Below are 115,343 nucleotides of genomic sequence, written 5' to 3' on the forward strand. Positions count from 1 at the left end.
GATGATTTCTGCTTCAAGATCGCGGGCCTTTTGGTTCCCTGCATCATCGCAACCAAAGGGGGCACGGTCAAATCCGCCCCAATCTTCATTGCCATAATGATCGGCATCTGTAGTTACAACAATCGCATAATCCTTTCCCCATTTCCAGTTATGTTTATCTGCCACGGTTTTGATGGCTTCGGCCAATGCTTTTCCACTTTCCTCCATCCTATTCAGGCTCATGGCCGGAACAAGAATAGATACGATCGAAACATCACGGTTAAAGTATTGCAGATAAGGAACCATTGATTCAACCGAGTGTTCAACTTTTTGAAGGCTGTCATTGATCATCGCAAATTTGCCTTTCAATAAATCGTAAAGTTCTTCACGAATTGGTGATACCTTTACATCTTTCCAGGGTCCTTGCCAATGCGTATAAGTATCAAAAACCAACGAATCTTCAATTCCCATAGCAGCAGCTCGATGCGCTACCCCAATTAAAATTACATTGGGCGCCTTCACGTTATGCAAAATTTCCGGAAATAATTTCCCCACATAGGTATAATCATCGTGAGGGCAAATAGCCATTTTCCAAGGATCACCTATAGTTTTATTCCATCCTTTACGGTCGATACGGGCCATTAAACTATCCATTTGCCAGGGGTATTGTGCAAAACCAATGGTATCTTTCTGCGGCCGGACAGATTTAAATTCTTTTTCCGTATTCTGAGTATTTGCACAACTAACGGTAAACAATAATCCTAACGACAGGATCATCAATGGAAACATTTTTTTTATCAAAGAGTTCATGACTGAGCATTTAAATTAGAGATTTGATCATGGAAATTTAATAAATAAATGGGATCAAACGTTTTGATTTTTTAATATAATCGATGTAAGCCGGGAAATGGTTTACCAATCCTTTTTCTTCGTATTCAATTTTAAATAAGAGAACAATCAGTAAAGCCAGGAGATAAGCAAGTCTTAAATTACTATAATATTCTCCAACCAGAGCAATCATCACCATTAAAGTTGCTGAATACATGGGATGCCGCACCAAATAATATGGACCAGAAGTGATCAAGGCTCCATTTTGCTTCACGATGGGCCTTATATCAATATTTCTCAATCTCATTTCATAAATGGACCATATTACTAAACTTATGCCTGATAACTCTAACAAAAGCCATAAGTTTAGATGATTAAAAATGGGGGCACTTATCAGAATAAGAGATATAAATGATAGCTGCAAAAAAACCAATAGTTCGGGATAGTATTTTCTCATAGAAAGCAATTAGCAAGCTAAGATAAAAAAAACCGGCCAGGAAATGAATCCTGACCGGAAAGCCGAATTAATAAAAATTGTTGTAACTTATATTTATATGTCGATTTACATACTATAGAGTTTATAAAAGTGATTTACCCTATCTGAATTTATTTATTTTTAATAAAATTGGAAATCCAGTCGCCTATTTTACTTGTACCAAAAGATTTACCATCCTTTGCAATTTCCGCAGAAACAATACCTTCACTAATAGATTTTTCGACCGCTTCCTTAATAAGTGCTGCTTCTGAACTTAATTTAAAAGCATATTCAAACATCATACCTGCAGAAAGAATGGTTGCCACAGGATTTGCAATATCTTTTCCGGCTGCTTGGGGATACGACCCATGTATAGGTTCGAACAAGAAATTTTCAATGCCTATAGAAGCTGAAGGAAGTATTCCCAAAGAACCACTAATCACACTTGATTCATCCGAGAGAATATCGCCAAATAGATTCTCCGTCACCAATACATCGAATCGCTTTGGCCATTGAATGATCTGCATGGCAGCATTATCAACAAACATATACTCCAATAAAACATCCGGATAATCTTTGGCCATATCTTGTGCGGTTTCCCTCCACAATCTGGAAGTTGCAAGCACATTTGCTTTATCAACAAGCGTAAGTTTTTTTTGGCGCCTGGCAGCCAGTTCAAATCCAAGTTTCATAATTCTTATGATCTCATATTCCGAGTAAACACAGGTATCATAAGCCGTTTTACCATCCTCCGAGCGTCCTTGTGGTTTCCCAAAATAAAGTCCACCGGTAAGCTCACGCAGGCAAATAAAATCAACACCTTCAATAATTTCACGTTTTAAAGGAGATTTTTCAATGAGCAAAGGAAATGAAATTACAGGACGAATATTAGCAAACAAACCAAGTCGTTTCCTCATCTCAAGCAATCCTTGTTCCGGTCTGACCTTTGCTTTGGGATTATTATCATATTTGGGATCACCGATGGCTCCGAAAAGGATGGCATCAGCTTTTAAGCATAATTGATGTGTTTCTTCAGGATAAGGATTTCCACATTGATCAATAGCTGCTGCTCCAACCAAACCATAAGTAAAATTTATTTTATGCTTAAATTTTTCAGCAATGGCCTCAACAACTTTTATGGCTTGTGCTATAATTTCAGGTCCGATTCCATCACCCGGCAGGACCGCTATTTTTAAATTCATATTTTCTGAGTTCTTTGATAAAGATTAATTTTATTTGTCTTTTGAAATTTATGATTGATATTTCGTGATCAATGTAATTAAATACAATCTACTAAATACTGTCTACTAAATACTGTCTACTAACTACTTTCTACTGTCTTCTATCTTCTGCATTCTGCCTTCTAACTATATTCATTCTCAATCACATTCAGCATTTTTTCAGTTGCCACTATAGCTGCAGTTGTTTGATCTGTCTCCAGTCCCCTGGTTTTAAATTCACGGTTTAAACGCCAGGTAATCACGGTTTCAACTAAAGCATCTGTTCTGCCTCCCGGAGGAATTGACACAGAATAGTCTAGTAATTGAGGAAACGGCTTATTCAATTTCAAATAGATTTTTTTGAGGGCATTCATGAATGCATCATATTGCCCATCCCCTTCCGAATTGGCCTGATAATTTTCATCATCAATATCAATTTTGATGGAAGCTGAAGGTTTTAATCCTTTTGAAAGCGAAATAACATAATACTGAATTTTAATCCGATTAGAAATTGATTTACTTTTCAACACATCAGCAACAATAAATGGAAGATCATCGATCGTAACAGTTTCTTTACTATCTCCCAAATCAATTACCTTTTGTGTAACCTTTTTCAATGATTCAGGATCAAGACTCAAGCCCAGTGTTTCCAAATTCATTGTAATATTTGATTTGCCCGAAGTTTTGCCTAACGCATAACTGGTTTGCCTCCCAAAACGTTCAGGAATTAAATCATTTTGATAAAGTTTATCTTTATTGTCTCCATCGGCATGCACCCCACTGCATTGGGTAAAAACATATTCGCCAATTAAGGGTTTGTTTGCAGGGATTCGAATTCCGGAGAAGGTTTCAACCAAGCGGCTGATTTTATTCAGTTTTTTTTCATCCACAGAAGTGTTCATTTTCATCTGATCGCGCACAACAGCAATTACGCTTGAGAGTGGCGCATTACCGGCCCGCTCACCTAAACCGTTTACCGTTGTATGAAAACAGCGGATACCGGCTCGTAATGCTCCAACAACATTGGCCACTGCTAAATCGTAATCATTATGGGCATGAAAATCAAAATTCAAGTTGGGGTAACGATCAATCATCTGTTTACAGAATGCATAAGTTTCTTCAGGGTTCAGGATTCCCAAGGTGTCTGGCAACATGTAACGGTCGATTTTCGCTTTGCATAATTGATCCATCATATCCAGTACATATTCTTGCGAACTTCTCATCCCATTCGACCAGTCTTCCAAATAAATATTCACCTTGATTCCCATTTTTGATGCATTTTCGGTAAATTCTTTAATTTCTGCGAAATGCTGTTCAGGTGTTTTCCTTAGCTGTCCGATAAGATGTTTTAATGACCCTTTGCAAAGTAAATTAACAACCCGGCCTCCTGCATCATTGATCCAGTTTAAAGATTCCATTCCATCAACAAACCCCAAAATTTCAATTTTATCAATAAACCCATCTTTTCGGGCCCATTCGGTTATCCGCTTTACAGCATTAAATTCTCCATTCGAAACTCTCGCAGAAGCAATCTCAACCCTGTCAACCTTAACATCCTGGAGTAATAATCTGGTCACGCTGAGCTTTTCAGAGTCGTTAAAGGATACCCCGGTTGTTTGTTCGCCATCGCGCAAGGTTGTATCCATGATCTGTATTAAATTGTTCATTTTTTTTGCTTTTGGTTATTTGCTTTTAGCTATTGGCTGTTGGCTTTTAGCTGTTGGCTTTTAGCAATTAATTAGAAGACAGTAGTTAGTAGACAGTAGTTAGTAGACAGTAGTTAGTAGACATCATTTATCATTTATCATTTATCATTTATCATTCATCACTTATAACTCATAACTCATCATTCATAACTCATCACTCATAACTCCTCATTAAAAAGCAGCTACCCTGTCCTGTTCATATTTTTCAATCTCGCTTAACATATTTTGCAGATATAAAAAATCATCGTAACCGTGAAGCAGACATTCTTTTTTATAACTATTTATCTCAAATGAAATCAGCATGTTTTTAGCCGGTACTTTTAAGGATTGTTCTTCCAAATCAACTTCAAAAATTGTTTTAGGGTCATTGCTTACCTCTTTCATCAGTACCTCAAATTCATCAGCACTGACTTGAATTGGAAGCAAGCCATTATTTAAGGCATTATTTTTGAAAATGTCGGCAAAATAACTCGACACAACAACCCTGAAACCATAATCATAAATTGCCCAGGCGGCGTGCTCACGACTTGATCCGCATCCAAAATTCTTTCCGGCCAACAGAATTGTGCCTGAATATTTTTCATCGTTCAAAACGAATGACTCGTTTTTTTCATTTGATTTTCCGTACCGCCAGTCGCGAAAAAGATTGTCGCCAAAACCTTTTCGTTCAACCGCTTTTAAAAATCGAGCAGGAATGATCTGATCAGTATCAATATTTTCAATTGGTAACGGAACTGCCATTGATTTTAAGTTTTTAAATTTCTCGAAACTCATTGCTTTAAATTTTATACTATTTTGATTCATAATTAAAAAAAGTCGGCCGGATTGGTGATTACTCCAGTTACAGCAGCCGCGGCTGCAACCAGAGGGCTTGCGAGCAAAGTCCTTGCACCCGGCCCTTGCCTGCCTTCGAAATTCCGATTAGAGGTTGATACTGAATACTTGCCGGAAGGGACTTTATCGTCGTTCATTGCCAAACAAGCCGAACATCCGGGCTGACGCAAACTGAACCCTGCTTCTTCAAGTATTTCAACAAGTCCTTCTTTCCGAGCCTGCTTTTCAACCGCTTTTGATCCGGGAACTATCCACGCAGTGATATTTTCTGCTTTTTTACGTCCTTTTACTAATTCAGCAAAGATCCTCAAATCCTCTATCCTTCCGTTTGTGCAACTACCCACAAAAACAAAATCAACCGCCTTTCCAAGGAGTGATTGTCCTTTTTCAAGACCCATGTATTTAAGGGCATTGTTAAAACTTTCATCTGTTATATTTTCCGGAATCCGTTCTGTGATATTCATTCCCATTCCCGGGTTCGTACCGTAAGTTATCATCGGAAAAATATCGGCAGCATTATAGTGATATTCTTTATCGAATACAGCATTTTCATCTGTTTTCAGCTTCGACCATTCCTTCACCGCTTTTTCCCAAGCTTCCTCTTTTGGTGAATTTTCTCTTCCTTTGAGGTAATCGAAAGTTACCTGATCAGGTGCAATTAAGCCACCTCTTGCTCCACATTCAATGCTCATATTGCACAGACTCATTCGCGCTTCCATGCTCAAATTACGGATGGTATCGCCAGCAAACTCAATAAAATATCCCGTACCTCCACTGCTACTGATTTGTGATATGATATACAGAATGAGATCTTTTGAGGTAACAGCTTTGTTCATCTTACCGTTAATCGAAATCAGCATTCGCTTTGGCTTCGTTTGCATGATACACTGACTGCCAAAAACCATTTCTACTTCACTGGTTCCAATCCCGAAAGCAACCGTACCAAGCGCTCCATGCGTTGAAGTGTGACTATCCCCACAAACAATCGTCATACCCGGTAAAGTCAATCCAAGCTCCGGGCCTATTACATGTACAATTCCAAGATGCTCATGCTTCAAATCAAATAGTGTGATATGGTGATTCTTACAATTTTTCTCAAGTGTTTGCACCTGTGCTCTCGATAATAAATCTTTTATGGGGAGATGCTGATCAATAGTAGGAATGTTATGATCCATAGTTGCTAGCGTTTTATTCGGTCTCCAAACTTTTAATCCTCTTTTTTCCAGATTTCCAAAAGCAACCGGGCTTGTAACTTCATGAATATAATGCCTGTCGATGTAAAGCACATCAGGTCCGTCTTCAATTCTCCGGATGACATGCGCATCCCAAATTTTATCAAATAATGTTGTATGCTTCACTTTGGTTAAATTTATCTTTCGTTCATACTTGCTACTTCCTTTTCTTCATTTACTTTTCTGCCGTTCGGGCTCATCTTATTGATGGCATCCAAATAGGCTTCAACGGATGCCGTAATGATATCTGTATTTGCAGCAAATCCATAATAAATTTGGCCCTCGTGCAATACTTGCATATGCACCTTCCCGATATCATCGCTCCCACGTGTAATGGCCTGGATCAGAAATTCCTGAAGTTTGGTTTTCCGGTGAATGATGCTCTTGATTGATTTGATGGCCGCGTCAACCGGACCATTTCCCGATTCGGTGGCTGCGAATTTTTCTCCTGCAATATCTAATCGGATCGTTGCTACGGGTACCAAATTTTTCCCGGTAATCACCTGAAGAAAATCCAGTTTTATTCTACGTTCCTCTTTTCGAACATCTCCAATTAACATGGCGAGATCGTCATCATTGATGTCTTTTTTCTTATCAGCCAAAGTCAAAAACTCATCATAAACCAAATCAAGTTTCTCTTTGGTGAGTTTAAACCCTAACATTTCCAACCTGTTTTTCAATGCTGCCCTCCCACTTCGTGCAGTTAAAACCATTGACGATTCATTAATTCCAACGTCAGCCGGATCAATGATTTCATAATTTTCACGGTTTTTAAGTACTCCATCCTGATGAATCCCACTTGAATGGGCAAAGGCATTGCGCCCGACTATCGCTTTATTCGGTTGAACCGGCATATTCATCAATCCGGAAACCATGCGACTGGTTTTATAAATTTTCTTGGTATTGATATTGCACTCAACATTCAGGGTTTTATGACTTTTCAGGATCATGGCGATTTCTTCGAGTGAAGTATTACCGGCCCTTTCACCAATTCCGTTGATAGTTACCTCTACCTGACGGGCACCATTTTCGATACCTGCAACGGTATTTGCGGTAGCCAATCCCAAATCGTTATGACAATGCGTAGAAATGATGGCCTGATGAATCCCATTTACTTTTTCAAATAAATATTTGATTTTTTCACCATACTGATTCGGTAAACAATAACCCGTTGTATCAGGGATATTTACAACGGTTGCACCTGCCTTGATAACGGCTTCAACTACTTTTGCAAGATATTCGTTTTCGGTCCTACCTGCATCTTCACAATAAAACTCGACATCTTCAACAAAGCTTTTGGCATATTTTACTGCAGCTATTGCACGCTCAATAATTTCATCCTGATTCGATTTCAATTTATAGTTGATGTGATAAAAAGAAGTTCCAATTCCTGTATGTATTCGTTTCCGCTTGGCATACTTTAATGCATCAGCAGCAACCTCAATATCTTTATCAACCGCTCTAGAGAGTGCACAGATAGTTGGCCAGGTAACAGCCTTTGATATTTCCATCACCGAATTAAAATCGCCCGGGCTCGAGATCGGAAAACCGGCTTCGATGATATCGACACCGAGTACCTCAAGTGCCTTAGCAACTTCAATCTTTTCAACTGTGTTTAACTGGCACCCCGGAACCTGTTCGCCATCTCTCAAGGTTGTATCAAAAATGTATAATTTATTGTCCATTATTAAATATTTTAAAAGTTCTGATTATATTAAACTGATTAATTATTCTCAGGACGCAATCCACGTACTACTGAGCCGACTCTCCACATTTCACTATTTTTGAGTTCGTTGAGTTCGGCGTCGAGTTTTGCACGGTAATCAGATTTACTATTGGCTTCAATTACAACCCTGGCTTCACTGGCTGAAGAAACTTCTTTGTACAATTGACTAAAAACAGGTTTTGTTGCATCCCTGAATTTTTTCCACCAATCCAAAGCACCACGTTGTGCTGTTGTTGAGCAATTGGCATACATCCAATCCATTCCGTTTTCTGCCACGAGTGGCATTAAACTTTGAGTTAATTCTTCTACGGTTTCGTTAAAAGCTTCTGAAGGAGAGTGACCGTTTTCTCGTAAAGTCTCGAATTGAGCGGCAAATATTCCCTGAATAGCTCCCATTAAGGTTCCTCTTTCTCCGGTTAAATCGGAATACACTTCTTTTTTAAAAGTTGTTTGAAACAGATATCCTGCTCCTACGCCAATTCCAAGTGCAGAAACGCGATCTAAAGCTTTACCGGTAGCATCCTGACTAATTGCATAACTCGCATTCAAACCTCTACCTTCTAAAAACATACGACGCAAACTTGTACCTGAACCTTTAGGGGCAATGAGGATAACATCAACATCGGCAGGAGGAACGATTCCTGTTTGCTCACTATATGTAACACCAAATCCATGCGAAAAATACAATGCTTTGCCTGTTGTAAGATGTGATTTAACAGTTGGCCAAAGCGCGATCTGACCTGCATCTGAAAGCAGGTATTGAATGATGGTACCCCGTTCACACGCTTCATCAATTTCAAATAAATCTTTGCCCGGAATCCAGCCATCCTTAACAGCTTTATCCCAAGTTTTTGAATCTTTGCGTTGACCAACGATTACATTAAATCCATTATCTTTTAAGTTTAAAGCTTGTCCCGGCCCCTGCACACCATACCCGATGACTGCAATTACTTCATTTTTCAATACTTCCTTTGCTTTACTCAAAGGAAATTCTTCTCTTGTTACGAGGCTTTCTTCAACTTCGCCAAATTTCATTTTTGCCATTTTATTATTTTTTTAATTATTTGTGATTATTCTGAGTTAATTCAAATTATATTTCTTCGCTCATTTCACGCTTTTCAAGTTTATCAAGATATTCGCTCAAGAGTTCCTTTTTCAATCGTGTAATTGCAACTCTGCCCGACCGCACAAATTGTAAAACACCAAAAGGCTTTAATTCCTCAAAAAGTTCCTGAGTTTCGTGCTTATGACCTGTTTTTTCTATTGCAGTATATTCCTTTGTTACCTCCAGAATACGTGCATTGTGTTTACGGATGATCCCTTCTACCTGATTTGACTCCAGAAAAGTGGAAGTTTCAATTTTGTACATAGCCATTTCCTGGTGCAAAATCTCATGTTCGCGAAGAAAGAATGTCCGCAAAATATCAATCTGTTTATCGAGCTGCTTAACAAGGTTTTCGACCGTTACTAAAGCGCATTTCACAACAATGGTAAACTTATAAACCCCTTTGATTGCAGATTCAGAAACGGTTAAGCTATCAATATTTAATTTTCGTTTGGTGAAATTGATTGTTATTCTGTTTAAGATACCAATGCTGTTTTCAGAAAACACGGTTATTGTAAATTCCTCTATCATAATTATTTTATTAAAATCATTTTTATATTATTATTCGTCTCCAAAAACAATCTCATTTACTGCTGATCCGGAAGGAATCATCGGAAATACATTTCCTTTTGCCTCAACGGCCACTTCTAAGATAAAAGGTTCGTTGCTATCCATCATTTTTTGAACGGCTGCATGTAAATCTTTTCTATCAGTTACTTTTTGTCCATCGATTCCGTATGATGCTGCAAGCATTACAAAGTCAGGGCTTGTAATTGAAGTAGCAGAATATCTTTTATCAAAAAACAATTCCTGCCATTGTCGAACCATTCCCAGATAATCGTTATTAAGCACAATCATTTTAACAGGGACTTTATTAAAAGCAATTGTACCAAGTTCTTGCATGGTCATTTGAAATCCTCCGTCCCCGGAAATTGAAACAACTTTTCGGTGAGGTGCCGCAATCTGAGCACCCATGGCTGCAGGCAATCCATATCCCATCGTACCTAAGCCACCAGAAGTTATAAAACTTCTCTTATTCTTGAATTTATAATACCTTGAAGCCACCATTTGGTGCTGACCAACATCAGTTACTATTACTGCTTCTCCTTTTGTCACTTCATTTAAATGACGTAATACTTCACCCATGGTAATCTGTCCGGTTTCAGGATTTAGTTCCTTTTGGATTACACGGCTAGTTTCCTGATCGTCGATAAACTTGAAACTGTTGCGCCAAACAACGTGGGCATTGGGGCTAACAAGCTTTGTTACTCTTGCCAGCGTATCCTTTACATCTCCTAAAACGGTTACATCCACTTTAATGATTTTATGAACTTCAGATTTATCTATTTCGAAATGAATTTTCTTGGCATTTGGTGCATAAGCACTTACTTTACCCGTAACCCGATCGTCGAATCGCATTCCTAATGCAATGATCAGATCTGCTTCGTTTGTTTTGATATTTGGTGCTGCATTCCCATGCATACCCAGCATTCCGGTATAAAGTTTATGATCATTTGGCAGTGCTGATAGTCCTAATAAAGTACTAGCTACTGGAATTCCGGTTTTTTCTATAAATTCTTTTAATTCCTTTTCCGCTCCACTTAATACAACACCTTGCCCAACTAAAGCAAGTGGTCTCTTGGCATTGTCAATCAGTTCAAATGCCTGTTGGATTCTGATATCTTTAGTTTCAGGTATCGGAATATAACTTCTTATTTTGGTGCATTTTTCGTAATAAAAATCAACTTCGGCAAACATGGCATCTTTTGTAATATCAATCAAGACAGGTCCCGGACGGCCTGAACGGGCTATGTAGAAAGCTTTTGCCACTGCAGGAGCAATTTCTTCCGCACATGTCACTTGAAAATTCCATTTGGTGACCGGCATGGAAACGCCAACCACATCTGTTTCCTGAAATGCATCAGTACCAAGCAAATGAGAATATACCTGACCTGTAAAACATACAAGTGGTGTAGAATCCATAAAAGCATCCGCAATGCCTGTTATTAAATTGGTTGCTCCCGGTCCGGAAGTAGCTATACAAACCCCTACTTCTCCACTTACCCTGGCAAAACCCTGCGCTGCGTGAATTGCACCTTGCTCATGTCGGGTCAATATATGGTGTAGCTGATCTTCATAATCCATTAATTTATCGTAAACAGGCATGATTGCTCCTCCCGGATAGCCAAAAATGGTCTTGACATTTTCGGCAATCAATGATAGAATTAATGCATCTGATCCACTAACGCGTTTACCGGTTTTATTTTTTGTTGTTTTAGTATCAAGTGTTATCGTTTCCATTTCAAGTTTTATTAAGTTTTAATTACTTGGTTTTGTTATTAAAAATTCTTGCTTTAAAGTATTCTGATTGCACCCATATCTGCTGATGAAACATGAGCTGCATAAATTTTTAAAGCCTGACTGATGTCCCTTTCCCTGTTTTCGGGGAGATAAGCTCCATTATTCTTTGATTCCAAAGTTTTTCTTCGTTGATCAAGTACCTCGGAAGGAATGATTAGATTTATGCTTCTCTTGGGAATATCAATTTCGATGAGATCACCATTCTCTACCAAAGCAATGGTTCCACCTGCCGCAGCTTCAGGTGAAGCATGGCCTATCGATAAGCCTGAAGTTCCTCCTGAAAACCTTCCATCGGTAAGCAAAGCACAGGATTTATCTAATTTTTTTGATTTTAAGTAAGAGGTAGGATAAAGCATCTCCTGCATCCCGGGGCCTCCTTTTGGACCTTCATATCTGATAATTACAACATCACCGGGCTTTACAGTTCCATCCAGTATTCCATCGCAGGCACTATTCTGAGATTCGAAAACCCTGGCTTTACCAGTGAACTTCAATACCGAAGCATCCACCCCTGCTGTTTTCACAATACAACCATCCTCTGCCAGATTACCAAATAATACAGCCAAACCACCATCTTTGCTATAGGCGTGTTCAATAGATCTCACACAACCATTCTCATCATCTAAATCAAATTCTTTATAAAAGTTTTTTTGTGATCCCATCACGAGATTAGGAATTCCTGCAGGTGCAGATTTGTAAATCTTATGCTTTTGATCATCCTGATTGTCACCTTTTATGTCCATTTCATTTAAAGCCTGACTTAAGGTCGAAAATGAAACATTATTTACAGATGTATCCAATAAATTACTTCGATTGAGTTCACCAAGAATGCGCATTACGCCCCCTGCCCTATTTACGTCTTCAATGTGGTAGCTCGAACTTGGTGCGACTTTGCACAATACCGGAATTTGTCGTGAAAGTTCATCTACATCTTTCATTGTAAAATTAACGTTGGCTTCGCTGGCGATGGCAAGCAGATGTAAAATGGTATTTGATGATCCGCCCATGGCAATATCAAGTTTCATGGCATTCAGAAATGCAGCACGGGTAGCAATTGATCTGGGCAAAATACTGTCATTTTCATCACGATAATACTTAAAAGTATTTTCAACAATTTTATTTGCCGCATCTTCGAACAAACGCTTTCGGTTAACATGGGTTGCTACTATGGTTCCGTTCCCGGGTAAGGATAAACCCAAAACTTCGGTAAGGCAATTCATGGAATTAGCCGTAAACATTCCTGAGCAGGAACCACAAGTTGGACAAGCATTCTTTTCAATCGACAAAACATCGGCATCAGATGTTTCAAAATCGGCAGCTACTACCATCGAATCAACCAAATCGATGGCTTTACCTTTAAATTTTCCGGCTTCCATAGGGCCGCCAGAGACAAATACTGCAGGAATATTTAGTCGCATTGACGCCATTAACATACCAGGTGTGATTTTATCGCAATTTGATATGCAAATCATGGCATCGACCTGATGTGCATTGCACATATATTCGACACTATCGGCAATCAAATCTCTGGAAGGAAGAGAATAAAGCATCCCCAGATGCCCCATTGCAATACCGTCATCAACCGCAATCGTGTTAAATTCAGGAGCAAAGCATCCTTGCATTTCAATTATTTTCTTTACCATTTGTCCTACCTGATGCAAATGCGCATGTCCCGGAACCATTTGGGTAAATGAATTCACGACGGCAATAATTGGTTTCCCGAATTGTTGCTCTTTCATTCCATTGGCTCGCCAGAGACTTCTTGCTCCGGCCATCTTACGGCCCTGTGTTGTTGTGTTGCTTCTTAAATTCATCACCTTTGAATCATAAAAAAAGCCTTTCCCAAATCTGAGAAAGGCTTACGATTAATAACATAACTCACCTTTCTCAATTCCTTTGGAGAATGAGAATAATCACAATAATGATAATGATGCTGGATGAGTAATTGATTTTCATATTCTGTCTTCTGTCTTCTGTTTTCTGTCTTCTGTTTTCTGTCTTCTGTTTTCTGTCTTTTATTCTTCTTAAGCAAAAAAGCCATCCTCTGGTTGAGAATGGCTTAAATATTTTTAGTAATTAACAACACATTCTCAACCCGTACAGTGCACGAGGGTAATAATGAGAATAATAATGCTGTTAAATTTTGTCATGATGCGGTGTTTATTTTTGGAGCAGCAAATCTAATCACATTTTATATTACCAAACAAGCAAATAATATTATTTTTCAAAACTCAAGATTTTTGGGGTGCAGATTCTATCAATTCGTAATTAAAACAATAAGCTAAATTACAATACGTAATAAATGATGCCTAAAAATAATTATTACGGTAAAACGACAGATTTAAACCCCAAAACTATAAACCTCTAGACCATTCAGGTCTTAATTTTCCGTCCTCTGGATTTTGTAAAAAATCGTTAATCCTATTCACAAGAATCTCCTTATCCCTATCAAGAATCCCCTTTAAAACCAAATAATTCGAAGCATGATCACTCCGAAAAACAGTACTTACAAGGTTTAACTCTTGCAGGAACAGCCCTAGCTCTTTGATTAATTCATAAGGATTTAATTGAACGAATTCGCCATTGAACCTCTTTTTAAAATGATTTATCCCGTATGGAAGGCTTAAAACCAAAGTAGATAAGTATTCGGGTTGAATTGAATTTATGAGTTTAGCTGAATTTATTGAATGTTGATTTGAAAAATGCTTTCCACCAAGCCCATTTAAAATCATGACACTCAACTTGATTCCGGCATTTCTGGCCTTTAATAATGCTTCTTCTGTTGAATTATATGTCTCCCCTTTATTAATCATTTTCAACAACTCATCATCACCTGATTCGATCCCAATATAGAGCAATTTTAAACCAGCGTTTTTTAACTGCATCAATTCCTCTTCTGTTTTACTCAGGATATCTCTTGATGAAGCATAAGCAGAAATGCGTGCCAATCGAGGAAAACTTTGATTTAACTTATCCAATATTCTAATCAGCTTATCAAATGACAAAACAAAAGCATTTCCATCTGCTAAAAATATTTTACGCGTATCATCTGCTAAACCTTTAGTTTGTTCAATTTCAGCAAATATCTCCTTTTCGTTTCTTAACTTGAAACTTTTAGAGGTATACATCTCACAAAAAGCGCATTTATTCCATGAACAGCCAATCGTTAGTTGAAAAATAAGAGAATAGGCTTCGCTTGGTGGGCGAAACAGCGGTTCATCGTAACTAAAAGGCAGATAAAACATAGCCGTAAAATTAACTAAAAAGCAGGTTTGATTCTACTAAATGATCAAGAATTGCAATTCAATGGAAATACGATGGTAATACATGGTAACATATAGTAATACATGGTAATACATAGTAATACAATTGTCAAACAATAGGCATTCAGTGGACATTTGGTGGCAATAAAAGTCTCCTATCTTCAACCTAATCCACCAATTTGCTAATCAACCAATTTACCAATTTACCAATTTACCTATCAACACCTCATTCAAAAGGATGCACCTCTTGATCAAAATCAGGCCGGTAATTATCCTGACTGTCCAAGGACTGAACCCAACCTTTATGCAAACCCAGTTCATAAAAATAATCTACAACATCATTATACTCTTTAGTCTTCAAGGTTCTTCCAAAATCAAATTCATTGCAAACTCTAGCCGTAGGATAATATTGAGACATCAATGAAATATTAATATTGGGAGATAAGTCTTCGGCAATCCATCTCAAAACATCCTTACTATTTTGCACTTGTCCGGGTAAAACCAAATGCCTGATGATTAAACCTTGTTCGGCATAATCTTCCTCATTCAGATGTAAAATTGTACCTTTTTGTCTGTACATTTCTTGTAAGGCAGCTTGAGATATCTGAGGATAATTCTTAACCCCTGAAAAGTTTTGACCTAATAACTCATGGGCATATTTCATATCCGGAAGAAATACATCTACAAATCCTTCCATTTTTTTTAGTTCTTCTGCTTTATCGTAGCCATTGGAATTATAAACAATGGTTGGATGATAACCCATTTCATGCAAAGCAGTAATAATTACCTTCATTTGTGGGATAAAATGCCCGGGCGAAACAAAGCCAAGAATATTAATCCCCTGATCCAGAATTTCAATTATTTCGGTTAAAACCCTGATAAGTGACCGACTTGCCATCGATCGGTCTGATCTATTCTCACTTATCTGATAATTCTGACAATAAACGCATTGCATATTACAATTGGTAAAAAACACATTGCAAATCCCTTTAGATCCGCTTATAGGAGGTTCTTCACCATGATGAATGCAAATAGAAGAAATATTGAAATCGGCCCGACTTTTACAAAACCCCAATTTATCCGAAAAACGGTCTGCTCCGCACTCATGCGGACAAAGGCAGCACTTTTCTAATTCTTTCAGAGGCCGCAAAAGTTGTTCGAAATCTAAATCTCCAATATTCATATCTGTACAAAATTAAAAAGATTAGAATCCATCATCAATCGTTTATCAATTAAAAGAATTATTTGCAAAATTGCTTACAAATTTCATACATTTGCAGATATAATCGAAACTAATGATAATTGATTCGTTGTATCGCATTCCTTCCGAAATGAGCATCGCAAATATGTTCATTAAGATGTATGGTAAATTTTGCCGACATCTCTATGAATGCTGGATTCAATAGTTTCACTTATTCTCCTCACTTCTTTTTAATGACTTTCTAAGTCAAGCTTACCATTTTACCAATATACCAATTCACAAATTTACCTTTTATCTAATGTTAGGAGTTATTTCAAATATCCAAAGGTTTACTGTACATGATGGCCCGGGCATCAGATTAACAGTATTTATGCAAGGTTGCCCTTTATCCTGCTGGTGGTGCCACAATCCTGAGTGTATCAAGCACTATAAGGTAGATGACAATTCTGAGCATTTGAGGTATGATGTTAAGGAACTGATGAAAGAAATCAGGAAAGAGCAAATATTCATTGATGAATCCGGAGGAGGCGTTACATTTTCAGGAGGAGAGCCGATGATGCAACCCATTTTTTTAGGAGAAATACTTGATGCTTGTAAGAAAGAAGACATACACACTGCTGTTGATACATCAGGGCTGGTATCATCTGATACATTCGATTCAATTATTGATAAAGCAGATTTATTTCTTTATGATTTGAAAATTATCGATAATGCATTGCATCAAAAATATACCGGTACTTCAAATACATTAATTCTAAAAAATCTTAAAACTTTAAATGATCAACAAAAAAAGGTTATTATCCGAATGCCACTCATTCCGGGCATGACTGATAGCAAACAAAATATTGATGACGTTATCAAACTCCTAAGTTTGCTGTCAAATATTAAAAATATCAATTTGTTGCCTTATCATTCAATAGCTGAGGGTAAGTACACTAAGTATAATATTCCTTACAAGATGAAGGATGTGAAAGTGTTAAGTGAAAACAAAATAACTGAAATTAAAAACCTGTTCACCAATGCAGGATTTAATGCAAGCATTGGTGGTTAAACGAACATAATATGAACGAACGAATTAAATTACTAAGAGAAAAAAGTCTGGATGCTGAGCCTCATATGACGTATCAAAGGGCTTCATTGATCACTGATTTTTACCAGAGTGAAGAAGCAAAAAGCTGTTCGATCCCTGTAAAAAGGGCACTTGCCTTCAAACATATAATGACCCATAAAAAGATATGTGTGATGAAAGGAGAGCTCATTGTTGGAGAACGTGGATTATTCCCAAAATCAACCCCCACTTTTCCTGAGATATCATTGCATTCGATTGAGGATCTTGAACAATTGAACAATCGGGAAAAACAATATTTTATTGTGGATGAAGAAACCACTAAAGTATATAAAGAAAAGATCATCCCTTATTGGAAAGGCAAAACCATTCGAGAAAGAATGTTTAACGACTTACCAGAAGTATGGAAGTCCGCATATGAAGCAGGTGTATTTACAGAATTTCTGGAACAGAGAGCACCCGGACATACAGTATTGGGAAAACATTCTTTTAAAAAAGGATTTCTGGATTTAAAAAAGGAGATTGTCTTGGCAAAATCAAAATTAGATTTCGCGAAAGACATCAAAGCATTGGATAAGAAAGAAGAACTTTTAGCAATGGATATAGCTGCAGATGCAATTATTGAATTTGCTCACCGACATGCTGAAAAGATTGAAAGCATCATCCAAAAAGAAACTGAACCCGAACGACTTTCTGAATTAAAACAAATGCACCAGATTTGCTTAAAGGTGCCAGCCAACGCTCCTGAAACATTTTGGGAAGCACTTCAACATTATTGGTTTATTCACCAAGGGGTTATTACAGAATTGAATCCTTGGGATTCATTCAATCCGGGTCGGCTTGATCAGCATCTTTATCCATTCTATAAAAAAGAGATTGAAGACGGAAGCTTAACAATTGAACATACCAAAGAACTTTTAATGGCATTTTGGATTAAATTTAACAATCATCCTGCACCGCCAAAAATGGGTGTTACGGCAAAAGAAAGCAGTACTTATACTGACTTTTCTTTAATTAACGTAGGTGGAGTTAAAGAAGATGGTTCAGATGCTGTTAACGAACTTTCATACCTCATTCTGGATGTAATTGAAGAAATGCGTTTGCTCCAACCCAGTTCGATGGTTCAGTTAAGCAAGAAAAATCCGGAACGTTTTATAAAAAGAGCCATAAAAATAGTGAAGACAGGATTTGGACAACCTTCAATTTTCAATACAGATGCTATTGTTCAGGAGTTACTTTTTCAGGGAAAATCGCTTGAAGATGCCAGAAATGGTGGTGCAAGTGGTTGTGTTGAAACAGGAGCATTTGGCAATGAAAGTTATATTTTGACTGGCTACTTCAACCTTCCTAAAATCCTTGAATTGACCTTGAACAACGGATATGATCCACGAACCAAGAAAACGATTGGCTTAGCAACGGGAGATCCATCGACTTTTGAAACTTTTGAAGCATTGATGGTAGCCTATGAAAAACAATTAAAATATTTTATTGATATTAAAATCAAAGGGAATAATCTGATTGAAAAACTATATGCTAAAAATCTTCCGGTACCATTTCTTTCATTGCTAGTTAATGATTGTATTGAAAAAGGAATTGATTATAATGCAGGAGGAGCAAGGTACAACACAAATTATATTCAAGGTGTTGGACTCGGCAGTATTACCGACGAACTAACTGCCATCAAATACCATGTTTATGATAAAAAGTCACTGACTTATGAAACTTTACTAAATGCCATGGCAAATAATTTTGAAGGACATGATGTGCTTTTGGATCAATTACAAAATAAAACACCTAAATATGGTAACGATGATGATTATGCCGATGACCAAACCAGAAGGATATTCAACATTTACTTTAACGCCATTGATTCGCGACCGAATACGAAAGGAGGCTGTTACCGAATAAATTTATTACCTACTACTTCTCATATGTATTTTGGCAGTGTGCTGGGTGCCATGCCTGACGGAAGGTTAGCAAAAGAACCTTTATCTGAAGGAATTTCACCGGTGCAAGGTGCTGACAGAAATGGCCCAACTTCAGTTTTAAAATCTGCTGCTAAAATTGACCACATTAAAACAGGTGGTACTTTATTAAATCAAAAATTTACACCTCAATTTTTAGCGGATGATAAAGGAATTGCCCAGGTGGCTCAGTTGGTAAGAAGCTATTTTAAGTTGGATGGGCATCACATCCAATTTAATGTAGTGACAGCAAAAACGCTTCGTGAAGCGCAAGCAGAACCAAGTAAACACAAAGATTTAATTGTACGTGTTGCAGGATACAGCGATTATTTTGTTGATTTAACAGTTGAATTACAGAATGAAATCATAACCCGAACCGAACATGAAAACCTGAATTAGATAGATAAACAGGTAACAAAAAAACCGATTGTTAATTCAATCGGTTTTTTTTTCATATTCCAAATAGGGTATAGGAGCATAAACTTATCTTAATACCAAAGCGCTTAAACTTTTAAAAAATAAGTTCAACTATTAAATATAAAAATCATGAAAACACACACAAAATCTTATCTAAAAACTGCATTTGTAGTTTTAATGCTTACACTTGGGCTTACTTCCCAATTATTTGCATTCGATAATACTGCAAAGAAAACAAAAAAAGACCAACAAGGCCAGGTTGCATATGATGTATATAAAGGGAAATTAACAGATGCAAATACAAATGGGCCTTTAGTTTTTGCAACTATTGCTGTTGAAGGAGAGAATACAGCTACTATTTCGAATTCAGATGGTGAATTTATCCTTAAAATCAACAAAAATAGCAAAGCAAAAAACATTATTATTTCTCATCTTGGATATGAAAATCTTATTTATCCGATAAATAAATTAAAAGAGGACAATAATGTACTGAAAATTAACCAGGCAGTATTAACCTTAAGTGAAGTTACTGTTTATCCCGATTCTCCGGAAATGCTAATTCTTATGGTTTTAAATAAAGTAAAGGAAAACTATGGTAATAAAGCATATAATATGACCGGTTTTTATAGGGAATCAATTAGTAAGAAGAACAGATATGTTGGCTTATCTGAAGCCGTGGTAAATATTTATAAATCTTCTTATTCCGGATTATTAAGCGATCAAATTCAGATTTTTAAAGGGCGACAGGCAAGCGACGTTAAAAAATCTGACACCTTATTATTCAAACTTCAGGGTGGACCTACAACAACTATGCTGCTTGATGTGATCAAAAACCCTACTGTTATTTTAGATGCTGAATTATTAAAATACTATGATTTCAGTATAGTGAATATGATTAAAATTGGTACAAAACTCAATTATGTAATTGAATTCAAACAAAAACCCGGACTTGATTTTCCTTTATATAACGGAAAATATTACGTTGACAATGAAAATCTGGCCTTAACAGCCGCCGAATTTAGCCTTAATATTACCGATCCGGTTTCTGCTTCCAGACTATTCCTGAGAAAGAAACCAATCGGAGCCAAAGTTACACCTACAACTGCAGTTTATACAGTGAAATATCGCGAGCAAAATGGTGAATGGTTCTTTAACTACGCTAAAGGAGAAGTACAATTTAAAGTTGATTGGGATAAAAAACTTTTTAATTCAACCTATACAATCATGTCTGAAATAGCCATCACCGACAGAGATGATGAGAACATTGAAAAATTCAAAAGCAAAGACCAATTCAAAAGGACTGAAGTATTATCTGAGCAAATTGATGCCTTTACCGATGAAGACTATTGGGGAGAATATAACCTTATTGAACCAGAACAAGCAATTGAAGTGGCAATCAGAAGGATAAAGAGATTATCGAAGTAAAAAGAATCTGCTAACAATCGGTTTTTCTTTTGGTTTTAGTTTATGGAGAGCTTGAAGGGGGTAAATTTTGGCAGAGTTTACTCCCTCTCCTATAAAAAAAAACTGTAATTTGGTTGTAAAATTACAATGAGTTGAAAACGCAGGACCTGACAAGGATAGAAGACATTAAAAACGGGAATATAAAAGAGTTTGAATTACTGTTCAGAGAATTTTATAAGCCACTATTAATCCATGCAAACAGGATATTGCGAGATGGGGAAGAAGCTGAAGAAGTGGTTCAAAATTTGTTCTATAATATTTGGAAAAACAGACAGGAACTAAATATTAACATATCTGTTAATTCATATTTATACAGTGCGGTCAGAAACAATTGTTTACAATTTATTAAACGACAAAAGATAAAAAACAAATATGAACAATACTTATTATCCTATTCAGCTGACACAATTGAGCCCATAGAACATTTAGAATACAATGAATTGCACAATAAACTATATCAGGTTATGAATGATTTACCTGAACGATGTCAAGAAATATTTAAACTAAACAGATTTCAAGGGCTTAAATACCAGGAAATAGCAGATCAGCTTAAAATCTCTATAAAAACGGTAGAAGCCAATATGAGTAAAGCACTAAAACATTTCAGAAAGAACTTAAATGAATTTATGGTTAGCTCATAATTAAAACAAATAAGATGAATAAGCAAGAAAATACAGAATACTGGGAGCGAATGACTAAATATTTTTCAAATGAGCTTAACAAAGATGAAAAATCTATGTTTGAAGAATGGGCACAAAAGGTCGATAATCAAGATCTCCTTAATCAAATGAAAAGGGATTTCGAAAAGATTGACGATACAAAATATGTATTTGAAAAATCAACTGATCAGGCTTGGGGGGAATTATATTCTAAAATACAGCTTGACGATATAAAAGTTTCAACTAAGAATAAATACACCATTAACTTCCGCATATTTTATCAAGCAGCTGCAGCCCTGATAATTGTCTTTGGTTTAAGCTGGGCACTAATCCATCTAACTAAAGGTAACTCACAAAAAATCATTACTACTGAATATTCGCAATCTGAAATTACACTTTCTGATGGATCAATCGTATTCCTGAATGCCAATAGTAAGCTAATTTATCCGGAGAAGTTTGAAGGTAACAATCGCACTGTTGAGCTTATTGGAGAAGGTTTTTTTGAAATCACTCCTAACCCCGAAAAACCATTCATTATTACTGCAAACGATGCTGAAATTAAGGTGTTAGGAACCAAGTTTAATGTTTTTGCATATAAAAATATCAGCAAAGTTGAAGTATTGGTTGAATCCGGTATTGTTAGCTTATCCTCTAAAAGTGAACCAAAAAATGCTCTTTTACTTGAAAAAGGCGAATTCGGCTTTTTAAGTGATAATATTTTGCAAGAATCTTTAGTCCCAACTCCAAATTATCTTTCATGGATAACCAAAGTAATGGATTTCAGAAATGAAGATCTCGTTTCTGTTTTAGAGGTGATTAACCATACTTATGGGGCTAATATAAAATTAGAAGGCGAACCATTAAAAGAACTTAAATTAACCTCGAAATACGACAATATTCATCTCGACACTTTATTACAATCAATTTGTATTGCTTTTAATCTTGAAAAATCCGAAATTAACAACCAAATAATATTAGCTAATAAATAAACTAAATAGTGTTGCATAAGAAAGCCTTTTCAATAACGGTATTATGCTTAATGTTCATCTATTCCTATAGCCAGGATGTGGTATTATTTCAACCGATAACTGTTAATTTCAATAACATCTCAATTGATTCCGCCCTAAATATTATTGAAAATAATATAGATTATAATTTTACTTATAATTCAATCTATGCATTATATCAGAAGCCATTAAACGCAAAATTTACAAATGTGCCATTAAGCATTGTACTCGATAGCATTTTTAGAAATCCTTATCTTACCTATAGAATCATTGATAAACAGTTGGTGATTTTCAAACAAGAACCTGACACGCTGATTGAAACCGAACAAATAAAAGAGAGCAGCAGTGCTACTTCCAATTACACTATCAATGGGCGAATTATTGATGCCAAATCTAAGGAAAATATTCCATTTGCTTCAATCGGGTTCCTTAATAAAAATAGAGGGACTATCAGTAACAACGATGGAAACTTCTCCCTAACTTATGATGAACAGTTTAATGAAGATACATTGCTTATAGGCCATTTGGGTTATCGTAAGCTGGCGATCCCTGTCAACCAATTAAAGCCTGAAAATACATATATATTAGAACAGCAGTCAATATCGCTGCAAGAAGTAGTTATAAGAAGTAGTGACCCTCGCAGTTTAATTCGTCAGGCCTTGGAGAATAAAACAAAAAACTACGACATTAATCCTTTTGTTCATCGGGCGTTTTATCGAGAAACTGTTATGCGTAACGAACGATACATGGTTTATACAGAAGCCCTATTTGATATTTTTAAAACTGCATATCGGCCTACTCTTTTTGATGATCAGTTAAAACTTATTAAACAAAGAAAATTTACTGATGTAAATTCAAAAGATACTGTCCTTTTTAAGCTACAAGGTGGGCTAGGTACAAGTCTTTTGCTTGATGTTATCAAGCACCCTATCAATTTTTTAGACGAAAAATATCTATTTAAATACGATTATTTTATTCGTGACATGGTAATTATAGACAATGATTTGGCCTACTTAATAGAATTCAGGCCAAACAGGATGTCGAATGATATGGAATTCATTGGTGAAATTTATTTGAACATTAATACCCTTGCCATTGTAAAAGTTAATTTTAATTTCACAAATGATGCGATTAAAAAATTAAAGAACACTTTCATTTTAAGACAAAGCAAAGCAATCAAAGCGCACCCATTCGAATCTGAATATAGCATTACATATAAGAAAAGCATCAATGGGCTTTATTACATAAACCATATTAAAGGGTCTCTGAAATTGAAAGTCAAAAGAAAACAAAAGCTTCTTTTCTCCACCTACCAAACCTCGTTTGAAATGATTTCGACAGATATTAATACGAGGGATGTTTCGAGATTTTCACGAAAGGAAACCGTGAATAGCAATAAAATTTTCAGCGACCTGACAGATACCTATAATCTTCAATTTTGGGTTAATGAAAATATAATCATTCCTGAGGAGGATCTATCCAAAGCGCTTCAGCGTTTTCGTCAGGAAGATTTATCTCTCGAAAAGAAATAAAATACAAAACGTTACATTAACAAGAACAAGCCCCGTATACTTGATAAAAAATCTTATTTTTGGCATCTCATATACGAGTGGTTTAAAATTATGATAAAAACGAGAAAATCAATCATCACAGGTACTATTGCAATTAGCTTTTCCGCAATGCTTTGGGGGCTTGACGGTGTAGTTTTAACTCCACGATTATTTAATCTGGATGTATTTTATGTTGTTTTTGTATTGCATGCCATTCCGTTCATCATTATGAATTTCTTTTTCTCAAAGGAGTATTCGAAAATCAAGCTATTCGATCGATCGGATTACATTACCTTGCTTATTATTTCAGTTTTTGGTGGTGCAATTGGAACAATCTCTATTGTTAAAGCACTCTTTCTGGTAAACTTTGAACAATTAACGGTTGTGATCCTATTACAAAAGCTCCAACCTATTTTTGCCATTTCCTTAGCTGCTATCTTACTGAAAGAAAAATTAAAAAAGAATTTCATTTTATGGGCCGGACTGGCAATTATTTCAGGATATTTCATGACATTTGGTTTTAATCTGCCTGATTTTAATTTGGGAGGAAATACAATCTATGCATCGTTACTTGCTCTTCTTGCTGCCTTCTCATTCGGAAGTTCTACTGTGTTTAGTAAAAAAATCCTACTGAAATATGATTTTAAAACAGCAACATTTTATCGATATGGAATTACAACTTTATTCATGTTTATCATTGTTATAATTGCTGGCAAACTTCCTCAATTTTACCAAACAACGACTGAAAACTGGACCTACTTTTCGCTAATTGCTTTAACAACAGGATCTGGGGCCATTTTTCTATTTTATTACGGTCTAACAAGGGTTAAAGCCATTATTGCCACTATTTGTGAACTTTTCTTTCCATTGACTGCCATTATCCTTGATTATTTTGTGAATAACACCATCCTGTCAACTGTACAATGGATAAGTGCTATTGTCATGATATTTTCTATCATAATTTTAAATGCCAGGAATACAAAGGATAGTGCAACGAGTTAGCAATTGCATTTTATAATCATTATCTTTACTTAGGTTAAAATAGGGTATCATGAAAGATCATAACTTAAAAGTTGTATATACCGGCTCCATGGTCGAAGCAAATTTCATCAAAAGTATTTTGGAGGAAAATCAAATAGGAAGCATTGCCAGGGATTCCATTTCTGAAAGTATTGGCGCCGGATGGGGATCAGGATCACCTGAATCTTCAAGCCAGATATTTGTTGACGAATCACATGAAATTGAAGCAAAACGAATAATTGCCGAATTCTTAAATTCAAAACAAGCTTAAGCAATACTTCTTATATGCTTCAACCTGCGAATGGATATTTTTTTCTGAACGGAAGCTGGATATCAGTTAGCGATTATGCATCTAACCAGTTTTCGGAAGGCATAACTATTTATGAAGTAATTCGTGTTATTGATGGAATCCCATTGTTTATTGAAGAACATCTTAATCGTCTGGAATTATCAGCTCAGTTAATTAAATTTGATCTATGGCTAAGCCACAAAGATATCGAACGAGCCATTTATTCACTCATTGATAAGAATTCGAATCCGGAATCCAATATTCAACTTTTCTTTCACCATAAAGCTGAATCAAATTCGCAAAACTTTGTTTGCCGTTTCATCCAAACACATTATCCTGAAAAAAATGCATATATAAACGGCGTCAAGAGCATGCTTTTTGCGGCTGAACGTAAAAATCCCAGAGTAAAAAAAACCGATCAATCATTGAGATCAAAAGCTGATCATGCCATTTCTATTAATGAAGTATATGAAGTAATCTTAATTAATCATAAGTATGAAATTACTGAAGGGAGCAGGTCAAATATTTTTTTCATCCAAGGTAAAACTATTTTGACTCCTCTCAAAAAAAATGTGCTGGCCGGAGTTACCCGACAAAAGGTTATCCAATTATGTAAAGAGAATAATATGGAATGTATTGAACAGGACGTTAAATCAAATTATTTATCAAATTTTGATGCAGCTTTCTTTACCGGAACCTCTCCCAAGGTCCTTCCTGTAAAATCTATTGGCCAAATCAATTTCGATCCAGGAAATGATTTATTAAAAAGGTTGATCAAACTTTATGATGATGAAATTGAACGATATATCAAATTAGCAAAATCCGGAACTAAAAAGTTATAACGTGCCGATTTTCCTTGATGTAGTTTGTTAATTCAATCCCTGTATATCGAACAGTAACACCCAAGTTTTCCAATTTATCTGCAATCCCGTATAAATCAGCACATCCTTTACAAGCAATCGTATTCACCCCTATTTCTTGCATTTTCTTCAAATAGTCCTGCAATTCCTTATCTTCAGTCAATAGCTTTGCTGAAGGCCCCCAAATAAGTAAGGTGATATCTTTCCACCACCCATTTTTCTGAGCATTGAAGGTGTACATAAACACCATTTTAATCGCGACATCACGATCGCTGCTGGTCCAAACAATCACAAGTTTTTCTTCGTTAGCAATCGTCTGTTCGGTATTAGTGTTATTTTGTTGCTCTTGTGCAAAATTGGATAGAGTCATTATTGATAAAATTAGTGTTAAAGAAATTGATAAAACCTGGTTTTTCATAATTTTTAAACTTTTTGAAAAATGACTTGCTCGTTAAAGTTAAATATAAGACAATTTAATTATTTTTATCGAATGAAATTATTAGGAAATATAATTTGGCTTTTATTTGGAGGGCTTATTGTAGCCATCGAATATTTTATCTCAAGTATATTATTGATGATAACCATCATCGGTATCCCTTTTGGATTGCAGACCTTAAAAATGGCCAGTCTTGCATTATGGCCATTTGGCCGACACGCTGTTCATACCCATAACAGCTCAGGCTGTTTATCAACTTTTATGAATATTTTATGGTTGCTTTTTGGGGGTATCTGGATTGCCCTAACGCATTTGATATTTGGGGTCTTGTTAGCAATTACCATTATCGGAATTCCATTTGCAATGCAACATTTCAAGCTAGCTTCTGTAGGGCTTACTCCTTTTGGCAGGGAGATCAGAAGAATAAATTAAAAATCCAATTCTGCCCATTCTGGAGCACACCCCATGCGGTTGATCAAAAATGGCATTTTACAAATTACACTTCTTATGGCAGAATAGAATGGTTTAATCTGGAGGTAATGGAATGATTAAAACCACTCTAAGAAACACATATTAACCTACATAGCAATAAGATTAATAAGGATAAAAGCTCAGAAACAATCTGAGCCTTTTTAATTTCTACCAAATCGTATCGATACTTAATTGTTAACTTAAATTGAATATTTTAAATCCATCTGTTGTAAAGTTGAACTCCAATCGTGATAGAGTTAAGTGGTATAAGATATTTTATTAGGTTTAATCAGCCTTTGACTGATAATACTTAGCCTTTTCTTTGTCGTTGAGACGAGAATAAATATTACCTAGAAAATGAGCGTATTTAGGCAGAGGCTTTAATTTATACAGTTTTTCGAATAAATCCCGTGACTTTTTAAAATCAGCAGTAACAACATTCAACGCTTTAAGAAGCTTGGCATATTGGCTGTTCGTCTTCTTTTTATCATATTCTGTTATTGATTCCTGGTAAAAATTCTCTGCTTTCCAAAATAACCTTTCGGCACTCCATTCGAGGGCTATGATGTTATTACTATTGATTTTAAGTAACTCTTTAGCTGTTTTTTCACATTCAGCCTCATTTTTCAATGCTTTATTAATTTTAAAATATCCTTCAGCAATAATTTCAAGAAAAGGTTGATTATCCTGAACTAAGGGCCATTGTGCAAGTCCCTGTTCCCAATTTTCACTTTTTACGTAGCTCTCAAACAATCTAAGATCAACTAATTTGATGTGGGAACCCTTGGGGTAATTTGTATTATAAAACTCAAGATATCTGATTTCTTTAGAAAGATTATCCTTTATATGATAAATATCTGCCAGGGAAAAATATACATTTTCGTCCTTTGAACCTAAATCTTTTGCTTGTTCAAGATAAACCAGCGCCCTTTCATTTTGTCCGAGAGCATATGCAGATTTACCGGCTCCTTCATAATCCTCTAATCTGGCGAGTTCTCCTTTTGATTCAGCCACATTAATCAATTCAGCAAATTTTGCGAAAGCACCGCTATAATCACCTTCTGTGAAGGATGAAATACCTTTGGTTCTCATCTGATTAATCTGACTAATTTCTTTATTGGTTGAACAAGCTGTGATTAATATTGCAAGTCCCATGAATAAGCTTAATTTCTTCATCATTATTTCCATCTTTTTAGTGAGTTCAAAGGTAAGCATATTCAATTAACAACCAATATGAACTATATTGACGTTCATCCATTAGTAATAATGGATAATTACACTATAAACTTTAAGAAAAATAAGAAAAGATACCTTTACGTATTAGCAGTTACAATCAATGCCTTTTTCATATTGGTGCATTGCTTTTTGGCTCATACCCATACTTGAAAACCCCCCATCATGAAATAAATTCTGCATAGTAACTTTTCGGGTAAAATCAGAGAACATCATAATTGAATAATCAGCACATTCATCTGCTGTTGCATTTCCTAATGGCGACATCCGTTCGGTAAAATCCATTAATCCCACAAGATCTTTAATGCCACTACCTGCAGTTGTGGGGGTAGGTGACTGAGAGATCGTATTTACTCTGATCTTTTTTTCACGACCGTAGATATAACCAAAACTTCGGGCGATTGATTCAAGTAATGCTTTTGCATCTGCCATATCATTATAACCAAACAAGGTACGTTGGGCAGCAATATATGATAAAGCTAGCACAGAGCCCCAATCATTAATTGCATCTTTTTTATGGGCAACTTGCAAAAGTTTATGAAATGATATTGCGGAAATATCCAGGGTTTTATTCAAATAATTATAATCAAGATCGTTATACACACGCTTCTTTCTTACGTTTAACGACATACCGATAGAGTGCAAAATAAAATCCACTTTTCCGCCTAAAAACTCCATTGACTTATCAATAAGATTTTCTAAATCGGGAATACTTGTAGCATCAGTCGGGATTACGATGGTATTGCAATTTTTAGCTAGATCTTCAATGCCTCCAAAACGAATTGAAGAGAGTGTATTGGTAAGAGTAAAAGTCGCGCCCTCTTCGTGTGCCCGTTGGGCGACTTTCCAGGCAATTGATTTCTCATCAAGTGCACCAAAAATAATTCCTTTTTTGCCTTTTAAAAGGTTATAAGCCATAATAGTTAATTTAGGTATTTAAGTTCATCTTCTTTTAAGATATCGACAAAATTAACAATTTATTTAAAATGATTACAAATAATTTATAATTTAGCCACAGTTTAGAAATTAATTTAAATAGGAATAATAAGAAGAAAAAACCTAAGGATCAGTTGATCATCGAGGAAACTTACCTGACAAAACCGAACTAAAGTGAAGAATTTATGAAAGTAATATTTTTGCATTTTGCATTGCTACCTCTGAAATCTTATCTCCACTTATCATTTTGGCTATCTCCACAACTCTTTCATCAGGGCTCAATAGCTTAATGTGCGAATGAGTTTGAGTTTCATCCGATTCCTTGGTAACCCTATAATGATAAACTCCCTTCCCGGCTATTTGTGGTAGGTGAGTTATAACGATTAACTGTATTCCCTTCGACATTTCTGCTAAGATATTACCAACTTTTGCAGCTACTTCACCCGATACTCCGTTATCAATTTCATCGAAAACGATTGTTGGCAAAAGCTTTTTACCCGAGATTAAAGACTTAATGCTGAGCATCAAACGGGAAAGTTCACCACCGGAGGCAATTTTCGCAACCTCATTTAAATCACTTCCTTTATTTGCATTGAAAAAATATCGTACTCTGTCGAACCCATCAATACCAGGCTCATCCGATTGAGTATTCATGATCGAGAAACGTGCATTAGGCATTCCCAATTGCTGAAGCATACCAATAATTTTAAGCTCAATAGCAGCAATTGACTCATTTCGTGAATCCGATATTATTTTTGCAGCTATACAAAGTTTATCGAAATCCTCATCAATCTGTTGTTGAAGCTTAGCAATTTCCAACTCGATGGAGTTAATTGAATCCAGCTTATCGTAGAGTTGCTGTTTGATCTCGATCAATTCAGAAACACTATTCACATGATGCTTTTGTTCTAGTCGATAGATTAAATCCAATCGCATTTGTGTTGATTCAATCTCACCGGCATCGATATGTACGTCATTGTTAATAATTGATATTTCAGCATTTACATCCTTCAAATCAATGATGTTGGCATTTATTCTTTCGGCCAACTGCTGTAATCCGGGGTGATACTTTGCGACCCTGGCCAAGTTATTTTTTACCTCATTTAGCGAATCAAGTACATTCGATTCAGCCTCGTCAATGGTATTGCCGGCATGTAACAGTACTGATTTTATTTCTTCGGCATGAATTTGAATTTCAAGCGATGCTTCTAACTCCTGCTGTTCATCAACTACTAAATTAGCATTATCAAGTTCATCAAATTGAAACTGGAAATAATCAAAATCGGATTTCGATTTTTGTTCAATTGATTTTAATTCTTCAAGATGTACTTGAAGTTTTTTATATTGTTTGAATTGATTTTTATAGGAAAGAACTAAATCTTCATGCCCAACATAACTATCCAAGACCGCTAATTGGAAATTTGCATCATTTAGAGTTACGATGGCATGCTGCGAATGGATATTAACCAAACGATCGCCCAACTCTGTTAATACCGGAAGATTGACAGGGGTGTCGTTTACAAAGGCTCTTGATTTTCCAGCCGGGCTGATCTCTCTTCTCAATATTGTTTGATCTTCGTAATCAAGATCATTAGCTTCAAAAAACGGTTCTAGATTATATGAACCAATTGAGAATTTTCCTTCGATAACGCATTTCATTGATTTATCCTGCAAGACCTGAGTATCAGCTCGTGATCCGAGAATCAACGATAAGGCTCCCAACATGATAGATTTACCGGCCCCGGTTTCACCGGTCACAACAGAAAAGCCTTGACTGAAGCCAATATCAAGCTTTTTGATCAATGCATAATTCTCAATTAATAAATTTTGAAGCATAAGTTTGATAACTATAGCTAACAAAGTTAGAAAAACAATTGAAAGAAATTATGAGAGGAAAATAAAGTTTTAATTTCGCAATATTCCCTGGTACTTTGCGGAATTTGCAGGGTCAATTTCACTCAATACGTTTATAGCATTGGTTTTTTCTGTAGCTGAGCCCTCAGAATAAAGGTTTATAAACTCATCTCTTTTTGCTTCAACCATGAGTTGCAATAAAAACAATCCGGGTCGCTCATTATAAACTGATTTGAGCAAATTCAAATTTCTGCTTATATGACTACGTCCTTCAGCTGCCTTTTCCGACATGATATCCAGACCATTCCTGTGATATTCATACGAAAACTTTCTTAAAGGCTGATAAGCCGGATTCAGCAAATTCTCGATCAGCCAATAACGATTCTTGCTATTTTCATAAGCCTTCCAACCACCATAAGGTGAAACCTGTGCCACATTAAGAATATTCTGCGCTGATTCGAAGAATGGTGTGCCACCGTATAAAGAGAAAGAATCAAAATCCAAACCGATAAATACATTAACATAGAAAGCCAAAACAGATGTTAAATTGGAACTAAATGAACTTTCAGAATAATCTAATGGTTGAAATTCAATGTATCGAAATTGAAAATCATTGTCTACATAATTAAATAATGGTGTACTATATGATGTCTTGTAGGTTGGGCGACGGAGAATCAGGTTTATTTTACCCCTGAATTCATCAACCGATATCCGTTCATCAATGGTTATAAGAATTGAACATTCAATTCTTTCTTCCATCTGAAAAGCATAATTTGTCCAATTTCTATTATTAATAAATTCGAAAACAGCCGTTTGCAATGATTCGAAGACCCTGCGGTCGGTACCTTCAACTCTGGGAGCAGAGACCTGAACCGTACAAAGCATTTCTTGTGAAAAAACACCCAAATAACTAAACATTAGCACAAACAACAGATAATATTTTGTCAAGGTTTTTTTCATCAAACTTATTTAATTAATTCTTTAATTTTATTTACGATATCTGCGGCTACCTCTTTTTTTGTCTTAACCTTGTAATTAATCTGATTGAACGCTTTATCAATAATTGTTACTTGATTTGTTTTCTTCCCAAAACCTGCTTCTTTGTTTTGCAATGAATTAAGAACGATGAAATCAAGGTTTTTATTTTTCAATTTCTTTTTAGCATTCTCAATTTCATTATTTGTTTCAAGGGCAAATCCGATTAAAACCTGTCCTTTCTTTTTCAATTTTCCTAATTTTGCAAGGATATCCTGAGTTGGGATAAGGTCCAATGAATTAAACTTGTCTGACTTTTTAATTTTTTTGGAAGAAATATTTTTTGGTTTGAAATCGGCAACAGCCGCAGCCATGATTGCTATATTTGCTTGGGAAAAAGCGGCTATACAGACATTTAACATATCGTCTGCACTGATAACATCAATTTTTTTTATGTTAGAATGTGAAATTTGCAAATTAGATGGGCCGCTTACCAAGGTAACAATGGCACCTCTATTAGCACATTCTTCTGCAAGTTCATATCCCATTAATCCGGTTGAATGGTTTCCTATAAACCTAACCGGGTCGATGGACTCATAGGTGGGGCCGGCAGAAATAAGAACAGATTTACCTTCTAAATCAGCTTTTTTTTTTAGTTGATCAACGATTACTTTCATGATCTGATCAGGCTCCTGCATTCTTCCTTCGCCACAAAGACCACTCGCGAGTTCACCATGATTGGGTTCGAGGAGAATATGGCCACGAGTTACTAATTCACTCACATTTTTTGTTGTGGAAGGATGTTTATACATATCCAAATCCATTGCAGGAGCAAATAAGACCGGGCATTTTGCCGACAAATAAGTAGTTATTAATAAATTATCGGCTATTCCATTTACCATTTTACCCATTGAACTTGCAGTAGCAGGAGCTATCAGAAATATATCAGCCCACATTCCAAGTTCCACATGACTGTTCCATTCACCTGTTTCCTTATGAAAAAATTCGCTAAGAACAGGTCTGCCAGAAACTGTAGAAAGGGTCAATGGTGTAACAAACTCTTTGGACATAGGGCTCATAACAATTTGAACCTCTGCACCCGCTTTTTTAAGTAAGCGAACCAAAGATGGAATTTTGTAGGCAGCAATTCCACCGGTAATACCGATCAGAATATTCTTACCTGTTAACATAATTTGGGTATATGTTACTAATTGATTACTTCTGTTTCAGGACGTCTGAAATAAACTTTTTCGTCTAAAAATTCCTGAATGGCAATTAATGTTGGTTTAGGAAGTTGCTCATAATATTTAGCAATTTCGATCTGCTCTCTATTCTCGAAAATTTCTTCTAAATTATCGGAAGGACTTGCAAATTCAGCAAGTTTTTTGTCTAATTCATCCTTCATCTCCAGAGAAATCTGATTGGCTCTTTTTGATAATACAACCACAGTTTCGTAGATGTTGCCAGTTAAGGCATAAAAGTCATTTTTTGTTCGGGTTATGGCTGTGGTATCAGTCTTTACCTTTTTATAATCCATTTTCATCGATTTTTTTAAATTGTATAGATTTTTTTTGAATATCTTCTGCCTCTTTTAAATATTTACTTTCAGGATATAATTTAAGAAGGTTTTCGTATGCTTTAAAAACGGCTGCAAATCTTTCAACCTGCTTTTCTTCAACACTTTTGCTGGCGAATATATAGTTTGCTTTTAAAACGTGAAACATAATTTCTTCCCTATATGAGGTTTCAGGAAATTTCTGTAGTACTTCATCAAGCGCAACAGCTGCAGCTTGATAATCGGATATTTTATAATAAAGCATAGCAATTTCATATGCTTTTTTCTCTAGTTTTTTACGCAAATCATCAACTAGTTTATTGCACTCTGCCATTCTTTCACTGTTTGGGAATTCATTAATGAAAGTTTGCAATTTGGCCATTGCTAAAACTGTATTAGCCTGATCTAAAGTATACTTTGGTGAATCTAAGTAGTAGCAATATGCACTCAGAAATTTAATTTCCTCAATTCGATTGCTAAAAGGGAAATTCTTTGCATATTCATCAAAATAATAACTTGCCAGCATATAATCACGTTGGACATAATAACTATTACCAATATAATAGTGTATATTCTCGTCTTTATCGGTTCCTTTATAAACAGCCTTTAAATCCTCAAATAAACTAATAGCACGATAATATTTACCTTCTTCGTAATAGGCTACAGCACTTTTATACTTTAATTCATTATCCTTACTCTTTTGAATCTTCTGAAATTGTCCACAAGATGTTAGAACAACTATGAATACAATAAGCGATATTTGGAAACCTCTCTTAATCATGGCGCAAAATTACAAATTTTATTAAAACAAAAAACGAAGCTAATCATCATTTGTTTTACTACAATTATTTTGACATTATATTTATAAATTTTTAACAAAAGGAATAATGCTTTTCATTGAAATCATGCCCTTTGTAATAACAATATAAATTTTTACTTTTGTGCTTTAATTCTATTATAAACTTAAACTTTTTATAAAGTGGATATTTTCAATAAATGTACTAGTGATATGGGCCCTCTTGGTATTTATGCCGACAAAGCCCATGGTTATTTTTCATTTCCAAAGTTGGAAGGTGAGATTGCTCCCCGAATGGTATTTCGCGGCAAAGAGCGGTTAACATGGAGTTTAAACAACTACCTTGGTCTTGGCAATCATCCGGAAGTTCGTAAAGCTGATGCAGAAGCAGCAGCAAAATACGGGATGGCTTATCCAATGGGTGCCCGAATGATGTCAGGTCAAACCAAATATCATGAACAATTAGAGAATGAACTTGCAGCTTTTGTAGGACAAGAAGCCGGTTATCTGTTAAATTTCGGCTATCAGGGAATGGTTTCGATCATTGATTCAATGGTTAATCGTAAGGATGTGATTGTTTATGATTCTGAAGCTCACGCTTGTATCTTGGATGGAATGAGATTACATATTGGTAAAAGATTCGTTTATCCACATAATAATATTGAGAAACTTGAATTGCAATTAACCCATGCACAAAAACTTGTTGAACAAACAGGCGGAGGTATACTTGTAATTACAGAGGGTGTTTATGGCATGTCGGGAGATTTGGGAAAACTAGATAAAATTGTCGAATTAAAGAAGAAGTTCAACTTCAGACTACTTGTGGACGATGCTCATGGTTTCGGAACTATGGGAAAAACCGGTGCAGGTACCGGTGAACACTTTGGTGTGCAAAAAGACATAGATATTTATTTCGCCACTTTTGCTAAAGCCATGGCCGGAATTGGTGCCTTTGTTGCCAGTAAAAAAGAAGTTATCAAATTTCTGGCTTACAATATGAGATCACAGATTTATGCAAAATCATTGCCAATGCCTATGGTAATGGGTGCGTTAAAAAGACTTGATATGATCCGCAATGATTCGTCGTATAGAGATAATCTTTGGAAAATAGTTAATGCTCTGCAAAGCGGACTTAAAGCAAAAGGACTTGATATTGGTGTAACCGAATCACCTGTTACTCCTGTAATGCTTTATGGTGAAATTCCCGAAGCAACCCAAATTACGGTTGACTTAAGGGAAAACTACGGCGTATTCTGTTCAATAGTTACTTATCCTGTTGTACCTAAAGGTGTGATTCTCTTGAGAATTATTCCTACTGCAGTGCATACACTCGAAGATGTTGAGTATACAATAAACGCATTTGCCGAAGTAAAAAAGAAATTAGAAAATAACGAATATTCGAAGACTGAATTTGCCAACTGGCAATGAAATTAAAAAAAGCCCTCTCAATAAAATCGAGAGGGCTTTTTTAATATTTTTTACCCTCAAACGGGTGTATAATTTTTAAATAACGTATTATTTCTTTAATCATATATTGCAGGCCATTTTGCACGTCCAGTTTGAGCAACATATCCAACTGTTCCTTACTTTCTTCATTAAATATCCCGACTTTATAATAGGCATTTGATTTCGCAACCAAATAATTGAGTGGCAATGATCGATTGTAGTTCAAATCGATAAGTATGTGAAAATGGCTACTAATAAAATCCCGAACATAAGAAGAATTAGGACGATAAAACCAATCGACCTCATTTGGTCTGACATAATCAACTGTTAATCGTTGAGGAATAAATTCAAGCATTTTTGCATTTTTAATGTAGACAATCACTTTTACTTTCTTCTTCTCATCATGCAACTGACTAATTAACTGCTCAATTATCCTGAATTCTTCTTCATCCTTATATTCGTAAACAATGCCTATTGATTCAGCCGTTCCAAGACTATAAAATTTCTTCGTCCTCGAAAGGTTTTTCAATTCTTTTTTAAAGAGAGAATTTCCTATTAATAATTGTATTGGTTTTAAGATATTCATTGACTAATTATTTATTTTTTTGCGAGCCAAAGGTGATCAATTTTCCCGATATAAAACCGATGATAGTCCTTATCCGGATATACCCGATGATCTATTTCAGGTAAAATAAATTTAGATTCTTTGATATCATCATTATAAATCTTTGAACACTCAATGTTCAATTTTGCCTCATTAAACATTATGTTTCCTGATGGGGATTGAAAAGCAGATAAACCTGTTTCCTTAATCTTATTAACATCCCTGCCTGAATGATTACCACAATAGTCTAAAATTTCACGATGCTCTTTGCCAAAAAATGACAGTGCAAAAGTAGGATACATTTCTGTAAATTCGAATGTATATCTTTGATGTCGGATAAAAATAAATACTACAGGCAAATTCCACAAATAGCCTATTCCTCCCCAGGCAGCAGTCATCGTATTAAAATCGTTCGGTTCACCAGCTGTAATCAACATCCATTCCTTGCCAATCAGCCTGATTACATTATCCTTAAAATCATTTGGATCGAGTTCTCTAAATTTTTCAATCATTATTCTTCAATTTTATCATTAAATTTGACCTTACTTTTGAGTTTTCTAATTAACGCAAAAATAATTATTATTTTGAAAATAACTTTTCTTGGAACTGGGACATCTCAAGGAGTGCCTGTAATTGGTTGCAATTGCGAAACTTGCCAGTCAAATAGCCCAAAGGATATTAGGTTAAGATCGTCTGTTCTCATACAAACCAAGGAATTCAAATTCACGATTGACGCAGGACCCGATTTCAGGCAGCAGATGCTATTGAATAAAGTAACTCGATTAGATGCAATATTAGTAACTCATGGGCATAAGGATCATGTCGGGGGATTGGATGATGTCAGGGCATTTAATTTTTTATCAAAAAAACCTATGGAGGTTTTTTTAGGAAAATTTGCTGAACCGGATTTAAAACGTGAATTTCATTATGCCTTCGAAAAAGACAGATATCCGGGATCTCCAAACATTAAATTAAACATTATTGAGAACTCACCTTTTCATTTTAAAGGAATTGAAATCATTCCAATAAAGGCAAATCATTATAAAAGTGAAGTTTTCGGATACCGAATTGGTGATTTTTGTTATCTCACTGATTTAAAAACGATCAGCGAAGAGGAAAAAAACAAAATGCGCGGTGCAAAAGTCATAGCTATCAGTGCACTACGAAAAAAAGAACATATTTCTCATCTTAACTTATCCCAAGCAGTTAGCTTAATTCAGGAATTAAATCCTGCAAAGGGCTATATTACTCACATCAGCCATTTAATGGGGCTTCATGAAAAAGTAAATCGGGAATTACCTGAAAATATTAGTTTGGCCTATGATGGATTAACATTTAATCTTAATTAATTTTTTCAACCTTTCTTAAATCAAGCAAATTAATTGGGTTACTTCCCAATCCCCTGATATTTGGTTGGACAAATCTCAAAACCTGGTCATAATATAAAACCACAACCGGTGCTTCATCCATCACAATACTATCCATTTTAGCATATAATTCAAAACGTTTTTCATCATTCGTTTCAATTAATGAAGACTCGTAAAGATCATCAAAAAGTGAATTATTAAAATGCGTGTAATTGGGTCCGGTAGGACAGAAATTTTTTGAATAAAACATGGACAGATAATTTTCGGCATCAGGATAATCTGCAATCCAGGAAGCCCTGAAAAAAGGCAATTTAGCCTGTGCTTTCATTTCTCGCATGGCAGCAGGCGGGCTTACATCTATATCAATCTTTATTCCAATTTCTCCCAGTGCATGCTGAATGTACTCGCATAAATCTAAATATTCAGCAGTTGTAACAAGGTTAATTGGGCTCATTCCTTGCCCATCAGGGTATCCGGCTTCAATTAGTAATTTTCTTGCTTTGTCAGGATTGAACGAATATCCATAGTCCGCATTCTGATTGTATGAAGGAAATCCTTTAGGAACAATTCCTTTCAAACCCGGTTCACCAATATTATTTCGTAAAAACTTCATCATTTTAACACGATCAAAACCATAATTAATGGCTTGACGAATTTTCTTCATTCGTAATGGATTCGAACTTGTTGAATCATCCACCAAAATTCCGAGATATTCTGTATTCAGATAAGGTTGTGAAACTAAATCGATTCTATCCTGATATTTTGGTTTTAAGCCTCCCCTTTTCGTCAATATTTCATCTTTGTAACCGGCATCGATCCCCGACATAAAATCAAGTTTCCCTTGCACAAAATGCAAAAATGCTGCTTGCTTATCAGCCAGAAAAGTAACTGAAACAGCATCAAGATATGGAAGCTTTTTTCCTTCAAAGGACTCAAAATAATTTTCATTTTTCGTTAAAACCATTTTTACACCCTCGCTCCATAATTTTAATTTAAAAGGGCCTGCTCCAACCGGATTTTCGCGAAATTCATCTTTGTAAAACTCGATGGCTTCGTGAGGAATAACAGCACAATATTGCATGGCCAGTATGCCTAAAAATGGGGTAAAGGGTTGGCTTAAATTTATTTTGAATACTGAATCATTTATTGCTTCAAAGGCATATTTATCATCAGCATTCTCAATTTGACTAAAAACCCATAAGCCCGGCGAGGCAACTTTTGGGTCAACGATTCTTTTGAAACTAAATACAAAATCACTTGCTACGACCCTCCTTCCCACACCATCAGGAAATGATTCGTCATCATGAAAATAAACATCCCTGCGTAAATTGAAAGTATAACTTAATCCATTCTCCGAAATCTGCCAATCTTTTGCAATAGCAGGCTCTACCTTAAGCTCATCATTAAGCCTTACTAAACCTGCAAAGAGTTGATTACATGCCCAGATATTTGCCAGATCTTTCGCAAAAGCAGGGTCGAGCGAACTTATATTTGCTGCTTCATTATAGCGAAAAACTGTCTTATCTGTTTCATTTAAGTCTTGTTTGCATGATGACAGCACAGCAACGACAACACAAATAATCAAACCATTTTTTTTCATACATTCAAAAATACACTATTCTTTAATGCAATCATATTCCAATTTATGCAGCTTTATGCATCGAAATTTGAAGAATAATCTATCTCAATAAAAAAAATCGACCAACTCATAAAATCTATTGATATTTGCCTTCTATTATTCAAAACATAACAGACTCATTAATTAAATAATTAAGTAAATTGGCAGATCCAATTAAAACCTGAAACTATGAAAACTAATAAAAATCTATTTTTTACAATTCTGGCACTTCTCTTTTTCTCAACTACTGGATTAATAGCTCAAGAAGCTGACTCTGTAGGTTATATCGTTAAAGATGGCGATACGGCCCCACAATTTACCATGACCCTCACTGACGGAAGTCAAGTTAGCATGGCCGATTTAAAAGGTAAGGTTGTTCTTCTTCAGTTCACAGCCAGTTGGTGCGTTGTATGTCGGAAAGAGATGCCATTTTTAGAATCCGAAATATGGCAGGAATATAAAGACAAGGGGTTAGTGATGATCGGAATTGATCGCGATGAACCTTTGGAAACAGTTCAGAAATTTGCCAAACAAATGAAAATAACCTATCCGTTGGCTCTGGATCCAAATGCAGATATTTTTGGATTGTTTGCCCTCAAACAAAGTGGGGTAACGCGTAATGTAATCATTGATCGTAACGGGCGAATCGTTTTTAAAACACGCCTTTTCGATCGTGAAGAATTTGATCATATGAAAGCAAAAATTAAAGAACTAATTGAGCGCAAATAATCTATACAAAAACACCAAATGAAAAGAACTATAAATATTTTAATAACAATATTTTTGGTAACAATCCCTTTTATAGGGTTCCCTCAAAAAACAGTCAAAGAAAAAGGGTTGGAAGCCATCACCATCGATGGGATAAAAGGATCTCTTGAGTTTTTAGCATCCGATTGGACAGAAGGTCGTGAGACCGGCGAAAGAGGCAGTTTTATGGCAGCCGATTATATTCAAAGCATGTTTAAAGTCTTTGGGATTCAGCCTGCCGGTGACATCGCTTATGTTAGGCCAACACGAGAACAAAGAGCTGCAGGAATTGAAATCCAACAGGCAAAAGGTTATTTTCAGGATTTTAGCCTGGTAAAATCCAAATTAGGAGTCAATCAGGTTTTTGAGATGAAAAGAGTAAATGGAACAACTAACAGTGTCCAAAGTTTTGAATATCTCACCGATTTCTCATATAGTACACCTGAAGTCAGCCAATCATTCGAAACCGAAATTGTTTTTGTAGGATATGGTTACGTTGATAAAGCCAATGCCTACGACGATTATAAAAATGTTGATGTTAAAGGGAAAATAGTTTTAATGATTACAGGATTTCCCGGACATCGGGATAAAAACTCTGATGCATTTAAGAAATTCAGTAACGATGAAAACCTCGTATCTTATTACCTTAGTCGTTCTAAGCAAAACTGGGCAATTGAACATGGAGCCATTGGGATTATGGAATGCAATATTGAATATAATGCTCAGGATAATTGGTTTACCAATTATCCCTTACGATTTGAATCCAGAGGTTATGAAGGGGATGAACCTATGACAACCCGTGAATATTCAATGCGGATTCCGGGTGATAAACTGAACCCACAACTCCTGCGAATCAGCTTAAGCAATCGAGCTATCAATGAGATCATAAAAGAGAGTAAGATTGATTTTTCTTCTTATGAAAAAATGGCAATCGAGAAAATGAAACCGTTTTCAATGATGATCCCAAATTTGAGAATAAATGTTTATGCCGATGTTGAATCAGAAATAATCAAAGCGCGAAATATTTTAGGCATGATCGAAGGTGAGAACCTCAATGATATTATAGTTATTGGAGAACACTACGATCATATGGGAATGCACAAAGGTTTTATTTTTAATGGTGCCGATGATGATGCATCCGGTGTAATAGGGATGTTGACCATTGCAAGAGCAATCAAAGCAACAGGTGTTAAACCTAAAAAAACCATCATTTTTGCAGCTTGGACCGCTGAGGAAAAAGGATTGTTGGGCTCTAAATATTTTGTACAATCCTTCAAACCATTGGATCGAATCACATATAATTTAAATATGGATATGATTTCCAGAAATAATCCTACCGACAGTAAAGGAAATCAATTAACGATGAAGGTGACAAAAGGAAATGATTTTTTTGAAGAGATAACTAAAAACAACATTAAGAATTTCAATTTAAACCTTGAAGTAATTTACGACCCAATTGATGCCGGAACTTCTAGTGGAGGATCGGACTATGTGCCATTTTGTGCAGAATATATTCCTTTTTTCTCATTTAACGCGGGTTTTGATAATAATTACCATCACTATGATGATGAAACATCAACTTTGAACTGGGAAAAAATGCTTACGATAGTGAAGTTAGGATTTTTGGATATTTGGGATTTAGCAAACAACTAACAATATTATAGGTAAAATGAAAACAATGATTGATCTGAGAAGCGATACCGTAACAAAGCCCTCAAAATTAATGCTTGAGGCCATGATGAATGCAAAAGTTGGTGATGATGTTTTTGGCGAAGATCCGACCATTAATGAATTAGAAAATAAAGCAGCAAAGATGTTTGGAATGGAAGCAAGCTTGTTTTGTTCTTCAGGAACCCAAACAAATCAAATTGCGATTAAAGTCCATACCATTCCGGGTGATGAAATCATCTGCGATCACACTTCACATGTATACAGATTTGAAGGAGGTGGAATAGGGTTCAATTCAGGCTCTTCAGTCCGCTTAATTCATGGAGATAGAGGTAGAATTACCGCTAACGATGTATTAGCGGAAATTAACCCCAATGATTCGCATTATCCTCATACAAGTTTGGTTTCGGTTGAGAATACTGCAAATAAAGGAGGTGGGAGTTGTTATGACTTTAATGAGCTTCTTAAAATTAAACAAGCCTGTGATGAGAAGAACCTTAAATTCCATATGGATGGTGCACGACTATTTAATGCCCTCGTTAAAACCGGAGAAACGCCAATTCAGCACGGTAAGTTATTCGATTCAATTTCAATTTGCCTTTCAAAAGGCCTCGGTGCACCTGTTGGCTCCTTACTTTTAGGTTCTGCTGAATTTATTAATAAAGCGCATCGTATTCGTAAAATAATGGGTGGTGGTATGAGACAAGCAGGATTTCTGGCAGCTGCCGGAATTTATGCCTTGGACCATAACATAAATCGATTGGCTCAAGATCATCAGAAAGCAAAATCTTTGGAAAATACTTTGTCAGGATTATCATACATCGAGGACGTGATGCCGGTAGAAACAAATATAATCATCTTCAAATTACCTAAAGAAATAAGTAATGCTGATTTTCTGAAAAAATTCAGTTCTAACAATATTTTGGCAACCGGTTTTGGACCTCAACTGATACGTTTTGTAACCCATCTTGATTTTACTGATGATATGTTGACCATTACTGAGGAAGTATTAAGGAAAAAGATGTTTTGATAGAATTGACGGTGTAAACCGAGCTTGCCTATAGCATGTTATCATCAATCTAATTCGGATCTTCACCTAAAGAATGATTAGAAATATACTTCAGAATGCAAATTATTAGCAGAAAAACCCTGCTCTAATAAAATATCATAGGCATCGTGAATCATATCGCAGTTTCCGCATAAATAAACCTGCATCGAATTATCAAAAGGTAAGTCTTTCAGATATTCGGTCACTCTTCCGAAATAATTTCCTTTATCGTCTCTGGTAGAACATAGGTGATAATTATCTGCATTGTATTCTGAACGCTCATAGGCCTCATACGAATACCGAACACCATGTAAAAGCTCATATTCTAATTCGGGGTACGACTTTATAAAGCTGTGGAATGGCGCAATACCGGTACCACTCGCTATAAATAAAAATTTATTGTCCTTAATTTTATTCTCATCAATTCTAAAATAGCCAACCGGACCATCAAATCTCACACGATCGCCAATTTCGCATCTTTTTAATTGTTTCGAAACCAAACCATCTTCAACTTCTTTAATGAGTACTTCAATAAATGGATCGTTTTCACCACTATAAATCGAATACTCTCGTGTTGCTCCATCATTACCAAATCCGAGTGAAATATGTTGACCGGCAAAAAGTTTAATATTTTTCCGTTCCAATCTTAAAATATAGGTAGTTAATGTCAATTCTCTTAAGCCAATAACTTTAAGCGTGTTTGGCTGTACAAATGTTAATGAAGTGTTTAACCCTTCCGTATTATATATATTAGGTTTTTTTTGAATTGTAAATTTTTGCATTCTTATCTTATTCTTATTTATTCTATTTATAAATTGTCTACAAAATTAGCCTTTTATGTTCAATACAACAATACTTAGTTTTTAATTTTTTAAAATAATATATTTTTTTATTTATATTGTTTCTATTTAAAATATTAATTTTATTCCTTACTTTATCTTTTATGAAAGATCATATTGCAATTAGTCGTTTGCCTCGCTGGATGAAATCAGAATTGCCCAAAGGGAAAAATTATATTCACCTTAAAAGTTTAATCGCCGAACATGAGCTAAACACTATCTGTACAAGCGGAAATTGCCCGAATAGAGGAGAATGTTGGAATGCCGGGACGGCAAGTTTTATGATTCTCGGGGATAAATGTACGCGTAATTGCCGATTTTGCGCCGTAAAAAACTTAATCCCCGAACCTGTGGATTGGAACGAAGCCCACAAACTTGCCTTAACAATAAAAACACTAGCGCTCAAGCATTGTGTGATTACTTCAGTTGCTCGAGATGACCTTGCTGATGGAGGTGCTGAATTTTGGGCGAATTGTATTTTGGAGATCAGGAAAGCTAATCCGGAAATAAGCATTGAAACACTTATTCCCGACTTTAACGGACGAGAAACGGATCTTCAAAAAGTAATTGATGCCAAACCTGACGTAATCTCACACAATTTAGAAACCGTTGAAAGGCTTACACCCAGTGTTCGGAGTCGGGCCAGATACCAAACCAGCCTCAATGTTTTGGAAATGATAGCTAAATCAGGGATAGTTGCCAAGAGTGGCATTATGCTCGGCTTAGGCGAATTAAAGGAAGAAGTACTACAAACGATGGATGACTTAAGAAAGATTAATTGTAAGGTATTAACCATCGGACAGTACCTTCAACCGGAAGGACATCATCTAAAAGTAACGGAATATATCAAGCCTGAGATTTTTGAAATGTATAAAACAGAAGGGTTAAAACGTGGGTTTTCATTCGTTGAGAGTTCACCATTGGTTCGTTCATCTTATCATGCAGAAAGGCACATTAATGCTTAACCACAATAGTATGGCCCAAAAAATTGAAAGCAGTGTTCTCAATATCCGGCATTTAACCGATCATACTTTTATAATAACGGTTGAGCGCCATAACATCAATTTTCAGCCCGGTCAGTACATGATCTTGAAATTTCCGCAAGACAGAGAATCGAGAGAGTATTCAATCTATAATAAGGTTGATGATGACTATCTCCAATTTTTGATCAGAGATATTGAAGATGGTTATCTGTCTCCACGACTTAAAAATATTGACCAAGGAACATTAATTGAGATGGAAGGTCCATATGGGTTTTTCACATTACCAGTTACAAATCAAAACTCAAATAACTACGTTTTCATAGCAACAGGTACGGGGATTTCACCAATTCATAGCATATTAACATCAGAGCCAAACATTGATTATCAAATCATTCATGGGATTAGAATTCCTGAAGAAAAATACCAATTTACAGATTACAAACAAGCAAACTATAAAGCATGTGTTACAGGTGTAAATTCAAATGATTTTCACGGAAAGGTAACTGACTACCTAAAGACCATAAAACCTAAACCGGAAGCATCATATTACTTATCAGGTAATTCGGCAATGATTAATGACGTTACCAACTACTTGCTTGCTTACCAGATTCCTATTGAGAGAATAAATACTGAAATTTATTTTTAATTTATTTTTTTATTTATTTCTTAATGATAGATTTAATATCATATTTGGCAGAGTATTTGGTATAAATCAAACCTAAACAAAATTACATATCATGAAAAATAGCTATAACTCTTGTAAAAGTATTTTCTATTCAATTCTGCTATTAGCAATAGTTTCATTAACATTTTCATCATGCCAAAAAGAAGGCCCTATGGGACCCGAAGGTCCTGCCGGTGAAGATGCAAGAAACAGTGTTTCAAGTTTTTATTATACAATTTATGAAGACGAATGGCAAACTTTTGGTGAACCGGGTATAGGGTTTGGTTATACCGGGAGTATGGACTTTCCGGAAATTACTGACGATGTTTTAAATTATGGAGCGGTACTGGTTTATTTATATCAGGATAATAAACTATTTCCATTACCTACAACCTTTATTAACGCCGGAGATGGTGGATATATGACTTCTATATGGGTAACATTACAGTATGAACAAGTATTAATTACTTTCCAGGACAGTGACGGATATACAATTAATCCGGGAGATCAGGAATTTAAAGTTGTAATCATTGAAGGAGGAATCCCAATCCCTCAAAGTCTTAATTTAAAGGATTACGATGAAGTAAAGAAATATTTCAATCTTAAATAATTAACTGAAATAGGTTTCGATTCATAGCGACAGAAAACTTCATGGTTCATTCATGGAGTTTTTTTTATTTCCGATCACACCCATGATATTTCAAATAATATTTATGCTTTTCATTTATCGCATCTAAATTCATCATAAACAAACACATCCGTTAAGAATTTAGTTTCCATACCCATTATTTTATTTAAATTTGATATTTATGCATCCACTTTGTAACCTTTACCAATTTGCTCGGTAATCAAACATAACAATACATCTGCAAGAGAATGGAACATGACGAAATATTGATGTTTGAAGTCAAAAATGGAAACCTCGATTCACTTGTTCCATTATTTGACAAATATCATGTAAAACTTTACAATTTCTTTTTACGCCTAACGCGTAACAGGGAAACTTCAGAAGATTTGACTCAGAATGTATTTAGTAGAATTATAGCTTATAAGCACACTTTTAACGAGCAATATAAATTCAAAACATGGATGTATCAGATGGCGCGAAACACACATATTGATCATTATCATAAAAATAAAATGTATTTCTCAGATTTTGAAGAAACAGAACAAACATCCGTAAAAATGAGAGAAGCCATCGATGAAACTGAAAAAACCGAAAAACACGAAATCCTTTATGAAGCCTTGAATTTACTATCAATCGATGAACGTGAAATAATAGAGTTAAGCAAATTTCAGGATTTAAAATACGAAGAGATTTCAAAAATTACGGGAAATTCGATAGGAGCAATAAAAGTAAAAGTGCATAGGGCAGTGAATAAATTAAGAAACAATTATTTTCAATTAGCATAAAACTCAGGATCATGGATTGCAAAAAGATAAATAGTTTACTCATAGATTTTGTGGATAAACAATTAGATGCAGAGCATATAAAATCAGTTCAAACTCATCTGGCTGATTGTAAAAATTGCCGTCAGGAAGTGGAAGAATTAGCCATCATTATGAATGAGATCAATACGATTGAAGAAAGACAACCTTCAGAAAAACTAAAGGCAAATTTTATTCAAATGATTGAAGAGCAGAAATCAAAATCTATCGCCATTGAGGCCAAACCCATTCAATCTCATCATTCAGGAAATTATACCCGATTGCGTTTTCTGAATCCGATGTATCAGGTTGCTGCTGGTTTTGCAATTTTAATCTCCGGATTGCTTTTAGGCTTACTGATCAACAAAAACAATGGAGTAAATAATAGCGAATTAATTGCTTTACAAAATGAAGTTTCGAACATGAAACAGGTAGTCATGTTATCTAAACTAGACCAAACTTCGCCAAGCTCGCGAATACAGGCAGTAGGTTATATGGAAGAACTTTCCAGCCCCGACCCGAAAGTTATTGATGCCTTGATCAATGCAATGAATGTGGATGAAAATTCAAATGTACGTTTAGCTGCCACAACTGCTCTTTCACGTTTTACCGACAATGATATTGTGCGCGAGGCTTTAATCAATTCATTGGCTATACAGGAAGATCCGATGGTTCAGATAACACTCATCAATATTATGATCGGATTGCATGAAACCAAAGCTAGCTCGTTCATTCAACGGATTGCCAATAATGACAATACTAATAAAAGCGTAAAATCAATCGCTCAAAAAGGGCTTGAAATTTTAATTTAAAATTTAAAAATATATTGCCGGCCGCAATAAATCTGACAACAAATTAATCGCAAACAAAATAAAAAATAAACATTATGAAAACTTTACAAAAACTGACACTGATAACTGTAGCTGTAGTATTTTTAGCTGCAAACTTAAGTGCACAATCATACAAACATGCCATTAAAAATTCAAAAAGGGTAGTCATTGAAAACTTACTTGGAGAAGTGACATTTGACGGCTATGATGGAAATGAAATTATCGTGGAAGTCAGCAATTTTAAAGCCCTGCCAAAACGTGCTGACGGATTAAAAGCAATTTACGGCGGAGGTGAAGAGAATACAGGTATTGGTTTGACATTTCTTGAGTTAGACGGAAGTATCCAAATTTCGGGTGCAAGCAAACAATCGGAAAATGCAAAATATACTTTTAAGATTCCAAATTCGATGACACTGAAGGTGAATTATGCAAGTCCTTTCGCAGAATCAGATCAAATTGTATTTAAGAATTTCAAAAATGAAATTTCGGTTAAAACCTTGAATGCAAATATTGAATTCATAGATGTGACAGGCCCTATAACTTCAAGCACAATTGATGGAGATACGAAAGTTGTTTTCAGCAAGGTTAGTCAAGAAAGCCCAATTTCGATTTCAAGTATTGATGGTGAAATAGATGTCACCATACCTGCAAATACTCCATCAAATTTACGTTTCAGCAATTTTGATGGAGAAGTTTATACCGACTTTGACATTGTTTTTATTGATAAAGACAAAAAAGGTGATCATTCATTAAGTTATATTGGTGGCCATAATTCCTCAAGTGGCACAATTAATGGAGGTGGCGTTGAAATCAGCTTAAAAACGATTGACGGGATTATCTATCTCAGAAAAAAATAACCTTAATAGCGCTGTCCAAAAAGGTTCTTTGACTAGTCAGATTGAGCTTCCGCCGGAGGTTGAAGCTCGATGTGACAAGTCATATTTTAATCTTATCCTTGCTGACAGCCTATTCTCGCTTATTCCTGTATTCATTTATTTTAAGTGTAGCACTTTTCTACATAAGTGATAACTATAACCTTTAAAAACCAAAAAATCATGAAAAAAATATACATAGCACTAAGCTTGATACTGATCACGCTTACTGCATTCAACCAAACCATTGTTGAAAAAACAATAAAATTGAACAGTCAAAAAGAGGTGGTTCTGGATTTTGATTTTGCTGATGAGATTAAAATCAAAGGTTGGGACAAAAATGAAATCTATGTAAAAGTTAGTGTAAATATTAACGACAACGAAGACAACGGTGCTTTTAAACTAGACACAAAAGAGTCATCTTCTTTTGTAAGTTTTATATCGGACATTGAGAACATGAAAAAAATATCCAAAAATCGCATCACCGTTAAAACGACAGAAGATGGAAAGCGAACAACAACTTACAGTGATGGTTGGCATATAGATATGGATATCTATTTCGAAGTTTTTTTGCCAAAAAATATGAACGTCAATTTGGGAACCATTAGTGGAGATGTAATTCTTTCAGATGCGATTGGTGAACTTAATATTGAAACAATATCCGGCTTTATTGACCTTACCATTGATAAAGTTGCCAAAGCGAGCTTAAAAACCTCAACCATAAGTGGAGGTGTTTATACCGATCATGATATCGAAATAAACAGAAAAGCCAGGAACGGAAAGTACCATATGGTAATTGGAAGCAGCCCTGATTTTGACATTAACGGTGGTGGCAGGTCAATAAACCTTAAAACCATTAGTGGCGACATTTATATCCGTAAGTAAATAGTGTAACAAATTATAAAAAGAATCGTCTTTTATAATATCAACTAAAATCCATTCCAATGCTTCGTAATTATTTTAAGATTGCCATCAGAAGTTTATTAAAACACAAAGGTTTTTCAGCGATAAACATCCTTGGTCTCGCAATAGGTTTAACAATTGCCATTCTAATTCTGCTTTGGGTAAAATTTGAGTTCAGCTATGATGAGATGCATGTCAACAAAGACAGGATATACAGATTGGGGCAAACTCAAATTTACACTTCAGGGCCATTAAGGGTTTTCGCCATGCCCGGGCCTTTGGCAGCTCAAATTAAGACCGATTTTCCGGAAATTGAAAATGCTTTTCGCTATATTTTCAATGAAAAAACAATTCGCTATGAGGATAAAAAATTCAATGAAAGAGTAATATATACCGATGAGGAATTATTCTCGGTACTCACCATCGAATTTGTAAATGGGACGGCACAAAATGCTTTAACAGATGTTAATTCGATTGTCATTACCGATAAAATGGCAATGAAGTATTTTGGATCTACCGATGTTATAGGTAAAATACTAATCCTTGATGACACTAAAAATTTCAAAGTAACAGCGGTTATCAAAGAATTGCCAAAAAACTCCAGTTTTCGATGCGATTTCTGTATCCCATTTTCTCATGTAAGAGAGATGGGCTTTGACTATACCACGTATAATAGCAACTGGAATTCAATTTATGTGCTGTTGGCAGAAGGAGCTGACATGATTACCACAGGTGAAAAGATTAAAGAATACTTTAAAATCGTTAGAAATGATCCTGAGATTACTACTACGCTTTGGTTGTGGCCACTCAGCAAAGTGCATCTGTACTCACCAAATGGCGGAGGTGGTATTAGAACTATCAGACTGTTTATTATTATCGCTTTTGTGATTTTAATTATTGCCTGTATCAATTTCATGAATCTTGTAACTGCCAAATCAACCTTGAGATCTAGAGAAATAGGACTAAGAAAAGTTTTTGGTGCAGGAAGGAAAAATATTATTGTTCAGTTTTTTGGTGAATCAATTTTAACTACCATACTGGCCATGATAGTGGCGTTGATATTTGTTCAATTATTGCTCCCTTCATTCAACCTTATTGCCGAAAGAGAATTGATTTTCAATTTTGCAGATACCGACATCATTGCAGGACTTATTATTCTGATTATAATTACAGGGCTTATCGCCGGAAGCTATCCTGCTTTGTACTTATCTTCTTTCAAACCCATTAGCATATTAAAAGGAACCGTCGTAAAAGGCAAGTCAGGTGTAATTTTCAGGAAATCATTGGTTGTATTTCAATTTTCCTTATCTATTATTTTAATCATTGGCAGTATCATCATCTATAATCAACAAAAACATTTGCTTAATAAGGATATTGGGATGGAACGGGAAAATGTAATTATGATAGGCATGCAGGGTGAGGTGAACAATAAGTATGATGCGATAAAATCCTTACTACTTCAAACTCCGAATATTTCATCCGTATCAAGAGCCTCGCATTTGCCGATAATGATTGGAAGCAATACAGGCAGTATGACCTGGGAAGGAAGAGAAGATGACAAAGATATTTTGATAGGTTTCACTTTTGTTGATCTCGATTATCAGGAAGCGCTAGGAATGAAAATGGCCGACGGCCGATTCTTTTCAAAAGAATTTGGGACAGATTCAGCTGCTGTCGTAATCAATGAAAGCGCAGCTAAAGTCATGGGATTAAATGATCCTGTTGGTAAATGGCTGGCGTGGGGACCGAATCAAAAATATAAAATTATAGGCGTAGTTAACGATTTCAATTTTTTACATTTAAGCCAGGAAGTGAGTCCGATGGCAATGTTCTATTATACAGGACAATGCCGTTACCTGTTTATTAAGGCAATTAATAATATTGCTGAAACTACAAAATATATTGAAACATCATGGAATGAAGTCTTCCCTACCTATCCGTTCGAATATTCCATGTTAAATGATAAATATAAAGACATGTATGCAAGCGAAGAAAAGACAGGAACCCTTTTCAAATACTTCACTGTCTTGGCAATTATCATCTCTTGTTTAGGCTTATTTGGACTTGCCTCCTATATGGCTGAACAAAAGACCAAAGAAATTGGAATCAGAAAAGTTCTTGGTTCATCTGAATCAACAATTGTATATAACATGACTCTGGAATTTATCAAATGGGTTGTTATTGCAAACCTGATCGCATGGCCGGTTAGCTGGTATCTTGGAAAACAATTCCTTGATCAGTATGCATATCGAACAAATTTGGGGATTATTATTTTCCTTTTCTCTGGAATTGCTTCTATCATGATCGCAATACTTACAATTAGTTATCAATCGTACCGAGCTGCCAGAGCAAATCCGATCAATGCATTAAGACATGAATAATTCCATTTCGGCTTATTATTATAAAACGCAGACCTGCATGGGTTTGCGTTTTATATTTAAATTTCTTCATAAGTTAATGTTTTGTTAATACTGTAACTTTTGGGCTTTCCGGTAGTAATATATTATAGAAAACCACGTTTCAAAAATGTCATGGAAAGAATCATAAATTCGATCGTAAAATTTAAACCAAAGCATCAAAAATTCGCTTTCTGTTGTATAGGTATTCTATTTTGCACCTTGGCTTTTTTACTCTTGGTTTCAAAGAATAATTTGCCATTTTCTTTATCCTCAGAAAACATCAGCCAAATTACCAAAGCCATTATTAATATTTTCTGATGAATTTGCCTTCATAAATTCTATTTTCTTTCACTGTAACCTTAATTAATACTTCAGGTATTCTTAATGAGCAATCAAGCTACTTTAGGATTAAATCATGTAAAGTATATCAGTAAAAGTATTCAAAACCCAAATTATGATAACAAATTACCTTAAATCCGCCTTAAAATCTTTTAAACATGGTCTGTTCTATAATTGCATCAATATCGTTGGACTTGCTTTAGGTATAGCCTGCTCAGTATTGATTTTGTTGTGGGTTTCCCATGAATTTAGTTATGAAAACTTCAATCCGAAGAAAAACCAAGTATATAGAATCATTCAGGATATGGATTTTGAAAAGCCAGTTTCGTGGGCAATAAATCAAGGACCATTGGGACCTTCATTAGTAAAGGATTTTCCAGAGATTGAAAAATTTACCCGCTTCAAGATTTCCGGATTTACATTGGAATATAATGAAACTAAATTCAGAGAGCGTGGAGGTTACGCTGATCACGATTTCTTTGATATTTTTGGATGTAATCTTACATTAAGATCAGGAGATTCCGTTTTTAAAGATAACCGATCAATTGTATTGAGTGAAAAGCTTGCTAAAAAATATTTTAAGGACGAAAATCCAATAGGGAAAACTTTAAAGGTTACAAATGAATATTTTATGGTCACCGGAGTATTTAAAAACGTCCCAAAAAAAACTCATTTATGGTACGATTATTTACTCCCTATGAGTTTTGGAAAAGAAAGGGGGATGTCTGTTGATAGATGGAATAACAGTACTTTCTATACCTATTTATTAATTGCTGATGGGGTCAATGAATCGCAAATCAACGAAAAAATACGTCATTACCTTGATGACAAGCCAACCCTTGAGAAAAACACTGAACTAAAATTACAGCCCCTATCAGATATTCACTTATATTCGAATGTCGATTTTGATTTTGCTAGCGGCGACATCAAATATGTACGGATTTTTATGATTGTGGCCATTTTTATACTTGTTCTGGCATGTATAAACTTCATGAATTTATCTTCTGCCAGATCGATACGTCGGGCAAAAGAAATTGGAATCAGGAAAGTAATTGGGGCAAGTAGATTTCAGCTAATAAATCAAAATCTAGCTGAAACTTCTTTTCAGGTTTTTACATCTATTTTCATCGCGCTTATTCTAGTGAAATTTGCACTCCCATCTTTCAATAATATTGCTGGTAGAGAGCTGATTTTAGACCTATATAACCCGAATCTAATCGTTGGACTTTTATTTGTGCTTTTTATTTGCATCATTGTATCAGGACTTTACCCTGCAATACAGATATCTTTATTTAATCCCATTCAAACATTAAAAGGGGGGCATGTTAAAGGTGCACATAATTCCAGTTTCATTAAAATGCTTGTAGTATTTCAATTTTTGACTTCCGTCACACTAATAATTAGTGTGATTACCATTCAGAAACAGCTAATCTACTTTCAGAATAAAAAATTAGGATATAATAAGGAACATGTTCTGAACTTTGGAATTTCAGCTGAATTCATTAATAAATTTGATAATATCAAGACTGAATTGCTCCAAAACCCTTATATAAAGGATGTCACACAAATGGTTGCTTATCCAAATCAAGGATATGCTTTTTCAAATACATTGTTTACCTGGGAAGGGATGCAGAGTGGGAAAGAAATACTCTTTAGAAATAATTTTGTTGGGTACGATTATTTTAAAACATATCAAATGAAAATTGTTGAAGGGCGTGATTTTTCAAAAAATTATCCAACCGATACCATCGACGCCCTAATTGTTAATCAAACTGCTGTTAAAAGCATGGGGATGGACAATCCAATTGGTCAGCGATTAAAATATAATAATCAGGATTACTTAACCATTGTTGGAGTAGTTGAGGATTACAATTTCTCATCCCTCAAAAACAAAGTAGAACCTCTTATATTATGGTTAAAACCGGCAGAATGCATGCAAATCAGTATCCGCATAGATGAAAATAATTATCAAAATGCCATTGGTTTTATTGAGGGAAAATGGAAAGAGTATGTAAAAAATGTACCTTTTCACTATGATTTTATGAATGAACGATTGAATATTATGTACACCTCTGAAAGGGAATATGCCAAAATAATAACCTATTTTGCAATCCTTGCCATTCTGATATCTTGTTTGGGTTTATTCGGACTTACCTTTTATATGATCTCACAAAAGATGAAAGAAATTGGGATTAGAAAGGTGTTTGGGGGAACAATGGGTGATATCCATATATATCTGACAAAGACCTTTTTAAAATGGGTATTTATAGCAAATCTTGTTTCATGGCCAGTTTCGTGGTATCTAATGGACAAATGGCTAGACAATTATGCCTATCACACCAAAATTAACATATGGACATTCATGCTAGCATTAGGAATTACTTTACTGATTGCCTTATTAACTATTTTATATCAAACAATAAAGGCATCTAATAGTAAACCTATTGATGTGCTCAGGTACGAATAATTTATTTTTTGTAACATTTAAGTTAAATAGACGTCTATATAATATCAAAACCTATAAAAAATGATCAGATCAACCAACTTATCGAAAGTATTTCGCACCGACGAAGTAGAAACAACTGCTCTTAACGAAGTAACCTTTGAAATTAAAAAAGGTGAATTTGTAGCCATAATGGGTCCTTCCGGCTGTGGAAAATCAACACTGTTAAACATTCTTGGATTATTAGACAATCCTACGAGTGGAGAATATTATTTCCTGGAGAACGAAGTATCCGGATTTTCTGAACGGCAACGTGCAAACCTGCGTAAAAACAACATAGGTTTTGTATTTCAGAACTTTAATTTGATTGATGAATTAAATGTATTTGAGAATGTTGAACTTCCTCTTATTTACCTGGGTTATAGCGCTAAAGATCGTAAAAAACGTGTAGATGAAGTATTGGAACAAATGCAAATTATTCACCGCAAAAAACATTTTCCGCTTCAGTTATCAGGAGGTCAGCAACAAAGAGTAGCGGTTGCCAGAGCAGTAGTAGCAAATCCGGCTCTCATCCTTGCTGATGAGCCTACAGGTAACCTTGACTCGGCTCATGGCGAAGAAGTAATGAACCTATTAAGCGATTTAAACAGTAAAGGAACCACCATAATTATGGTGACTCACTCACAACGTGATGCGGAATACAGTCAAAGGGTTATCCGATTATTTGACGGGCAAATTATTGCTGAAAACATTAAGGAAAAGATTCTTTAATCAAAATCACAAAATCACTATATATTCCTGGAGGCCAATGGCCTCCATTTTTTTTGAAACATACAACCAAATCATCCATTCTCAATAACTTAAAAGATTTTAAATAAAAAACTCATAACTCATAATCCATAACTCCCGCCCGAACGTTCCGTTCGGAACGGGCGGGCATAATTCATAACTTCTCAAATCACTATCTTTATAACTGAAATAAAAAAATTCTGTAACATTTTTGGTAAGCCGAAGTTTATATAACTGTTAACTCAAAAATAGCCATCAATTTGGAATCGATTTCTGACAATGCATTAATGCTAAAGGTTAAGTCGGGCGACTTAAGCAAACTTGGATTGCTATTTGAGAGGTATAACAAAGCGGTCTTTGGCTTCTTTTATCGAAACACTTCTAATCGTGAAATGAGTGAGGATTTAGTACAGATGTTATTTGAGCGCATCTTAAAATACCGCACTAATTTCAGGGGTGATGGAAAGTTTGTCGTCTGGATGTACAGTATAGCCCGGAATGTACTGATTGATCATTACAAACAAACGAAAAAACAAGGATTTATGAAAGAGTTGGAAGAAGCCGGAAACATTGAATTCGTCGACGAAAATTACAATCAGGAAGCTATTGATGAAAGGCATCAATTACTAATTAAGGCAATGACCAAATTGGATAGTGATAAACGCGAATTACTTACACTGAGTCGTTACCAGGGATTGAAGTACAAAGAAATAGCTGAAATTATGCAGACTACAGAAGGCGCTATCAGAATTAAAATTTTCAGGGCCTTAAACGATTTAAGAATGCATTATTTAAAATTAGAAAAGATAGAAGCACAATGAGTAAAGATGAATTATACAAATTAGTTTTAGATTACCTGGACGGGAATCTGGATCCATTAAAGCTTGATATACTTAAGCACGAATTGGAAATGATGGGTTATGGTTTGGATAATTTGGAAGAATTAAAAACGCTGGTTAAAACCATGGATGAAATCGAAATCCCAGGTCCAAGTAGCGAAATGTCCGATCGTTTTTATCAAATGTTGGAAGCAGAAATAGATGAGTCGAAGCTAGCTTCAACAAAAGGTTCTATTTTATCTTATCTAAGTAATTTCTTAACTCAATTTTTAACCTCAAAACTTTCATATGGTTTAATCATGTTAATATTTGGATGGATCATAGGTTTCTGGATTACACCTAATACAAGCGTAAGCAATCAGATGAGCCAAATGAATATCGAGATACAACAAATGAAAGAAATGGTAATGTTTAGCATGCTTGATCAACCCATGGCGAGTGAGCGCTTACAAGCTATGAAGATGATCAGTCCTTCGCCCGTTGATAACGACAAAATTATTGCATCACTTTTAGATGCGCTTAACAAGGATTCGGATGTAAATGTCCGCATGGCTGCCGTGGAAGCCTTGCTTGCCTTTGCAAATTTAGATCAGGTTAGAAATGGGCTAAAAGAATCGGTTTTTAAACAAAATTCTCCACTGGTTCAGTTAACACTGGTCGATGGTTTGGTTGCAATTAATGATAAAGCAGCCATCCCGATATTCGAGAGTTTGATCAGCAACAATGATGTTCATCAGGCAGTGAAAGACCGGAGCAGAGAAGGTATCACTAAATTAATTTAAGAAAATGAAAAATATAAAAATAGCAATTATACTCACCTGCATTTCTTTACTTTTCTGCATATCGCTGAAAGCACAAGAAAGCAGTGAGAAAATAAAAGAGAGTTTTACGGTTCCCAATACCGATAATTATTCGGAAGTTCACATTCGAAACCTATTCGGATCGGTAAAGGTCGAAAACTATAACGGAACTACACTCCTATTGGAAGCCACTAAAACAATATCTTCTAAAAATCAGGAAGGACTCGATAAAGGAAAATCCGAAATTAAACTTGAGGTGTATGAATACGCAAAAGGATTGTTTATTTATTTGGATAATCCATGCGCAATTTTCGACGAAGAAAAACTTAGGTTAAATTATGATTGCTACGATCATCGAGGCTATAACAGTAGGGATTATAAATTCAACATGGATATTACTGTTAAGATTCCTGTAAATGTTGATTATGTTCATGTCAGCACCATCAATAACGGAAAAATTTACATTAAAGGATTAACCTGTAATCTGGATGTTAGCAATGTGAATGGCCCGCTAACCATAGTTGACCATGCCGGAAATATTGAAGCAACAACCGTGAATGGAGATTTAGATGTTAATTTCATAAAGAACCCTGATTCTTACGCCGAATTCAGCACCATTAATGGTAAAATAGAAGTGTCATGTCTAAAAAATCTTTCAGCTAAAATTCAATACAAATCAATGAACGGGAGTTTTTATACCGATTACGAGGATATCACTTTTATGCCTGCCGAATTAAAGAAATCTGAAAGCAAAAGATCAAGTTCTACTAAATACAAACTAAGTGATATCAAATCATTTAGTATTGGTGGGGGTGAAACGAAATTCAGTTTTAATACCCTAAACGGGAATATGTATTTAACAACGAAATAATTAAAAAACTAATATAAAATGAAAAAGATCAGAATAGTACTCATTACAATGCTTAGCATCATAATGTTAGGTGCAATCGGACAGGAAACACAAAAGCAACAATTGGTTATTCCTTTGTCCGATCCAGGCAAACCGGGATTTTTAGCACTTGGTGGAATCAACTGTAGCATAAATGTTACCGGTTACGATGGAAAAGAAGTGATTGTGGTTGCTTATTCAAAAAATGGAATGGCTAAAATAAGCGAAACCAAAAATGGCATGAAAAAAATCAACGCTTCATCAATGAGCATTGAGGCTGAAGAAAAAGATAACAGGATTGATGTTTCCAGTGGGTTCTCTCATGAAGGTATTAATTTTGAAGTTAAAGTTCCTTACAATTTTTCCCTTGAATTAAGCACGGTTAATGAAGGTGAAATTAAAGTTGAAAATGTAAATGGTGAAATCAGCGCCAATAATATAAATGGACCTATTACCTTACATAAAATAAGCGGTTTGGTATCTGCATCAACAATAAATGAAGATATCATCATTACTTTCGACAAAGTAACACCTGATTCTCCCATGGCATTTTCATCGCTAAATGGAAATATCGACATTACTTTCCCAGCAAGTATCAAAGCCAATTTAAAAATCAAATGCGATCAAGGCGATATTCTTACCGATTTTGATGTAGAGCTTAGCAAAGAACGAAAAGTAAACAACGAAACAAATAAAAAGGGCGTTTATAAAGTTTCGGTTGATGAATGGGTTTATGGTAAGATAAACGGCGGTGGCCCTGAATACTCATTTAAGAATTTCCATGGCGATATCGTTATCCGAAAGAAATAAACTGAAATTCAATTTAATAAAAAAGGAGGAAAATTTTCCTCCTTTTTTTTATAACAAATTGTGTTCCTCCAGAAAATCAAAAAATGCCTTCTTGTAACTTTCCCCGATTGGAATATTCATTTCCCCAACTTTCAAGCTTTTCTTTCCAATACTATCTATTTTTTCAACGGATATAATATAGGATTTATGAACCCTGATAAATTTGTTTTCGGGAAGGATATCCTCCATCCTTCTAAAATTTTGAAGTACCATAAGGCGTTTCTCAGGAGTTACAATTCTCAGATAATCTTTCATCCCTTCTATATAAAGAATATCTTTAAAGTTTACCTTTTGTAATTTATAATCCGATTTTACAAAAATAAAATTCCCCTTTTTATCCGTATGCATTTCTGATTCCTTCAAACGAATCGTACTTCCGGATTCTTTCTCTAGTATAGTATATACCTTTTCAACTGATTTTATGAATCGGTCGAAGCTGATTGGTTTTAAAAGATAATCGGTTACATCAAGCTCATAGCCTTTTATGGCATACTGGTCATAAGCTGTGGTTAGTATAACTTTAGGCTTTATTTTTAAAGCCTCAAGCAACTGAATGCCCGTAAAATCATCCATTTGGATATCTAAAAATATTAAATCAACGTGATTCTTTTTTAGATAATCCAATGAATCAGCCCCATTATCAAATGATGCCAATAAATTTAAATATTGAATTTTATCAATATAGCCTTTCAATTTCTCAAGAGCTAAAGGCTCATCATCAATTGTAATACAATTAATTATCATCAACTTATAAGTTTTAAAACTACATGATACTTTTCATCATCATTTTTGATATTTAATTCATGCTTGTCCTTGTATAACAATTCAAGACGGCGCTTAATATTTTGCAACCCAATGCCACCTGTCTTGTCTTTCGAAACCACTGCATCTTTGACAAACGAATTAATGACTTCAAAAGTAATGGTATTTTCTTTAATTTCAACATTGATCAAAATTCCGGGCTTACTTTTCTGTTTACTACCATGTTTGTATGCATTTTCTACAAAAGGCACAAAAAGCATTGGAGGGATCATTTTGCCAACCTGATCTCCCTTCACTTTGAATTGGGTATGACCGGAGTTTTTCAGTCTTAACTGTTGCAGAGAGATAAAACTTTGAATATAATCGAGTTCCTTCTCAAGCGGCACCAAATCGGCATTTGAATCATAAAGCATGTATCTCATGATCTCAGAAAGCTTGATAATAGAATTTGAAGCTCGCTCCGGATTTTGTGGAATCAGTGTGTCAATATTATTTAAGGTATTGAATAAAAAATGTGGATTAATTTGAGATCTTAAAAGCGCCAATTCACTTATTAAGGATTGATTTTGCAATTCTGATTTTTCCTGTTGAGAAGCATACCATGCCTTAAGCAATTTTATTGCTATTGCGGAGATTGTCACTGAATAAACAGAGAAAAAGAGAGACAATATTGTATTTCTATTGAAAAAATTAAAAGCTTCTATTTTATCCGGTGAAACACGCATTGGTAACTGAACATAATAATAGATCAAATACTCACAATACAATATTGGAATGGTGGTTAAAATGAAGTACAGAAAAAATTTAAAATATTTTTGTCGTAATAAGAATTTTGGCAATAAGAAATATAATGAGAAATATGTAGCCATCATATCGAATGGAATCGAAGCAAAATAACCTATAAACCTAAGCAGGTAAGCCTCATCAAATCTTCCACGATAAAAAGTATGGTAAAGCAAAACAGCTATCCAAAAAAGTAAGTGCCAACGTAATCGCAGCCAATTGATTGATAGATTCCAATTTTTCAAAACAGTATATCTTAAAAGTGATTTATTTAATATGCAAAATAACTAAATTATTAAGTATTAACATTCAAATTACAATTTTCTCGACACTTTTGATGATTTATTTGATCAACCCTTACATATTCCCAACTTAACCTTACGAAACATTACAGTACCATAAAAAATATTCATCAATTTATATTGAGCTACTATTTTACTTATAATGATTAAATCAGTATATTAGCGCCATTAAATTTAATACATGATATCGATCAACATAGAAAAGGGTAGACTTTATCAAAGACAGGAGTTGTTAAACTTAGGGTTTATTGAAAGTAAAATTCAGTCTCCGACATACATAATATTCAGAAAGTCAGATAAATATTACTTATTTAAGGAAACATTTAGTAATCGACTAGTATTGGATTATGTAGGGTATTAATATTCAACTATTCTTTAAGTTCCAAAATATTTTCGCAATATTTAACAAGATTAAATATCTGTTCATAAATATTTGGATAAACAGATTTCATTGAGTTTGACAACTCATATCCAAATTCCTCAAACTCATTTATATTAATAGTGACCACTTGAATATCTTCCGTTAACTCCGCTGAAAAAATCCTGCCTAATTCGATTAATTGCTGTAACGTAAGATCGTGGGAATTGAACAAATGCAATGAATTATTAAAATTGTTCAATCGATAGTAATTTACTTCCCCTAAAGATTCTGTTTTATTTTTGACCGCATCAATAAATACTATATTTTTATAATCGATAAGTAGATTTAAGGTTTCGAGACTTATTAGGTTAACCTCTCGGAAATCGAATAAATTATTATCGAGATTTAATTTTAGGTCCTTCACGATTTTTAAGGCTATTCCATCATCTGTGAGGATTTCACTACCAAAACCTATTATCAAGGTTTGTCGCTCTTTTTTATTTCTTTGGCCTATCAATTTCTATGCCTGCTGATTGATCGAATTAGGGTTCCATTCAAATCACGGATATTTAATTCAAATGGCATTTTACCGGGTTGAAAATGTGTTGCACATGAAAAACAAGGATCGTAAGCCCTAAATGCCATTTCAACCATATTGAGCATTCCTTCGGTTACCTCATCTCCATTTTTTATAATTCCTTGAGCAGCTTTTTTAAGCGACATGCAAATGGCTGCGTTATTGTTCGTTGTTCCGACTATGATATTAGCCTTTGTTACTATTCCGTTTTCATCTGTCCAATAATGATGAGTGAGCGTTCCTCGCTGTGCTTCAACAGTTCCGACACCCTCTCCCACTATCAAATTCCTTTCAGCTTTAACCTTTAAATCCTTATTGCAAATGTTTGGATCACTTGCCAGTTCCAAACAATGTTCTGCAGCATAAAGCAATTCAACCAATCGAGCCCAATGCATAGCCAAAGTGTTGTTTACAGGCTTTCCACCCAATGTTTCATACATCAATTCATATTCCTTTTGTGCCAGAGGAGTAGCCATTCCATCAGATGCATTTAATCGTGATAAAGGTGTAGCATGATAAACTCCCGATTCCTGCCCATCAATAAAACCATGCCATCCAATTTTCTTTAAATAGGGAAATTTTAGATATGACCATGGCTCAACCCTTTCTTCTATATAATCAAGATAATCCTTTGCCTCATATTTATACATTTCGACTCCTAATGTGTCAACAACCCTGATTTTACCATCATAAAAATTAACCTTGTTTTCATTATCAACCAAACCCATCGAATGCAGATTCAGTGAATAAGGTCCGTTAAGGATGATATCGACATATTTTGGGTTAGCAAGTACGACATCTTTAAATAGCTTCATGGTAAACTGTGCAAACTCAATAAATTCTTTTGCTGTTATTTCTATCTTTTTTCTTTCTTCTTCACTTAACCCTTTCCTCACACCACCAGGTATATTCATAACTACATGGGTTTGGTGCCCTCCAAGTAAGGCCTGTATTTCCTGGGCTTTTCTTCTGGCTTCGATCACTTTTTTGCCGATATCAATTCCTACCGCTTCAATTACTCCCAACAAATTTCGTTTAGCCGGATCGGAATCGGGGCCTAAAACAAAATCAGGAGCTGCCAATGCATAAAAATGTGCGATGTGGCTATGCACAAAATGAGCCATATAAAACAATTCACGAAGTTTTTTTGCAGTGAGAGGAGGCTCCAACCCGAAAACAGCATCAATTGCTTTTCCGGCAGCCATGTGATGGCAACCCGGACAAACCCCACATATTTTTGTTACAATTTGTGAAAGTTCTTCAACCGGGCGACCTTCGCAAAACTTTTCAAATCCTCGTAATTCAGGTACCTGAAAATAAACATCCTTAACGGTTCCATCACCATTGGTGAATATTTCTATTTTTCCGTGACCTTCAAGACGGGTAATCGGATCTATGGTTATTCGGTTCATGACAAATTCCTCCTTAAAATTGATACTGGTAAACTAAAACGATAAAACGTTCCTGCCGGATCAACAACATCCTCCACGATTTTTTTGATTTCTTCAGGGTCATTCGAATCAATCATGGTTCCAATTGCCGACATCATTTTTGCTCCCGGATCTGTTAAATCGGGAGGCGGGCCATAGCATCCTCTGCAAGGTGCATTTCCTTCGATACACCGGTATCCGCAACCTCCTCTTGTAGCTGGCCCCATGCAGATTACTCCTTGTTCTAAAAAGCAAGTCACCCCATCGTCTTCAATTTCCCATGGGCGATAAAACTTTTTAATTTTTTTGTTATCTGTTTTTTTGCGGCTACATTCGTCGCATTGAGCTTTTTCATAAGCCCCGATTACCGATTTTTTGGAAGGCAATTGTTCTTTATTTGCTATGATCCTAAATACTTCTAACAATCGATCGGATTTTGGCGGACAACCCGGAATATAATAATCGACACAAACCACTTTATCTAAGGAGATTACATTGTCGAAAAAAACTGGTAATTCCAATTTCCCTTCCGGAACATTAAATTCTGGTTGTGGCATTACCCGATCTGGATTAACGGTTGATTCACTTTTCACATAAATTCGCTCAAAAAATTCATCACGCTTACTTAAATTTGCCAAACCCGGGATTCCACCGAGTTGTGCACAACTTCCATAAGCCACTATAAATTTTGATTTTTTGCGCAGTTGTATTGCCATATATTCATTTTCAGAATTTCTGATTGCACCGTTGAACAATGTCAAATCGATATAACCATCAGGCATATTTTTGATGTCCTTATACTTTACATCCAAGGCAATGGGCCAGAACACCAAATCTGCAGAGGCAATCACTTCCAATAAATCTTCGTGTAAATCCAAAACCGATACACAGCAACCACCACATGCTGCACCCCAGTATATAGCTAATTTTAATTTTTGATCTTTGCTCATAATTTAAAATTCAAAGTTTATCCTATTTTACACATATGCCAGTTGCTTTTCATAATTAGCTGGTCCCAAAGCCTGTATTGTTTCAGTAAATTCATTTATCAGATCTGCAAATTGCTTCCCCTCGCTGGCGCTAATCCATTCGAGTGACAATCTCTTTTCTTCAATTCCCATTTGTTGAATATATTTCTGCAACAACTCATACCTTCGTAAACATTTATAATTGCCTTCGTGATAATGACAATCACCAGGATGGCAACCACAGATTAGAACCCCATCAGCCCCTCTTCTAAACGATTCGAGAATGAAAGTTGGTTCAATCCTGCCCGAACACATCACTCGGATAATTCGGACATTATGTGCATATTTAAAGCGAGATGTGCCTGCAAGGTCAGCTCCGGTATAAGAACACCAGTTACATAGAAATGAAATTATTTTTGGTTCATACGACATAAGATACCTCCTTAATTTTTTGACATGATTCCAGTAATTTGTGACAAGATTTGCTTATAACTAAAATGCTTACTATGGATAGCACCCGTTGGGCAGGCAGAAGAACAAGTACCACATCCCTTACACAATACCTCATTGACAAAAGAAACACTCTTATCTTGAAGGGAGCTAATGGCCGTATATGGACAAACGCTTATACAAGTTTGGCAACCACAGCACACTTCTTCAGTGACACTGGCAGTGGTAACTTCAACATCAACAGTTTTTTTTGCGATTGAAGCTAAAACCCTTGCCGAAGCTGCTCTGGCCTGACTTACACAGTCGATTACCCCCTTTGGACTTTGACATGCACCCACCACATAAATGCCATCTGTTGTTGTGGCAACAGGATCTAGTTTGGGATGCTTTTCCATGTAGAAACGGTTTTTATCCACACTAATACCAAAAATTTGTGAGGTTAATTTCGCATCTTCCTGAGCTTCCATTCCAACCATCAGGATTACAAGATCGGCAGGCACACTGATCAATTCACCGGAAAGTTTCTCTTTGAACTTAATAGTCAATTTGTGACCTTCTCCAGGTTTTGAAGTTAGTATAGTTGGAAGCTCATTTTCCTGATTGAACATTAAAAAGGCCACATTATTTGTAGAAGCTGAGGTGTACAATTCCTCACAACCTTTTCCAAACGATCTCATATCGGCATAAACATCATAAATAAATGCTTCAGGTAAAGCCGATGAAATTTGATGGATATATTTTAACGCCGTTGAACAGCAAGATCGTGAGCAATATTCATGAGTATAACTATTTCTGCTCCCAACACAATGAATAATTGCAAGATGCTTGGGTTCTAATCCATCATTGGTTCTGATCTTACCATTCAAAAGCATTTTCTCAAATTCAAGTGAAGTGATAACATCAGGCAATCTACCATAACCGTATGATGGAACAGAAGTGGGCATGAATGGCTTTAATCCGGTTGCAAGAACGATATTGCCAAATTTAATTTTCTTATTGATTCCGTGATTGAGATAGGTTTCAAAATTGCCTATGAAACCTGATATCTTTTCAACTTTAGTATTTAAAAATATTTCAACTTCAGGATGTTCCATTATCCTGTTAATTTTAGTTTGAATGACTTGTGATGCTTGTTCCAATTTAGGAAAGAGCAAATCAACATTTGCAATTTGCCCACCCAAATTGTTTGATTTTTCAACCAGATAAACTTTTTTTCCGGCATCGGCTATAGTGAGGGCAGCCGTGATTCCAGCAATACCTCCGCCAACTACCAATGTTGCAGGATCAACCTCTACACTCCTTCTTTCAAGAGGTTCATGAAGTCGAACCCTGTATATTGCACCTTTAACTAATTCAATAGCTTTCTGAGTGGCAAATTCTCTATTCGAATGAACCCAAGACACCTGTTCACGAATATTCGCCATTTGAAACATGTATGGATTAAGCCCGGCGTTCTCCATGGTTTTTCTGAAGGTAAGCTCATGAATACGTGGGGAACATGCAGCAACAACGATTCTTTTTAATTGATGCTCTTTAATATCATTAACAATCATTTCTTGTCCCGGATCGGAACACATATATTGATAGCTCTTTGAAATAACTACTCCATCCAGTTTTTTCATTTCTTCGGCCACCTTTTCAACATCAACTGTTTTGGCGATATTGGTACCACACCAACATATATAAACGCCTATTCTGTTTCCTTCCATTTTTTTAAAGTTAAACAGTGACTAATTTTTCTTTTTCAACTTGATATCGCCACGCAGCTTTCTTTAATCGGGCAAAATATGCGGCAAAGGGGCGATATGCCAGATGCGACCATTTTGAAAATGGCACTTCGATTACAATCATTGGTACGAGCACTGCTAAATGAAAAACATACATAACATAGGTTAGCACAGGCAATCCGGTGAGCCTAAAGATATGTACGAGAATGCCGGTGATTGTTGTCATGGCAAGCATCACTATAAAAATCCAATCACTTGGGTGTGAGAATTTGAACTTTACATCTTTTTTCTTGAATCGTCCTATGGTTGCAATTGTTAAAAAATATAAAATTCCAAATGTGGCATAATACCCTAAAAGACGTTGCCAATGATACCATGGCTTTATTTCTTCTATCTGGAATAAAGGCAATAACGCTACTATCACAATAAACATGATGGTATAACCGGTCATCAAAAAAAGATGCCCTGACCAATAATTTTTATTTTCGCATTTTGAGAATTTGGGCTGAACAGCAAAATTGTAAATCAAATGCCAGAATTCGATAAAATATGCAGACAGAGGAATTCTTGTTTTATGATCCTTAATGATGACTTTATAGAACATACTAAAGATATTTGAAACAAGTAACAGTGCAACAATGATCGCCATGGTCCAATCACCATAATGGATGATCTGAAGAAATTGACCAGCCGTAAACCCATCAACCATCTGATTGATCATTACACCACCTTCTGCATTAACAAACGCAGAAGGATTTGAAAACATTTGAGAGGATGGCGGAAGGAATGCCAGAAACAATACAACTATGAACACAAAGAGCATTCCAATTGCACCATATTCCCAAAGTGAAGAAGTATAAAACTTTTTTGACAAGCCTGTCCAATCATAAGCTGCGGTGAGATATCGTCTGAGAGTCATCATTAATTCACCAGGATTTGCATCTCTGGGACATGTTTCACTGCACTCACCACAATAATAGCACATCCATGGATCAATATTTGATTCGATTTTCTGATCCATACCCATTTGGATTGCCCTAATTTCCTTTCGCGGGAATAAAAAACCATCCTCTGTTAAAGGACAGATAGCTGTGCAATTTCCACAATGGAAACACTCGTTCCAATTTCCAGCCCCGTACTTTGATAATTCCTTTTTGAAATTAAGGTTGATCTTATAACTCATATATTATCCTCCATATCTGACTTAAATATTTTTTGTGGCTTCGCTTGCATACTCATTTACCGGAGCTTCCTTGTATTGGTCGATATTGCCGGTTAATAGATTTTCTAATACAATGGCAGCAGCTGCAGATCCTTGAGCCACTGAATCGGGAATATCTTTAGGCCCCTGACAAGCTCCTGCTATTAAAATTCCGCTAACATTAGTACATTCAGAATCACTAGCAGATTTCAATTCTTTAAACCATCCATCATTACTTAATTGAATCCCTGCCAAAGAAGCCAGTTTTGCAGCATCGTCTGCCGGCTCTAATCCAACAGAAAGAATAACCATATCGACTTCCGATTCGATTAATCGATCGTTTAAGATATCTTCTGATCGAAGTATCAATTTGTCATTTTTCTGTTTTACCGTGGCCGTCCTACCCCTTACCATATAAATCCCTTCAGCTTTGATACGCTCATAAAACTCTTCATAACCTTTTCCATAGGCCCTCATATCAATAAAATATTCCGATACTTCTGCTTCAGGTATTTTCTCCTTTATCAGATGTGCCAATTTCAACGAATACATACAACAAACCCTTGAGCAATAAGTTCGATGTTGTATGTCCCTGCTTCCAACACAATGAACAAGTGCAAACTTTTGAGGTTCACCCTGCCCCTTTTGGAATATCCAGTTTCCCTTTTTATCCTGTGACCTATAGGTAATATCACCACCTGTTGGCCCACTTGCATTTATCAATCGCTCTAGTTCCAAAGAGGTTAGTACATTAGGATATTTCCCATAACCATAACGTTCAATTTTTTTTGCATCGAATGGTTTAAATCCGGTTGCCATGATGATATTGCCAACCATAATTTCCAAATATTCATCCTTCTCGTCCAAATCAATTGCATTGGCCGGGCAAACTTTGGCACAAACGCCACATTTACCACTTTGCACATAGGTGCAGTTTTCAGGATCGATCAAATATTTATTTGGCACTGCTTGTGGAAAGGGAATATAAATAGCCTTTCGCATACTCATTCCTTCATCAAATTCATTAATGGTTTTTGATGGGCACTTTTCAGAACAAATACCACAACCGATACAAGTTGATAAGTTTACCCTTCTGGCTTTCTTCAATATTTTAACTTTAAACTTACCAGGACGGCCATCAATGGAAACGATATCGCAATTTGTTAAAAGCTCAATAAATGAATGTTGCCCTACTTCCACCATTTTTGGAGTAAGGATACATGCGGCACAATCAAGTGTTGGAAAAGTTTTATCAAACTTTGCCATATATCCACCGATAGTTCCACTTTTCTCAACCAAATAAACTTTATGTTTACTATTAGCAATCTCAAGTGAAGCTTGAATTCCGGCTATCCCCGCTCCGACAACCAGTGTTTCGGGCAGACTTTCTACCTTAAATCCTTTTATTCTGCTATCTTTATTTCCAACTGGATCAATTACCCTTCTTAACAATTCCTTAGAGTAGATATCAAACGACTGTTCGTTATCAAAATAATCCTGGAAGTCGAGAAAAATAATTTGTGATGGATCTTTACCTGCATTTGCTAATATTTCTGAAAAAAAAGATTTTAAAAAGCCTGGGTTTTCTCCAATTATTAAAATCTGTTCAATCTCTTTTTCAGTAATCTGCTTTATTTTAGCCTGCTTATCCAAAAAGCTAAAATCGTCAGAATTCCATACGATCTTTACTTTATCAATGGCGAAAGCATATTCTTCCAGTTTTTTAATTTTAAATTGATCGATTGTATCGCGTGATGGATAACTGAAAAAGACTGCGGTATTCTTTTTATCCTCCATAATTTTTATCTTAAAAAAATTGCTGAAAGATAAATTTGAAAAAATTAAAATAAAATGATGCTAATCAGTTTGAAAAATGACTGTTCTCAACTTCAAAACTGACAATTATCATATTGAGAATGGGTATCTTTTAAACTTTAGAGATGAGTTTTAATGATCCTTCGGAGACCATCAGCGTTGTGTATTATTATTTTCCGGCCTTTTATTTCGATTAAATTTTCTTCTTTAAAATCCGATAATATCCGAATGACGGTTTCGGTGGCAGTTCCAACAATATTTGCAATATCTTCCCTTGATAAGCTAATTATTCCATTGCTAGGATCCTCACAATCCGTACTCCCTGTTTTAAAAAGACAGCTCAACATCAATAAGTTTTGCGCTAATCGCTCCCTCACAGATTTTTGTGCCATAGAGGTCATCTTATCTTCAGCTTCTCCTAAAAGATAACTTAGGCTTTTCATGATTTTCTGCGAAATATAAGGATACTTCAGACATAGCTTAAAAAATGCCCTCTTACCAACAAAACATACCAGCGAGTCTTCTATTGCTGTGGATGTTGTCATGTATTTTTTATCAGCCATCATCGCCCTGATACCAAGCAATTCACCTGCTTTTGCAAATCTTACAATTTGCTCTTTCCCATTTTCGCCTAGTTTTGAAAGTTTTATAATCCCATTACTTAAACAGTAAACACCTATTGGAGTCTGTCCCAAATGATAAATTTTCTGACCCTTTTTATAAAGTGTGGTGATTTTTTTTGAATCCAATTCAATCATGTCAGCTTTCTCAATGTTAGAGAAAATTGATTTCGACATAACAGCACATCTATTGCAGGGTGAATTCCACATCGCAAATAAATTATTGATATTCCGAAGCTAAGATAATTAATCTAAAAAAAATTGCAAGCTTTTAGTAACTAAAAACTGATAAAAGTCATTTTTTAGTTTTCTTATTCTTCATACTTATTATCTTTGCCAATCATTTCAGAATAAAATCACTTGCACAAAGAAATTTCAGGAATCGGTCAAAAAAAATTCCAAACAGGTAAAGTCATTTCAATTTCATTTGCCCACTTGGTTCATGATGTTTACTCATCATTCCTTGCTCCACTTTTGCCCCTTTTGATAGAGAAGCTTGGGATTTCCTATTCAATGGCAGGTTTGCTTAGTATCTTTCAACAATTTGGTTCTTTAATGAGTCCAATCATTGGGATAGTCGCAGATAGAGCACCTGTAAGGTATTTTATAATTGCTACTCCTTTTATCACCAGCGTAATAATGAGTTTGATTGGAGTCGCGCCAAACTATACTGTCATAGCAATCCTTTTGTTTGTGATGGGTTTAAGTGCTGTCTTTTTTCATGTGCCGGCACCGGCTTTGATAAGAGGTGTTTCAGGAAATAGAATCGGGAAAGGAATGAGTTTTTATATGATTGGTGGAGAAATAGCCGCAGCTATTGGTCCATTAATTATAATTGGAGCCGTTTCACTTTGGGGTCTCGAAGGAACTTACAAACTAATACCTTTTTCATTTGCCGCTTCAATTATTATTTATTTAAAGCTTAGGAAAATAGATAGGGTCAAACGCTTAGATTATCTTAATATGAATGGAACCGGTATTAAAAAAACATTTGTTAAACTTTTACCAATATTTATCATTCTATTTGGCTTTTCCTTTTTCAGCCAATGCATGAAATCAGCACTAACGAGTTTTCTTCCTGTTTATCTGACCAATATAAAAGCAGAAAGCTTATGGTTTGCCGGAATTTCCCTTTCTATACTTCAAATTGCTGGAGTTTTTGGTACGCTCTTCGGAGGTTCAATTTCTGATCGTATTGGAAGAAAAAAAATGTTGTTAATTTCTTCAATCTCAGCACCTTTATTTATGATCCTATTTGTTTACACTTCAGGGATCAGCATGATTGTGCTATTACTGTTGAGCGGTTTTGCCATGTTTATCTCAAATCCTGTGTTATTAGCCTATGTACAAGAAATTGATCCCGACCATTCATCATTTGTCAATGGTATTTATATAACCCTCAGTTTTGGGAGTGGTGCAATGACAGTATTACTAATCGGACTTATGAGTGATTGGATTGGTATGGATCTGACATTTAAAATTTTTGCTTTCCTGGCCTTACTCACTATTCCTTTTGTTGTAATGCTACCAGACACTAAGGGAAATGAGTTATGAGTTATGAGTTATGAGTTATGAGTTATGAGTTATGAGTTATTGGAAATTCTATATTCTATATTCTGTATTCTATCTTTATCATTTACTTAAAAACTTTTAAATATCCTTGCCTGAGAATAACCCGGTGCTTGTACGTTTAAATCCATAAAATAACCGAAGGCAGTTTGGTCGCATTCATAATCCACATTTTTCATTCGGGCCTCTGTTTTATCAAACAATTCTTTAGTAAACTCCGGACCGGCTTTACTTTCGGATAAATGAGCAAATGAATGAAGCAGTACATTTTTGGTATCGTTTTTCTTGGCAGCCCATTTCAGGTTTTTAACCAATTTGGTTTCAGCACCAACTAAATCAGCCTCATCACCCCCTTCAGCCTGGATGAATGCCACTAATACTTCTTTGAATATTTTGGTATCAGTGAGAATATCAGCTTCGTCAAGTGTTTTTATCCTAGGGGTATATCCGAATTCGGTGCAGTATATCATCAATAACTTCATGTCAATTTTCCTTTTCCCAAATGTAAGAAAATCCTACATTTGTTTATGACAAATACAAAACCCCTTGCCGAAACATTACGTCCATCAAATCTGGATGAATATATCGGACAAGAACATCTCATTGGGAAAAATGCCATCCTTCGTCAGGCTATCGAAGGCAATACCATTCCATCTATGATTTTATGGGGTCCTCCGGGTGTTGGAAAAACAACATTAGCCTATATCATTTCTCAGAGCTTAAGTCGACCATTTTATACTTTAAGTGCGATTAGTTCGGGTGTAAAAGATGTACGGAATGTAATTGATATCGCGAAAACCGGAAATCAGGCTATTTTATTTATTGATGAAATTCATCGCTTTAGCAAATCACAGCAGGATTCGCTCCTGGGTGCCGTTGAAAAAGGGATTGTTACTCTAATTGGTGCAACCACCGAAAATCCATCTTTTGAAGTGATATCCCCTCTTCTATCCCGATGTCAGGTTTATATTCTAAAACCGCTCGAAAAAGAGCATCTTGATACGCTGGTTAAAAGAGCAGTTCAGTATTATCTGATCGAAAAGAAGATTGAGATAAAGGTTGAGGAACACGAAGCACTTTACAGGATTTCGGGAGGTGATGCACGTAAACTTTACAACGCAATCGAATTGATCGTCAGCACTGAAAACAAGGCAAAAGTCATTATCACTAACAAAAGCGCTTTACACATTATCCAACAAAACCTAGCGATTTACGATAAGCAGGGCGAGATGCATTACGATATTATTTCCGCCTTTATTAAATCGATGCGGGGCAGCGATCCAAATGCAGCTGTTTACTGGCTTGCACGTATGGTTGAAGCAGGTGAAGACCCAAGATTTATTGCCCGTCGGATGTTGATTTTAGCCGCTGAAGATATTGGGAATGCGAACCCAAATGCACTTTTGCTCGCCAATACCTGTTTTGATGCCATTAATAAAATTGGCTGGCCCGAAGGCAGGATCATTTTATCGCAAACTGCCGTTTATCTTGCAACCTCCCCAAAAAGCAATTCTACTTACCTTGCTATTAAAGATGCAGAACAATTAATCAGAAAAACAGGTGACTTGGCGGTTCCTCTTGCGCTCCGTAATGCTCCGACCAAATTGATGAAGGACCTTGGTTATGCAAAGGATTATCAATATGCCCATCAATTTGACGGGAATTTTGTTGAACATGAATTTCTTCCTGACAAGATTCAAGGAACCAAATTATATGATCCCGGTAATAATCCTCATGAGTTGAAGACACGCTCATGGCTTAAAAGTCTCTGGAAAAAGAAATACGGATATTGATTTTAGTTTTTTTTGATATCCAATTTAGAAACATCAACACATACAAGCTCGCCCAGACTTGTTCGCACATAGAGTTTGCCATTTGTGAGAACCGGAGCCGTCCAGCATCTGATTTCATCCGAAGTTTCGACAATTTTAGCATGTGCTAAATCCCTGTATCCATTCTCGTCAGCTTCCATAATTGTAATCTCGCCCCATTGGTTGAGGATTATAAATTTGTTGTCAATATAAATTATTGAACAGTGGCCGGTATCCCTGCTCCACTTCTCTTCCCCTGTATTAAAATCAACACACTTTAAGTAAGCTGTCCGATCACGTGTATCCCCATGAGGTACATATAAATAAGAATCAGCGTAAATGGTACTACCAAATTCATTTTGGATTTCTTTTTTAAACCATTTCTGTACAGGTTTATTATCCTCAAAATCTATCATTGTAGCTCCATTGCGATAAGCTGTTGAAATAAACACTCGGTTCCCCACCACAACAGGATCGGGCGAATCGGCACCATCACTAAATACCCAAGGAAATGACCATAATAATTCTCCGTTGCTAATTTTTACTGCATTAAGGCATCGATGACTAAAGATCATAGCGCATTTTTCGCCTTTATACTCATAAATGACCGGAGTTGCATAACCTGCTTTACCTGTGCCGCTCCCCCAAACTTTTTTACCATTACGTTTATTAAGTGCAATACCTTGCCCACCAGCATTTAGAATGACCAAATCATTTTCTATTACAGGACTGCCGCTAAATCCATATTTCGGCTTTTCAGCCTTAAATTCATCTATAATATTTACATACCAAATCTGTTTGCCGGTTTTTGCATCAAGACAATAAACTTGCCCGTTTCTTTCAGAAATATAAATATAATTGTTGTCATAAACAGGGGTCGATAAAGAACCATAGTGGTACCGATCTGCACTTTCAAATTCAAAGCTCCAGACTCCTTCTCCTGAATGGGTATTTATACAAAGAACTTTATTTACCTGACCATTATTACCCATTGTGTATAAATAATCCCCAACCACCGTAACCGACGAATAGCCCTTTCCGACATTTCTTTGCCATAATATTTTCGGTTTATCTGTTAGCGTTTGATAGGCCCAATTTTTATCTTCAGTTATTCCATTTCGATTAGGCCCTCTCCAACTGGGCCAGTCCTGTGCACCGGCAAAAAATGGATTTAGCAATAAAAAAAAGAGTATTAATTGAATAGATGCCCTTTGGCTGTTATGCCATAAAATTCTGCCCATAGGATTCATATTTTATTCACTTTTTAACGAATCCACTGGATTTGATTTAGCAGCTATATAAGATTGATATAGAACTGTACAAATAGCAAGTATTAATGAAATAAATCCTGCAAGAGCAAATATCCACCAACTAAATGTGGTTTGATATGCAAAATTTTCCAACCATTTTTTTAGAAGATAGAACGACACGGGCCATGCAATTATATTTGCCACCAATATCCATATTGAAAAACTGCCTACTAAGAGTGATAAAATATTAGGGATACTGGCACCATTTACTTTTCTAATGCCAATTTCTTTGGTTCTTTGCTGAGTCATAAATGAGGCTAAACCTAATAAACCAATACAAGCGATAAAGATTCCAAGTAATGACAATACGGTAAGAAATTGTCCCATTTGTTCTTCACTTTTATATTGTTTATCAAAATTTTGATCAAGGAAGAAATACTCAAAAGGATAGTTGGGCATTAAGCTATTATAGGTTGTCTCAATTTGCTTTAATGTTGCAAGATAATCAGCATATTTAATGTCCAAGACAAACAATTTAAAATCATCTGTCATTTGATAAATTCCCATCGGGCCAACACTTTCCTGCAAGCCTTTGAAATGAAAATCTTTAAAAACCCCAACGATTCTGGTCCTATCGTTCCAAATATACTTCCCTATGGCTTCTTCAGCATTACTCCAACCAAAGGTTTTTAATGCAGACTCATTTATCATCATTTCATTTATTCTGCTACCTTGATTACCAGGCTTAAATGAATTTCCTGCGATAAATTGAAGATCAATCAAATCGGTAAAATCTTCGTCAACCTGATAATAATTCACCAGAAATGTTCGAATATTTTCTTCTCCCGGCAAATAGGTTCGCCAGCCATAGTTCCATTCGCCGGGAATGGATGAACAAAATGCGCTTTTATTCACCTGGGGTATTTTTAAAAACTCCTGCTTAATTTGTTTATACTCATTTAAACCGATTACTTCTCTTGGAAATCTCAAAACCAACTTTTGTTCTTTATCGAAGCCCAGCGGGTAATTCTTCATGAAATTCAATTGTTTATATATCAGCATCACACTAATAATAAGACCTACCGATACTGCAAATTGAAAAATGACCAGTCCCTTCCTGATCCATACAGATACAAAACCAGTCTTGATGTTTCCCTGAAAAATCAATATTGGCTTTAAAGATGAAAGAAACAATGCAGGGTAACTACCCGACAGAAGACTGGTAAAAAGGATTAAAATTCCGATTGAAATGAGGAGTGCAGGGTTTGAATAATCCACCTTTAATCGGGCATCAAGAAGTTGATTTACACTCGGAAGAAAAAATTCAACCAAAAACATGGCGATCACATGTGCAATAAAAACATAAATAAAAGATTCGAAAAGAAACTGAACGATCAAAGTTTTTCTGCCGGCACCAACTGTCTTACGGATTCCGATTTCACGAACCCTATTCATAAATTTTGCAGTGGTGAGATTCATATAATTAATACATGCAATGAATAATATCAACATGCCAATAGTCATGAAAACTTTGAGGTAGGAGAGATTTCCTGATGGTTTCATTTCAAATTCATCATGCGATTGCAAATGAATGTCTTTTAAAGGCTGCAGGTAATGATAAACTATACGTTTCATTCCTTCCCTATCTTGTGGATCTACATTGTATTTTGCTTCCAGGGGTTTAAGAGTCTCAGCAAAAGCGCTGACATCCGTTCCTTCTCTGAGCTTGATATAAGTCATCGATTGCCCGCCCCATCCTTCATCCATCCAGAGCATATCGGTATTTATGAAAGGAGATGGATGCCATGAGCATATCAAATCGGGATTCATATGGCTGTTATCAGGCCAATCCTCTATTACTGCGGTTACTTCATATTTTAAGGTATCATTGATAATAACCTTACCGATTGGATCAATGTTTCCAAACAGAATTTTTGCCAGGTTTTCGGTTATCACAGCTGTGCTGGGCCTGGTTACCTGGTCCTTTGTCAACCCTTTCACAATTTTTTGAGGAAATAATTCAAAGAAATCCTGATCCACCCTGAGGGGTCGGTCGATGTTTACTTTTGAATCATTGAATCTCACCGGTGTTTTCATTTGCCCCCTGCTGAATCGTATGGCTTTCTCAACCTGAGGAAAGTCTTCCCTTAATACTTTAGCCAGTGGAGGCGATGCAGCAATTCGCTCATAGGTAAGGGTATTGGTTTGGATTTTTGAGATTACACGGTAGATTCTTTGATAGTCGGGATAATATTTATCATAGCTAAATTCCTGATAAACATATAGGTAAATAAATATTGCACAGGCAATTCCAATGGACAACCCCAAAATATTTATGATAAAAAATCCTTTGGTGCGGATGATATTCCTACCTGTGATCTTGAGATAATATTTTAGCATAACTGAAAATTATTTTTTTTATTCACATTTCAACGCATCTACAGGGTTTGCTTTTGCAGCTTTTAATGCCTGGAAAATTGTGGTTAAATTTGCAATAACTAATGTGATCAGTCCGGCCATAATAAATGGCCAAATACTTATATTAATGTGATATGCATATTTTTCCAACCACCTTGAAAGAAAATAATAAGCCAACGGCCATGCAATTATATTTGCCAAAAGCACCCATTTCGAAAACTCTTTGCTTAACAACATGACAATACCCAAGATGGAAGCACCATGAACTTTTCTCACCCCAATTTCCTTGGTTCGGCATTGAGCCATAAAGGAGGTTAAACCTAGTAATCCGAGACAACCTATGAAAATTCCCAAGCCAGATAGTCCGGTAAATATTTCAGCCATTAGTTCTTCCGATCTATATTGTTTATCAAATTCCTGATCAAGGAAAAAGTATTCAAACTGGGTATTTGGGAACAGATTATCAAATACTTTCTCAGTCGCTATGATACTTTGCTTATGATCAGAATTGCCAATATCCAGGATTAAATACTCAAAACAACAATTATTGAAATTAAAAAATAAATTCTCGATCTTTTCGTGTAATCCTTCATGATGATAATCCTTTACAACTCCAATTATTCTTGATCGATTATTAAATATCCTTTTACCAATCGATTCTTCTGGAGATTCAAAACCAAGGGTTTTTACAGCTGTTTCATTGATAATACAGTCATATTGACCTTTACTAATAAATCTATCATCAGGATGAAAATCCCTTCCTGCAACAATTACTAACTTTAAAGTAGTACAAAAATCTTCATCAATTAGACATTCTATTGCAGGAAACGCACGGGTATTGCCTTCTCCAGGAAAAAACATATAGACATCCTGACTGGGCCTACCAGGAATAATACTAGAAAAAGAGCAGAATTTAACATTGGGTATTTGCATGAATTGTGACTTTACGCCAGATTGTATATCATTATTAATCAAATTCTTAGGAAATTGAATTATCAACTTATGGTCCCTGTCAAAACCCAACTCATAATCTTTCATAAATAACATTTGTTTGTAAATTACGAGAACTGTAATTACCAAAATAATAGATATTACAAATTGAAAAATTACGAGCATACGCCTGATAGTCCCTGAACCTGATCCGATATGTACAACCCTTTTAAGAATTCGATCAGGTTTTGAAGAAGATAAAAGGAAAGCGGGATAAGTACCTGAGATTAGTGTGGTAACTAAAATCAAGGAAATAATACACATTCCAACTCTCATATTCAAATAATCAATCTTCAAACTCATTTGCAATAATGTATTCAAATATGGTAAGGTGATCTCTACCAAGAAAATGGCAATGACATGTGCAATAAAAGTAAAAATTAAAGATTCGAATAAAAACTGAAAAAACAATATAGATTTATTTGCTCCTATTGTTTTCCTGATTCCAATATCCTTTGCCCTGCTGACATGTTTTGCAGTGGTGAGGTTCATATAATTAATACATGCAATTAATAATATCAAAATCCCAACAAACGAATACAGATATAGTCGGTTACTATTTCCAGATACTGTTACATCTGCAGAAAGACTCGAATTAAAATGAATATCCGATAATGCCTGAATAAAGAATACTTTGTTATACTCAGGATTAAATTTTGCACCCATTTCCGATTTATAAATATCCCTGATTTCATTATTAAAAACCCTTACATCTGTTTTGGGCTTAAATTTCACGTAGACATACGCAAATGCTGCCCACATTGTTAAATCATATTCATGAGGTTCAAATGATAAAATAAAATCAAAATTAATATGAGTGTTTATAGGCCAATCATTAATCACTCCCTTTATTTCATAGTTGATATCATTATAAATAAAGATTTCACCCAGAGGGTTCTTATTTTTGAAATATCGCTCTGCAATTTTTTTTGTGACAACACAAGTATTTGGTTCACCGATAGCATTACTATTTCCATAAACAAAATCAGCAGCAAATAATTGAAAAAAATTAGGGTCAGCTTTTACTCCATTATAACTACTGATTAATTCATTGTGTAACGACATGGAACCATCATTTAATTTAGTGAAATAACATAAGCCTTCAATTTGAGGATAATTGTTTTTTATAACAGGGATTAATCCTAAAGAACATTTGGCCTTATGGGTTGGCTCACTGGTACCAAACTGATAGTCATCAGTTATGATACGGTATATTTGTTTGTGGTCCTTAATGTTTTTATCATAACTCAATTCAAAGTCTGCATAGAGGTATACTACAAAGGCACAGGCAATCCCAATGGACAACCCCAAAATATTTATGATAAAAAATTCTTTAGTGCGAACAATATTTCTACTTACGATTTTAAGATAATATTTTAGCATAATTAAAGGTATTTATTTTATTAATAGCACTATATATACCAACAGGATTAGTCATGACAATGAGCATGCCATCCTTTTATAAGCCTGATTATCTGAAACATGAATGATTCTTTAACTACATATAAAGAGAATTTTGTTCAATATCCGTCACCCTTATGTTGTATTCTGAACATTTTATCTATTTTTGAAAGAAGAATAAAAATTATATATGAGCAGTAAAACAGGAAATATTTTAATAATAGATGACAATTTAGATATTTTGAGTTCTCTGACTCAACTATTAAAATATGATTTCAATTCGATCAAAACACTGGCGAACCCCAATCTAATTCTTGAAACAATTCAACAACAAACATTTGATGTTATTTTATTGGATATGAATTTTTCGGCCGGAATCAATACCGGAAATGAAGGAATTTTTTGGCTAAGAGAAATTTTAAAAATTGATCCAGGTTCGGTAATCATCCTGATAACTGCTTATGCCGACATCAGCCTGACTGTAACCGCAATTAAGGAAGGTGGGTTTGATTTTATAGTTAAGCCCTGGGATCCGCAAAAACTCATCACCTCATTAAAAGCCGGGGTTAAATACAAAAAAACTTTGAGGGAGGTCAAAAACCTAAAATCGAAACAAAAATCCATTTCAGAAAATTTAAATCAACAGCATGATCCAATTATTGGAAATTCAACAAAAATTTTAGAGTTGCACAGAACGATTGCTAAAATTGCCCCAACCAACGCCAATGTGTTTTTATACGGAGAAAATGGAACAGGCAAGGAGTTAATTGCCCGTGAAATTCACCGAAAATCAAACCGATCGAATGCTGCATTCATCAGCATTGACATGGGAACGATTAGCGAATCACTTTTTGAAAGTGAACTTTTCGGACACACCAAAGGATCATTCACCGATGCAAAAGAAGATAAAATGGGACGAATCGAAATTGCATCGGGAGGAACCCTTTTTTTAGATGAAATAACCAATTTAAGCCTACCCTTGCAGGCAAAATTATTAACCGTTTTACAAAACCGTGAAGTGATAAAGGTTGGAAGCTCCACCCCTATTCCAATTGACATACGGTTGATTTGTGCAACAAATATGAATATTAATGATCTTATTACAGGAAATTTATTCCGAGAAGATTTATACTATAGATTGAATACCATTGAACTTAATATTCCGCCTTTGAGAGAACGAGTTTCAGATCTTCATTCCTTAACCGATTACTTCATTAAAAAATTTGAGAAAAAATACAATAAGGGACCTTTCAAAATCAGTCAGGATGCAATTTCAGCGCTGGAAAACCATCACTGGCCGGGAAACATCAGGGAATTAAAACACAGCATTGAACGTACCATCATCTTATCTGAATCAAATATTATCAGGCAAGAAGACATTTTTCAATCGCAGTTGAGCAATAGAAAAGCAAAAACATTGAACAATATCCAAAGTCTAGCTGAAATTGAAAAAGAAACCATTAACCGTGCCCTTAAAATTTCAGAAGGCAATTTGAGTCAGGCTTCAAAAATTTTGAAAATATCGCGTACTACTTTGTATTCAAAAATGGAAAAACATGGTTTATAAAAATTTTTACTTCCAACTCATCGGACGCATCATCCTCATCAGTCTTAACATATTTTGGGTAAGTATTGCCATTCAGGATTTGAATAGGGTGTATACCTTTATTGTCGCTTTCAGTTTGGTAATAATTCAAATCGTTGCATTTGTTCATTACTTTAACAAAACCAACCGCAACCTGACTAACTATTTCTCATCGCTTTTATCCAAAGATTTTTCCCAATCATTAACCAGACAACCTATTAAATCTTTATCCGATTTGAACGTGATTACAGAAGGAATTAAAGAATTAATCCGCTCTTCGGTTATTGAAAAAGAAAATCATTACAACTATTTAAAACATGTAGTTTCGCATATCGAAACCGGATTAATTTCTGCAACAAGCGAAGGTAAAATTCTGCTGATGAATAATGCTGTTAAGAAACTGTTCAACATTCTTCCCTCCGTCGAGATTTTTCAAATCAACAATTTACCTAAAGAAATTACTTCGATTTTAAAACAAATAAAAAACGACCGGCAGTTAAGTTTAAGCCTAAATCGCAATACTGAAAAAGTGCCCGTTTTAGTTCGTAAAACTACTTTTATATTGAATGAACAGGAAGTATTCATCGTCACTTTTCAGAACATCAAAAACGCGATGGAAGAAAAAGAACTGGAATCGTGGCAAAAGCTGATCAGCATTTTGAGCCATGAGATCATGAACTCCATGACCCCAATTACCACTTTAACGCATGCGATAAAAAAATCAATTGAAGTGGAAGCTGAAAATTTGAAAAATTCTCAAATTCAAAATTCAACCATCGAAGATATTTTAAGCAATACCAATACTATTGAAAAAAGAAGTTTGGGTTTGATCGACTTTGTGAACAATTATCGGAATTTAACCAAAGTAAAATCCTTACAAGTAGAAAACTTCAATATCGGGCATTTATTCAGGAATGTAATCGACCTGTTCAAACCTGAATTCGATAAACTCAACATCAGGCATGAAATCAAAATAGAATCAGAAAATCACATGGTATCGGCTGATTTCAAGCTTTTGGAACAGGTACTGATCAATCTTATTAAAAACGCTTTGGAATCATTTAGCAACACGGAAAATAAACAAATTCAATTCAAAGTATTTTTTGAAAATGAATCTAATTTTATTCAAATTTCCGATAACGGATGTGGCATTTCAAAAGAACAAATAGATCAGGTTTTCATTCCATTTTATACTACTAAAACGAATGGTTCAGGAATAGGTTTAAGCTTATCTCGCCAAATCATGCGTTTGCATGGCGGAGAAATCAGCATTCGATCGGAAGAAAATAAAGGCACCATTGTGACGCTACGATTTTAAAATGAATCCTTATATTTCCTGATTTAGGATGCAAATGCAACAATCAATAATGTTTATATTCCTTTTGATACCGCCAAAGATGAGGGATCGGGAATAGGTCTAAGCCTCTCAAAGCAAATTGTTCTATTACATAAGGGCAGCATCATTCTTGAATCGGAATTGGGAAAAGGAACGGATGTCTACATTCTTTTAAATAACTAAATTTTATTGCTCAAATTTTTTTATAAAACCCAAAATTTCTATCTTTGGAACAAACCAAAAAGAAAAATATGCTACCAAATATCCCCAACCTAAAGTACCAGGACAGTACTAACTTTTTCCTGATTGCAGGTCCCTGCGTTGTTGAAAATGAAGCAGTTTCGTTCATTATTGCTGAACAATTGGTTAAAATTGCCAATAAATATCAGATTCCACTGATTTTTAAAGCATCATACAAAAAAGCAAACCGTTCGAAAATTGAATCTTTTACAGGTATTGGTGATTTTGAAGCACTCAAGATTATTGAACAAATTGGGTTTGAATTTAACATCCCAACTTTAACCGACATCCATTCGGAAGCTGAAGCCGTAGTTGCTGCCGAATATGTTGATATTTTACAAATTCCGGCTTTCTTATGCCGACAAACCGAATTATTGGTTGCAGCTGCTTATACCGGAAAGTTCGTGAATATCAAAAAAGGCCAGTTCCTTTCACCCGAAGCCATGAAATTTGCGGTTGAAAAGATCAAACAATCGGGCAACGATAACATCATGCTTACCGAAAGGGGAACCATGTTCGGTTATCAGGATTTGGTGGTTGATTATCGTGGAATTGCAGAAATGCAGAAAAATAAGGTCCCTGTTATTTTGGATATCACCCATTCATTGCAGCAACCGAATCAATCGAGCGGTGTTTCGGGCGGTAAGCCCGAATTGATTGAAACCATAGCCAAAGCAGGTATTGCCGTTGGAGTTGACGGTATTTTTATTGAAACACATCCCGATCCCGAAAATGCAAAATCAGATGGTTCGAACATGTTGCACCTTGATTATTTAGAAGATCTGATCGAAAAACTGGTGAGGGTAAGGGAAGCTATCTCCTAATATTTTTTAAATAATTTTACTTTTCACATTTAGAAAAATTTGTCTAATATCTAAAGTCTAACGTCTTATATCTCCGACTGACTGAAGACCCCTTGATGGTGGCAACTAAAAAGTAAGATCGGACATCAATATCACTGATTTCGGACCGCCCTTTTTTGAGAAAAATCATCGCCCCTCAATCTATATTTTATACAGCACTTTTTTGTATTTGATCTGCTTGGTTAAAATTGTGTTTTACGGCATTTATTTAGTTAGTTTCTAAATACAAATTTCCTAACTTTAAGGCTTCGATAAATCAGGTTCATTGATTATCAGCTTGTCTGTCAATGACACTGGTTAACAATGAATTAACTTTTTATGAAAAATTAAACTTTTAAAATTATGAATGACATTTATGAATTGTTCTGGATTGTACCATTAGCTGCAGTGATAGCTCTGGTATTTGCTTATCTCTTCTTCAAGAATATGATGAAAAGCTCTGAAGGCACACCAAGAATGAAGGAGATTGCTCAGTATGTAAGAGAAGGTGCAATGGCATACCTCAAGAGCCAGTACAGGGTTGTGGCCATGGTATTTTTAGTATTGGTTGTTCTTCTGGGTGTATTGGCATACCTCGGAGTGCAAAATCCATTTGTTCCAATAGCCTTTCTCACAGGTGGTTTCTTTTCAGGTTTATGTGGTTTTCTGGGAATGAAAACTGCTACATTTGCATCTGCACGAACTGCGCAGGGCGCTTCCGAGTCGCTTAACAAAGGATTAAAGGTGGCTTTCCGCAGCGGTGCCGTAATGGGACTTGTTGTTGTTGGTTTTGCCCTTATGGATATTGCAGCCTGGTTTTATTTGCTTGATAAAGTGATCTTCACCGCTGATAATATGCTGAATGGAGTACATTTTCTTGGGTTAACCTTTGTACATGAAGGAACCTCAGAGCATCAGAAACTTGTTGAAATCACTGCAACTATGCTGACATTTGGTATGGGAGCATCCACACAGGCCTTATTTGCCCGTGTTGGCGGTGGAATTTTCACAAAAGCTGCTGACGTTGGAGCTGATCTTGTAGGAAAGGTTGAAGCAGGAATACCTGAAGATGACCCACGCAATCCGGCTACAATTGCTGACAATGTTGGAGACAATGTAGGCGATGTTGCAGGTATGGGTGCAGACCTTTATGAATCATATGCTGGTGCTATCCTTGCTACTGCTGCACTTGGAGCTGCTGTTCCACTCATTGGAAATTATGAAGGAATGACACAGCAAACCGCTGTGCTCGCACCAATGATGGTTGCTGCTGTCGGTATTATTCTGTCTATTGTGGGTATTTACATGGTGAGAGCAAAAGAATCTGCTACCCAAAAAAACCTTCTTAATGCACTGCTTCTCGGTACAGGTGGTAGCTCAGTTTTTATTCTTATTGCTATTGCTATTATGGCATCGGCCGGATGGATCACCTGGGGGATTTTCGGAGCAGTTGTTGCCGGTCTTGTTGCCGGAGTGGTAATTGGACAGGGAACTGAATATTTTACTTCAGACGAATATAAACCTACTAAGGGTATTGCAAAGCAAACCTTGGGAGGTGCTGCAACTACAATTATCGATGGTTTAGCTGTTGGAATGGTTTCAACATGGTTACCGGTTGTTACCATCGTTCTTGGAATTATAGCAGCATACGGCTCTGCCGGCGGATTTACAAATTTTGCTCATGGTGTATACGGAATTGGTTTTGCTGCAGTAGGCATGTTATCAACACTGGGAATAACCCTGGCAACGGATGCATTTGGTCCTATTGCCGACAACGCAGGCGGTAATGCAGAGATGGCAGAATTGCCAAAAGAGGTACGTGAGCGTACTGATGCTTTGGACATGCTGGGAAATACTACGGCTGCTACAGGTAAGGGTTTTGCAATTGGATCTGCTGCATTAACTGCAATGGCGCTTCTTGCCGCATATATGGAAGAGGTTCGCTTGTGGCTCGGAAAAATGGCCGCTCAAGCCGTTGATGGCGTTTTTACTGTTGGCGACACAGTTTTCTTCAGAGGAGAAGTGATTCCGGTTATTGAAGCGAGTCAGGTTGCAGTAAATCTTCAAACGGCAGAAATAAATGATTTTGTAACAGCATACAATCTTTCACTTTTTAACCCGATGTTGTTGGGTGGGATTTTTATTGGATCAATGATGGCATTTCTTTTTAGCGCTCTTACAATGAAAGCTGTTGGAAGGGCTGCCAGCTCGATGGTTGATGAAGTAAGAAGGCAATTCAGGGAGATGCCCGGAATCATGAAAGGAGAACAGGTTCCTGATTATGCAAAATGTGTGGCTATTTCTACAAAAGGTGCACAACGCGAAATGATTCTTCCATCCCTGATTGCAATTACAGTGCCTATTCTTATAGGTGTTCTGCTTGGTGTTGCAGGCGTAGTTGGATTACTGGTTGGTGGTCTGACATCCGGTTTTACACTGGCGGTATTTATGAATAATGCCGGTGGTGCATGGGACAATGCAAAGAAATATATTGAGAAGGGAAATTACGGCGGAAAAGGAAGTGATTCCCATAAAGCTGCTGTTGTTGGTGATACAATTGGAGATCCATTCAAAGATACCTCCGGACCATCACTAAATATCCTTATTAAACTGATGACAATGGTCTCTGTTGTAATGGCAGGATTGACCGTGGCATTCAGTATTTTCTAGAAAAGAAAAACTTAATCAAAGAAGCCGGTTTTGAAAAGAACCGGCTTTTTTTATGTGTGCCCGACCGGGCACTAACTATTGGTTGCCGCTGCTTATACCTGAAATTTATGCAGATATCAGAATAGATCAGTTCTTATCTCCTAAAGCCGTATAATTTGCCGTTGACAATACCAAAAAATTGGGCAACCATAACATTTTGCTAGCCAAATAAGGCACCATGTTAGGGCTCGAAAGCAGCAGAGCCACTGAAACTTACACTCACTTTAGCACTAAAGAATTTGACCAAGTAAAAAGTGTGTTGGACAAGTTAAATATTTAACAAAGGCAAGTCCTGAATGAAAAGTATTATTTATTTTTGAGAAACTCAATCAGTAAAAATCTAAATAAAATGGAGTTAGATTTCTACCCGCAAATCCTACGATTTTCGCAATCAATTAATCTTCAGTCAATTAATTTTTAAGCTATATTTGATATACCCGTAATTGGCGGGTACACAACGTTGGCTATAAGGCGAGAATAGCAAAACTTACAGGAATTTAAACAAATTGATAATTATGAAAAGTATGCAAAAAAAGAAAGTATTAGTATTTCTAGCAAAAGCATTTGAAACTATGGAGTTTTGTGTTTTCATAGATGTAATTGGTTGGTCTAGAGTTGATTATGGACATAATTTATTCGTTGATACATGTGGTTTTACTGATAAAGTTATAAGCACTTTTAATGTACCTGTTATTGTAGATAAAACCATAGGAGAAATAAATGTTGACGAATATGACGCTTTAGCAATACCTGGTGGATTTGGGGAATTTGGTTTTTATGAAGAAGCATATGATGAAAGGTTTTTAAAATTAATTAGGGAATTTAATGCAAAAGGTAAAATCATTGCGACAGTTTGTAGTGGGGCATTCCCCGTAGGGAAAAGTGGAGTTCTTAAGAATCGGAAAGCAACTACATACCACTTAAAGAACGGATATTGGCAAAATAAACTGAAAGAATTTGGCGTGGATGTTGTGAATGAGCCAATGGTAGTTGATGGTAATATTATTACCTCTTATTGTCCTGAGACAGCTCCAAATGTTGCATTTGAATTATTAAAAATGCTGACTTCAGAAGAAGAAATGGCAGTAATAAAAAAAGCTATGGGATTTTAAGAAAAATGCTGTCAAAATTATTGAAAGATTAAGTTATAGAAACGCCCAACAGCCAACAATGAACTGTGGTAAAATCCAAACAAATTTTAAAATATATTTCACTGAATCACTGGCTTCCTGCTTTTAAACCCTTCATCATAAACCAAACCTGATTTTGCAATTGCAAAAGATTGCTTGAGTAATTTATTAGAAACTGCTACTAATGCAAGCTTTTTACTCTTTCCTTTTGCTATAATTCTCTCAAATTGGTCTTTACATGCTTTATTAGACTTACATGCATTGAAGCTGCATAAAAATAGTAAATTGCGCAACTTTCCATTTCCTTGTTTACTAATCCCGCCACGACCTCTTATACTCGAACCTGAGCTCTTTTCTACGGGTGATAAGCCAATGAAACATGTAAATTGTTTGGCACTTTCAAACTTTGTGAAGCCCTCACTGAGAATGATCATAAACATTGCTGTGCTTTTTCCAATACCAGGTATGCTAAGAAGTCTACTGAACAATTCTTGTTCATGGGTCATAATTAATTGTCTCATCTCGTCTTCAAGTTTTTGGATTTGAACACTCAATTCCTTTATTGCTTTTTTTAATGGATTGATGATTATCAGACGATGTTTATATTGCTTATAACTGAGTGCATGTAGTCGGTTCTTTAACATAGTCCTATTCTTAAGCAATAAATCAATATTCTCTTTTAGTATCCTACATTCACGGATATAGATGTGAGGCGGTCGGTAAGCCTGTTGATCATTCATCTTGGCATAGCGACATATCATCTCAGCATCAGCTTTATCAGTCTTAATTCTACGTAGATTCATCTGTATAAATCTTTTAATGACAAGAGGATTTACCACGGATACGAATATCCCTTGTTCATACAAATAATCAGCCAACTGAACATGATAAACTCCTGTAGCTTCCATCACACAGCAAGCATCCTTTAATAAAACTTTCTTAAAACTACCAAAGCCCTTTAACGTATTTTCATACTGATGATAAGTACCCTGATCATCAATCACATCAAAAACATCTTTTGATATGTCAATTCCATAATAATGTTTAAATTTATTCATGATATTTTTATTAGAAAGAACGAAACTATGTGATCCAACAACCTGAAACAGGCTTGATGCCTAATGAACTGTCCGGATTTAAATAGTAAAAGAGAGGGGACTGCCATTGTTGACGGGTTTAATCCTCGTGTATAAAATAGTCTTATTCCTCTCTTTCGTTCTTTTGATTTAATCTAATATAAAGAATTGCAAACTTAGGATGTATAAAAATAATAGCCGTGACAGCAGTAAACCTGTCTGCCGACAGGCAGGTTCTAGGGGTGTATCCCCTGCCTTTGCCGGCAGGCAGGCGCTACAACTTTCGTGTAACTTGATAGGTGATTCGCCCGCAATCCGCCACTACTTATACACGCGAACATTAGCAGGAAGGTTGAAAACCATTACAGAAAGTATTAACTTTAGATTTTAAACTTAAAAATAAATAATATGGACAGTTCAAAAAAAGGTAAATGCCCGGTTATGCATGGAGCAAATACAAACACCAATAGTTCCGTAATGAGTTGGTGGCCGAATGCGCTAAATTTAGACATTTTGCATCAGCACGATACTAAAACAAATCCACTTGGTGTGGAGATAAATTATCGAGAAGAATTCAAGAAGCTCGATTTTGAAGGACTAAAAAATGACTTAAAGAAACTTATGACTGACAGCCAAGAATGGTGGCCCGCTGACTGGGGACACTATGGTGGTTTAATGATTCGTATGGCTTGGCATAGTGCCGGAACTTACCGCACAGCAGACGGTCGTGGTGGCAGCAATACCGGTAATCAACGCTTTGCACCATTGAACAGTTGGCCTGACAATGTTAATCTAGACAAGGCACGTCGTCTGTTATGGCCTATAAAACAAAAATACGGCAACAAAATTTCGTGGGCAGATTTGATGATTCTTGCTGGTAATATGGCTTATGAATCAATGGGATTTAAAACATTTGGATTTGGCGGTGGTCGTGAAGATATTTGGCATCCTGAAAAAGATATTTATTGGGGTGCTGAGAAAGAATGGTTAGGAAAAGATAGATATTCCAACAAATCTGATGAAGAAACGCTTGAAAATCCATTGGCTGCTGTTCAAATGGGATTAATCTATGTTAATCCCGAAGGTGTTGACGGTAAACCAGACCCATTAAAAACAGCTCAGGCTATGCGGGTAACATTCAAGCGTATGGCAATGAACGATGAAGAAACAGTTGCACTAACAGCCGGTGGTCATACCGTTGGTAAAACACACGGTAATGGCGATGCATCAGTTCTAGGCCCTAATCCTGAAGGTGCGCCAATCGAAGAACAAGGTTTTGGTTGGAAAAATCCAAAAGGGAAAGGCAATGCCGAAAATACTGTAAGTAGTGGTCTGGAAGGAGCCTGGACAACACACCCAAACAAGTGGAACAACACGTATTTTTACTTGCTTTTCACCTACGACTGGGAAATCAGAAAAAGTCCTGCCGGAGCGCAACAATGGGAGCCAATCAATATTAAGGAGGAAGACAAACCATTTGATGCACATGTTCCCGGAGTTCGCCGAAATCCAATGATGACCGATGCTGATATGGCGTTGAAAATTGACCCTGTATACAGAAAAATATCTGAGCGTTTTTATAAAGACCCAAAATATTTTGCTGATGTTTTTGCAAGAGCATGGTTTAAACTCACCCATCGTGATTTAGGTCCTAAAAGTCGTTATCTCGGTGCAGATGTTCCAAAAGAAGATTTGATTTGGCAAGATCCTATTCCCAATGTAGGCTACACTCTTTCAGGATCGGAAATTGAAAATTTAAAAGTTAAACTTCTGAACTGCGGCTTAAACCGAAACGAACTTATTAATACTGCATGGGACAGTGCAAGAACATTCAGGTGTTCAGACTATAGAGGTGGGGCAAATGGTGCAAGAATAAGGCTTGCCCCTCAGAAAGATTGGGAAGGTAATGAACCTCTAAGACTTGAAAGAGTTTTGAATAAACTTATCGAAATTCAGGCAGGCTTGAGCAAAAAAGTAAGCATTGCCGATTTGATAGTTTTAGGTGGTAGTGCCGCAATTGAAAAATCTGCTGAAAAAGCAGGTTTCAAAATTAAAGTTCCTTTCGTTGCGGGACGAGGTGATGCAACAGCCGAAATGACAGATGGAGAGTCTTTTGAAGTCCTGGAACCTCTGCATGACGGTTATAGAAACTGGCAGAAGAAAAAATATGCCGTAAAACCCGAAGAGATGCTACTCGATAGAACACAGTTAATGGGGCTTACTGCACCCGAAATGACTGTTCTGATTGGAGGAATGCGCGTTTTGGGGGCAAATTATGGAGGAACCAAACATGGTGTTTTTACCGACAGAGAAGGAGTTTTAAGCAACGACTTTTTTGTAAATCTTACAGACATGAATTACGCATGGCAACCTGTATCCGATAATCTTTATAATATTGTAGAAAGAAAAACCGGAAAAACTAAATGGACAGCAACAAGGGTTGATTTAGTTTTTGGTTCTAATTCAATATTGCGTGCTTATGCAGAAATTTATGCACAAGAAGACAATAAAGAAAAATTTGTGAAAGACTTTGTTAAAGCTTGGGTGAAAGTGATGAATTCAGACCGTTTTGATGTGATGAAATAAACCCGACTACTAATAAGGTTTTCAGTGATATGCGAAGGTCAGAAGTCCGCTTTAACTTTTCGAGTAACCCTGCCTGACAGCAGTGCAGGCAGGTTGATAGAAAATTGCCCGCAAACGGCAACTTTTCATATTGCCAAACGTTAATTGACTTGTGATGAAAGAAAAAATCTCAATATTTTGGTTCAGAAGAGACTTGCGCCTAAAGGATAATCGCGGATTAAGTGAAGCTCTTAAAGATCACTACCCTGTATTACCCATTTTTATTTTCGATAAAAACATTATAGAGGAACTAGAAGAGAACGATCCAAGAATCACCTTCATTTATAACCAACTCCTGTATCTGTCATCCGAATTAAAGAAAAATTCGTGCTCCCTATATTGCAAAAAAGATGATCCGGAGAAAATCTGGAGAAACCTAATCGATGAATTCAGTATCAAAACCGTTTATACCAACGAAGATTACGAGCCATATGCTATTAACCGGGATTTAGAGATTGAGAAACTACTTCTCGCCAATGGAATCGAATTTAAGGCATTTAAAGATCAAGTGATCTTTGCCAAAAATGACATTCTAAAAAATGACGATTCTCCATATACCGTTTTCACCCCATATAAAAACAAATGGATTGGCAAGTTAAAAATCAATGAGACCATTTTAACTCCCCTCTCTTCAAACGAATCTAACTATGCCAATATCCAGTTGGATTTTCCAAGTCTCAAAGAACTGGGGTTTAAACGATCGACCATAAAAGTGCACGATTACCAACTTGACCACCTTGAAAATTATAGTGAAGCAAGAAATTTTCCGGCACTCGGACAAACAAGCTTTCTGTCTCCGCATCTTAGGTTCGGAACAATTAGCATACGCAGCATAGTGAAACAAGTGTTATCCAATCAAGTCTTTTTGTCTGAACTCATTTGGCGTGAATTTTTCATGCAAATCCTCTATCACTACCCGGAGGTCGTTCATTTTAATTTCAAACGTAAATACGATCATATTCTATGGCGAAACAACTTGAAAGAATTTGAAAAATGGACCAATGGGAAAACCGGATATCCCATGGTTGATGCAGGCATGCGGGAGCTGAATGCTACAGGCTATATGCACAACAGGGTACGAATGGTGGTTGCCGGATTCCTGTGCAAGCACTTATTAATTGACTGGAAATGGGGAGAAGCTTACTTTGCTCAAAAACTACTGGATTACGAGCTTTCTTCAAACAATGGAAATTGGCAATGGGCTGCAGGAACAGGCTGCGATGCTGCTCCATATTTTAGAGTATTTAACCCTACCGAACAGATTAAGAGATTCGATCCAAAAATGGTTTACATCAAAAAGTGGATACCTGAATTAAGCTCATTAGACTATCCGGCTCCAATGTTAGATCACAAACAAGCGAGAGAAAGAGCCATTGAAACTTATAAGAAAGGATTACAACTAAATGCATTCGAGTAAGGTGTCTGACGGACTGAAAGTCAGCCAGCACACCTCTCACCTGGTTGCAGGCATTCAGATACCACTGTATCCCGAACTTCGTTCATCGGGACAGGCTGTATGGGTATCCGTTGGCACGGACTTGCAGTCCTTGCCTAATAATCTTTAATGTACAGAACTCTAAGATGGTATTTAAAAAGATGGCTTAATTTGTTGTTTTACCTGCAGACTTATTTTAGTGCCAAACATTCCAGTTGGGCAGAGATACAGAAACCAAAGTTTTTCGTATTTTAGTTTTTTAATTAACGGGGGATAAAGAAACGGTTCTTTGCTCCCAAACGCAATTTAGCGTGGAACCGTTGTGCGTCATGCAGGAAAACCGACCTGCAACCTTGACACAATAAAATAAATAGAGAGTAAAGCATCGTTGTGAGGGAGCAGAATTATGATGAAAATAAAAAAAATTATCAAAAACAAGAAGCAGTTTCTTGACTTATTGTTGTTGGCAGATGAGCAGGAGAATATGATTGACAAGTATTTGCCGCTTGGAGACTTATTTGCTTTATTTGACGATGATTTGAAAAGTGTTTGTGTTGTAGTGCCGATAAATTGCAAAACCTGTGAATTGAAAAACATTGCGACATATGCAAAATATCGTGGCAAAGGATATGGTAGAGCATTGATAAATTATATTTTTGATTTCTATCAAAATGACTACAAAACTATACTTGTCGGGACAGGCGAGACACCGTCAATTTTGTCGTTTTATGAAAGTTGTGGATTTGAAAAGTCACATAGAGTAAGAAAATTTTTTACCGACAATTACGACCACCCTATGTTCGACGGCGATATACAACTTATTGATATGATTTATCTTAAAAAAGAATTATAGGAATACAAGATTGTATTACAAAAACAGATAACAATATGAAACAATGGTACGAAACATTATTTGAAAACTATGGTCAGAAATACGACAACGAATGTTTCACACAGGGAACAATTGGCGAATGCGATTTTATTGAGAAAGAGATTAATTACAACAAGGAGCTAAAGATTATTGATATTGGATGCGGCACAGGTCGTCATTCCATAGAGTTATCAAAAAGAGGTTATTCAGTTACAGGGATCGATTTATCTGAATCATTACTCGAAAAAGCGAGAGAAAAGGCAAAACAGAACGGTTTACAATTAGATTTTTTAAGGCACGATGCACGTAATTTGCCTTTTGAAAACGAATTTGACATGGCTATAATGTTGTGTGAAGGCGGTTTTCCATTAATGGAAACCGATGAAATGAATTACGAAATTCTTAAGAATGTTTCTAAATCATTGAAGAACAAGTCAAAATTTATTTTCACAACGTTAAACGGATTGTTTCCCTTGTTTCACTCTATCAATGATTTCCACGCCAATGGCAAGACAGAAGGCAATGCTGCATACGACAGTAAGAATTTTGATTTGATGACCTTCAGGGACTTCAACATTACTAAAGTCGCTGATGACAGCGGACTAGAAAAAGAACTCGAATGCAACGAACGATATTATGTGCCATCTGAAATAACCTGGTTGCTTAAATCGCTTGGGTTTACGAAAATTGAAATTTTTGGAGCCAAACTCGGTGCTTTCTCAAGGGAGGATAAATTAAGAACCGAAGACTTTGAAATGCTGGTAATTGCAACATAATAATAAAATACAAGATACAAATTATGAAACGATTTTTCGAAAACGCACTTAATAAATTTATAACCATTGTTGAAAAAGGCGGCAATGCGCTTCCTCATCCTGCAGCCTTATTTGGAATCATTGCATTAATTACACTGGTGATTTCTGCAATTGGATATTACTTGGGATGGCAGGGAGTAAATCCTGCTACAGACGAAACAATTAAAGTGATAAACCTGTTATCGGTTGAAGGTTTGCACCGGATATTACTAGAAATGGTTGACAATTATACAGGATTCGCACCTCTCGGAATTGTTATGGTAGCCATGCTCGGAATTGGTATTGCCGAAAGCAGCGGGCTAATAAAAACTGCCATCAATGCATTATTAATAAAAGCCCCAGAGAAGTGGGTAACTTTTATTATTGTATTTGCAGGTATTATGTCCAACATTGCCTCCGACCTTGGTTATTTGCTAATAATCCCTCTTGCCGGAGTAATTTTTCATTCACTGGGCCGTCATCCTATAGCCGGTATGTCGGCGGCTTTTGCAGGTGTTAGTGGAGGATTCAGCGCAAATCTTTTAATCGGTACGATTGATCCGCTTTTGGCAGGTCTTTCGACTGAGGCTGCACGAATTATTGATCCGAATTATTATGTAATGCCAACAGCCAACTATTATTTTATGGCAGTTTCTACCTTTGTTATTTCATTTGCTGGAACATGGGTTACTAATGCTTGGGTTGAACCACGACTTGGGAAATACAGCGGGAATGTTGAAATGGAGCCTGTTAAACCATTGATGCCGGGTGAAAAAAAAGGCCTGAAATGGGTATTGTATATTTTTATTGGCTGGTTGGCAATATTTGCTGCAGGACTTATTCCGGAGCATGGCTTTCTAAGAGGAGAGGATAATTCGGTGCTACATTCTCCATTGCTAAAAGGTTTTATTGCAGTTCTTTTTTTACTTGCAGCCAGCTGCGGTATCGTTTTCGGTTACATTACCAAAACTTTTAAGAAACACAACGATGTAATAACCGGAATGAACAGCAGCTTTAAAAGTCTTGTTTCCTTTCTGGTACTGGTTTTTTTCGCAGCACAATTTGTTGCCTGGTTCAAATGGAGCAATCTGGGTCTAGTTCTGGCTATCAAAGGAGCTGAAATATTACAGGCCATGGATATTGGCCTGATTCCGCTGGTATTACTGTTCGTGCTTTTCAGTGGATTTATTAATCTTTTTATGGGAAGTGCTTCAGCAAAATGGGCAATTATGGGCCCGGTTTTCATTCCGATGTTCATGTTGCTCGGATACTCTCCCGAACTATCGCAGGTAGTTTTCCGCATTGGCGACAGCGTAACTAATGTAATATCCCCTATGATGAGTTTCTTTGCTCTTATTATTGTGTATTACGAGAAGTATGATGCAAAAGCCGGCATAGGTACTTTAATCGGAACAATGCTTCCTTATTCCATTGTATTTTTTATTGCATGGACATTGTTATTGATTGTTTGGATTTTAGCAGGTTTACCTTTAGGTCCTGAAGCTGGTCTATATTATGTTAAATAAGCTACACCGATGAAACCTCTGAAAGAAAGCGAAGTTATTGTAATGGATGGTTCTGATATGAAGCTATACCCTTTTTTGCCATTTATACTGCAGGACATTTGGAAAATTGGGGCAGACCCTGATGCAATAATCATTTCGATAAGTAAGCATTTTGACAATGTGTCCGGCCTCAAAGTTTTTGATTTAGGATGCGGTAAAGGAGCAGTATCCATATTGCGGCCTAAAGTGTGTGTAATAAAGAAAATTCATAAAGTTGACTATCCCCGTGGCAGAGCCAAGGGGTACTTGCCTGCGGCAAGCAGGTTTCGCCAACTTTATTTCAGCAAAATGCTGAAAACCGAATTTTCATTATTTCACCCCTCTGTCAGTCTTTCGACTGACATCCCTGCCTGACGGCGAGGCAGGTCCCCTGAATATCAGGGGAGAGTAATAGGAAACCTCGCGGCAAGCCACGAGGAATTGTTTGATTAAAAAACTTAAATACCGAAACAACTAATGCACTTACCATTACTTCAAGACATACTCATCCTTTTAGGATTTTCGGTCGTTATAGTATTTGTACTTCAACGACTGAAACTTCCTTCTATAATAGGTTTTCTGCTGACAGGAGTCATAATTGGCCCCTATGGATTAAGCCTCGTAGAAGCGGTTGAACAAGTAGAAATTTTATCAGAAATTGGGATAATACTGTTGCTATTTGTTATAGGAATGGAATTATCTATCAAACAACTGGTTTCAATCAAAAAAACGGTCTTCGTTGGTGGATTTTTGCAGGTCGGTATTACCGTTCTCGCAGCAGGACTTATTTATTACGTTTTAGGTCATTCATGGAACGAATCGGTTTTTATTGGTTTCCTTTTTTCTTTGTCAAGTACAGCAATCGTACTAAAAACCTTACAAGACAGACAGGAGATTTCAACACCACACGCAAGAAATGCGTTGGCGATTTTAGTCTTTCAAGATATCATTGTGGTACCAATGATGCTTATTACCCCGCTAATCGCAGGTGAATCAACAAATCTAACTTTAAGTATTCTTTCCCTACTTGTAAAATCGGCAGTTGTTCTCGTAATCACTTTTATTAGTGCACGGTATATTGTACCAAAGTTGATGCATACGGTTGCAAAAACTAACAGTAAAGAACTTTTCCTGTTGGTTACCTTCACTCTCTGTTTTGCGGTTGCCTTTCTTACATCAGAAGCTGGCTTATCTTTGGCACTAGGTGCCTTTATTGCAGGGCTAATCGTTTCTGAGTCAGAGTACAGCCATCAAGCAACAAGTATTATCCTGCCTTTTCGAGAACTATTTACCAGCTTCTTTTTCGTTTCTGTGGGTATGTTACTCGATTTTAGCTTTTTTCTGAATAATATTCCCGTTATCTTGCTATTGGTTATAGTTGTATTCTTGCTTAAATCATTGATTGCAGCAATAGCTGTTGCAATTCTCAAATATCCAACAAGAACTGTTCTTTTGACAGGTTTATCACTTTTTCAAGTTGGGGAGTTTGCATTTATTCTTTCAAAAGTAGGCATAGAATACAACCTATTAAATACTCAATCCAATCAATATTTCTTAGCCGTTTCAATTGTGTCGATGATATTGACACCGTTTGTGATTATTGCTTCCGAGAAAATTACCAGCAGATTTATAGGAGTTTCAAAAAAGCTAGGACTTAAGGGTATCTTTTTCTCAGAACAGGGTAGAGTAGAAATTCCTGACAAAGAATTAGAAAATCATTTAGTTATAATTGGATATGGGGTGAATGGTAGCAATTTGGCAAAAGCAGCCGCTTCGAGTGACATTCCCTTTATCGTTATTGAAATGAATGCTGAAACGGTTAAACATGAAAAAGAAAAGGGTCTGCCTATTATTTTTGGTGACGCAACTCAAGACCATATTCTCGAAACTGTACATCTTTCAAATGCCCGAGCTGCTGTAATAGCCATATCAGACAACCTTGCTACAAAAGCCATCATAAAAAATATTCGGACTTATTCTGATTCGCTGTATTTAGTTGTAAGGACAAGGTATGTTAATGAAACATATGAATTAATTGCTTTAGGTGCAGATGAAGTAATTCCAGAAGAGTTTGAAACTTCGGTACAAATATTCACTTATGTTCTTCAAAATTTTCTTGTAACAGAAGGCGAAATTGACCAACTCATCGAAAAGGTCAGGGCCGACAATTACCAATTATTCAAAGGTGAATTAAAACGTCCTAAAACCTACCGACCGAAAAACTTCGCAGACTTCAATATCACATGTTTAAGAATGACCGCTGACAGTAATAAATTTTTAGGAAAACCACTAAAAGAATTGAACCTAAGAGCCGAATATGGAATAAACATCTTGGGTATCAAAAGAAGAAATAAAATGATGGAAAGCATACAGCCGGAAGAAATATTAAAACAAGATGATGTGATTTATATTCAAGGAAATCAAAGAAATATAGAACAGTTCCATAAATTGATAAAATAAAACAACGAAGGCATTCTACTTTAAATTATAATACCCCTTTAGATAAACTAAAAAAAATAGTTAATTTATTACCCGAATTATGAAGTATGACACGGCTGCTGGTGCAGGGGTTTAGATAAATATCACGAAGATAAAGAAGTAAATGACCTCCTCGGCAAATACTTCTACTTTGTGAAAATGGATATTGAAAAAAATGCAGATGGAAAGACTATTTATGAGATTTATGGCACCGGAGGTACACCCTCGTGAACCATATTTAATACAGCGGGAGAAGTTTTGATTAACAGCGATAGTGGAACCGGAAATATAGGTTTTCCGGCAACTGAAATTGAACTTGCACACTATGTTATTGCAATGAAGAAATCCATTCCAAATTTAGGTGATCAGGAAAGTGTATTTTTGGTTTCAAAGTTGAAAGAATACAGAAAGAGAAAATTGGAAGGGCAATTGGAGAAGTAGCTGGAGTTATCGAAGGAAGTTACAAACATATTTACAATAATAGAATTCACTACCTATCCCTCGACTTTCTCATAAAATTCAAGATCAAGACATGGGATAAGTTTGCCATTTATTTCCAAACAGGGATGAGAAATGACATCCTTTTAGGTCATTCCCTTGAATATGATCTGGAAGAATTTTCAGGTAATGATTTCCAACGTCCGATGGAATAAGAGGGCAACCTGAAGCATACCAATTATCCGGAGAATTCAGGATATGTAATGTTTAATAAACACACAATTGGGTTTACCAACAGTATTGGGGTTGAATTTGTAAAAGGCTTAAGTCTGGGTTTTGAAGTGAATCCTGATTTAGGCTATTTGGTTAGAAACGATAAGTTGAAAGTGCGAAATTTGTTATTTTCGATCAACATAGCATACAGGATTAAAAACGATAAAATATCTCGTTGAAAATCAATCATTATCATAAATCTTTCCAATTTTTTAAGACCATATTCTCAAAAGGAATCCTTTTTCTAAAAACTCATCATGGAGGTTATTTTCCGAAATGAGAAATTAATATTATTGACAATTTAGTTGCTTTATGTCCATTTTGACACAAAAAAATTCATAACTTAAATATAGAATCCGATAAAAAGCACAAGATAAACTTAGCAAGAATATAAATAAGATCTCTTTCGATTCTTTTCATCTCCTTGGACTCTCTTTAAGACTGGATTTAATTCCGGACAATATGGATTTGAAGCAATAATTAATAAGAAAATGTTCAGGCTCTCTTTCGTAATAAATTAGTCCCTCTCTTACTACTTTTCCTGGAACCGGATTCGAATCGATGATTTTCATGTTGGCGATAAATGACATGATTTTCTCTTTAATGGCAGTAGATTCATCGGTCCTTTTATTAATAAGTTCAATTTTCAACCCATGATAAAGCATGGTCATTTTGCCGGTTGCATTTGAGTTGTTTGCCATAAAGCTGAAATTCATTTTATCTAATTTACCTACCTTTACATGAATAAAAGCATTATGTTCAAGCACCGAATTCAATTCATTCGTTTCCATTTCCGAAAAGGTCCCATTCACTGAGAAGGTGTTCTGCTCATCGAATATTTTCGCTTTTAATACAATATCCATCTTGCTTTTTCCCATGAATAATGCTTCGGCCCTCAGTTCCAAAAATGCGCTTTCTGTTTTGTAAACAGCATCGTTTGTAATATTGTAGATTTTCGCATGGATCTCATTAAAGCTTGAACTTCCGGGTTTATTTGCCTTTTCAGGATGTTGAGTATAAGATACATTTCCGGTTAAAAGGCCAATTGAATCAATTTGTATTAGACCGGGATAGTTGTATATCATGTCCTGAAATGCAGGTTTGTTCATTCGCTTAAATTCTTTTCGTTTATCACGAAAAATATTCATATCCAATTTCCCGATTTCGATATAGGAACTTACCAGATTTTTATCATTTAAATAAGCAATGGCTGAAAAATTGTGAACAAAAATATGGTTGAAGCTAGCTTCAATACGCTCTTTTTGAAACGCATACCGTGATGTGAAATCATAATCGGTATAATTCGGTTGAAGCGTGAATTTATTTACCGATAAAGTGTTAGAAGAGGATGAATAAATAATGCCATTAACAGTGTATGTATGCATGCTATCTGCTGAAACCTTCTTTAGTTCTTCCGCTTTGAAATCAAACTGTTTAATTATGCCGGGATTTATCGTATCCTTTTTCTTAACTTCGACATTCCACAACTTTAAAACGCCTTCTTTTACAGAATAAGCCTCGAATGTTGAAGCATTTTTCAAAAAACAATCAATTTTATTAAATGTAATGCTTCCAATCCTCAAATTGAATGACGAAACCAATTGTAGTTCAGCTTCTTCAGGAAATCGAACTACACCTATAATCCGACTATCGGAAATAGTTATTTCCCTGATGTTGAGATTGTTGCTAAAGATGGCTTTTATAAGGTCTATTCCGCTAAATTTCATGAACGCTATCTCTACTTTTAATTCCCTGAGATTTTCATGCATCCTTTTTGAATAGATTGTAATATTCTTAAGTTCTATCCCCGGTCTGATCAATACAAGATGAACCTTGTCAACTACAACGATATAATTTTTATTCTTCTCATTGAATGCTGTTTGTATTTTTTTTCTAACCCAAGGTTCAACAAAAACAGTTGTCAATAAAATAACTAATAGCAAAAATATAACTGTCCCAAGTAGAATTTTAAAAAATGAATTCATGTTCATGATAGGACACTTAAATTTCCAATTATTTAAAGTCGGAAAATGTTTGGAAATTTTCATGCGCTAAAGCTACTAACTATGGTTTTCAATTCCTTTACAAAACACTGTAAATAAGTTACATCATTCACACATTATCCATGATCCTTTAATTTGTAAAGTTATATTGTGATTTTCTTAAATTAGTTCGAAATAATCCCGGAATTTATCTGTTATATATTCTATTAAAAGCGAAATACATTGATACCATGCTCTTAACCAAACTGCCAAATATTGGAAACCGCTTGCCGATAAGCTTAATAATGAGTTGGAATGTATAATTCAAGGAGCTATTTAGTACGATTTTTAAGATTACTGAAATCAGGCATTTAAACTGTTTTATCATCCGCTATATTAAAAAAGATAAATTAACATTTATTTTAAATAAGTTGTTAAATTTGAAATATATGCTGAGTAAATCAGTATTGAATTGAAACCAAAATACAGTGAAAATATACGTATTCAGATCATTCAGTTTTATAATAGTCCTTTTAATAATGGTAGCTTTCTCAACTTTAAGTTGTACCAAATCGGAAAGCACTAAAAACACTGCGCCAACATGCACCATAATCAGTCCAGCCAATGGAACTGAAATCTTACAAGGTCAAAAGATGATGATATTGGTTGATGCAAATGATATTGATGATGGCATCAATCAGGTAAAGTTCGAAATTAATGGAATCGGGGTACATTCGGATGGTGAATATCCCTATGAATATAATTGGAACACAGAAGATAAAAGCATAGGTAGCCATACTATTATAGCAACGGCAAAAGATAACGCAGGAAGTAAAACTTCAAGTGAAATCACAATCTTTATAGGCGAAGATAATTCTGAACTAATTACCGGAAAAGTAACTGATTTTGACGGAAATTCTTATAAAACAATTAAAATAGGATTCCAATGGTGGATGGCTGAGAATCTTAAAACCACTCATTTTGCTGATGGTACAGCAATTAATTTGACTGAAAGTAATTTTAGCTGGGACAGCTTAGGCGACACCGATAAATCCTATTGCTTTTATGCCAATTCATCGATCAATGAAACTCTTTATGGAGCTTTATATACATGGGCCGCCGCCATGAATGGTGCGGAAAGCAATGACTTTGATCGTAGTCCTATTCAGGGTGCTTGTCCTGACGGATGGCATTTGCCAACCAATGACGAGTGGAAGGAACTTGAAATGTATTTAGGTATGACCTCCGCAGAAACAAGGGCATTTCTTTGGCGAGGAACTAATGAAGGTGATAAACTGAAAGCACAAACAGGATGGTATCAAAATGGGAATGGCAATAATGAAACCGGATTTACAGCCTTACCGGCAGGCATCAGGATGAATACCGGTGAGTTTAGAGATTTAACAATATTAACACATTTCTGGAGCTCTACTGAAATTTTCGTGAATGAGAATCACTATGTCTGGAACCGAAGTCTAAGCTATGACCAATCTAAAATTGGGCAGTTTTTTGGCTACCATTTCTACGGTTTACCTAAAGACTATGGATTATCTATAAGGTGTGTAAAAAACTAGCCTTTTTAAATCAATAGGATTTACGAATGCTGTTTCTTTTAAATTTAAATTCGACCATTTTCAAAATAAATGGATTTTGGGTTTATTAAAATCTGTAATTAATGGTAAATTCGCTATGTGAAATAATCTTGAAATTGATCTGTTTGAAAATTCTTTTAAAAAGCAAAATATATGGATGCCCTGCCCTTAACCAAACTGCCTAATATAGGAAAAACACTTGCCGAAAAGCTGATTAGCGTGGGAATCACCAATGAGTTTGAATTAAAAAGTACCGGCAGTGAAAATGCAATAATCAAAATTCACACCTTTGATAAAAACGACACCTGCATTAATATGCTTTATGCAATTGAAGGGGCAATCCAGGGGATCAGATGGCACAATCTTGAGAATTACAGAAAACAGGAATTGAAACTGTTTTATCATCAACTGACCAAATAAACAGAAGACCTATTTTAAGTTTGATTAGGTATCCAAACAAATCGATCACGCGAGGATAACAACAATATTTTTTTAAATGAATACTGAAGAAGGATTAAAAAGAGAAATCGGGTTTTGGGGATTGACGGCCAATATCATCAATGTTGTAATTGGATCCGGAATTTTTGTGTTGCCTGCATTGGTAAGCGAAGGATTAGGCTCAGCAGGCATACTGGCCTATCTTTTTTGTGGATTCCTCATCACTTTAATCATGCTTGGGTTTGCCGAACTTGGAAGTAAAATCAATGTTACAGGTGGTGCCTATGCTTACATTGAAATTGCATTTGGAAAATATTTCGGTTTTTTGGCCACTAACTTATTGATTTTCGGCACCTCTTTGATGGCAACAGCAGCTGTGGCCAATGCCCTTGCCGGTACACTAGCCTATTTATTTCCCATTTTTAACGATCAGTTGGTGAGAATCGCTTTCTTCATAGCCATTTTTTCCGGCTTGGCAATTACGAATGTTATTGGCGTTAAGAAAGGGATCACTCTTGTGAAATTCACCACCATTGCTAAACTTGCACCTCTTTTGCTATTAGTGATTTGGGGCTCGACCCGAATCGTGTTTGATAATTTAACATGGCACGAAATCCCAGCGTTTAGTGATATTGGAAAAATATCGCTCATTTTATTCTTTGCCTTTCAGGGTGCTGAAAGCAGTTTAAGCGTAGGAGGAGAAGTTAAAAATCCAAGGAAAACAGTACCTAAAGCCATCCTGTTGAGCTTTATGATAATCCTTTTGCTCTACATTGCTGTGCAGTTGGTTTCTCAAGGAATACTTGGTGATTCGTTCCCGAATTATAAAGATGCGCCTTTAGCAGAAGTTGCCAAAAGGATCATGGGACCTTTGGGTTTGACCATTATGATTTCAGGTGCCGCAATCTCCATGTTCGGATATTTAAGCAGTGATACGTTGAACATGCCCAGAGTACTGTTCCGTTCTGCAAAAGATAAAGTAATCCCGATTAAAGCTTTATCTCTTGTCCATTCGAAATATGCCACCCCTTACATTGCAGTAATTGTCTATACTTACCTGGGATGTTTTTTTGCGATAACAGGTGAATTCAAGCAATTGGCAATTCTTTCTTCATCGTCCGTTTTACTTGTTTATTTGGGAGTTGCATTCGCAGTTATGAAGTTAAGATCCAAGACATTTGAAGCATCAAATTCATTTAAAATACCGGGTGGTATAACTATTCCCATTCTTTCAATACTTACCATTTTATGGCTCCTCTCAAACCTGACTAGTCAGGAAATGAAAGGCATCATCATTGCTTTGGGAATCTTAAGTTTTCTTTTTTTAGTGATTAAATATTTTAAACTTGACAAGCAAAATTATTGAACAAATAATAGCGTTTCTATAGGCAACCATCTAATCATTTTGACTTAATGCAAAGTACAATTCTCCATTCGGCTAATTTTAAAACCATTAATTGGCCGGGAGGAACAACAACTCAACTTTTTATTTACCCACCGACCGCTGAATATCTGCAACGAAATTTTATTTTCAGGTTGAGTACTGCAAACGTAAACACAGAAACATCTGATTTTACTTCACTACCCGGAGTTTCAAGGCAACTCATGGTTTTAGAAGGAGAAACTTTATTGATCCATGAAAATCATCATAGCAAAAAGCTGGGCAAATTTGATATGGATGAATTTAAAGGAGACTGGAAAACCTCTTCCATTGGCAGGTGCACTGATTTCAATCTCATGACCAAAGAAAAAGCAAGTGGGGAATTATCCGCCATTACCATTGAAAAATATCATTTAACTGAATATCAAATTGACAAGAAACTTAGCTGGCTCTTCATTTACGCTTTTTCAGGAAAAATCAGAATTGGGTTAAATGATGGGACCCATGACTTAAATCAAGGAAGTTTATTGGTAATAAAACATCCTGATGGTACAAAAATCGCGATTGAAGGAATCGAAAAAAGTGAATTGATTTTTGCTGAAATTTTAACGAAGAAATAATTGGTTTTGAACCAACCCAGCTGACTAAGCAGCTTTAATGCTCCTTTTCTTCAATATTTCAATCCTTAGCATCAGAACAAGAAAAATTCCGGTACATAAAATTGCACGATAGGCATACAGGTCGGCCAACATTCCTTTATTTACAATCAATGAGATAAAAGGAGTGATAAATAATGCGATCCAAATTGAAAAAGCTTCTGTATTCTTTTGCTGATTAATCATCCTTTTTACCACAGGGAAATAGGAAATTACCATTATACTTTGTATCGAAAAATTGGTAACCAAATGATTATTGGATATGGCCCAATAAAGAATAATTAATAAAACTGCAACTAAACATCCCAAATCAAATCGGTTGAAGCGCGTAGTCGGGTCCCCCCAAATAAGGATTGCAATTGAAACCCCAACGACCAAAATAAGATCCGCAAAATTTAACATGTTGTCGCTGATATTATAATCTCCATCAGCAAAATAAGTAAACATACTTATCCCAACAGCCAAACTAAAAAATACCCACATGGCAAGCGATGGACTAATTCTTTTATGATAAAGCAGGTAGATATACCGGGATAAAATAAAAACGTTGAACCCCGAAATGATGATATTTATAATTAATTTTTCAGTAGGCATATTTTGTTTCCACAATCATCAATAAGAACGCAAATGTATGGAAAATAAGCACTACAAATGGAAGGATATTAGGGATCTTTCTCACTTTTTAATTAATACTAACGAAACTTTAATCTCTAAACTTAAAAAGCATAAAAAAACCCGCCTTGATCGGGCGGGTTTCATTTTTTATATGCTTTTCTTTGCCAGATAAAAATCAACTTTTTCAAGACTGGTATCTGCAATCCTTGCATTCATTTCGTCAAGGGTTTTTGGTGGCGGGACGATTACCTTATCCCCTTTTACCCAATTTAACGGAAGAGCGACTTTATATTTATCGGCTACCTGTAATGCTTCGAGTACCCTTAAAATTTCGTTCATATTTCTGCCCACATTCAACGGATAGTACATGATCAACCTTATTTTTTTGTTTGGATCGATAAAGAATACTGCACGAACGGCAGCGGTCTCACTTTCATTAGGTTGAAGCATCCCATAAAGTTTTGACACTTTCATATCAATATCTGCGATGATTGGGAAATCAAAATAAACGCCTGTTTTTTCTTTTACATTGTTAACCCATGCCAAATGTGAGTGAATACTATCGATACTTAAACCCAATAGCTCAGCATTAAATGCATCGAATTCAGATTTACGTTCAGCAAACCCGCTCATTTCTGTTGTACATACCGGTGTAAAATCGGCCGGGTGTGAAAACATTACAACCCATTTATCTTTCGCAAAATTTGAGAATTGGATTGATCCTTTGGTTGTTACTGCCTTAAAATCAGGAGCTATATCCCCAATTCTTGGCATCATTGTGTTGATTACTTCTTGTTCCATAATTGACTTTTTTAATGTTTATTGTTAATTTTTTAATACTAATTGATTATCTTTTTTATTGATCTGATTACAAATGAATCTTAACTGATGTAAGCATTATACATCCAAACCAGTTTTTCCTGCTCACGGATATAATCGCTCATCAATGCATTCGTTCCTTCATCTTCTGCCTCTCCGGCCAATGAAAGAATCTCTCTTTGTTTTTTGATGAGAATTTCAAATGCATCCAGGATAATGCGAATCCCATCCTTGCCATTACTTACGCCTTTGATCTCTTTTATTTCGGAAATATTTAAATAATTTGTATAAGTATGCAGGGGTTCTTCTCCTAAGGTCAGGATCCGTTCAGCAATCTCGTCAACTTTAATTAACAGGTTATTGTACAGTTCTTCAAATTTCAGGTGCAATTCAAAAAAGTTATTACCCTTTACATTCCAATGAAAACCCCGTACATTCATATAATATACCTGATAATTTGCCAGTAATTCATTTAATTTTGCTGAAAGTAAATCAGCCTTTGTTTTATTAATTCCTATTTTATTCATGATTTTATATTTTTTGTGGTTTTTTATGTTAATTGATAGTTCAAAAATACAACAAACCTATATATATGTCAAATCAATATTTATTATCTTTGTATAGATATAATCTATAATCATGACCATTCAACAACTCGAATATGTGGTAGCACTCGATCACTACCGCCATTTTGTAACCGCAGCTTCAAGATGTTACGTCACTCAACCAACATTAACAATGCAGGTCAAAAAACTGGAAGATGAAATTGGATTTCTACTATTCGACAGGACTAAACTTCCTTTAAAACCAACAAAAGCAGGGATAAACTTTATTGAGAAGGCAAAATCAATCATCAGAGAAGTGAGACAGCTGAAAGAAATGGTCTCAAATGACAAAGAAGCAATTGAGGGTGAATTTACGCTTGCAATTATTCCCACCATCGCACCTTATCTTTTACCAGGATTTTTAAAACTCTTTACAAAGAAGTATCCGAAATCGGTTTTATCGATCAAAGAGCTACAAACTCATGAAATTGTAAAGCAAATTAATAATGATCAACTCGACCTTGGAATACTGGCTACTCCCCTATTGGAATCATCCATAAGGGAAATCCCTGTTTATTATGAGCCATTTGTTTTGTATCTATACGAGGGTCATAAACTGATGCAGAAAGAATTTATCGAAGGTAAAGACATTCGAACTGAAGAGCTGTTATTATTGAGTGAGGGGCATTGTTTCAGGGAGCAGGCTCTTGAAGTATGCAATTACTCGGGATATAAGGATCATGAAGGGTTCCGTTACGAAAGCGGCTCAATTGAAACCATTAAACAAATGGTTAATAAAGGCATTGGAATTACACTGATTCCTGAATTAGCAATACTTAACTATAATGATCAAAAATTTAGTCGTCGATTTGCCAAACTCGAACCAAGCCGTGAAATAAGTATCATTACACATAAAAGCTTTGCAAAGGAATCCTTAATTGATATTATTCATCAAACTATCAAGGAAGTTGTGCCGGAACATATGGAAAAAAAAGAAAGAGGAATACGTGTAAAATGGAGGTAAATAATTGGCTTCTTACTTACTTTCATTTATTATGAGGCAATTTATTTTGGTATTCCCGGCTTGGATATATACGAACCATTATTTTCACAGGAATTAAGACATGTTAAACGGAAGTTCCCTAAAATGGATAGATTGCTTATTAATACCGGTGAATGCATCAATACTTTCATTTCAGGTTCTGATTCCAATCTGATTAAGATTGAACTAGAATATGTGACCAAACTGGATGAGAAGTCTGAAGTAAAATAAATTATAATAGATGTAACTATTAGTTGTCTTCAAACGTCTTAGGGTGTTATTATTCAATATTATCAAAGCAAATAAAATAAAAGATGACATTGATAAAAAAAATAATACCATTAATATTCATAGCATTGGTATCATTCAGTTGCCAAGAATCTAAAAAGGAAAAAAAAGAACTTATTGCCCAACTTGACAGCATTATGACGTCAGCATACAAACCTGATGAGCCGGGGGCTTCAGTTCTCGTATTTAAAGAAGGGGAGATATTGCTCAAAAAAGGCTATGGTTTAGCCAATTTAGAAATGAAAGTGCCCATTAATCCAAAGAGTGTTTTCAACATCGGATCGATTACAAAACAGTTCACGGCACAAGCTATTCTGTTGCTCGGGGAACAAGGAAAATTGTCTCTAACAGATCCCATCCAGAAATATTTGCCGGATTATCCTCATGCAGATAAAAAGATCACCATTGAAAACCTGCTCACACATACATCCGGGATCATAGATGTTTTTGAGGTATCGCAATGGTTTTCCATGTGGGAAAAAGAATTGACACCCCAACAATTTGTTGATGTTTTTAAGGACATCCCTTTGTTATCGGAACCGGGTACTCAGTACCATTACAGCAATGTAAATTATGGCATACTTGGTTTGATCATTGAAAATATTTCGGGGGAAAGCCACAAAGACTTTCTAATTGAGAATTTCTTTAAACCCATAGGAATGAACAATACATATATCTTAAAAAATAATGATAAAATTGAAAATACTGCTATGGGGTATTTTAAAGCAAATGAGTCTATCGAAAATGCCCCCACCATCAACTACTCTCATCTGCTTGCCGCCGGAAGCATTTGGTCGTGCACCGATGATATGGTTAAATGGTATGAGTGGTTATCGGAAAAGTACAAATCCAACGATCCAAAGATTAAAAAAGCATTGACACGTTACATTTTAGCTGATGGATCAGAAACGAATAACGGGTACGGGATGATGCTTTATCTTCTCCAAGGTTGCCCTGTTGCTGGAAACAATGGTAGCATGCTGGGATATACAAATTACACCCTTTGGCTCTATGAAGATGATATTGTTGTTGTGCTATTGAGCAATTATAGATACGAAGGTACTGATCCTGATTTAACTGCGGCATACGATGTAACTGCACGAGCTAAAAAGTTAGCCGAAACCGTAATGGGAAAAACCAGTGTCACTGCTAATTTCATTACACTCCCCGAAAACGAATTGGATAAATATACAGGGGTTTACAAAATTGAAGAAAATGCATTCAGGATCATCACCCGAAAAGGCAACCAATTGTATTCAAAAAGAAGTGGTTCCTCAAAAAAAGCCATGAACCCAATAACGCAAACTTTGTTCCAAACCACCGATGGATCTAATATAGAATTTGTTTTTAATGAAAAAGGTGAAGCCGTTGAAGCAAATTGGCGTCAACCAGATGGTACCTTATCCATAGCCCAACGAACAGATATCCCTCTTCCCGAAGAGAAAAAACCGGTTGTCATCACTGACGACGAATATAAAGCGGTATGCGGACTTTACAAAATGATGGTCGTTTTCAATGTAAATGTTTACATGAACGATCGCAATAGCATTATTGTAGAGTCCAAGCAACGCGGAAAGTCGGTTTTCTATCCGGAATCACCTACTAAGTTTTTTTTAAAAGACGATGATGACATTGTAATCGATTTCTTAAAGAATAAGCAAGGAGTTGTTAATGAATTTAAGATGACAACCGGTGGCAGGACATTTTCGGCAAAGAAAGCGGATTGATTTTTGCAAGCTATAGTAAATTCCAGTTAATAATAATATAGAAATCATACGATGAAAATTACATTTTTTTTAAAAACAGCAATTTTAGGATTATTTCTAATAATCTCATCTGACATGTTGGGTCAAATAACAATAATTAGCCCAAATACGAATAGTATTTTATATTTAGGAGAAGGGAAAAATCAACCATTGATAGTTGCTTTGGGCGGATCGGAGGGAGGAAATGCATGGGCAGAATCAAAGCGGTTGATTGGAATCAAGGATCAATTTCTTGAAAAAGGCTATGCTTTTCTAGCGGTCGCATTTTTTGGTGCAAGTGGATTACCGGACACCTTAAGTCGAATTTCCATTGAAGATATTCATAACGCAATAACAGAAGCAACTAAAAACCCCCAAGTAAATAAAAAGAAAATAGCAATTCTTGGAGGTTCAACAGGTGGCGAATTGGCATTAGTCATGGGAAGCTATTTTAAAGATATCAAATGTGTTGTTGGGCTTATCCCAAGCCATGTTGTATTTCCAGGGCATACCATGCAATTTAATACATCGAGTTGGTCATTTAAAGGAAAAGAGTTACCATTTGTACCTGTTAATAAGGAAGCATTAGAATACATCAGTAAAGGAGATGATTACTATAGATTGGCTTTTGAAGCTGTCCTTAAAGATTCTCTAGCAGAGGAGAAAGCATTAATAAAAGTGGAAAAAATAAACGGCCCAATTTTGCTTCTTTCTGCAACCAAGGATGAAGTTTGGCCATCGACACCAATGTGCGAAAAAATAATGAATCGGCTTCAATCAAAGAAGTTTAAGTATTACTATAAGCATATCCCAACTGATGGAGGACATGGTGAGCCCTTAAAGCATTTTGATCAGATATTTTCATTTTTCGAACAACATTTTCCAAGTAAATAAACACTGACACCTGATTTATAATGAACCTTGTTGAAAGTGCGAAGCAGTTTTCAGCAAGGTTCATTTATAGCGTTTGTACAATCTTTCAATTTTAGGAAACCTGTTTCCCTTTGGTACAATTAACCTGTTGGCGGGCTAAATACATATTTTAATTCATCCCGATAGTTAATCGCTTTTTTTACGTAATATCAGTAATCATATTTCTTTTTCCATGCTTTTATGCCAAGCACGTTTTTTATTTTCATTATACTAAATTTTCTTATAAAACTTACCATGTTACTTCGGCAGTTTTTACATTTTTATTATTGGTTTTTTCGTACCCGATAGTGGATGATTTTCCATGTCCGGAATGTATGATTGTTTCATCAGGTAATATATTATATAACATTCTGATGGATTTAACTATTTCATCTTTTGAACACAGGAAATAATCAAGATAACCGGTTGAATGGTACAAAAGCAAATCACCGGGAAAAATCATGTTTGCAATTGAAAATGTTAAACTTCCGTTTGAGTGACCGGGGGTTTTGATAACTTTAAGGGTGGTGTTGCCAATTTTATATTCCTGGTCATCATCGAGATAAATATCCGGTTTTTTGACCCTTTTATAATCAAAGTCCATTAGTTTTGCTATGACAGCGTCTTTCTTCCATCCATCTACAGATGTAGAATCAAAAATTTCTTTCCATCTCAGATAATGTTTAAAATCTTTAAATTCCTCTTTACTAAAACAGACTTTTGCTTTTGGATATCTCTTTTTTAAAGCATTTAAGCCAACAATATGATCCTGATGGGCATGAGTCAAAAAGATGTATTTTAGATTCAGGGATTCAGTTTTCATTCTATAAATCAGTGAATCAATGTTGCTTCCTACATCAATCACAGCGGCTTCCTTTGAGTAATTATCAAATATTAGGTAAGAATTAACATTAAAGGACCCACTTGTCTGTTTATTAATAATCAAATTTTGTTGGGCCGACAAGGAAATACCTAAAAGTAAGACGAGCGAGAGGGTAAAAAAATAATGTTTCATGCGTAAATAAATTTTAGTAAATGATATCATAAATAGTCTAATATTTTTTTAAAAAATACCCGGAATTACCCTGTATTTAATTTTTTTCAGATATTCTTTATAACCTTCAAGATTTGCTGAGAGAAATTTTTCTTCGCTAAAAATTCTGACAATTATTAGGATAAATAAAAAAATCGCACCGGTTAGAGCCCAATATGACCCAAGCGCAATAGGAGTAAACCCATACATGAGTAGAATTCCAGAATACATTGGATGTCTGACAATTGCATAAGGCCCGCTTGAAATAACCTTTTGGTGAGAATTAACCTCAACCACTCTTGATGTATAACTATTTTCTTTGAAAACCCTTATAACTATTAAATACCCAACTAAGACCATTATATCAGCTATAATTATAATATAAGTTGGAATATCCGACCATCCATAATACTTATCAAATCCCGGGATAATGAAAGTAGGGAGAAACAGAAACCAGCCAAATTTGATAATCAATTTCTGCTCTTTTAACTTCTCTCTGGTTTTCATTCTTCGCTCCAAAAGATCGGGATCATGTTTCGAAAAATAGGAAATAACACCGATTACACAGGTGAAAATAATTCCCATATAAACCCATGCTTCCCAAAATTTCAAAGTTCTTGCCGGTAAAAAGAACATGCAACCCATCACAAGTGCAGTCATCAATGTGCGGATCACTATTTGTTTTCTGACTTTTTCTTTCATATATGACTTAATTTACTTTAAACGAAAATTATCTATTTTCTATCCTTAATCTTATAAAACTAAAAATAATTTATTTGCTATATCTTCTTCTGAAAAATATTTACTCTAACATTTGAACGAAATCTGCATGTTTCGATCGTTTCTTTCTTCTGAAGAACGATATTTTTTGCCTGTTGAATTATTCTTTCTCTCTGATTTTCATCCGGTACATAAACATTGATAAGCTTTATATAATCCTGAAATGATCTTTCAGTATAAAAGAATGATTCAATTATTTGTTCAAACATATTTTCCTTAGAAGACCTAAGGTATTCATAAGCTATTCTCTGAATATCTGCTTCATCTTCAACCAAACGCGTAAGGTCATAATATGAATTCACTTCTGCAACTGGTTCAATAAAAACAGCATGCCCATCGGGCTTTAGTATTTGATGACAACTTTTAAGCGCTTTCAACATCATATTTTGTGGGATATGATGAAAGCTGGCCAAATAAATTATCAAATCGGCCGAATTCTTCTTAAAAACCAACTCTTGTGCAATTCCAACTTTATACTTTTCTGTTCCGACCCTTTTAAACTGTTCAGCTTTATCAATCAGTTCAGATAAATCTATGCCGGTTACCGCAGCCCCTTGAGATGCCATCCATCTAACTAAATCACCTGTACCGCAACCCACATCAATTACTTTCAAGCCAGGAAAATGAAAATATTCCAATAGTACCTCATTGAACGATTGCACTTTTTTAAATAATTGTTCATTTTCCATTTTAAATTCTATAATAATTTTTGATTAAGAGTACTTTTTCGTTTTCAGTTCTTCGATGATTTTTACATCCGGTGATTTTATATCACTGACTCAGTTTTTACCCCACATCGGTTCAATGAATTTTAAATTTTCATTTAATATTTGACTAAATGCAGAAAACTGAATGACCAGAATAACTCCCAATACTAATAATTTGATTTGATTTTTCATTGAATAAATTTAATACACTGACTTTAAGCAACATATTTTAGCTGTAAGCTAATTTCATTTTAGTATGATTTTTTTCTCCATTGGCTTCATAAAAACAAAAAATTCGGGAATGTCTTTAACGAAAGAATAATAATATTCTCTTCTATTAGGCTCGATATGCATTAGAATAATGTTTTTGGAGTGGATGTATTCATTCATGATTTGCTGGCCTTCGCGGCCTAAATAAACCCTATCTAGAAATGCAATATCCATTTTTTCATTTCCAATTCCATAAATTTTATATTGATCTTTATTTGTAGAAGGAGATCCATCACCTGTATGAAATATTTTGAAATCGTTAATTTCTATGTAATAAGCAAAATTCTCAATATTGCTATGTAAATCATAGGACTTCCCTGTTACAGAATCGGTCTCGAAATACGATCCATGGTTAAATCGCAAAATTTTGATATTCATATTATTAACTGATAATGTTGTATCAAATACGCCGTCCGATTTAAAGGAATGAATTCTACTTGACACTTGTGAATAACCTGTATTGCGTTTCAATAAATCATTTACCTGATCCGGACAGATCAAAACCGATTCATGATTATTCGCTAAAAAAGCCATTACCATTTCTTCCTTAAAATGGTCGCTATGCCTATGTGTAACCAAAACAACATCGATATTAGCAAATGGAGCCAGCCCTTTTAACATAAGGTTTGAAACTGAATCATCAGGCTGATCACACCAGTTGCCCTTGATGCCACCGAATAAGGCATCTATCAGAACTTTACCTGTTTTTGTTTCAAGAAGAAATCCTTCATTTGCGATGTAAGTTACAGAACATTGTGTTTTGGGTTCCTGTGACCACAGACATGTGGCTCCGAAGACAAGCATAATAAAAATGGGGATCGATTTTGTTTTCATTTTTTATAAATTGTTATTGCGATTGTTAATCACATTATCATTTAACCAATTAATAAATATATTATCAATGCGGATCATTCTTTTCGTTTCAACATCTATCGGAGCATGTCCGCATTTTGGAATTACAGCAATGGAATAATCTTTGTTCCCGCTTAATGACATATAATAGATTATGTTTTTTACGCTGGCTTCAGTGGGTACTACCCGATCAACTTCACCAAATACTGCCAACCATTTCTTATTGAAATATTTAAGCTCCGATAGGTAGTCATATTGCAAGGAATTCCAGGTTGGTAAAACCGCTCTAAATTCAGGAATACTATCCATTTCCTGCTTAGTATAGGGTAGAATTCTTTTATCGAATTTTTTTCGCCATTCAGCGATTTCCATATTGACCATTTCATGCTTTTTGGAATCATTGCTTGCCCATGCCATAAAAGACCTTTCCCAAAGTGGTTTCACCTTGGCATATATAGAATCATTTATGGATCCATTGTCCAAATAGTTATTTAATTGAGCATTTAGCCAATCATCGATTGCGCTTACGACGGTACCGGCCAGGCTTATTACAAATTTTATTTCAGGAAACCTGCAAGCAGCAATCACAGCAATCCTTCCACCCTCGCTGCCACCCATAATTCCTACCATTTCCGGATTAATTTTTTTATGTTTCGAAAGCCATTTAGCACAATTCCCCGCATCACGAATGTAATCCTCGTAAGTGGTTTTTACAAAATCACCTTCCGATTCACCGGTTCCCCTTTTGTCGTGCACAAATGCTGCAATTCCGCAGTGAGCAAATATTGGAGCAAGCCAGTCGGAAAGCACCCTAATTGGTCTTGATCCATCACCACCACCATTTGTTAATACCACGAGAGGGAATCTGCCATCTCCCAATGGCAAGTAAAGCCATCCATTAATCATCAGACCATCGCTGGGTATCTTCATTTTTTCGACAGTAAAGGTGCTGTCATCTTTTTCTCCCGGTTTTTGATCAATCCTGCTTAACGGACCCGATTGGTTTGGTCGGTAACCTTCAAGGCCTTG

Annotated in this window: 102 protein-coding genes (2 of these 102 cut by a window edge); 53 read left to right on the forward strand and 49 right to left on the reverse strand. The window is 35.7% G+C overall.

The genetic code is table 11. The features are described from left to right. From amrB to KKG99_16720, 13 genes are all read right to left on the reverse strand, one after another. A protein-coding gene (gene amrB / locus KKG99_16660; GenBank protein ID MBU1014627.1) for an AmmeMemoRadiSam system protein B crosses the window boundary here: on the reverse strand, positions 1-789 show its 5' portion. The gene continues 297 nt to the left of window position 1, outside the view; 789 of the gene's 1,086 nt are visible here — the first part of the coding sequence; it begins with the start codon at positions 787-789; its stop codon lies beyond the left edge, outside the window. A gap of 37 nt (positions 790-826) precedes the next feature. Further along, entirely contained in the window at positions 827-1,264 is a 438-nt protein-coding gene (locus tag KKG99_16665) for a hypothetical protein (GenBank protein MBU1014628.1), read from the reverse strand. A gap of 149 nt (positions 1,265-1,413) precedes the next feature. Continuing rightward, positions 1,414-2,484, reverse strand: coding sequence for a 3-isopropylmalate dehydrogenase (gene leuB, locus KKG99_16670; GenBank protein ID MBU1014629.1), 1,071 nt, complete (start codon positions 2,482-2,484; stop codon positions 1,414-1,416). Between the two features lie 161 nt (positions 2,485-2,645). Continuing rightward, the gene (locus tag KKG99_16675) at positions 2,646-4,148 is read right to left on the reverse strand and encodes a 2-isopropylmalate synthase (protein ID MBU1014630.1); all 1,503 of its coding nucleotides are present in this window, start codon (positions 4,146-4,148) and stop codon (positions 2,646-2,648) included. A 231-nt stretch (positions 4,149-4,379) separates the two neighbouring features. Then, positions 4,380-4,982 (reverse strand): 3-isopropylmalate dehydratase small subunit, encoded by a 603-nt coding sequence (gene leuD / locus KKG99_16680; GenBank protein ID MBU1014631.1) that lies wholly within the window; start codon positions 4,980-4,982, stop codon positions 4,380-4,382. Positions 4,983-5,014: 32 nt separating this feature from the next. Next, on the reverse strand, positions 5,015-6,400 hold the full coding sequence (leuC, locus tag KKG99_16685; protein MBU1014632.1) for a 3-isopropylmalate dehydratase large subunit: 1,386 nt from the start codon (positions 6,398-6,400) through the stop codon (positions 5,015-5,017). An 11-nt stretch (positions 6,401-6,411) separates the two neighbouring features. Further along, the gene (locus tag KKG99_16690) at positions 6,412-7,959 is read right to left on the reverse strand and encodes a 2-isopropylmalate synthase (GenBank protein MBU1014633.1); all 1,548 of its coding nucleotides are present in this window, start codon (positions 7,957-7,959) and stop codon (positions 6,412-6,414) included. A gap of 38 nt (positions 7,960-7,997) precedes the next feature. After that, complete coding sequence (ilvC, locus tag KKG99_16695) at positions 7,998-9,044, reverse strand: ketol-acid reductoisomerase (GenBank protein ID MBU1014634.1); 1,047 nt, start codon at positions 9,042-9,044, stop codon at positions 7,998-8,000. Between the two features lie 46 nt (positions 9,045-9,090). Next, positions 9,091-9,636, reverse strand: coding sequence for an acetolactate synthase small subunit (gene ilvN, locus KKG99_16700; GenBank protein MBU1014635.1), 546 nt, complete (start codon positions 9,634-9,636; stop codon positions 9,091-9,093). Between the two features lie 30 nt (positions 9,637-9,666). After that, positions 9,667-11,406, reverse strand: coding sequence for a biosynthetic-type acetolactate synthase large subunit (gene ilvB, locus KKG99_16705; GenBank protein MBU1014636.1), 1,740 nt, complete (start codon positions 11,404-11,406; stop codon positions 9,667-9,669). Positions 11,407-11,459: 53 nt separating this feature from the next. Continuing rightward, a complete protein-coding gene (gene ilvD / locus KKG99_16710) occupies positions 11,460-13,280 on the reverse strand; it encodes a dihydroxy-acid dehydratase (GenBank protein ID MBU1014637.1) in 1,821 nt (606 codons plus the stop codon). Positions 13,281-13,820: 540 nt separating this feature from the next. Then, a complete protein-coding gene (locus KKG99_16715) occupies positions 13,821-14,711 on the reverse strand; it encodes a radical SAM protein (protein ID MBU1014638.1) in 891 nt (296 codons plus the stop codon). A 244-nt stretch (positions 14,712-14,955) separates the two neighbouring features. Further along, positions 14,956-15,912, reverse strand: coding sequence for a radical SAM protein (locus KKG99_16720; protein MBU1014639.1), 957 nt, complete (start codon positions 15,910-15,912; stop codon positions 14,956-14,958). Positions 15,913-16,228: 316 nt separating this feature from the next. On the opposite strand from KKG99_16720, the gene pflA reads away from it, so the two are divergent. From pflA to KKG99_16765, 9 genes are all read left to right on the forward strand, one after another. Beyond that, complete coding sequence (gene pflA / locus KKG99_16725) at positions 16,229-16,981, forward strand: pyruvate formate lyase-activating protein (protein MBU1014640.1); 753 nt, start codon at positions 16,229-16,231, stop codon at positions 16,979-16,981. A gap of 11 nt (positions 16,982-16,992) precedes the next feature. Then, positions 16,993-19,359 carry a glycyl radical protein gene (locus tag KKG99_16730; GenBank protein ID MBU1014641.1) on the forward strand — a complete coding sequence of 789 codons (2,367 nt, stop codon included), beginning with the start codon at positions 16,993-16,995 and terminating at the stop codon, positions 19,357-19,359. Positions 19,360-19,506: 147 nt separating this feature from the next. Then, positions 19,507-20,802 (forward strand): carboxypeptidase-like regulatory domain-containing protein, encoded by a 1,296-nt coding sequence (locus KKG99_16735; protein MBU1014642.1) that lies wholly within the window; start codon positions 19,507-19,509, stop codon positions 20,800-20,802. A gap of 131 nt (positions 20,803-20,933) precedes the next feature. Further along, the gene (locus KKG99_16740; protein ID MBU1014643.1) at positions 20,934-21,482 is read left to right on the forward strand and encodes an RNA polymerase sigma-70 factor; all 549 of its coding nucleotides are present in this window, start codon (positions 20,934-20,936) and stop codon (positions 21,480-21,482) included. Between the two features lie 14 nt (positions 21,483-21,496). After that, positions 21,497-22,489 (forward strand): FecR family protein, encoded by a 993-nt coding sequence (locus KKG99_16745; GenBank protein MBU1014644.1) that lies wholly within the window; start codon positions 21,497-21,499, stop codon positions 22,487-22,489. Between the two features lie 11 nt (positions 22,490-22,500). Next, positions 22,501-24,039, forward strand: a complete 1,539-nt coding sequence (locus KKG99_16750; GenBank protein MBU1014645.1) for a carboxypeptidase-like regulatory domain-containing protein — start codon at positions 22,501-22,503, stop codon at positions 24,037-24,039. Positions 24,040-24,129: 90 nt separating this feature from the next. Beyond that, complete coding sequence (locus KKG99_16755; protein ID MBU1014646.1) at positions 24,130-25,059, forward strand: DMT family transporter; 930 nt, start codon at positions 24,130-24,132, stop codon at positions 25,057-25,059. Between the two features lie 49 nt (positions 25,060-25,108). Continuing rightward, positions 25,109-25,348: a DUF2007 domain-containing protein gene (locus tag KKG99_16760; protein MBU1014647.1), complete on the forward strand. Its 240-nt coding sequence runs from the start codon at positions 25,109-25,111 to the stop codon at positions 25,346-25,348. A 14-nt stretch (positions 25,349-25,362) separates the two neighbouring features. Further along, the gene (locus tag KKG99_16765; GenBank protein MBU1014648.1) at positions 25,363-26,208 is read left to right on the forward strand and encodes an aminotransferase class IV; all 846 of its coding nucleotides are present in this window, start codon (positions 25,363-25,365) and stop codon (positions 26,206-26,208) included. Here KKG99_16765 and KKG99_16770 read toward each other — a convergent pair. Next, positions 26,195-26,596, reverse strand: a complete 402-nt coding sequence (locus KKG99_16770) for a DsrE family protein (GenBank protein MBU1014649.1) — start codon at positions 26,594-26,596, stop codon at positions 26,195-26,197. The two genes, KKG99_16765 and KKG99_16770, sit on opposite strands and share 14 nt — an antisense overlap. A 120-nt stretch (positions 26,597-26,716) precedes the next feature. On the opposite strand from KKG99_16770, the gene KKG99_16775 reads away from it, so the two are divergent. Further along, positions 26,717-27,094 (forward strand): YccF domain-containing protein, encoded by a 378-nt coding sequence (locus KKG99_16775; protein MBU1014650.1) that lies wholly within the window; start codon positions 26,717-26,719, stop codon positions 27,092-27,094. A gap of 324 nt (positions 27,095-27,418) precedes the next feature. On the opposite strand, the gene KKG99_16780 is transcribed toward KKG99_16775, so the two are convergent. The 7 genes from KKG99_16780 to bamD form a co-directional block, all read right to left on the reverse strand. Then, positions 27,419-28,312, reverse strand: coding sequence for a hypothetical protein (locus tag KKG99_16780; protein MBU1014651.1), 894 nt, complete (start codon positions 28,310-28,312; stop codon positions 27,419-27,421). Positions 28,313-28,453: 141 nt separating this feature from the next. After that, on the reverse strand, positions 28,454-29,284 hold the full coding sequence (locus KKG99_16785) for an SDR family oxidoreductase (protein MBU1014652.1): 831 nt from the start codon (positions 29,282-29,284) through the stop codon (positions 28,454-28,456). Between the two features lie 201 nt (positions 29,285-29,485). After that, positions 29,486-31,138 carry a DNA repair protein RecN gene (recN, locus tag KKG99_16790; protein ID MBU1014653.1) on the reverse strand — a complete coding sequence of 551 codons (1,653 nt, stop codon included), beginning with the start codon at positions 31,136-31,138 and terminating at the stop codon, positions 29,486-29,488. A gap of 69 nt (positions 31,139-31,207) precedes the next feature. Further along, positions 31,208-32,116, reverse strand: coding sequence for a DUF4835 family protein (locus KKG99_16795; protein ID MBU1014654.1), 909 nt, complete (start codon positions 32,114-32,116; stop codon positions 31,208-31,210). Between the two features lie 5 nt (positions 32,117-32,121). Next, positions 32,122-33,324, reverse strand: a complete 1,203-nt coding sequence (coaBC, locus tag KKG99_16800; GenBank protein ID MBU1014655.1) for a bifunctional phosphopantothenoylcysteine decarboxylase/phosphopantothenate--cysteine ligase CoaBC — start codon at positions 33,322-33,324, stop codon at positions 32,122-32,124. Between the two features lie 14 nt (positions 33,325-33,338). Beyond that, positions 33,339-33,668, reverse strand: a complete 330-nt coding sequence (locus KKG99_16805) for a DNA-directed RNA polymerase subunit omega (GenBank protein ID MBU1014656.1) — start codon at positions 33,666-33,668, stop codon at positions 33,339-33,341. Next, complete coding sequence (gene bamD / locus KKG99_16810; protein ID MBU1014657.1) at positions 33,658-34,467, reverse strand: outer membrane protein assembly factor BamD; 810 nt, start codon at positions 34,465-34,467, stop codon at positions 33,658-33,660. The genes KKG99_16805 and bamD overlap by 11 nt, the downstream gene beginning before the upstream one ends. A gap of 198 nt (positions 34,468-34,665) precedes the next feature. Between bamD and KKG99_16815 the strand changes: the two genes are divergently transcribed. Continuing rightward, complete coding sequence (locus KKG99_16815; GenBank protein ID MBU1014658.1) at positions 34,666-35,910, forward strand: pyridoxal phosphate-dependent aminotransferase family protein; 1,245 nt, start codon at positions 34,666-34,668, stop codon at positions 35,908-35,910. A gap of 40 nt (positions 35,911-35,950) precedes the next feature. On the opposite strand, the gene KKG99_16820 is transcribed toward KKG99_16815, so the two are convergent. Both KKG99_16820 and KKG99_16825 read right to left on the reverse strand, forming a co-directional pair. Then, on the reverse strand, positions 35,951-36,514 hold the full coding sequence (locus tag KKG99_16820) for a hypothetical protein (protein MBU1014659.1): 564 nt from the start codon (positions 36,512-36,514) through the stop codon (positions 35,951-35,953). An 11-nt stretch (positions 36,515-36,525) separates the two neighbouring features. Further along, positions 36,526-37,044, reverse strand: a complete 519-nt coding sequence (locus KKG99_16825) for a flavin reductase (GenBank protein ID MBU1014660.1) — start codon at positions 37,042-37,044, stop codon at positions 36,526-36,528. Between the two features lie 72 nt (positions 37,045-37,116). Here KKG99_16825 and KKG99_16830 point away from each other — a divergent pair, with 72 nt between their 5' ends. Next, complete coding sequence (locus KKG99_16830) at positions 37,117-37,881, forward strand: MBL fold metallo-hydrolase (protein MBU1014661.1); 765 nt, start codon at positions 37,117-37,119, stop codon at positions 37,879-37,881. Here KKG99_16830 and KKG99_16835 read toward each other — a convergent pair. Beyond that, complete coding sequence (locus tag KKG99_16835) at positions 37,874-39,499, reverse strand: ABC transporter substrate-binding protein (protein MBU1014662.1); 1,626 nt, start codon at positions 39,497-39,499, stop codon at positions 37,874-37,876. The genes KKG99_16830 and KKG99_16835 overlap by 8 nt on opposite strands. 207 nt (positions 39,500-39,706) lie before the next feature. Here KKG99_16835 and KKG99_16840 point away from each other — a divergent pair, with 207 nt between their 5' ends. Genes KKG99_16840 through KKG99_16850 form a run of 3 tightly spaced genes read left to right on the forward strand, consistent with a single transcriptional unit; the run spans position 39,707 to position 42,962 of the window. Further along, positions 39,707-40,246, forward strand: coding sequence for a TlpA family protein disulfide reductase (locus KKG99_16840; protein ID MBU1014663.1), 540 nt, complete (start codon positions 39,707-39,709; stop codon positions 40,244-40,246). A gap of 18 nt (positions 40,247-40,264) precedes the next feature. Continuing rightward, a complete protein-coding gene (locus tag KKG99_16845; GenBank protein MBU1014664.1) occupies positions 40,265-41,917 on the forward strand; it encodes a M20/M25/M40 family metallo-hydrolase in 1,653 nt (550 codons plus the stop codon). A gap of 25 nt (positions 41,918-41,942) precedes the next feature. Continuing rightward, positions 41,943-42,962, forward strand: coding sequence for a DegT/DnrJ/EryC1/StrS family aminotransferase (locus KKG99_16850; protein MBU1014665.1), 1,020 nt, complete (start codon positions 41,943-41,945; stop codon positions 42,960-42,962). Between the two features lie 77 nt (positions 42,963-43,039). Here the strand turns inward: KKG99_16850 and KKG99_16855 are convergent, their stop codons facing one another. Next, positions 43,040-43,762, reverse strand: coding sequence for an oxidoreductase (locus tag KKG99_16855; GenBank protein ID MBU1014666.1), 723 nt, complete (start codon positions 43,760-43,762; stop codon positions 43,040-43,042). 161 nt (positions 43,763-43,923) lie between these two features. Between KKG99_16855 and lipA the strand changes: the two genes are divergently transcribed. From lipA to KKG99_16925, 14 genes are all read left to right on the forward strand, one after another. Then, entirely contained in the window at positions 43,924-44,784 is an 861-nt protein-coding gene (lipA, locus tag KKG99_16860) for a lipoyl synthase (GenBank protein MBU1014667.1), read from the forward strand. Positions 44,785-44,794: 10 nt separating this feature from the next. After that, complete coding sequence (locus KKG99_16865; protein MBU1014668.1) at positions 44,795-45,448, forward strand: oxidoreductase; 654 nt, start codon at positions 44,795-44,797, stop codon at positions 45,446-45,448. Between the two features lie 91 nt (positions 45,449-45,539). After that, positions 45,540-46,076 carry a hypothetical protein gene (locus KKG99_16870; protein MBU1014669.1) on the forward strand — a complete coding sequence of 179 codons (537 nt, stop codon included), beginning with the start codon at positions 45,540-45,542 and terminating at the stop codon, positions 46,074-46,076. A 266-nt stretch (positions 46,077-46,342) separates the two neighbouring features. Then, positions 46,343-46,879: an RNA polymerase sigma factor gene (locus KKG99_16875; GenBank protein ID MBU1014670.1), complete on the forward strand. Its 537-nt coding sequence runs from the start codon at positions 46,343-46,345 to the stop codon at positions 46,877-46,879. Positions 46,880-46,890: 11 nt separating this feature from the next. Continuing rightward, positions 46,891-47,706, forward strand: coding sequence for a HEAT repeat domain-containing protein (locus KKG99_16880; protein MBU1014671.1), 816 nt, complete (start codon positions 46,891-46,893; stop codon positions 47,704-47,706). 74 nt (positions 47,707-47,780) lie between these two features. Continuing rightward, a complete protein-coding gene (locus tag KKG99_16885) occupies positions 47,781-48,581 on the forward strand; it encodes a hypothetical protein (GenBank protein ID MBU1014672.1) in 801 nt (266 codons plus the stop codon). 198 nt (positions 48,582-48,779) lie between these two features. Then, on the forward strand, positions 48,780-49,481 hold the full coding sequence (locus KKG99_16890; GenBank protein MBU1014673.1) for a hypothetical protein: 702 nt from the start codon (positions 48,780-48,782) through the stop codon (positions 49,479-49,481). 59 nt (positions 49,482-49,540) lie between these two features. Further along, positions 49,541-51,880 carry an ABC transporter permease gene (locus tag KKG99_16895; protein MBU1014674.1) on the forward strand — a complete coding sequence of 780 codons (2,340 nt, stop codon included), beginning with the start codon at positions 49,541-49,543 and terminating at the stop codon, positions 51,878-51,880. A 472-nt stretch (positions 51,881-52,352) separates the two neighbouring features. Beyond that, positions 52,353-54,704: an ABC transporter permease gene (locus tag KKG99_16900; protein MBU1014675.1), complete on the forward strand. Its 2,352-nt coding sequence runs from the start codon at positions 52,353-52,355 to the stop codon at positions 54,702-54,704. Between the two features lie 60 nt (positions 54,705-54,764). Further along, on the forward strand, positions 54,765-55,451 hold the full coding sequence (locus KKG99_16905; protein ID MBU1014676.1) for an ABC transporter ATP-binding protein: 687 nt from the start codon (positions 54,765-54,767) through the stop codon (positions 55,449-55,451). 305 nt (positions 55,452-55,756) lie between these two features. After that, entirely contained in the window at positions 55,757-56,290 is a 534-nt protein-coding gene (locus KKG99_16910; GenBank protein MBU1014677.1) for an RNA polymerase sigma factor, read from the forward strand. After that, positions 56,287-57,090: a HEAT repeat domain-containing protein gene (locus tag KKG99_16915; GenBank protein MBU1014678.1), complete on the forward strand. Its 804-nt coding sequence runs from the start codon at positions 56,287-56,289 to the stop codon at positions 57,088-57,090. The genes KKG99_16910 and KKG99_16915 overlap by 4 nt, the downstream gene beginning before the upstream one ends. 4 nt (positions 57,091-57,094) lie before the next feature. Then, complete coding sequence (locus KKG99_16920) at positions 57,095-57,979, forward strand: hypothetical protein (GenBank protein MBU1014679.1); 885 nt, start codon at positions 57,095-57,097, stop codon at positions 57,977-57,979. A gap of 18 nt (positions 57,980-57,997) precedes the next feature. Next, entirely contained in the window at positions 57,998-58,807 is an 810-nt protein-coding gene (locus KKG99_16925) for a hypothetical protein (protein MBU1014680.1), read from the forward strand. 48 nt (positions 58,808-58,855) lie between these two features. On the opposite strand, the gene KKG99_16930 is transcribed toward KKG99_16925, so the two are convergent. From KKG99_16930 to KKG99_16975, 10 genes are all read right to left on the reverse strand, one after another. Continuing rightward, the gene (locus tag KKG99_16930; GenBank protein ID MBU1014681.1) at positions 58,856-59,590 is read right to left on the reverse strand and encodes a LytTR family DNA-binding domain-containing protein; all 735 of its coding nucleotides are present in this window, start codon (positions 59,588-59,590) and stop codon (positions 58,856-58,858) included. Further along, the gene (locus KKG99_16935) at positions 59,590-60,636 is read right to left on the reverse strand and encodes a histidine kinase (GenBank protein MBU1014682.1); all 1,047 of its coding nucleotides are present in this window, start codon (positions 60,634-60,636) and stop codon (positions 59,590-59,592) included. Before KKG99_16935 ends, KKG99_16930 begins: the two co-directional genes overlap by 1 nt. Before the next feature lie 425 nt (positions 60,637-61,061). Beyond that, on the reverse strand, positions 61,062-61,535 hold the full coding sequence (locus KKG99_16940) for a hydrogenase maturation protease (GenBank protein ID MBU1014683.1): 474 nt from the start codon (positions 61,533-61,535) through the stop codon (positions 61,062-61,064). 32 nt (positions 61,536-61,567) lie between these two features. Next, positions 61,568-63,043 carry a Ni/Fe hydrogenase subunit alpha gene (locus KKG99_16945; protein MBU1014684.1) on the reverse strand — a complete coding sequence of 492 codons (1,476 nt, stop codon included), beginning with the start codon at positions 63,041-63,043 and terminating at the stop codon, positions 61,568-61,570. Next, positions 63,040-64,011 carry an oxidoreductase gene (locus KKG99_16950; GenBank protein MBU1014685.1) on the reverse strand — a complete coding sequence of 324 codons (972 nt, stop codon included), beginning with the start codon at positions 64,009-64,011 and terminating at the stop codon, positions 63,040-63,042. The genes KKG99_16945 and KKG99_16950 overlap by 4 nt, the downstream gene beginning before the upstream one ends. 27 nt (positions 64,012-64,038) lie before the next feature. Next, positions 64,039-64,461 carry a hydrogenase iron-sulfur subunit gene (locus KKG99_16955; protein MBU1014686.1) on the reverse strand — a complete coding sequence of 141 codons (423 nt, stop codon included), beginning with the start codon at positions 64,459-64,461 and terminating at the stop codon, positions 64,039-64,041. 11 nt (positions 64,462-64,472) lie between these two features. Beyond that, complete coding sequence (locus tag KKG99_16960) at positions 64,473-66,188, reverse strand: CoB--CoM heterodisulfide reductase iron-sulfur subunit A family protein (protein MBU1014687.1); 1,716 nt, start codon at positions 66,186-66,188, stop codon at positions 64,473-64,475. Positions 66,189-66,198: 10 nt separating this feature from the next. Beyond that, on the reverse strand, positions 66,199-67,389 hold the full coding sequence (locus KKG99_16965) for a 4Fe-4S dicluster domain-containing protein (protein MBU1014688.1): 1,191 nt from the start codon (positions 67,387-67,389) through the stop codon (positions 66,199-66,201). Positions 67,390-67,410: 21 nt separating this feature from the next. Beyond that, positions 67,411-69,204, reverse strand: a complete 1,794-nt coding sequence (locus KKG99_16970) for a CoB--CoM heterodisulfide reductase iron-sulfur subunit A family protein (GenBank protein MBU1014689.1) — start codon at positions 69,202-69,204, stop codon at positions 67,411-67,413. A gap of 137 nt (positions 69,205-69,341) precedes the next feature. Further along, on the reverse strand, positions 69,342-70,019 hold the full coding sequence (locus tag KKG99_16975; GenBank protein ID MBU1014690.1) for a Crp/Fnr family transcriptional regulator: 678 nt from the start codon (positions 70,017-70,019) through the stop codon (positions 69,342-69,344). A 183-nt stretch (positions 70,020-70,202) separates the two neighbouring features. Between KKG99_16975 and KKG99_16980 the strand changes: the two genes are divergently transcribed. After that, a complete protein-coding gene (locus KKG99_16980) occupies positions 70,203-71,396 on the forward strand; it encodes an MFS transporter (GenBank protein MBU1014691.1) in 1,194 nt (397 codons plus the stop codon). Positions 71,397-71,482: 86 nt separating this feature from the next. Here KKG99_16980 and KKG99_16985 read toward each other — a convergent pair whose 3' ends face one another. Then, positions 71,483-71,893, reverse strand: coding sequence for a threonyl-tRNA synthetase editing domain-containing protein (locus KKG99_16985; protein ID MBU1014692.1), 411 nt, complete (start codon positions 71,891-71,893; stop codon positions 71,483-71,485). 45 nt (positions 71,894-71,938) lie between these two features. On the opposite strand from KKG99_16985, the gene KKG99_16990 reads away from it, so the two are divergent. Next, a complete protein-coding gene (locus tag KKG99_16990; GenBank protein MBU1014693.1) occupies positions 71,939-73,204 on the forward strand; it encodes a replication-associated recombination protein A in 1,266 nt (421 codons plus the stop codon). Positions 73,205-73,206: 2 nt separating this feature from the next. Here KKG99_16990 and KKG99_16995 read toward each other — a convergent pair whose 3' ends face one another. Genes KKG99_16995 through KKG99_17005 form a run of 3 tightly spaced genes read right to left on the reverse strand, consistent with a single transcriptional unit; the run spans position 73,207 to position 79,263 of the window. After that, positions 73,207-74,463, reverse strand: a complete 1,257-nt coding sequence (locus KKG99_16995; GenBank protein ID MBU1014694.1) for a PQQ-binding-like beta-propeller repeat protein — start codon at positions 74,461-74,463, stop codon at positions 73,207-73,209. A 12-nt stretch (positions 74,464-74,475) separates the two neighbouring features. Then, positions 74,476-76,872, reverse strand: coding sequence for an ABC transporter permease (locus tag KKG99_17000; protein ID MBU1014695.1), 2,397 nt, complete (start codon positions 76,870-76,872; stop codon positions 74,476-74,478). 18 nt (positions 76,873-76,890) lie between these two features. Then, positions 76,891-79,263 (reverse strand): ABC transporter permease, encoded by a 2,373-nt coding sequence (locus tag KKG99_17005; protein MBU1014696.1) that lies wholly within the window; start codon positions 79,261-79,263, stop codon positions 76,891-76,893. Between the two features lie 208 nt (positions 79,264-79,471). On the opposite strand from KKG99_17005, the gene KKG99_17010 reads away from it, so the two are divergent. The 6 genes from KKG99_17010 (at position 79,472) to KKG99_17035 (ending at position 87,105) form a co-directional block, all read left to right on the forward strand. Further along, on the forward strand, positions 79,472-80,848 hold the full coding sequence (locus KKG99_17010) for a sigma-54 dependent transcriptional regulator (GenBank protein MBU1014697.1): 1,377 nt from the start codon (positions 79,472-79,474) through the stop codon (positions 80,846-80,848). Further along, positions 80,838-82,184 carry a HAMP domain-containing histidine kinase gene (locus KKG99_17015; GenBank protein ID MBU1014698.1) on the forward strand — a complete coding sequence of 449 codons (1,347 nt, stop codon included), beginning with the start codon at positions 80,838-80,840 and terminating at the stop codon, positions 82,182-82,184. The genes KKG99_17010 and KKG99_17015 overlap by 11 nt, the downstream gene beginning before the upstream one ends. Before the next feature lie 42 nt (positions 82,185-82,226). Continuing rightward, complete coding sequence (locus tag KKG99_17020; protein ID MBU1014699.1) at positions 82,227-82,385, forward strand: hypothetical protein; 159 nt, start codon at positions 82,227-82,229, stop codon at positions 82,383-82,385. Between the two features lie 68 nt (positions 82,386-82,453). Next, on the forward strand, positions 82,454-83,266 hold the full coding sequence (gene kdsA, locus KKG99_17025) for a 3-deoxy-8-phosphooctulonate synthase (GenBank protein ID MBU1014700.1): 813 nt from the start codon (positions 82,454-82,456) through the stop codon (positions 83,264-83,266). Between the two features lie 381 nt (positions 83,267-83,647). Next, entirely contained in the window at positions 83,648-85,954 is a 2,307-nt protein-coding gene (locus KKG99_17030; GenBank protein ID MBU1014701.1) for a sodium-translocating pyrophosphatase, read from the forward strand. 563 nt (positions 85,955-86,517) lie between these two features. Further along, complete coding sequence (locus KKG99_17035) at positions 86,518-87,105, forward strand: DJ-1/PfpI family protein (GenBank protein ID MBU1014702.1); 588 nt, start codon at positions 86,518-86,520, stop codon at positions 87,103-87,105. A 98-nt stretch (positions 87,106-87,203) separates the two neighbouring features. On the opposite strand, the gene KKG99_17040 is transcribed toward KKG99_17035, so the two are convergent. Further along, on the reverse strand, positions 87,204-88,181 hold the full coding sequence (locus KKG99_17040; protein ID MBU1014703.1) for an IS110 family transposase: 978 nt from the start codon (positions 88,179-88,181) through the stop codon (positions 87,204-87,206). A 426-nt stretch (positions 88,182-88,607) separates the two neighbouring features. Here KKG99_17040 and katG point away from each other — a divergent pair, with 426 nt between their 5' ends. From katG to KKG99_17085, 9 genes are all read left to right on the forward strand, one after another. Beyond that, a complete protein-coding gene (katG, locus tag KKG99_17045) occupies positions 88,608-90,785 on the forward strand; it encodes a catalase/peroxidase HPI (protein MBU1014704.1) in 2,178 nt (725 codons plus the stop codon). Positions 90,786-90,939: 154 nt separating this feature from the next. Further along, complete coding sequence (locus KKG99_17050; GenBank protein ID MBU1014705.1) at positions 90,940-92,241, forward strand: DNA photolyase family protein; 1,302 nt, start codon at positions 90,940-90,942, stop codon at positions 92,239-92,241. 427 nt (positions 92,242-92,668) lie between these two features. Beyond that, entirely contained in the window at positions 92,669-93,112 is a 444-nt protein-coding gene (locus tag KKG99_17055) for a GNAT family N-acetyltransferase (GenBank protein MBU1014706.1), read from the forward strand. 35 nt (positions 93,113-93,147) lie between these two features. Further along, positions 93,148-93,906 carry a class I SAM-dependent methyltransferase gene (locus KKG99_17060; GenBank protein ID MBU1014707.1) on the forward strand — a complete coding sequence of 253 codons (759 nt, stop codon included), beginning with the start codon at positions 93,148-93,150 and terminating at the stop codon, positions 93,904-93,906. A 23-nt stretch (positions 93,907-93,929) separates the two neighbouring features. After that, positions 93,930-95,450, forward strand: a complete 1,521-nt coding sequence (locus tag KKG99_17065) for an AbgT family transporter (protein MBU1014708.1) — start codon at positions 93,930-93,932, stop codon at positions 95,448-95,450. 9 nt (positions 95,451-95,459) lie between these two features. Then, a complete protein-coding gene (locus KKG99_17070) occupies positions 95,460-95,843 on the forward strand; it encodes a hypothetical protein (GenBank protein MBU1014709.1) in 384 nt (127 codons plus the stop codon). A 102-nt stretch (positions 95,844-95,945) separates the two neighbouring features. Then, positions 95,946-97,928, forward strand: a complete 1,983-nt coding sequence (locus KKG99_17075) for a monovalent cation:proton antiporter-2 (CPA2) family protein (protein ID MBU1014710.1) — start codon at positions 95,946-95,948, stop codon at positions 97,926-97,928. 276 nt (positions 97,929-98,204) lie between these two features. After that, positions 98,205-98,387, forward strand: coding sequence for a hypothetical protein (locus KKG99_17080; protein ID MBU1014711.1), 183 nt, complete (start codon positions 98,205-98,207; stop codon positions 98,385-98,387). Between the two features lie 260 nt (positions 98,388-98,647). Then, on the forward strand, positions 98,648-98,836 hold the full coding sequence (locus tag KKG99_17085; GenBank protein MBU1014712.1) for a hypothetical protein: 189 nt from the start codon (positions 98,648-98,650) through the stop codon (positions 98,834-98,836). A gap of 237 nt (positions 98,837-99,073) precedes the next feature. Here the strand turns inward: KKG99_17085 and KKG99_17090 are convergent, their stop codons facing one another. After that, positions 99,074-100,648, reverse strand: a complete 1,575-nt coding sequence (locus KKG99_17090) for a hypothetical protein (GenBank protein ID MBU1014713.1) — start codon at positions 100,646-100,648, stop codon at positions 99,074-99,076. A gap of 479 nt (positions 100,649-101,127) precedes the next feature. On the opposite strand from KKG99_17090, the gene KKG99_17095 reads away from it, so the two are divergent. From KKG99_17095 to KKG99_17110, 4 genes are all read left to right on the forward strand, one after another. Further along, entirely contained in the window at positions 101,128-102,213 is a 1,086-nt protein-coding gene (locus KKG99_17095) for a hypothetical protein (GenBank protein ID MBU1014714.1), read from the forward strand. A 171-nt stretch (positions 102,214-102,384) separates the two neighbouring features. Beyond that, complete coding sequence (locus tag KKG99_17100; GenBank protein ID MBU1014715.1) at positions 102,385-102,651, forward strand: TfoX/Sxy family protein; 267 nt, start codon at positions 102,385-102,387, stop codon at positions 102,649-102,651. Between the two features lie 76 nt (positions 102,652-102,727). Then, positions 102,728-104,035 carry an APC family permease gene (locus KKG99_17105; GenBank protein MBU1014716.1) on the forward strand — a complete coding sequence of 436 codons (1,308 nt, stop codon included), beginning with the start codon at positions 102,728-102,730 and terminating at the stop codon, positions 104,033-104,035. 47 nt (positions 104,036-104,082) lie between these two features. After that, positions 104,083-104,670 (forward strand): HutD family protein, encoded by a 588-nt coding sequence (locus tag KKG99_17110; protein MBU1014717.1) that lies wholly within the window; start codon positions 104,083-104,085, stop codon positions 104,668-104,670. Positions 104,671-104,694: 24 nt separating this feature from the next. On the opposite strand, the gene KKG99_17115 is transcribed toward KKG99_17110, so the two are convergent. The 3 genes from KKG99_17115 to KKG99_17125 all read right to left on the reverse strand — a co-directional run bounded on the left by KKG99_17115 (position 104,695) and on the right by KKG99_17125 (position 106,667). Then, entirely contained in the window at positions 104,695-105,300 is a 606-nt protein-coding gene (locus KKG99_17115; GenBank protein ID MBU1014718.1) for a hypothetical protein, read from the reverse strand. 168 nt (positions 105,301-105,468) lie between these two features. Further along, positions 105,469-106,122 (reverse strand): peroxiredoxin, encoded by a 654-nt coding sequence (locus KKG99_17120; GenBank protein ID MBU1014719.1) that lies wholly within the window; start codon positions 106,120-106,122, stop codon positions 105,469-105,471. Between the two features lie 80 nt (positions 106,123-106,202). Then, positions 106,203-106,667 carry a DNA starvation/stationary phase protection protein gene (locus KKG99_17125; GenBank protein MBU1014720.1) on the reverse strand — a complete coding sequence of 155 codons (465 nt, stop codon included), beginning with the start codon at positions 106,665-106,667 and terminating at the stop codon, positions 106,203-106,205. A 112-nt stretch (positions 106,668-106,779) separates the two neighbouring features. On the opposite strand from KKG99_17125, the gene KKG99_17130 reads away from it, so the two are divergent. The 3 genes from KKG99_17130 (at position 106,780) to KKG99_17140 (ending at position 110,654) form a co-directional block, all read left to right on the forward strand. Continuing rightward, entirely contained in the window at positions 106,780-107,709 is a 930-nt protein-coding gene (locus KKG99_17130; GenBank protein ID MBU1014721.1) for a LysR family transcriptional regulator, read from the forward strand. A gap of 332 nt (positions 107,710-108,041) precedes the next feature. Beyond that, positions 108,042-109,742, forward strand: a complete 1,701-nt coding sequence (locus KKG99_17135) for a beta-lactamase family protein (protein ID MBU1014722.1) — start codon at positions 108,042-108,044, stop codon at positions 109,740-109,742. Between the two features lie 51 nt (positions 109,743-109,793). Then, entirely contained in the window at positions 109,794-110,654 is an 861-nt protein-coding gene (locus KKG99_17140; GenBank protein MBU1014723.1) for a prolyl oligopeptidase family serine peptidase, read from the forward strand. A 268-nt stretch (positions 110,655-110,922) separates the two neighbouring features. On the opposite strand, the gene KKG99_17145 is transcribed toward KKG99_17140, so the two are convergent. From KKG99_17145 to KKG99_17165, 5 genes are all read right to left on the reverse strand, one after another. Next, on the reverse strand, positions 110,923-111,687 hold the full coding sequence (locus KKG99_17145; GenBank protein ID MBU1014724.1) for an MBL fold metallo-hydrolase: 765 nt from the start codon (positions 111,685-111,687) through the stop codon (positions 110,923-110,925). 48 nt (positions 111,688-111,735) lie between these two features. Continuing rightward, entirely contained in the window at positions 111,736-112,365 is a 630-nt protein-coding gene (locus tag KKG99_17150) for an isoprenylcysteine carboxylmethyltransferase family protein (protein MBU1014725.1), read from the reverse strand. Between the two features lie 119 nt (positions 112,366-112,484). Then, on the reverse strand, positions 112,485-113,174 hold the full coding sequence (locus tag KKG99_17155; GenBank protein MBU1014726.1) for a class I SAM-dependent methyltransferase: 690 nt from the start codon (positions 113,172-113,174) through the stop codon (positions 112,485-112,487). A 264-nt stretch (positions 113,175-113,438) separates the two neighbouring features. Further along, positions 113,439-114,296: an MBL fold metallo-hydrolase gene (locus KKG99_17160; protein ID MBU1014727.1), complete on the reverse strand. Its 858-nt coding sequence runs from the start codon at positions 114,294-114,296 to the stop codon at positions 113,439-113,441. 3 nt (positions 114,297-114,299) lie between these two features. Next, positions 114,300-115,343, reverse strand: the 3' portion of a protein-coding gene (locus tag KKG99_17165; protein MBU1014728.1) for a prolyl oligopeptidase family serine peptidase. Its footprint extends 162 nt past the window's final position; 1,044 of the gene's 1,206 nt are visible here — the last part of the coding sequence; its start codon lies off the right edge, out of view; its stop codon occupies positions 114,300-114,302.

The organism is Bacteroidota bacterium (assembly GCA_018816945.1).
Taxonomy (GTDB): domain Bacteria; phylum Bacteroidota; class Bacteroidia; order Bacteroidales.

Bases quoted from the DNA above. Each gene is read 5' to 3' on its own strand.
- KKG99_16665 (MBU1014628.1), bottom strand. From the start codon at position 1,264: ATGAGAAAATACTATCCCGAACTATTGGTTTTTTTGCAGCTATCATTT.
- leuB (MBU1014629.1), bottom strand. From the start codon at position 2,484: ATGAATTTAAAAATAGCGGTCCTGCCGGGTGATGGAATCGGACCTGAA.
- KKG99_16675 (MBU1014630.1), bottom strand. From the start codon at position 4,148: ATGGATACAACCTTGCGCGATGGCGAACAAACAACCGGGGTATCCTTT.
- leuD (MBU1014631.1), bottom strand. From the start codon at position 4,982: ATGAGTTTCGAGAAATTTAAAAACTTAAAATCAATGGCAGTTCCGTTA.
- KKG99_16690 (MBU1014633.1), bottom strand. From the start codon at position 7,959: ATGGACAATAAATTATACATTTTTGATACAACCTTGAGAGATGGCGAA.
- ilvC (MBU1014634.1), bottom strand. From the start codon at position 9,044: ATGGCAAAAATGAAATTTGGCGAAGTTGAAGAAAGCCTCGTAACAAGA.
- ilvN (MBU1014635.1), bottom strand. From the start codon at position 9,636: ATGATAGAGGAATTTACAATAACCGTGTTTTCTGAAAACAGCATTGGT.
- ilvB (MBU1014636.1), bottom strand. From the start codon at position 11,406: ATGGAAACGATAACACTTGATACTAAAACAACAAAAAATAAAACCGGT.
- ilvD (MBU1014637.1), bottom strand. From the start codon at position 13,280: ATGAATTTAAGAAGCAACACAACAACACAGGGCCGTAAGATGGCCGGA.
- KKG99_16715 (MBU1014638.1), bottom strand. From the start codon at position 14,711: ATGTTTTATCTGCCTTTTAGTTACGATGAACCGCTGTTTCGCCCACCA.
- KKG99_16720 (MBU1014639.1), bottom strand. From the start codon at position 15,912: ATGAATATTGGAGATTTAGATTTCGAACAACTTTTGCGGCCTCTGAAA.
- pflA (MBU1014640.1), top strand. From the start codon at position 16,229: ATGTTAGGAGTTATTTCAAATATCCAAAGGTTTACTGTACATGATGGC.
- KKG99_16730 (MBU1014641.1), top strand. From the start codon at position 16,993: ATGAACGAACGAATTAAATTACTAAGAGAAAAAAGTCTGGATGCTGAG.
- KKG99_16735 (MBU1014642.1), top strand. From the start codon at position 19,507: ATGAAAACACACACAAAATCTTATCTAAAAACTGCATTTGTAGTTTTA.
- KKG99_16745 (MBU1014644.1), top strand. From the start codon at position 21,497: ATGAATAAGCAAGAAAATACAGAATACTGGGAGCGAATGACTAAATAT.
- KKG99_16755 (MBU1014646.1), top strand. From the start codon at position 24,130: ATGATAAAAACGAGAAAATCAATCATCACAGGTACTATTGCAATTAGC.
- KKG99_16760 (MBU1014647.1), top strand. From the start codon at position 25,109: ATGAAAGATCATAACTTAAAAGTTGTATATACCGGCTCCATGGTCGAA.
- KKG99_16765 (MBU1014648.1), top strand. From the start codon at position 25,363: ATGCTTCAACCTGCGAATGGATATTTTTTTCTGAACGGAAGCTGGATA.
- KKG99_16770 (MBU1014649.1), bottom strand. From the start codon at position 26,596: ATGACTCTATCCAATTTTGCACAAGAGCAACAAAATAACACTAATACC.
- KKG99_16775 (MBU1014650.1), top strand. From the start codon at position 26,717: ATGAAATTATTAGGAAATATAATTTGGCTTTTATTTGGAGGGCTTATT.
- KKG99_16780 (MBU1014651.1), bottom strand. From the start codon at position 28,312: ATGATGAAGAAATTAAGCTTATTCATGGGACTTGCAATATTAATCACA.
- KKG99_16785 (MBU1014652.1), bottom strand. From the start codon at position 29,284: ATGGCTTATAACCTTTTAAAAGGCAAAAAAGGAATTATTTTTGGTGCA.
- recN (MBU1014653.1), bottom strand. From the start codon at position 31,138: ATGCTTCAAAATTTATTAATTGAGAATTATGCATTGATCAAAAAGCTT.
- KKG99_16795 (MBU1014654.1), bottom strand. From the start codon at position 32,116: ATGAAAAAAACCTTGACAAAATATTATCTGTTGTTTGTGCTAATGTTT.
- KKG99_16805 (MBU1014656.1), bottom strand. From the start codon at position 33,668: ATGGATTATAAAAAGGTAAAGACTGATACCACAGCCATAACCCGAACA.
- bamD (MBU1014657.1), bottom strand. From the start codon at position 34,467: ATGATTAAGAGAGGTTTCCAAATATCGCTTATTGTATTCATAGTTGTT.
- KKG99_16820 (MBU1014659.1), bottom strand. From the start codon at position 36,514: ATGAATATCTTAAAACCAATACAATTATTAATAGGAAATTCTCTCTTT.
- KKG99_16825 (MBU1014660.1), bottom strand. From the start codon at position 37,044: ATGATTGAAAAATTTAGAGAACTCGATCCAAATGATTTTAAGGATAAT.
- KKG99_16835 (MBU1014662.1), bottom strand. From the start codon at position 39,499: ATGAAAAAAAATGGTTTGATTATTTGTGTTGTCGTTGCTGTGCTGTCA.
- KKG99_16840 (MBU1014663.1), top strand. From the start codon at position 39,707: ATGAAAACTAATAAAAATCTATTTTTTACAATTCTGGCACTTCTCTTT.
- KKG99_16845 (MBU1014664.1), top strand. From the start codon at position 40,265: ATGAAAAGAACTATAAATATTTTAATAACAATATTTTTGGTAACAATC.
- KKG99_16850 (MBU1014665.1), top strand. From the start codon at position 41,943: ATGATTGATCTGAGAAGCGATACCGTAACAAAGCCCTCAAAATTAATG.
- KKG99_16855 (MBU1014666.1), bottom strand. From the start codon at position 43,762: ATGCAAAAATTTACAATTCAAAAAAAACCTAATATATATAATACGGAA.
- lipA (MBU1014667.1), top strand. From the start codon at position 43,924: ATGAAAGATCATATTGCAATTAGTCGTTTGCCTCGCTGGATGAAATCA.
- KKG99_16865 (MBU1014668.1), top strand. From the start codon at position 44,795: ATGGCCCAAAAAATTGAAAGCAGTGTTCTCAATATCCGGCATTTAACC.
- KKG99_16870 (MBU1014669.1), top strand. From the start codon at position 45,540: ATGAAAAATAGCTATAACTCTTGTAAAAGTATTTTCTATTCAATTCTG.
- KKG99_16875 (MBU1014670.1), top strand. From the start codon at position 46,343: ATGGAACATGACGAAATATTGATGTTTGAAGTCAAAAATGGAAACCTC.
- KKG99_16880 (MBU1014671.1), top strand. From the start codon at position 46,891: ATGGATTGCAAAAAGATAAATAGTTTACTCATAGATTTTGTGGATAAA.
- KKG99_16885 (MBU1014672.1), top strand. From the start codon at position 47,781: ATGAAAACTTTACAAAAACTGACACTGATAACTGTAGCTGTAGTATTT.
- KKG99_16890 (MBU1014673.1), top strand. From the start codon at position 48,780: ATGAAAAAAATATACATAGCACTAAGCTTGATACTGATCACGCTTACT.
- KKG99_16895 (MBU1014674.1), top strand. From the start codon at position 49,541: ATGCTTCGTAATTATTTTAAGATTGCCATCAGAAGTTTATTAAAACAC.
- KKG99_16900 (MBU1014675.1), top strand. From the start codon at position 52,353: ATGATAACAAATTACCTTAAATCCGCCTTAAAATCTTTTAAACATGGT.
- KKG99_16905 (MBU1014676.1), top strand. From the start codon at position 54,765: ATGATCAGATCAACCAACTTATCGAAAGTATTTCGCACCGACGAAGTA.
- KKG99_16910 (MBU1014677.1), top strand. From the start codon at position 55,757: ATGCTAAAGGTTAAGTCGGGCGACTTAAGCAAACTTGGATTGCTATTT.
- KKG99_16915 (MBU1014678.1), top strand. From the start codon at position 56,287: ATGAGTAAAGATGAATTATACAAATTAGTTTTAGATTACCTGGACGGG.
- KKG99_16920 (MBU1014679.1), top strand. From the start codon at position 57,095: ATGAAAAATATAAAAATAGCAATTATACTCACCTGCATTTCTTTACTT.
- KKG99_16925 (MBU1014680.1), top strand. From the start codon at position 57,998: ATGAAAAAGATCAGAATAGTACTCATTACAATGCTTAGCATCATAATG.
- KKG99_16930 (MBU1014681.1), bottom strand. From the start codon at position 59,590: ATGATAATTAATTGTATTACAATTGATGATGAGCCTTTAGCTCTTGAG.
- KKG99_16945 (MBU1014684.1), bottom strand. From the start codon at position 63,043: ATGAACCGAATAACCATAGATCCGATTACCCGTCTTGAAGGTCACGGA.
- KKG99_16950 (MBU1014685.1), bottom strand. From the start codon at position 64,011: ATGAGCAAAGATCAAAAATTAAAATTAGCTATATACTGGGGTGCAGCA.
- KKG99_16955 (MBU1014686.1), bottom strand. From the start codon at position 64,461: ATGTCGTATGAACCAAAAATAATTTCATTTCTATGTAACTGGTGTTCT.
- KKG99_16960 (MBU1014687.1), bottom strand. From the start codon at position 66,188: ATGGAAGGAAACAGAATAGGCGTTTATATATGTTGGTGTGGTACCAAT.
- KKG99_16965 (MBU1014688.1), bottom strand. From the start codon at position 67,389: ATGAGTTATAAGATCAACCTTAATTTCAAAAAGGAATTATCAAAGTAC.
- KKG99_16970 (MBU1014689.1), bottom strand. From the start codon at position 69,204: ATGGAGGATAAAAAGAATACCGCAGTCTTTTTCAGTTATCCATCACGC.
- KKG99_16975 (MBU1014690.1), bottom strand. From the start codon at position 70,019: ATGTCGAAATCAATTTTCTCTAACATTGAGAAAGCTGACATGATTGAA.
- KKG99_16985 (MBU1014692.1), bottom strand. From the start codon at position 71,893: ATGAAGTTATTGATGATATACTGCACCGAATTCGGATATACCCCTAGG.
- KKG99_16990 (MBU1014693.1), top strand. From the start codon at position 71,939: ATGACAAATACAAAACCCCTTGCCGAAACATTACGTCCATCAAATCTG.
- KKG99_16995 (MBU1014694.1), bottom strand. From the start codon at position 74,463: ATGGGCAGAATTTTATGGCATAACAGCCAAAGGGCATCTATTCAATTA.
- KKG99_17000 (MBU1014695.1), bottom strand. From the start codon at position 76,872: ATGCTAAAATATTATCTCAAGATCACAGGTAGGAATATCATCCGCACC.
- KKG99_17005 (MBU1014696.1), bottom strand. From the start codon at position 79,263: ATGCTAAAATATTATCTTAAAATCGTAAGTAGAAATATTGTTCGCACT.
- KKG99_17010 (MBU1014697.1), top strand. From the start codon at position 79,472: ATGAGCAGTAAAACAGGAAATATTTTAATAATAGATGACAATTTAGAT.
- KKG99_17015 (MBU1014698.1), top strand. From the start codon at position 80,838: ATGGTTTATAAAAATTTTTACTTCCAACTCATCGGACGCATCATCCTC.
- kdsA (MBU1014700.1), top strand. From the start codon at position 82,454: ATGCTACCAAATATCCCCAACCTAAAGTACCAGGACAGTACTAACTTT.
- KKG99_17030 (MBU1014701.1), top strand. From the start codon at position 83,648: ATGAATGACATTTATGAATTGTTCTGGATTGTACCATTAGCTGCAGTG.
- KKG99_17035 (MBU1014702.1), top strand. From the start codon at position 86,518: ATGCAAAAAAAGAAAGTATTAGTATTTCTAGCAAAAGCATTTGAAACT.
- KKG99_17040 (MBU1014703.1), bottom strand. From the start codon at position 88,181: ATGAATAAATTTAAACATTATTATGGAATTGACATATCAAAAGATGTT.
- katG (MBU1014704.1), top strand. From the start codon at position 88,608: ATGGACAGTTCAAAAAAAGGTAAATGCCCGGTTATGCATGGAGCAAAT.
- KKG99_17050 (MBU1014705.1), top strand. From the start codon at position 90,940: ATGAAAGAAAAAATCTCAATATTTTGGTTCAGAAGAGACTTGCGCCTA.
- KKG99_17055 (MBU1014706.1), top strand. From the start codon at position 92,669: ATGAAAATAAAAAAAATTATCAAAAACAAGAAGCAGTTTCTTGACTTA.
- KKG99_17060 (MBU1014707.1), top strand. From the start codon at position 93,148: ATGAAACAATGGTACGAAACATTATTTGAAAACTATGGTCAGAAATAC.
- KKG99_17065 (MBU1014708.1), top strand. From the start codon at position 93,930: ATGAAACGATTTTTCGAAAACGCACTTAATAAATTTATAACCATTGTT.
- KKG99_17070 (MBU1014709.1), top strand. From the start codon at position 95,460: ATGAAACCTCTGAAAGAAAGCGAAGTTATTGTAATGGATGGTTCTGAT.
- KKG99_17075 (MBU1014710.1), top strand. From the start codon at position 95,946: ATGCACTTACCATTACTTCAAGACATACTCATCCTTTTAGGATTTTCG.
- KKG99_17085 (MBU1014712.1), top strand. From the start codon at position 98,648: ATGTTTAATAAACACACAATTGGGTTTACCAACAGTATTGGGGTTGAA.
- KKG99_17090 (MBU1014713.1), bottom strand. From the start codon at position 100,648: ATGAACATGAATTCATTTTTTAAAATTCTACTTGGGACAGTTATATTT.
- KKG99_17100 (MBU1014715.1), top strand. From the start codon at position 102,385: ATGGATGCCCTGCCCTTAACCAAACTGCCTAATATAGGAAAAACACTT.
- KKG99_17105 (MBU1014716.1), top strand. From the start codon at position 102,728: ATGAATACTGAAGAAGGATTAAAAAGAGAAATCGGGTTTTGGGGATTG.
- KKG99_17110 (MBU1014717.1), top strand. From the start codon at position 104,083: ATGCAAAGTACAATTCTCCATTCGGCTAATTTTAAAACCATTAATTGG.
- KKG99_17115 (MBU1014718.1), bottom strand. From the start codon at position 105,300: ATGCCTACTGAAAAATTAATTATAAATATCATCATTTCGGGGTTCAAC.
- KKG99_17120 (MBU1014719.1), bottom strand. From the start codon at position 106,122: ATGGAACAAGAAGTAATCAACACAATGATGCCAAGAATTGGGGATATA.
- KKG99_17125 (MBU1014720.1), bottom strand. From the start codon at position 106,667: ATGAATAAAATAGGAATTAATAAAACAAAGGCTGATTTACTTTCAGCA.
- KKG99_17130 (MBU1014721.1), top strand. From the start codon at position 106,780: ATGACCATTCAACAACTCGAATATGTGGTAGCACTCGATCACTACCGC.
- KKG99_17135 (MBU1014722.1), top strand. From the start codon at position 108,042: ATGACATTGATAAAAAAAATAATACCATTAATATTCATAGCATTGGTA.
- KKG99_17140 (MBU1014723.1), top strand. From the start codon at position 109,794: ATGAAAATTACATTTTTTTTAAAAACAGCAATTTTAGGATTATTTCTA.
- KKG99_17145 (MBU1014724.1), bottom strand. From the start codon at position 111,687: ATGAAACATTATTTTTTTACCCTCTCGCTCGTCTTACTTTTAGGTATT.
- KKG99_17150 (MBU1014725.1), bottom strand. From the start codon at position 112,365: ATGACTGCACTTGTGATGGGTTGCATGTTCTTTTTACCGGCAAGAACT.
- KKG99_17155 (MBU1014726.1), bottom strand. From the start codon at position 113,174: ATGGAAAATGAACAATTATTTAAAAAAGTGCAATCGTTCAATGAGGTA.
- KKG99_17160 (MBU1014727.1), bottom strand. From the start codon at position 114,296: ATGAAAACAAAATCGATCCCCATTTTTATTATGCTTGTCTTCGGAGCC.